At 43.3% G+C, this 115,343-nt stretch carries 85 protein-coding genes, 1 rRNA gene and 2 pseudogenes (1 of these 88 running past the window's edge); 36 read left to right on the top strand and 52 right to left on the bottom strand.

What is annotated here, in order from left to right:
- Positions 1–1,346 carry the final stretch of an excinuclease ABC subunit UvrA gene (gene uvrA / locus BSAG_RS13940; protein ID WP_004314179.1) on the top strand. It extends 1,426 nt beyond the left edge of the window, so only the last 1,346 of its 2,772 coding nucleotides appear in the window; its start codon lies off the left edge, out of view; it ends in the stop codon at positions 1,344–1,346.
- A 96-nt stretch (positions 1,347–1,442) separates the two neighbouring features.
- Here the strand turns inward: uvrA and BSAG_RS13945 are convergent, their stop codons facing one another.
- The 3 genes from BSAG_RS13945 to BSAG_RS13955 are packed head-to-tail and all read right to left on the bottom strand — an operon-like array spanning position 1,443 to position 3,590.
- Complete coding sequence (locus tag BSAG_RS13945; RefSeq protein ID WP_004300961.1) at positions 1,443–1,928, bottom strand: outer membrane beta-barrel protein; 486 nt, start codon at positions 1,926–1,928, stop codon at positions 1,443–1,445.
- Between the two features lie 4 nt (positions 1,929–1,932).
- Entirely contained in the window at positions 1,933–2,163 is a 231-nt protein-coding gene (locus tag BSAG_RS13950; RefSeq protein ID WP_004310290.1) for a hypothetical protein, read from the bottom strand.
- Positions 2,160–3,590 (bottom strand): carbon starvation protein A, encoded by a 1,431-nt coding sequence (locus BSAG_RS13955; RefSeq protein WP_004310289.1) that lies wholly within the window; start codon positions 3,588–3,590, stop codon positions 2,160–2,162. Before BSAG_RS13955 ends, BSAG_RS13950 begins: the two co-directional genes overlap by 4 nt.
- A 108-nt stretch (positions 3,591–3,698) precedes the next feature.
- On the opposite strand from BSAG_RS13955, the gene BSAG_RS13960 reads away from it, so the two are divergent.
- Positions 3,699–5,165, top strand: coding sequence for a glycoside hydrolase family 10 protein (locus tag BSAG_RS13960; protein ID WP_008018456.1), 1,467 nt, complete (start codon positions 3,699–3,701; stop codon positions 5,163–5,165).
- An 832-nt stretch (positions 5,166–5,997) separates the two neighbouring features.
- Positions 5,998–7,554, top strand: coding sequence for an ATP-binding protein (locus tag BSAG_RS13965; RefSeq protein WP_004315119.1), 1,557 nt, complete (start codon positions 5,998–6,000; stop codon positions 7,552–7,554).
- A gap of 10 nt (positions 7,555–7,564) precedes the next feature.
- Here BSAG_RS13965 and BSAG_RS13970 read toward each other — a convergent pair whose 3' ends face one another.
- Positions 7,565–8,767, bottom strand: a complete 1,203-nt coding sequence (locus BSAG_RS13970) for a hypothetical protein (protein ID WP_008771310.1) — start codon at positions 8,765–8,767, stop codon at positions 7,565–7,567.
- 162 nt (positions 8,768–8,929) lie between these two features.
- Between BSAG_RS13970 and BSAG_RS13975 the strand changes: the two genes are divergently transcribed.
- Positions 8,930–10,108 carry an ATP-binding protein gene (locus tag BSAG_RS13975; protein WP_004311727.1) on the top strand — a complete coding sequence of 393 codons (1,179 nt, stop codon included), beginning with the start codon at positions 8,930–8,932 and terminating at the stop codon, positions 10,106–10,108.
- Positions 10,109–10,140: 32 nt separating this feature from the next.
- Positions 10,141–13,689, top strand: coding sequence for a pyruvate:ferredoxin (flavodoxin) oxidoreductase (gene nifJ / locus BSAG_RS13980; protein ID WP_008015818.1), 3,549 nt, complete (start codon positions 10,141–10,143; stop codon positions 13,687–13,689).
- Between the two features lie 152 nt (positions 13,690–13,841).
- Here the strand turns inward: nifJ and BSAG_RS13985 are convergent, their stop codons facing one another.
- From BSAG_RS13985 to BSAG_RS14000, 4 genes are all read right to left on the bottom strand, one after another.
- Positions 13,842–14,708, bottom strand: a complete 867-nt coding sequence (locus BSAG_RS13985) for a glycine betaine ABC transporter substrate-binding protein (RefSeq protein WP_004312808.1) — start codon at positions 14,706–14,708, stop codon at positions 13,842–13,844.
- Positions 14,709–14,728: 20 nt separating this feature from the next.
- On the bottom strand, positions 14,729–15,553 hold the full coding sequence (locus tag BSAG_RS13990; RefSeq protein WP_008015814.1) for an ABC transporter permease: 825 nt from the start codon (positions 15,551–15,553) through the stop codon (positions 14,729–14,731).
- A complete protein-coding gene (locus BSAG_RS13995) occupies positions 15,550–16,776 on the bottom strand; it encodes a glycine betaine/L-proline ABC transporter ATP-binding protein (RefSeq protein ID WP_008015811.1) in 1,227 nt (408 codons plus the stop codon). The genes BSAG_RS13990 and BSAG_RS13995 overlap by 4 nt, the downstream gene beginning before the upstream one ends.
- A 299-nt stretch (positions 16,777–17,075) precedes the next feature.
- Positions 17,076–17,414, bottom strand: coding sequence for an MGMT family protein (locus tag BSAG_RS14000; protein ID WP_004312618.1), 339 nt, complete (start codon positions 17,412–17,414; stop codon positions 17,076–17,078).
- 82 nt (positions 17,415–17,496) lie between these two features.
- On the opposite strand from BSAG_RS14000, the gene BSAG_RS14005 reads away from it, so the two are divergent.
- Positions 17,497–18,885: an LruC domain-containing protein gene (locus BSAG_RS14005; RefSeq protein ID WP_004312617.1), complete on the top strand. Its 1,389-nt coding sequence runs from the start codon at positions 17,497–17,499 to the stop codon at positions 18,883–18,885.
- Positions 18,886–18,965: 80 nt separating this feature from the next.
- On the opposite strand, the gene BSAG_RS14010 is transcribed toward BSAG_RS14005, so the two are convergent.
- The 3 genes from BSAG_RS14010 to BSAG_RS14020 form a co-directional block, all read right to left on the bottom strand.
- Complete coding sequence (locus BSAG_RS14010; protein ID WP_008771308.1) at positions 18,966–21,791, bottom strand: substrate-binding domain-containing protein; 2,826 nt, start codon at positions 21,789–21,791, stop codon at positions 18,966–18,968.
- 436 nt (positions 21,792–22,227) lie between these two features.
- On the bottom strand, positions 22,228–23,115 hold the full coding sequence (locus tag BSAG_RS14015; RefSeq protein WP_004312615.1) for a carbohydrate kinase family protein: 888 nt from the start codon (positions 23,113–23,115) through the stop codon (positions 22,228–22,230).
- A gap of 35 nt (positions 23,116–23,150) precedes the next feature.
- Positions 23,151–24,317 carry an MFS transporter gene (locus tag BSAG_RS14020; protein WP_004300990.1) on the bottom strand — a complete coding sequence of 389 codons (1,167 nt, stop codon included), beginning with the start codon at positions 24,315–24,317 and terminating at the stop codon, positions 23,151–23,153.
- 61 nt (positions 24,318–24,378) lie between these two features.
- Here BSAG_RS14020 and BSAG_RS24930 point away from each other — a divergent pair, with 61 nt between their 5' ends.
- Positions 24,379–24,552: a hypothetical protein gene (locus BSAG_RS24930; RefSeq protein WP_008997455.1), complete on the top strand. Its 174-nt coding sequence runs from the start codon at positions 24,379–24,381 to the stop codon at positions 24,550–24,552.
- A 106-nt stretch (positions 24,553–24,658) separates the two neighbouring features.
- Here the strand turns inward: BSAG_RS24930 and BSAG_RS14025 are convergent, their stop codons facing one another.
- The 5 genes from BSAG_RS14025 to BSAG_RS14045 all read right to left on the bottom strand — a co-directional run bounded on the left by BSAG_RS14025 (position 24,659) and on the right by BSAG_RS14045 (position 34,446).
- Positions 24,659–26,494: a DUF4980 domain-containing protein gene (locus BSAG_RS14025; RefSeq protein WP_008771307.1), complete on the bottom strand. Its 1,836-nt coding sequence runs from the start codon at positions 26,492–26,494 to the stop codon at positions 24,659–24,661.
- A gap of 100 nt (positions 26,495–26,594) precedes the next feature.
- Positions 26,595–28,163: a glycoside hydrolase family 32 protein gene (locus BSAG_RS14030; protein ID WP_008771306.1), complete on the bottom strand. Its 1,569-nt coding sequence runs from the start codon at positions 28,161–28,163 to the stop codon at positions 26,595–26,597.
- 17 nt (positions 28,164–28,180) lie between these two features.
- The gene (locus tag BSAG_RS14035) at positions 28,181–29,566 is read right to left on the bottom strand and encodes a DUF4960 domain-containing protein (RefSeq protein ID WP_008771305.1); all 1,386 of its coding nucleotides are present in this window, start codon (positions 29,564–29,566) and stop codon (positions 28,181–28,183) included.
- Positions 29,567–29,592: 26 nt separating this feature from the next.
- Positions 29,593–31,305, bottom strand: a complete 1,713-nt coding sequence (locus tag BSAG_RS14040; protein ID WP_008015805.1) for a RagB/SusD family nutrient uptake outer membrane protein — start codon at positions 31,303–31,305, stop codon at positions 29,593–29,595.
- A gap of 27 nt (positions 31,306–31,332) precedes the next feature.
- Positions 31,333–34,446: a SusC/RagA family TonB-linked outer membrane protein gene (locus BSAG_RS14045; RefSeq protein WP_008771304.1), complete on the bottom strand. Its 3,114-nt coding sequence runs from the start codon at positions 34,444–34,446 to the stop codon at positions 31,333–31,335.
- Between the two features lie 304 nt (positions 34,447–34,750).
- On the opposite strand from BSAG_RS14045, the pseudogene BSAG_RS26045 reads away from it, so the two are divergent.
- A pseudogene (locus tag BSAG_RS26045) lies at positions 34,751–34,986 on the top strand (hypothetical protein); the annotation flags it as partial.
- 36 nt (positions 34,987–35,022) lie between these two features.
- Positions 35,023–35,895, top strand: a complete 873-nt coding sequence (locus tag BSAG_RS14050; protein ID WP_004314258.1) for an aldose 1-epimerase family protein — start codon at positions 35,023–35,025, stop codon at positions 35,893–35,895.
- A gap of 171 nt (positions 35,896–36,066) precedes the next feature.
- Here BSAG_RS14050 and BSAG_RS14055 read toward each other — a convergent pair whose 3' ends face one another.
- A complete protein-coding gene (locus BSAG_RS14055) occupies positions 36,067–37,947 on the bottom strand; it encodes a DUF4980 domain-containing protein (protein WP_008771303.1) in 1,881 nt (626 codons plus the stop codon).
- Between the two features lie 222 nt (positions 37,948–38,169).
- Here BSAG_RS14055 and BSAG_RS14060 point away from each other — a divergent pair, with 222 nt between their 5' ends.
- On the top strand, positions 38,170–39,192 hold the full coding sequence (locus tag BSAG_RS14060; RefSeq protein WP_004314256.1) for a helix-turn-helix transcriptional regulator: 1,023 nt from the start codon (positions 38,170–38,172) through the stop codon (positions 39,190–39,192).
- Positions 39,193–39,279: 87 nt separating this feature from the next.
- On the opposite strand, the gene BSAG_RS14065 is transcribed toward BSAG_RS14060, so the two are convergent.
- The gene (locus BSAG_RS14065; RefSeq protein WP_004314255.1) at positions 39,280–40,125 is read right to left on the bottom strand and encodes a patatin family protein; all 846 of its coding nucleotides are present in this window, start codon (positions 40,123–40,125) and stop codon (positions 39,280–39,282) included.
- Positions 40,106–42,328 (bottom strand): cation:proton antiporter, encoded by a 2,223-nt coding sequence (locus tag BSAG_RS14070; protein WP_004314254.1) that lies wholly within the window; start codon positions 42,326–42,328, stop codon positions 40,106–40,108. Before BSAG_RS14070 ends, BSAG_RS14065 begins: the two co-directional genes overlap by 20 nt.
- 184 nt (positions 42,329–42,512) lie before the next feature.
- On the opposite strand from BSAG_RS14070, the gene BSAG_RS14075 reads away from it, so the two are divergent.
- A complete protein-coding gene (locus BSAG_RS14075; RefSeq protein WP_004314253.1) occupies positions 42,513–43,040 on the top strand; it encodes a hypothetical protein in 528 nt (175 codons plus the stop codon).
- On the opposite strand, the gene BSAG_RS24165 is transcribed toward BSAG_RS14075, so the two are convergent.
- Both BSAG_RS24165 and BSAG_RS25600 read right to left on the bottom strand, forming a co-directional pair.
- Positions 43,004–43,318, bottom strand: coding sequence for a hypothetical protein (locus tag BSAG_RS24165; protein WP_008025926.1), 315 nt, complete (start codon positions 43,316–43,318; stop codon positions 43,004–43,006). The genes BSAG_RS14075 and BSAG_RS24165 overlap by 37 nt on opposite strands.
- Positions 43,305–43,529, bottom strand: a pseudogene (locus tag BSAG_RS25600) (hypothetical protein); the annotation flags it as partial. The gene BSAG_RS24165 and the pseudogene BSAG_RS25600, both read right to left, overlap by 14 nt.
- A gap of 133 nt (positions 43,530–43,662) precedes the next feature.
- Between BSAG_RS25600 and BSAG_RS14085 the strand changes: the two are divergent.
- Positions 43,663–44,847, top strand: coding sequence for an aminopeptidase C (locus BSAG_RS14085; RefSeq protein WP_004314251.1), 1,185 nt, complete (start codon positions 43,663–43,665; stop codon positions 44,845–44,847).
- Positions 44,848–45,554: 707 nt separating this feature from the next.
- Here BSAG_RS14085 and BSAG_RS14090 read toward each other — a convergent pair.
- Positions 45,555–46,406 (bottom strand): helix-turn-helix domain-containing protein, encoded by an 852-nt coding sequence (locus tag BSAG_RS14090; RefSeq protein ID WP_004314250.1) that lies wholly within the window; start codon positions 46,404–46,406, stop codon positions 45,555–45,557.
- Between the two features lie 239 nt (positions 46,407–46,645).
- Here BSAG_RS14090 and BSAG_RS14095 point away from each other — a divergent pair, with 239 nt between their 5' ends.
- From BSAG_RS14095 to BSAG_RS14150, 12 genes are all read left to right on the top strand, one after another.
- Positions 46,646–48,004, top strand: coding sequence for a DUF4925 domain-containing protein (locus BSAG_RS14095; protein ID WP_004314249.1), 1,359 nt, complete (start codon positions 46,646–46,648; stop codon positions 48,002–48,004).
- 31 nt (positions 48,005–48,035) lie between these two features.
- Positions 48,036–50,882 (top strand): TonB-dependent receptor, encoded by a 2,847-nt coding sequence (locus BSAG_RS14100; RefSeq protein ID WP_004314248.1) that lies wholly within the window; start codon positions 48,036–48,038, stop codon positions 50,880–50,882.
- A 135-nt stretch (positions 50,883–51,017) separates the two neighbouring features.
- Positions 51,018–51,698 carry a hypothetical protein gene (locus BSAG_RS14105; protein WP_008025921.1) on the top strand — a complete coding sequence of 227 codons (681 nt, stop codon included), beginning with the start codon at positions 51,018–51,020 and terminating at the stop codon, positions 51,696–51,698.
- 40 nt (positions 51,699–51,738) lie between these two features.
- Complete coding sequence (locus BSAG_RS14110; protein ID WP_004314246.1) at positions 51,739–53,613, top strand: alpha-L-fucosidase; 1,875 nt, start codon at positions 51,739–51,741, stop codon at positions 53,611–53,613.
- Between the two features lie 307 nt (positions 53,614–53,920).
- A complete protein-coding gene (locus tag BSAG_RS14115; RefSeq protein WP_004314245.1) occupies positions 53,921–54,451 on the top strand; it encodes a GNAT family N-acetyltransferase in 531 nt (176 codons plus the stop codon).
- 258 nt (positions 54,452–54,709) lie between these two features.
- Complete coding sequence (locus tag BSAG_RS14120; protein WP_004314244.1) at positions 54,710–55,582, top strand: electron transfer flavoprotein subunit beta/FixA family protein; 873 nt, start codon at positions 54,710–54,712, stop codon at positions 55,580–55,582.
- A gap of 2 nt (positions 55,583–55,584) precedes the next feature.
- The gene (locus BSAG_RS14125; RefSeq protein ID WP_004314243.1) at positions 55,585–56,604 is read left to right on the top strand and encodes an electron transfer flavoprotein subunit alpha/FixB family protein; all 1,020 of its coding nucleotides are present in this window, start codon (positions 55,585–55,587) and stop codon (positions 56,602–56,604) included.
- A 6-nt stretch (positions 56,605–56,610) separates the two neighbouring features.
- Positions 56,611–58,317 carry an acyl-CoA dehydrogenase family protein gene (locus tag BSAG_RS14130; protein ID WP_004314242.1) on the top strand — a complete coding sequence of 569 codons (1,707 nt, stop codon included), beginning with the start codon at positions 56,611–56,613 and terminating at the stop codon, positions 58,315–58,317.
- A 151-nt stretch (positions 58,318–58,468) separates the two neighbouring features.
- On the top strand, positions 58,469–60,223 hold the full coding sequence (locus BSAG_RS14135) for a rhomboid family intramembrane serine protease (RefSeq protein WP_004314241.1): 1,755 nt from the start codon (positions 58,469–58,471) through the stop codon (positions 60,221–60,223).
- Positions 60,224–60,230: 7 nt separating this feature from the next.
- Positions 60,231–60,650 carry a hypothetical protein gene (locus BSAG_RS14140; RefSeq protein WP_004314240.1) on the top strand — a complete coding sequence of 140 codons (420 nt, stop codon included), beginning with the start codon at positions 60,231–60,233 and terminating at the stop codon, positions 60,648–60,650.
- 37 nt (positions 60,651–60,687) lie between these two features.
- The gene (locus tag BSAG_RS14145; RefSeq protein ID WP_008771301.1) at positions 60,688–65,748 is read left to right on the top strand and encodes a DUF4132 domain-containing protein; all 5,061 of its coding nucleotides are present in this window, start codon (positions 60,688–60,690) and stop codon (positions 65,746–65,748) included.
- A 7-nt stretch (positions 65,749–65,755) separates the two neighbouring features.
- On the top strand, positions 65,756–66,226 hold the full coding sequence (locus BSAG_RS14150) for a GAF domain-containing protein (protein ID WP_004313994.1): 471 nt from the start codon (positions 65,756–65,758) through the stop codon (positions 66,224–66,226).
- Between the two features lie 112 nt (positions 66,227–66,338).
- On the opposite strand, the gene BSAG_RS14155 is transcribed toward BSAG_RS14150, so the two are convergent.
- The 6 genes from BSAG_RS14155 to BSAG_RS14180 form a co-directional block, all read right to left on the bottom strand.
- Positions 66,339–66,653: a chaperone modulator CbpM gene (locus BSAG_RS14155; protein WP_008015786.1), complete on the bottom strand. Its 315-nt coding sequence runs from the start codon at positions 66,651–66,653 to the stop codon at positions 66,339–66,341.
- 14 nt (positions 66,654–66,667) lie between these two features.
- On the bottom strand, positions 66,668–67,633 hold the full coding sequence (locus BSAG_RS14160; protein WP_004301036.1) for a DnaJ C-terminal domain-containing protein: 966 nt from the start codon (positions 67,631–67,633) through the stop codon (positions 66,668–66,670).
- A gap of 94 nt (positions 67,634–67,727) precedes the next feature.
- Positions 67,728–69,431, bottom strand: a complete 1,704-nt coding sequence (locus BSAG_RS14165) for a phosphoethanolamine transferase (RefSeq protein WP_004313996.1) — start codon at positions 69,429–69,431, stop codon at positions 67,728–67,730.
- Positions 69,418–70,617: a BamA/TamA family outer membrane protein gene (locus BSAG_RS14170; RefSeq protein WP_008771299.1), complete on the bottom strand. Its 1,200-nt coding sequence runs from the start codon at positions 70,615–70,617 to the stop codon at positions 69,418–69,420. Before BSAG_RS14170 ends, BSAG_RS14165 begins: the two co-directional genes overlap by 14 nt.
- 89 nt (positions 70,618–70,706) lie before the next feature.
- Positions 70,707–71,720, bottom strand: a complete 1,014-nt coding sequence (locus BSAG_RS14175) for a threonine aldolase family protein (RefSeq protein WP_004313998.1) — start codon at positions 71,718–71,720, stop codon at positions 70,707–70,709.
- Positions 71,721–71,891: 171 nt separating this feature from the next.
- A complete protein-coding gene (locus tag BSAG_RS14180; RefSeq protein ID WP_004313999.1) occupies positions 71,892–72,110 on the bottom strand; it encodes a winged helix-turn-helix domain-containing protein in 219 nt (72 codons plus the stop codon).
- 235 nt (positions 72,111–72,345) lie between these two features.
- Here BSAG_RS14180 and BSAG_RS14185 point away from each other — a divergent pair, with 235 nt between their 5' ends.
- From BSAG_RS14185 to BSAG_RS14200, 4 genes are all read left to right on the top strand, one after another.
- Positions 72,346–74,085, top strand: a complete 1,740-nt coding sequence (locus BSAG_RS14185; RefSeq protein WP_004314000.1) for a thiamine pyrophosphate-dependent enzyme — start codon at positions 72,346–72,348, stop codon at positions 74,083–74,085.
- 155 nt (positions 74,086–74,240) lie between these two features.
- Entirely contained in the window at positions 74,241–75,158 is a 918-nt protein-coding gene (locus BSAG_RS14190) for a DUF2157 domain-containing protein (protein WP_004314001.1), read from the top strand.
- On the top strand, positions 75,142–76,116 hold the full coding sequence (locus BSAG_RS14195; protein ID WP_004314002.1) for a DUF4401 domain-containing protein: 975 nt from the start codon (positions 75,142–75,144) through the stop codon (positions 76,114–76,116). The genes BSAG_RS14190 and BSAG_RS14195 overlap by 17 nt, the downstream gene beginning before the upstream one ends.
- Positions 76,103–76,600 carry a GDYXXLXY domain-containing protein gene (locus tag BSAG_RS14200; protein WP_004314003.1) on the top strand — a complete coding sequence of 166 codons (498 nt, stop codon included), beginning with the start codon at positions 76,103–76,105 and terminating at the stop codon, positions 76,598–76,600. Before BSAG_RS14195 ends, BSAG_RS14200 begins: the two co-directional genes overlap by 14 nt.
- A gap of 286 nt (positions 76,601–76,886) precedes the next feature.
- Here the strand turns inward: BSAG_RS14200 and BSAG_RS14205 are convergent, their stop codons facing one another.
- The 4 genes from BSAG_RS14205 to BSAG_RS14220 all read right to left on the bottom strand — a co-directional run bounded on the left by BSAG_RS14205 (position 76,887) and on the right by BSAG_RS14220 (position 83,167).
- A complete protein-coding gene (locus BSAG_RS14205; protein WP_004314004.1) occupies positions 76,887–79,739 on the bottom strand; it encodes a PL29 family lyase N-terminal domain-containing protein in 2,853 nt (950 codons plus the stop codon).
- A 374-nt stretch (positions 79,740–80,113) separates the two neighbouring features.
- On the bottom strand, positions 80,114–81,052 hold the full coding sequence (locus BSAG_RS14210) for a tyrosine-type recombinase/integrase (RefSeq protein ID WP_004314005.1): 939 nt from the start codon (positions 81,050–81,052) through the stop codon (positions 80,114–80,116).
- A 161-nt stretch (positions 81,053–81,213) separates the two neighbouring features.
- Positions 81,214–82,851 carry a chaperonin GroEL gene (gene groL / locus BSAG_RS14215; RefSeq protein ID WP_004314006.1) on the bottom strand — a complete coding sequence of 546 codons (1,638 nt, stop codon included), beginning with the start codon at positions 82,849–82,851 and terminating at the stop codon, positions 81,214–81,216.
- Positions 82,852–82,894: 43 nt separating this feature from the next.
- Positions 82,895–83,167 carry a co-chaperone GroES gene (locus BSAG_RS14220; RefSeq protein WP_004314007.1) on the bottom strand — a complete coding sequence of 91 codons (273 nt, stop codon included), beginning with the start codon at positions 83,165–83,167 and terminating at the stop codon, positions 82,895–82,897.
- A 244-nt stretch (positions 83,168–83,411) separates the two neighbouring features.
- Here BSAG_RS14220 and BSAG_RS14225 point away from each other — a divergent pair, with 244 nt between their 5' ends.
- The gene (locus BSAG_RS14225) at positions 83,412–84,461 is read left to right on the top strand and encodes a L,D-transpeptidase (protein WP_004314008.1); all 1,050 of its coding nucleotides are present in this window, start codon (positions 83,412–83,414) and stop codon (positions 84,459–84,461) included.
- A gap of 410 nt (positions 84,462–84,871) precedes the next feature.
- Here the strand turns inward: BSAG_RS14225 and BSAG_RS14230 are convergent, their stop codons facing one another.
- The 3 genes from BSAG_RS14230 to BSAG_RS25245 all read right to left on the bottom strand — a co-directional run bounded on the left by BSAG_RS14230 (position 84,872) and on the right by BSAG_RS25245 (position 86,431).
- Positions 84,872–85,579: a DUF5039 family protein gene (locus BSAG_RS14230; protein WP_004314009.1), complete on the bottom strand. Its 708-nt coding sequence runs from the start codon at positions 85,577–85,579 to the stop codon at positions 84,872–84,874.
- A gap of 59 nt (positions 85,580–85,638) precedes the next feature.
- Positions 85,639–86,187: an NUDIX hydrolase gene (locus tag BSAG_RS14235; RefSeq protein WP_004314010.1), complete on the bottom strand. Its 549-nt coding sequence runs from the start codon at positions 86,185–86,187 to the stop codon at positions 85,639–85,641.
- Between the two features lie 70 nt (positions 86,188–86,257).
- Positions 86,258–86,431, bottom strand: coding sequence for a hypothetical protein (locus tag BSAG_RS25245; RefSeq protein WP_008015767.1), 174 nt, complete (start codon positions 86,429–86,431; stop codon positions 86,258–86,260).
- Positions 86,432–86,574: 143 nt separating this feature from the next.
- Between BSAG_RS25245 and BSAG_RS14240 the strand changes: the two genes are divergently transcribed.
- Genes BSAG_RS14240 through hydF form a run of 4 tightly spaced genes read left to right on the top strand, consistent with a single transcriptional unit; the run spans position 86,575 to position 91,777 of the window.
- Positions 86,575–88,044 (top strand): 4Fe-4S dicluster domain-containing protein, encoded by a 1,470-nt coding sequence (locus tag BSAG_RS14240; protein ID WP_004314012.1) that lies wholly within the window; start codon positions 86,575–86,577, stop codon positions 88,042–88,044.
- Entirely contained in the window at positions 88,025–89,101 is a 1,077-nt protein-coding gene (hydE, locus tag BSAG_RS14245; protein ID WP_004314013.1) for a [FeFe] hydrogenase H-cluster radical SAM maturase HydE, read from the top strand. Before BSAG_RS14240 ends, hydE begins: the two co-directional genes overlap by 20 nt.
- Before the next feature lie 52 nt (positions 89,102–89,153).
- On the top strand, positions 89,154–90,575 hold the full coding sequence (gene hydG / locus BSAG_RS14250) for a [FeFe] hydrogenase H-cluster radical SAM maturase HydG (protein WP_004314014.1): 1,422 nt from the start codon (positions 89,154–89,156) through the stop codon (positions 90,573–90,575).
- A gap of 11 nt (positions 90,576–90,586) precedes the next feature.
- The gene (gene hydF, locus BSAG_RS14255) at positions 90,587–91,777 is read left to right on the top strand and encodes a [FeFe] hydrogenase H-cluster maturation GTPase HydF (protein ID WP_004314015.1); all 1,191 of its coding nucleotides are present in this window, start codon (positions 90,587–90,589) and stop codon (positions 91,775–91,777) included.
- Between the two features lie 142 nt (positions 91,778–91,919).
- On the opposite strand, the gene hisS is transcribed toward hydF, so the two are convergent.
- The 8 genes from hisS to BSAG_RS14295 form a co-directional block, all read right to left on the bottom strand.
- Positions 91,920–93,284 carry a histidine--tRNA ligase gene (hisS, locus tag BSAG_RS14260; RefSeq protein WP_004314016.1) on the bottom strand — a complete coding sequence of 455 codons (1,365 nt, stop codon included), beginning with the start codon at positions 93,282–93,284 and terminating at the stop codon, positions 91,920–91,922.
- 240 nt (positions 93,285–93,524) lie between these two features.
- Positions 93,525–94,205, bottom strand: coding sequence for a zinc metallopeptidase (locus BSAG_RS14265; protein WP_004301089.1), 681 nt, complete (start codon positions 94,203–94,205; stop codon positions 93,525–93,527).
- Positions 94,206–94,325: 120 nt separating this feature from the next.
- Positions 94,326–95,624: an alpha-L-fucosidase gene (locus BSAG_RS14270; protein WP_004314017.1), complete on the bottom strand. Its 1,299-nt coding sequence runs from the start codon at positions 95,622–95,624 to the stop codon at positions 94,326–94,328.
- A 109-nt stretch (positions 95,625–95,733) separates the two neighbouring features.
- Complete coding sequence (locus BSAG_RS14275; RefSeq protein ID WP_004301093.1) at positions 95,734–97,005, bottom strand: adenylosuccinate synthase; 1,272 nt, start codon at positions 97,003–97,005, stop codon at positions 95,734–95,736.
- The gene (locus tag BSAG_RS14280) at positions 97,002–97,490 is read right to left on the bottom strand and encodes a Fur family transcriptional regulator (RefSeq protein ID WP_008025868.1); all 489 of its coding nucleotides are present in this window, start codon (positions 97,488–97,490) and stop codon (positions 97,002–97,004) included. Before BSAG_RS14280 ends, BSAG_RS14275 begins: the two co-directional genes overlap by 4 nt.
- Before the next feature lie 256 nt (positions 97,491–97,746).
- The gene (locus BSAG_RS14285) at positions 97,747–98,412 is read right to left on the bottom strand and encodes a DNA alkylation repair protein (protein WP_004314019.1); all 666 of its coding nucleotides are present in this window, start codon (positions 98,410–98,412) and stop codon (positions 97,747–97,749) included.
- A 6-nt stretch (positions 98,413–98,418) separates the two neighbouring features.
- Positions 98,419–100,467 carry a dipeptidyl-peptidase 3 family protein gene (locus BSAG_RS14290; protein WP_004314020.1) on the bottom strand — a complete coding sequence of 683 codons (2,049 nt, stop codon included), beginning with the start codon at positions 100,465–100,467 and terminating at the stop codon, positions 98,419–98,421.
- A 95-nt stretch (positions 100,468–100,562) separates the two neighbouring features.
- Positions 100,563–101,027 (bottom strand): helix-turn-helix domain-containing protein, encoded by a 465-nt coding sequence (locus BSAG_RS14295; RefSeq protein WP_004301101.1) that lies wholly within the window; start codon positions 101,025–101,027, stop codon positions 100,563–100,565.
- 269 nt (positions 101,028–101,296) lie between these two features.
- On the opposite strand from BSAG_RS14295, the gene recQ reads away from it, so the two are divergent.
- Positions 101,297–103,105 carry a DNA helicase RecQ gene (gene recQ / locus BSAG_RS14300; protein WP_008997453.1) on the top strand — a complete coding sequence of 603 codons (1,809 nt, stop codon included), beginning with the start codon at positions 101,297–101,299 and terminating at the stop codon, positions 103,103–103,105.
- A 206-nt stretch (positions 103,106–103,311) separates the two neighbouring features.
- Here recQ and BSAG_RS14305 read toward each other — a convergent pair whose 3' ends face one another.
- On the bottom strand, positions 103,312–104,130 hold the full coding sequence (locus BSAG_RS14305) for a tetratricopeptide repeat protein (RefSeq protein WP_004314022.1): 819 nt from the start codon (positions 104,128–104,130) through the stop codon (positions 103,312–103,314).
- Between the two features lie 27 nt (positions 104,131–104,157).
- On the bottom strand, positions 104,158–105,108 hold the full coding sequence (gene cysK / locus BSAG_RS14310; protein WP_004314023.1) for a cysteine synthase A: 951 nt from the start codon (positions 105,106–105,108) through the stop codon (positions 104,158–104,160).
- A gap of 131 nt (positions 105,109–105,239) precedes the next feature.
- On the opposite strand from cysK, the gene BSAG_RS14315 reads away from it, so the two are divergent.
- Positions 105,240–107,075: an LTA synthase family protein gene (locus BSAG_RS14315; RefSeq protein WP_008997452.1), complete on the top strand. Its 1,836-nt coding sequence runs from the start codon at positions 105,240–105,242 to the stop codon at positions 107,073–107,075.
- 95 nt (positions 107,076–107,170) lie between these two features.
- Positions 107,171–107,860 carry a phosphatase PAP2 family protein gene (locus BSAG_RS14320; RefSeq protein ID WP_004315077.1) on the top strand — a complete coding sequence of 230 codons (690 nt, stop codon included), beginning with the start codon at positions 107,171–107,173 and terminating at the stop codon, positions 107,858–107,860.
- A gap of 217 nt (positions 107,861–108,077) precedes the next feature.
- Here BSAG_RS14320 and leuB read toward each other — a convergent pair whose 3' ends face one another.
- From leuB to rrf, 7 genes are all read right to left on the bottom strand, one after another.
- Positions 108,078–109,139 (bottom strand): 3-isopropylmalate dehydrogenase, encoded by a 1,062-nt coding sequence (gene leuB / locus BSAG_RS14325; RefSeq protein WP_004311790.1) that lies wholly within the window; start codon positions 109,137–109,139, stop codon positions 108,078–108,080.
- A 60-nt stretch (positions 109,140–109,199) separates the two neighbouring features.
- Positions 109,200–110,747, bottom strand: a complete 1,548-nt coding sequence (locus tag BSAG_RS14330) for an alpha-isopropylmalate synthase regulatory domain-containing protein (protein WP_004315473.1) — start codon at positions 110,745–110,747, stop codon at positions 109,200–109,202.
- Positions 110,729–111,325, bottom strand: a complete 597-nt coding sequence (gene leuD / locus BSAG_RS14335) for a 3-isopropylmalate dehydratase small subunit (protein WP_004307192.1) — start codon at positions 111,323–111,325, stop codon at positions 110,729–110,731. Before leuD ends, BSAG_RS14330 begins: the two co-directional genes overlap by 19 nt.
- Before the next feature lie 41 nt (positions 111,326–111,366).
- Positions 111,367–112,761, bottom strand: a complete 1,395-nt coding sequence (leuC, locus tag BSAG_RS14340) for a 3-isopropylmalate dehydratase large subunit (protein WP_008771293.1) — start codon at positions 112,759–112,761, stop codon at positions 111,367–111,369.
- Positions 112,762–112,849: 88 nt separating this feature from the next.
- On the bottom strand, positions 112,850–114,346 hold the full coding sequence (locus BSAG_RS14345) for a 2-isopropylmalate synthase (protein ID WP_008771292.1): 1,497 nt from the start codon (positions 114,344–114,346) through the stop codon (positions 112,850–112,852).
- Positions 114,347–114,748: 402 nt separating this feature from the next.
- Positions 114,749–114,982 (bottom strand): hypothetical protein, encoded by a 234-nt coding sequence (locus BSAG_RS14350; protein ID WP_004311794.1) that lies wholly within the window; start codon positions 114,980–114,982, stop codon positions 114,749–114,751.
- A 125-nt stretch (positions 114,983–115,107) separates the two neighbouring features.
- Positions 115,108–115,218: ribosomal RNA gene (rrf, locus tag BSAG_RS14355) — 5S ribosomal RNA — on the bottom strand.
- Positions 115,219–115,343 lie beyond the last annotated feature (125 nt).

Genomic DNA, 115,343 nt, shown 5'->3' with positions numbered 1-115,343 from the left:
GTATCAATCTGGCAACCTCGCTGGGAAGTAGCCTTGTGGGTAGTCTTTATATTCTCGACGAGCCAAGCATCGGACTGCATAGTCGTGATACCGACCGCCTGCTCCATGTGTTGCATCAACTGCAACAATTAGGAAATACGGTAGTGGTGGTAGAGCACGATGAAGAAATTATCCGTGCAGCGGATTACATTATTGATATAGGTCCCAATGCCGGACGCCTGGGCGGAGAAGTCGTTTATCAGGGCGATATGAAGGATTTGAAGAAGGGAAGCAATAGTTATACGGTACGTTATCTTTTAGGAGAAGATGAAATACCTGTTCCGGATCATCGCCGCCCGTGGAATAATTATATAGAATTGAAAGGCGCACGTGAGAATAATCTAAAAGGAGTAAACGTACGTATCCCTCTCAATGTAATGACAGTTGTTACGGGTGTTTCCGGTTCCGGGAAGAGTACATTGGTAAGAGATATTTTCTTCCGGGCATTGAAACGTGAATTAGACGAATGTAGTGACCGACCGGGAGAATTCACTTCAATCGGAGGAAGTTTGCGTGACCTGCGGAATGTAGAATTTGTAGACCAGAACCCGATTGGCAAATCATCGCGCTCAAATCCGGTGACTTACATCAAGGCTTACGACGAAATCCGTAAACTATGGTCCGAACAGCCTTTGGCGAAGCAAATGGGATATACCCCCGGATTCTTCAGTTTCAATAGCGAAGGCGGCCGTTGCGAAGAGTGTAAAGGAGAAGGAACCATCACCGTAGAAATGCAATTTATGGCAGACTTGGTATTGGAGTGTGAATCTTGTCACGGAAAACGTTTCAAATCCGACACACTGGAAGTGAAATTCAACGATAAAAGCATCTACGATGTATTGGAGATGACCGTCAACCAAGCGATTGAGTTCTTCAACGAACATGGACAGAAGAAAATTGTGAAGAAGTTACTTCCTTTGCAGGACGTAGGACTGGGATATATCAAATTAGGACAGGCTTCTTCTACCCTTTCCGGTGGTGAAAACCAACGTGTCAAACTCGCATTTTATTTAAGTCAGGAGAAAGCTGACCCAACGATGTTTATCTTTGACGAACCGACTACAGGATTACACTTTCATGATATCCGCAAACTGCTGGATGCTTTCGACGCATTGATTCGCCGGGGACACAGCATCGTTATCATCGAGCATAACATGGACGTCATCAAATGTGCCGATTATGTAATCGATCTCGGACCGGAAGGTGGAGATAAGGGTGGAAATATCGTAGCAGTGGGTACCCCGGAAGAAGTTGCTGCCTGCGGAGCAAGCTATACAGGGCAGTTTCTGAAAGAAAAACTAGGATAAGCAATCGTCAAAACTATAATAATACATCTATGTAATTAAGCCCTTGCAGAAGTTCTATATCTGCAGGGCTTAATATATGAAAAAAATCAATCTCTCTTACAAGTAGAAACCGAATCCAATCTTCACACCGAAACGCGACATATCTCCATCATTGAAACGCCATTTATAATAAACGGCAGGTTCAATGGTCACCGTACGCGAAAGGAAGTAAGCGTATCCGGCTTCGATGCCCAGTCCCCAGTCTGTCTGATGTTTTCCACCACTCCAACGGAAGCGGTTCCAGTCGAGTCCGCCACCCAGATAGATACCAGTTTTATTGAAGTAGAAACGTACTCCTGTACCCAGTGTATACTCATCTACTGGTTTCGACCAGTCGGCTCCAGCATTTACCATCAAGGCAATACCCTCGGCAAAAAATGTACCGACCTGTGCACCAACTCCAAACTTTGCTTTATCGTTTTTACTATACGAAAAGTCCAACCCCGACAATGAAGGATTAATAATCGTAGTTCCTTTCTCAAATTGCGCTTGTGCAGTAAAAGAGACTGCCAATAAGCAAAGAGCCAAAGCTAATTTCTTCATAAACTTACTTTTTTAAGTGAATATATTGTTCGTCTTTTTTGCGGCGTTCACGCATTTGTTCCTTTTTCCGAAGCACCAGCCAAAGAAGGAGGACGATGACATAAGAAACTGCCACCGTAATTATTTTCTCTGTCAGGCTGACTTCCGTATTACGAGGCAACAAATAAGCCGCTGTTACAGATACATAAATAAGGAATGCAAGCGCCACTCCTGTTGATTTTCTTATTTTCTTCATTCTGATAATTTTCTTGTTTTTTGCTTATTTATCCAGATATAGAACCAAACAGTCGCAACCATTACACACGCTATACCAACGCCATAGGAGACTGTATGCGAGAGTCCTAATCCTTCAGGAGCAATACATATATAAGTAGAACATACACATGTCATAAACAGTGCCGGTACCAAAGTAATGATATAAGGTTTCTTGGATACCGCCAGAAAAACTGTTATAGCCCACAAGGTAAACACAGCCAATGTCTGATTTGCCCAGGCAAAATAACGCCATATCATATTAAATCCGTTTGCATCACGCAAACTATACAAAAGCAAACCAATAGCTAGTACAAACATCGGAATACAAATGTACAAACGACGGCGCATACTTTTTTGTTCCATCCCCAGGAAGTCTGCCACAATCAGACGTGCCGAACGGAAAGCCGTATCACCCGAAGTTATCGGAGCGGCAATCACCCCCAAAATAGCGAGTACTCCGCCGATTGCCCCTAACCATTCTTTTGTGATGGCATCAACGATAACAGAAGCATTGCTTTCTTCCATTCCGTTTTCATGGAAAAAATAAGTAGCGGCAGCAGCCCAAATAAGAGCAACAATGCCCTCGGTAATCATTGCACCGTAAAACACCGGACGTCCATGCCGTTCCGAAGTCATACAACGGGCCATCAATGGGCTTTGCGTAGCATGAAAACCTGAAATGGCACCACAAGCAATACTCACAAACATAATCGGGAAGATAGGAAGTTCGCTCGCTTCCGGGTTAGTATTTTGCAATCCGTCCCATAACTCCGGCAAAGCCGGATGGTTAACGTAGAGCATCACCAGAATGCCTACTGCCATAAACAACAAGGCAACCGCAAACAATGGGTAGATTTTACCTATTATTTTATCAACAGGCAACAAAGTAGCCAGAATATAATATGCAAATACAACGATAATCCAAAACGTAGCATCCAAACTTTCCGGAGTGAGTTTTGCCAACAATCCGGCAGGCCCCGCAACGAAAACCGACCCCACCAGAATCATTAAAATGACAGTGAATCCTCTCATCACCTGCTTGGTAGTCAGTCCCAAATAACGACCTATTATTTCCGGCAGGCTTTCACCTCCATTACGCAAAGAAAGCATTCCGGCAAAATAATCATGCACTGCCCCCGCAAAAATACTTCCCAGCACAATCCACAAGTATGAAGAGCTACCAAATTTCGCTCCCATGATTGCTCCGAAAATAGGACCTAATCCGGCAATATTGAGAAATTGAATCATGAAAATCTTCCAGGTGGGCAATGGAATATAGTCCACTCCATCCGCCTTGGTAAGAGCCGGTGTTTTACGGTCGTCAGGACCAAAGACGCGTTCCATCAGGCGTCCATACGTAAAATAGCCTACTATCAACGCCAGCAGGCATAGAGTAAATGTAATCATAGCGTGTCGTTTTTTTAACTTGGCAAATGTAACATAATCTCACGAAACAGCCAACAATACCGACACTTTTACTAACTTTGCAGGGATTTAAAACAAAAAATAAAGGATATGCGCTATACTATTTTCATTCTTTCACTTTTGTTTCCTTTCCTCTCAATTGTTGCGCAACCCAAGCACGAAGTTCGTGCCGCATGGGTGACAGCGGTGTACGGACTGGATTGGCCTCGCACACGTGCAACAACCCCTCAAACAATCCGCAAGCAGAAAGAAGAGTTAATAGATATTCTTGATAAGTTGAAGGCTGCCAACTTCAACACTATCCTATTTCAAACCCGTACTCGTGGAGATGTATTATATCCTTCAGCAATCGAACCTTTCAATTCGATCCTGACCGGAAAGACAGGAGGAAATCCAGGATATGATCCACTGGCTTTTGCCGTTGAAGAATGTCATAAGCGAGGGATGGAATGTCATGCCTGGATGGTAACTATCCCACTAGGGAATAAGAAGCATGTTGCTTCGCTCGGCAGTCAGTCTGTCACCAAGCGGATGAAAGAAATATGCGTTCCTTACAAGCGCGAATATTTCCTCAACCCGGGACATCCGGCAACGAAGGAGTACTTGATGAAACTGGTGCGGGAAGTCGTTAGCGGTTATGATGTAGACGGAGTGCATTTCGACTATCTGCGTTATCCAGAGAATGCTCCTCTTTTTCCTGATAAATATGATTTCCGCCGATATAATAAAGGACGCACCCTAGATCAGTGGCGCCGGGATAATATCTCCGAAATTGTACGTTATATATATAAAGGTGTAAAAGCTATGAAGCCTTGGGTGAAAGTAAGTACCTGCCCGGTAGGTAAATACCGTGATACTTCTCGTTACCCCTCCCGGGGATGGAATGCTTTCTTTACCGTTTATCAGGACCCGCAAGGTTGGATGGGAGAAGGTATTATGGATCAAATTTATCCGATGATGTATTTCCAGGGAAACAATTTCTACCCTTTTGCCCTCGACTGGCAGGAACAGAGCAACGGACGGCAGGTGATTCCGGGACTCGGCATTTATTTTCTCCATCCCGATGAAGGTAAATGGACACGCGACGAAATAGATCGTCAGATGAACTTTATCCGCAAGCAGAAAATGGCGGGTGAAGGGCATTACCGGGTGAAATACCTGATGGAGAACACACAAGGGATCTATGATGAATTATCTGAGAATTTTTATGCATACCCTGCTTTACAACCCCCGATGCCTTGGCTGGACAATGTTCCGCCTACGGCTCCTTCTGCACTGAAAGTTACTCATATTGATAATGGATATACGGAATTAACCTGGCAGGCTGCTACTGATAACGATCAGCGCAACAAGCCCATGTATGTTATTTATGCTTCTAACGATTATCCGGTAGATATCAACCGACCGGAAAATATCATTGCGCAAAATATCCGAGAAACTAGTTACGTGTATGCCCCTATCCTGCCGTGGAATACAAAAAAGCACTTCGCAGTGACGGCTATTGACCGCTATGGAAATGAAAGTACAGCGACACAGGAGCAAACGGTCCAGCAGTAAACCAAGTATTTAGAATCGACTTATTTGTTTCAAAACAGTATAAAAAAGAATGAAACGGTGCAGAAATGAACGAAAGTTTTTCCTACTATAAAGTTGAAAAACATAAAAACATCTGCCACCTGCAACCAAACGCATGTAATACAGTAGTTAATAAGTAGTTAGAACGTGGCAGATACCTGTGGCAGATAGGTTGCAGATAAAGTATCTGCAACACGTTATATAATCAAAGAAAAAGCCTTGATTCCTTTATGCAAAGCTATGGGATAATTGGGATCACTCTATGGAGAAATGACAGTGTCTCTACGGGGAAACGACAGTATCCTTACCTAGAAACTGTAGTGTCCCGCCTTAGAAACTCTCGTTTCCTGCCGTGGAAACTGTAATTTCTAATGCCGGAAACGACAGTTCCCCGCCTGGAAACGGGAAGTTAATGTATACAATAAACTTTTGCACTCATGGAGAATTTGTTTATGTAAGGTTTATACTGTGTTGCAGATACTTTATCTGCAACCTATCTGTCGCAGGTATCTGCAACGCTCCAACTATTTATCAACTAGTGCATTACACGCGTTTGGTTGCAGGTGGCAGATGTTTTCATGTTTTTTCAACTTTATAGAGGAGGATTACGCATTAAAATTAGGGTCACAACCGTAAGTCATAAAACAAATTCACCTCTGTGTCCTCCGTGTCCTCTGTGGTGAAAACCATGCAAGAATGAGCTAAATGATAATTTTCCAGTTAAACAAAATTATAACGCCCGTTCTTTGAGATATTGAAAACGAAATATTACGAAAATAATGATTATCTTTGAACCACTAAAAGGAAAATAACAATGAATGACCTGCTTCGTAAACTCCCTATCGGGATACAGACCTTTGAGAAACTTCGTAAGGGCGATTATCTATATGTAGATAAAACAGAGCTTGTATGGAAAATAGCTTATACATCTACTCCATACTTCCTGAGTCGTCCACGCCGTTTTGGTAAAAGTCTTCTTCTCTCTACCTTTGAAGCCTACTTTGAAGGAAAGAAAGAACTCTTCGAAGGGCTTGCCATTGAAAAACTGGAAACGAAATGGGAAAAGCATCCTGTGCTGCATCTGGATTTAAATGCCGAGAAGTACGATTCCCCAGAAAGACTTTATGATATCCTCAGCCGTCAACTCACCTTATGGGAAATCCAATATGGCAAAGGAATAGACGAGAACACTCTTTCCGGTCGTTTCTCCGGCGTCATCCGTCGTGCCTACGAACAAACCGGTAGCAGCGTCGTAGTTCTGGTAGACGAATACGACAAACCTCTATTGCAAGCTTTAGGCAATGATGTCTTACTGGATGAATACCGTAAAACTCTGAAAGCCTTTTACGGAGTATTGAAAAGTGCCGACCGCTACCTACGTTTCGTCTTCCTCACAGGAGTAACGAAATTCTCACAAGTAAGTGTATTCAGTGACCTCAACCAATTGCAGGACATCACTTTATGGCCCGATTACGGAACCCTTTGCGGCATCACTCTTCAAGAATTATTGGATACCTTCCAGCCGGAAATCAAGATACTGGCAGCCAATAATTCCATTTCTTATGATGACGCGGTACAACGAATGACACGTCTCTACGATGGCTATCATTTTTGCATTAATTCAGTAGGTATCTTCAACCCGTTCAGTGTACTGAATGTCCTGAAATCAAAAGTGTTCGACAATTACTGGTTCCAGACCGGCACACCGACTTTCCTCGTCGAGATGCTGCAAGAAACCGAATACGACCTGCGTACTTTGCTTGACGGGATCGAAGCACCGTCTTCCATGTTCTCCGAATATCGTGTAGATTCCAATAATCCGATTCCGTTAATTTACCAAAGTGGCTATCTGACGATAAAAGATTTCGATAGGGAATTTGGTAACTATCTATTGCAATTTCCTAATGATGAAGTCCGCTACGGCTTCATTAATTTCCTGGTTCCATTTTACACCGGAGTGAGAAACAGTGACCAAGGATTTTACATCGGCAAGTTTGTACAAGAACTTCGTTCGGGAGACTACGATGCCTTTCTTACCCGCCTGCAAGCCTTCTTTGCCGATTTCACCTACGAATTGAACGAGCAGACAGAGCGTCACTACCAAGTAGTTTTCTATATTGTCTTCAAACTTATGGGACAGTTCACCGATGCCGAAGTACGCAGCGCCCGCGGTCGTGCAGATGCCGTAGTGAAAACACCTAAATATATCTATGTCTTCGAATTCAAGCTGCATGACACAGCAGAAGCGGCATTGAAGCAGATCGACGATAAAGGCTATCTGATACCGTATCAGGCAGACGGACGTGAAGTGATAAAGATCGGGGTAGAGTTCAGTGCGGAAAAACGCAATATCAGTCGCTGGCTGGTGTGAACAGATAAAGTTAAATATTATCAGGAGTTACCCATATCCATGCGCGATAGCAACTTCTCCTATGAACAGGAACCAAAGGTAAATAACCGGAGTACACTCTACCTTCCCTGATTTCCAACGGATAAGTTGCGGACATTCGTTCATGTTCCTGCAAGGCTTCACCTTCCGAAGGATGATAATCAATCACAAAACGCCCTGTTGAACCAGAACGTACATAACGGTCATATAAAAAACGCGCAACAACTCCCATATTCATGCGCAGATTAATTTCCACACAGGGATGAATCCGAAAAACCGGCTTTTCATTTTCCGGAAACCGACAAATCATCATATCAACCCCAAGATAACCTTTATAAACGGTTCCTACCAACGCAGAAAGTCTATATTTCAAACAGTTCTCCAAATCCGTCAGAACCTTTGAAGGGACATATTGCGAAAGTTGTTTCCAGATTGCCTCATTAGAAAGCAAACGATTCCCTTCATACATTCCACTCTTTCCGGTATGGAAGAGGGAATATCCCATAAATGTCACTTCACCTGTACCATCGGAATAAAACTCCATGGCAAAGTCTTCTACCTTATTATATATAGGTTCCGCAATGATTCCACCCTGCGAAGCAGCCACACGCGTACACCAACCGGATATAAAAGGAGTAAATATGCCTTTACACCAGTTCAAGCCTTTACCGCTTCCCGAAAGCGGAGCTTTCAACAGGCAGCATTCCCGCTCTTCCACAAAGGTTTTCCATTCTTCTTGTGTCTTCAAATAATAAGATTCTCCGCAGAAATATTCATTCAGTTGTAATTCCGGAAGCAATGAGACGGCTTTAGAACGATGGGAGTATTCCCGCAGACCGTTTAATTGCTCCATAGAAGGCAACAGGGCTTCATCCACGCCCAGCCCTGAAAGCCGTTTCCGCAAAGCTACATCCCACCCCCAAGGACGAATATCCAAATTCGGTTCAATAGCAAGTTCCGGCTCTGTCATCAAATCAACCGAAAGTCCTAATAATTCCTGTATCTTCTTCACATAGCCGAGATTATAGGCGGAAGAAGCTAATACAGCACTCCCCTCCTCTACATACCACATCGGAAGCAAAGCCAACTCGGAAGCCATACGTCTGGCCGAAGCCGGAGCCATATAGTTCGTTTCACCGCTAGCCAACGCCAAGTCATGTTCCGGATTGAATATATAAAGAGCCTTTTTTGTCATTTCAAATGAATTCAAAACTTTATTCTGCAAATATATACAGGAAATAGTCAGGAATGACTACAATAAACAGAAAGTTGGAATTAAACACACAATTTTGCCATCTCTACTTTGCAAATCCTAAAAAAAGCAGTATATTTGCCACCCGAAAAACAAAGAACTGAAATGGAATCATTCTACCGCACACACGCCTACCTCGTTGAGCACACCAATGCCCCCGTTCGCCGCGATCTTATGGACGAGATCGACTGGAGCGACCGCCTGATTGGTATCAAAGGGACACGTGGCGTAGGAAAAACCACTTTCCTTCTCCAATACGCCAAAGAGAAATTCGGGAACGACCGTTCCTGTCTGTTCATCAACATGAACAACTTCTATTTCTCGGGCCACAGCATTGTAGACTTCGCCAACGAATTTCAGAAACGTGGCGGAAAAGTATTGTTGATCGACCAGGTGTTCAAACATCCGGAATGGAGCAAAGAGTTACGCATGTGTTACGACCGTTTTCCTAACCTGAAAATTGTCTTCACCGGCTCGTCCGTGATGCGACTGAAAGAAGAAAATCTTGAATTACGTGATATCGCCAAGAGCTATAACCTGCGTGGATTTTCTTTCCGTGAATTCCTAAACTTGCAAACAGGCATGAAATTCAGGGCATATAGCCTCGAAGAAATTCTTAGCACTCACGAACAGATTGCCAAAGGAGTACTCTCCAAAGTTCGTCCGTTGGATTATTTCCAGGATTATCTGCACCACGGCTTCTATCCGTTCTTCCTCGAAAAGCGTAACTTTTCGGAGAATTTACTGAAAACGATGAACATGATGGTGGAAGTAGATATACTTCTCATCAAACAAATTGAACTGAAATATCTTTCAAAGATAAAAAAATTACTATATTTGCTCGCTGTCGACGGGCCGAAGGCTCCAAATGTGAGCCAACTGGCAAGCGACATACAGACATCTCGCGCCACGGTGATGAACTATATCAAGTATCTGGCAGATGCGCGACTCATTAATCTGGTTTATCCGAAAGGGGAAGAATTCCCTAAAAAACCTTCAAAGATAATGATGCACAACTCCAACCTGATGTATTCCATCTATCCGGTGAAAGTGGAAGAGCAGGATGTGCTTGACACATTCTTTGCAAATTCTTTATGGAAAGACCATAAGGTACATAAAGGAGATAAAAACGTCTCTTTTATGGTGGACGAGGTAATGCCGTTCAAAATTTGCCAGGAAGGCGCAAAGATCAAGAACAATCCGAATGTAACGTACGCGTTGCATAAGGCTGAAATAGGTCGGGGCAACCAGATACCTCTCTGGATGTTCGGCTTTTTATATTAAAAGATTTATTTACTTAAATATTTAATTTAGTTATGACTAAACAGAAGAAATTCATCACTTGTGATGGTAACCAGGCTGCAGCGCATATCTCGTATATGTTCTCTGAAGTAGCAGCTATCTACCCCATCACTCCTTCTTCGACTATGGCTGAGTACGTAGACGAATGGGCTGCCGCAGGACGTAAGAACATCTTCGGCGAAACAGTATTAGTACAGGAAATGCAATCTGAAGGTGGTGCTGCCGGTGCAGTTCACGGTTCTCTTCAGGCTGGTGCGTTGACTACTACTTACACTGCTTCCCAGGGTCTTCTCCTGATGATCCCTAACATGTACAAAATTGCCGGTGAGTTCTTGCCTTGCGTATTCCATGTATCTGCTCGTACATTGGCTTCTCACGCATTGTGTATCTTCGGTGACCACCAAGACGTAATGTCAGCTCGTCAGACTGGCTTTGCTATGTTGGCTGAAGGCTCTGTACAGGAAGTTATGGATTTGGCTGGTGTTGCTCACTTGGCTACCATCAAATCTCGCGTTCCGTTCATGAACTTCTTCGATGGTTTCCGTACATCTCACGAAATCCAAAAGATTGAAATGTTGGAAAATGATGATCTTGCTCCGCTGATCGACCAAGAAGCTTTGGCTGAATTCCGTGCCCGCGCACTGAACCCGATGAAACCGGTAGCTCGTGGTATGGCTGAAAATCCTGACCATTTCTTCCAACATCGTGAATCATGCAACAACTACTACGAAGCAGTTCCTGCTATCGTAGAAGAATACATGAATGAAATTTCTAAGATCACAGGTCGTAAATACGGTTTGTTCGATTACTATGGTGCAGAAGATGCAGAACGCGTAATTATCGCTATGGGTTCTGTAACAGAAGCTGCCCGCGAAGCTATCGACTACCTGGTAGCAAACGGCGAAAAAGTGGGTATGGTTGCCGTACACCTGTATCGTCCGTTCTCTGCTAAACACTTCCTGGCTGCTGTACCTAAGACTGCTAAGACTATCGCAGTTCTTGACCGTACTAAAGAACCGGGTGCTAACGGCGAACCTCTTTACCTTGACGTTAAAGACTGCTTCTACGGTGCAGAAAATGCTCCGGTTATCGTTGGCGGTCGCTACGGTTTGGGTTCAAAAGATACTACTCCTGCTCAAATCCTTTCAGTATTCGAAAACTTGGCTATGCCAATGCCGAAGAACCACTTCACTATCGGTATCGTAGACGACGTTACTTTCACTTCTCTTCCTCAAAAAGAAGAAATCGCTTTAGGCGGCGAAGGTATGTTCGAAGCTAAATTCTACGGTTTGGGTGCTGACGGTACAGTAGGTGCTAACAAGAACTCTGTAAAGATTATCGGTGACAACACTGACAAACACTGCCAGGCTTACTTCTCTTATGACTCTAAGAAGTCGGGCGGTTTCACTTGTTCTCACTTGCGTTTCGGTGACAATCCAATCCGTTCTACTTATCTGGTAAATACTCCGAACTTCGTTGCTTGTCACGTTCAGGCTTACCTGCACATGTACGATGTAACTCGTGGTTTGCGTAAGAACGGTTCTTTCTTGCTGAACACAATCTGGGAAGGTGAAGAACTGGCTAAGAACCTGCCTAACAAGGTTAAGAAATATTTTGCACAGAACAACATTTCTGTATACTATATCAACGCAACACAGATTGCACTGGAAATTGGTTTGGGTAACCGTACCAACACAATCCTTCAATCTGCATTCTTCCGTATCACAGGTGTTATTCCTGTAGAACAAGCTGTTGAGCAGATGAAGAAATTCATCGTTAAGTCTTACGGCAAGAAGGGTGAAGACGTTGTTAACAAGAACTATGCTGCCGTTGACCGTGGTGGTGAATACAAGACTTTGGCTGTTGATCCTGCTTGGGCTAACCTTCCGGATGACGCAAAAGCTGAAAACAACGATCCTGCATTCATCAACGAAGTAGTTCGTCCGATCAATGCACAAGACGGTGACTTGTTGCCGGTATCTGCATTCAAGGGTATCGAAGACGGTACTTGGTATCAAGGAACTGCTAAATACGAAAAACGTGGTGTAGCTGCATTCGTTCCTGAATGGAATGCTGAAAACTGTATCCAGTGTAACAAATGTGCATACGTTTGTCCTCACGCTTCTATCCGTCCGTTCGTACTCGACGCTGAAGAGCAGAAGGGTGCTAAGTTCGAACAACTGAAAGCTGTAGGTAAAGCATTCGACGGTATGACATTCCGTATCCAGGTGGACGTTCTCGACTGTCTGGGTTGCGGTAACTGTGCTGACATCTGTCCGGGTAATCCGAAGAAGGGTGGCAAAGCATTGACAATGAAACACCTCGAAAGCCAATTGGCTCAAGCTGAAAACTGGACTTACTGTGCTGAAAACGTGAAGACTAAACAACATCTTGTTGATATCAAGGCTAACGTGAAGAACTCACAGTTCGCTACTCCGTTGTTTGAGTTCTCCGGCGCTTGCTCTGGTTGTGGTGAAACTCCATACGTGAAATTGATTTCTCAATTGTTCGGTGACCGTGAGATGGTTGCTAACGCTACCGGATGTTCTTCTATCTACTCTGGTTCTGTTCCTTCTACTCCGTATACTACAAACGAAAACGGACACGGTCCTGCTTGGGCTAACTCACTGTTCGAAGACTTCTGTGAATTCGGTTTGGGTATGGAACTGGCTAACGAAAAGATGCGTGCTCGTCTCGTGAAAGTGATGAACGAGGCTATTGCTGCTGATTGCACTCCTGCTGAAGTAAAAGAACTGTTCGCTGAATGGATCAACAATATGCTGGATGCGGACAAGACTAAGGAATTGGCTGCTAAGATCATTCCGGTTGTTGAAGCTAACAAGGATAAATGTAACCACTGCAAACAAATCGCTGAACTGCAACAATATCTTGTAAAACGCAGCCAGTGGATCATTGGTGGTGACGGTGCTTCTTACGATATCGGTTACGGTGGTCTTGACCATGTAATCGCTTCCGGTAAGGACGTTAACATCCTCGTTCTGGATACTGAAGTTTACTCTAACACAGGTGGTCAGTCTTCTAAAGCTACTCCGGTAGGTGCTATCGCTAAGTTCGCTGCTGCTGGTAAGCGCGTACGTAAGAAAGACCTCGGTCTGATGGCTACTACTTACGGTTATGTATATGTTGCACAGATCGCTATGGGTGCTGACCAAGCTCAAACTCTGAAAGCTATCCGTGAAGCTGAAGCATATCCGGGACCATCTTTGATTATCGCTTACGCTCCATGTATCAACCACGGTCTGAAAGCAGGTATGGGTAAGAGCCAGGAAGAAGAAGAAAAAGCTGTTAAGTGCGGTTACTGGCACTTGTGGCGTTACAACCCGGCTTTGGAAGAAGAAGGCAAGAACCCATTCCAATTGGATAGCAAAGAACCGAACTGGGAAGATTTCCAAGGTTTCTTGAAGGGTGAAGTTCGTTACGCTTCTGTAATGAAACAATATCCTGCTGAAGCTGAAGAACTGTTTAAAGCTGCTGAAGAAAACGCTAAATGGCGTTACAACAGCTACAAACGTTTGGCTAGAGAAAACTGGGGTGCTGAATAATAGTAATACCCTATAAATATAAAACGGTAATCTTGTAGAAGATTACCGTTTTTTTATTGTATGAACTCTGTCTAACATAAACAATACTCCCTTTTTCCCACTAGAGTTCATGTCTATTTTATATTTAAAATTAAGAATAACAATGCTCCAATCTATTTATTCTCAGACTTCGGAATCCAACTATCCACCAACTGCCGATGTTCATCCCTCCATTTGCGGGCTATTTCTTCTTCATCCATCCGGGCATCCTTCATAGCTGTCATAAAAGAGCTAAGTTCTTCTGTCGTTAGTTTAATGTTGCCAAAGAATTCGGCAGCAAACGGATCTTTCTCACTGAATCCTTTCCATGCAATAGCATGTATTTCTTCCAAGTCTCCATATACTTTCTTCGGATCATCCAAGAATTTCAAGTCAAACTGGTCGAACATCCAATGCGGTGTCCACCCCGTGATGACAATCCATTCTCCTTTGTCCATCGCTTTTTTCAAAGAAGCCAGCATGGTGGAACTACTTGAAGTCATGAGGGTATACCCATCAAGTCCATAAGCAGCAATGGCCTTATCGGTCGTCTTCATTATCCCTGCTCCGGCATCAATTCCCACTATTTCGGAAGAGAAACGGTCTTTATTAGCTTCCAGCTCACTAATAGACTGAATCGTAACATATTGAGGAACAACCAGCCCTACACGGGCTTCTCCATATACCTCACCCAGAAATTCGATGCTGTCTCCATACTGATCCATATAATCTTTCATCGTTATTGGTAACCAGGCATCCAGAAACACATCTGATTTCTTTCCTGACATAGATACAAAAATAGGGGCAAGATCAGCATTTTGCAATTCAACCTCATATCCATGTTCTTCCAATACCACCTTAGCCAAATGGCTCATGGCAATACCTTCCAACCAATTGGCATAGGCTATTTTTACTTTCTTTTTCTCTAAGTCTGAATTAGTACAGGAAGCCAGCAAAAGTATAGCTGACAATACTATTCCTACTATTTTATATATTCTCATACGTATTTTATCCTTTCCGTTTAGTTCTTGTTTTTTCGTCCTGCCATTCCTTGTGTGATACGGTCTAAGATGATAGCTAAAATAACAACTGCGATACCACCTTCAAACCCAAGTCCGATTTTCATTTGGGTAATACCTTTCAATACAATTTCTCCCAGACCACCGGCAGCAATCATGGCAGCAATGACAACCATAGAAAGCGACATCATTATTGTCTGATTGACACCTGTCAGGATGGTCGGCAACGCCAAAGGAAGCTGCACTTTATACAATAACTGCCAACGGGTAGCCCCGAACGAACGGGAAGCTTCCACTACATTTTTAGGAACTTGCCGAATTCCCAATCCAGTAAGGCGGACCACAGGAGGCATAGCAAAGATAATGGTGGCAAACACTCCCGGCACTGCTCCCAATCCGAAAAACAAAACGGCAGGAATCAGATAAACAAAAGCAGGCATCGTCTGCATTAAGTCGAGAACAGGACGAAGTATTTTCTCTGCACGCGGACTGTTTGCCGTCCACACTCCTAAAGGTACACCAACAATCAGAGCCAGACAGGTAGATGAAAAAACGAGAGCCAGGGTTTGCATAGTAGCCTCCCAAAATCCCATTCCATAAATCAGTAATAATCCTAATGCGGTGAAAATTGCCGTACCACGTCCTGCCTTCATCCATGCGAGTGCAGCAAGCACTAGAATGGTTATATAAAAAGGTATTCCAAAAAGTACGTGTTGGAATCCTATAATAAAACTACCGATGCCTGCATTCACGGCATCAAAGAAAGTGGAAAAATGTACCATCATCCAATTGATGACCATCTCTATATATTGTCCTATATTTATCATAAATCTATTGCGTTTTGAATTATTTCGTTTATTTCTTCTTTATCTTTCCCCGTCACTTCGATGATTAAGGAGGAAAGCGGGATTGTCCCTAAAAACTCATGCGTCTCATCAATCACCCATACCGGCGAATTGCTCTTTGTCATTAAAGGAAGTATATCCTCCAACACTGTATCCTCCAATACAGAATGCACCTCGGTACGCACAATCGTATCAATGGATTTTTCCTGTCTGCTACGTAACTTAAGCAGGTCGTTCAGACGTACTTCTCCGACCAGTTTATCATCGGCGTCTATGACAGGTAATACGGTGATATTCTTCGCACGCATCTTACGAATCAATACTTCAGGTCCCTCTTTCTTCAGACGGGCCACCAGTGGTTTGTCAATCATTAAAGAAGAAGCGGTGATAATTTTACTCCTGTCCACGTTTTCAACAAAACGGGCTACATAATCGTTAGCCGGTTCGGTCAGTATTTCTTCTGAAGTACCTACCTGCACCACCTCTCCGTCTTTCATAATGGCAATACGGTCGCCCAGTTTAATCGCTTCACTCAAGTCATGGGTAATAAAGACAATTGTTTTTTTCATCTTCGATTGCAAAGCCAACAGTTCATCCTGCATTTGCACACGAATCAGAGGATCGAGTGCAGAGAAAGCCTCATCCATTAGAAGTACTTCGGGATTATTAGCCAGAGCGCGGGCCAGTCCGACACGCTGTTGCATTCCACCGGAAAGCTCGCCTACCATCTGATTTTCATATCCTTTCAATCCGACAAGCTTCATACTTTCCATCGCTTTCTTCTCACGTTCCTCTTTCTTCACTCCCTGAAGTTCGAGGCCGAACGCGATATTGCTCAATACGGAACGGTGAGGTAACAGACCGAAATTCTGGAAAACCATCGCCAACTCTTTCCGGCGAACTTGCAATAACTCTTTTTCGGATATTTTAGATATATCTACTCCGTTTACAAGTACTTGTCCGGCAGTAGGACGTATCAGACGATTGATACAACGCAGTAATGTCGATTTTCCACTTCCCGAGAGTCCCATTATCACAAAAAACTCTCCTTCATTAATTGAAAGATTGGCATCTTTCACTCCTACCGTACAACCGGTATCTTTCAGAATTTCCTCTTTACTCTTATCTTTTTTCAACATCTTGAGTGCTTTCTGCTTCTCGTGACCAAAGATAAGGTACAAATCCTTTATTTCTATTTTACTCATATAATATATTGGTTTAGATTATAATAGTTGTTTTGTTTTCAACTGCTGCGTTCCTCATTCTCACTTACGATAAACAAGTTGAATGTTCGCATGGTTCAGTCATGTCACATGACAACATGATGATCCGACGTTTTTTAAAATGGTTTTAAAAGACAGACTGAGTAGTTTAAAAGGAATAGAATTTGATAAGATTATCCTCTCAATGAACAGTAGAAAACAGTATTTTCATAAATAAATAACAGTCTGTTCTTGCATATTGTTGGCACAAAGGTAAGGAAAATAGATTAAATATGCAAATTTCATTCAGATACGGAGTAATTCCAAAGATGCTTTTTCAAGTCTACGCATCCATTTTGCTTGAAAGAGATCCCTTCTTCCAACAAGAGTTGTTTCTGCTCTGTCCACCCCGGAACAAGGCGTCCCGATGCATTGACAACCCGGTGACAAGGCGTAGATAAATCATCCGGAACCTGTTTCAAGGCACGCCCCACCATACGGGAACATTGAGGCATTCCCAATAATGCGGCAATTCCCCCATAGGTAGAAACTTTACCTACCGGAATTTCCCGAACAACCTGATACACCTCCTGACAAAAGGATGTGGAAAGGCTTGCCTTATCTACTTTATAATCTTTCATCGCCTGGACTTTATTTATTTCATTCCCAAAGCTAGATAAAAAGAAGAGAATTTGCAAATAATAAAAGTATTTCAAATAAAATATGCAACTTTATTTGCTTTATTTACAAATAATCCCGACCTTTGTACCCATTAAAAGCAACCCTATTATTAACAAAACAAGCACTGCTGTTATGAAAAAGAAGACAATTCTATTCGCTTCTTGTTTATTTGGAGTATTCGCTTTCAGCTCCTGTGAGAAGAACCTTTATGATGAAAGCAAGCAACCTGAAAAAGAAATTCAAGTAAAAGACCTGGATATACCCGCAGGCTTTCAATGGAAATTAACTCAAGTAGCCGCAGGAACAGTAGCTGCTACTACCCCCACTATGGTTTCCTTCTTTTTGGATGAAGCATGTAGTAAAGAAGAGAAAATAGCCGACATTCCTGTAGATACAGAAATTTCAAGTCTCCCTTTGAGCATCCCAACCTACGTAAATACATTGTATGCCCAGTACAAAACCAGCACCAATGAAACCAAAAAAGTAGCCATACCTGTAAATGCAGATAGAAGTTTCTCACTGAACATTGCTAATGATGCCAAATCCAAATCTAACACCACCCGGTCAATCACTCGTGGGCATGATATAGAAGATGACATCCAATTGTCAAAAGGAGTCATTTTTCATCCCAAAGATGGTTGGGGAACAATCATGTTTGAAGACCAATTTCCATCATTAGGAGATTATGACTTTAATGATTTTGTAGTCAATTATAAGGTGCAGTTCCAAGGTATTAGAAAGGTTGACAAAAAATACACTGCGCAGTATATACAAATAGGGTTACGTCTAAAAGCTATCGGAGGAATATTCCCTTATTCCCCTTATTTAAGACTGAAAGAAATAGATTCTGACGAAGTGGAAAGTATAGAAGTTTATGAAACTAAAAACGTGATTCCTGCGATCGACGGAGTAGAACTTGTCCCCAATAAACATCTTATCATTGATTACAGCCCTTTAATTAAGAATCTGGCTAAACCTGCAGGCAGCCAATATTATAATACAGAAAAGAATGCTTTGGTAGCAACAAGTGATTTACCGGAGATCAATATTCTGATCACCCTAAAGAAGAGAAAAGAAGTAAAGGAAATATTAGAAGGCGATGAATTCGACTTGTATTTAAAACGTAATGATAGCGGAACAGAAATCCATATGAATGGTATTGAACCGATCACTTACCAATATCCATTCAATGATAAAAATCTGCTACCGATATATACAAACGGGGACGAAGAAGATGATAATTATTATTTTAGTGCAGGACGCCTGATTTGGGGATTAAGAGTACCAGGCAACGCAGCGCATGCTATTGAAAAAGCTAATTTCTTGGAAGCCTATAAAGGATTTGCAAAATGGGCGCAAAGTAGTGGCAAAAACGAACAAAACTGGTATAATCAAGGAAACGCAGATAAAAGTTTATTGATTCATAACTAACACATATCAATAAATCCCGGCAAACATTGAAAATTCAAGTTACCGGGATTTATTGTATTCTAACGTGAATAGTTTTGATTCTATCCTTTCCTCTTCAGCAAATCTGTCGGACTTTCTCCAAACTGCTCTCTATAACATTTGGTAAAATAAGAAGGAGAGCTGAAACCGACTTCATAACCAATCTCTGCCACTGTCATATCCGACGAAGCAAGCAGGGAAGCAGCTTTCTTTAAACGAGCGATACGAAGCAATTCATTCGGAGAATAATTAGTCAAGGATTTTATTTTGCGATAGAGCTGCACACGACTTAATCCCATATCCTTACCCAAATCTTCTACATTCAAATTTGAGTCTCCCATCTTTGCTTCAATTAAAGCCTTGAATTTTTCCACAAAGTCTTTATCCATATCACAGACATCCTCTTTCGCCAACGTTTGTCCGTCACCAAAGAACTGTTTCAGGCGGCGATGTGAATCTATCAGATTACGAACGCGTGCCAACAGCAATTGCGAACTGAAGGGCTTGGAGATATAAGAATCCGCACCTCCGTCATATCCCTGAATCCGTTGTTCATCCAAAGAACAGGCTGTCAATAGGATGACAGGGATATGGCAGGTTTGCAGTTCGCTTTTCAGCCGACGGCAACACTCTATTCCATCAATACCAGGCATCATCACATCAGAGATTATCAAGTCCGGAACATATTTCATTGCTTTGCGGATACCCTCCGAACCGTCTGCTGCTTCAATAACAGTATAATCGGTATGGAGTAATCTGCGTACATACGAACGGATATCTGCATTATCATCAATTACCAAAACAGAAGGTTTGGAAGAATCATAGCCTTTTTCCAGTTCCTCTTCTTCGACAGCTAAAGTTTCATTCTGGTTGGAAGAGGCAGGAGAACCGGGAGAAGCAGGATTTAAAGGAACTGCAGAGATTGATGACTTTAGAGAATCTTCGGCCAGAATAGTCTCACAAGTCTGTACCGGTAAATCAACGGTAAAGACAGTGCCCTGCTTTTCATCACTTTCCACAGAAATTGTACCTTTATGCAATTCAACGAAAGCTTTAACCAGTGCAAGCCCGATTCCCGAACCGGCGTGGTGCATGTCTATTTTATAAAAACGATCGAAAATACTCCGGATATATTCGGCGGAAATCATTGAACCGGTATTGGCAACAGTAAAACGAATCCAGCGAGTATCCTCTTTCGTCAAGGAAGATAAACGAACCGTTATCTTTCCATTTTCCGGTGTGAACTTGAACGCGTTGGAAAGCAGATTAAAATAAATACGTTCCAACTTTTCCATATCCGCCAACGTATGGTAATCCGTATCCGGCATATTATCAAAAGAGAAATGAATGTGTTTCTTCCGGGCGGCTGCAAGGAATGATTCGTTCCAGCCCTCAAAAGAGGAAAGAACATCTACCTGAACTGGTGTATATTCCATCTTACCGTTCTCGTATTTACGGAAATCCAGAATCTGATTAACAAGACGCAAAAGGATATTCACGTTTCGTTGAATCAGCATCAACATTCGATGCTGATCTCCACTTAGTGTATGATCGGCCAATAAATGTTCTACCGGATCGGCAACCAATGTCAGCGGAGTACGGAAATCGTGAGATATATTTGTGAAGAAAACCAGTTTGGCATGCGTTGCCTCTTCCAGTTGATGAGAAAGCTGGATGAGCTGATCCCGTTGCTCTTCCAGTTTGTCCCGCTGTTCTTCTAATTGGTCGCGTTGTTCCTCTAACTTGTCCCGCTGCTCTTCCAACTGTTTCTTCTGCTCGGAAAGTTCCTTATTCAGACGATTTTTAGCACGGAGAGATTTATAGACTACCAATAATAAGCCTGCCACCAATAGAAGAATGACCAAACCGCCATACATCACCACCTGCTGTGTAGCAACACGAGACAGATATCCGCCGATACGTCCGTTCAATGTTTCAATCTTCTGATCCAGTTCCGAGATGTGAGTTGTCTGAAGTTGCATGACATGCGCATTCGTACGGTCGACCACCGCAGTGTTCATGACCGTTTCCCGGGGATAAGGCTTTTTCTCAAGGATATTCATTGCCAGTTGCATCACTTTGTCGCCATTGGTCGGATAAATAAAAGTAGCATTCAACACACTGTCGAGCACCATTTCCAATCCGTTGCCTTTGCCGGGGAGAGCATCGATACCGACAAAAATCATTTCCTTCTCCCGTCCCACTTTCTTTGCAGCCTGATAAGCTCCCGGAGCAATACGGTCATTATGCGCATACACGGCGTCTATCTTCGGATGCCGACGGAGCATACTATCCATTTCCACTTCCGCCGGTTCACGCTCCCACGCAGCATCCGCTTTATCAATCAGTTTGATATCCGGAAAGTTACTGATAGCAGCCATAAATCCTTGATGGCGTTCCATGGCAGGAGTTGAGCCACCCAGTCCGGTAAGTTCCACCACATTCCCTTTTCCTTTCAGGCTTGACGCAATATAATTGCCTACCGCACGTCCTATTTCATAATTGTCGGCACCGATATAGGCAGTATATTTATCAGAAAGAATCTTCCGGTCTACCAGGATGACAGGTATTCCCTTTTGATAGGCTTCCTCTACAATCGGAGTCATGGGGGCCGCTTCGTTGGCAGAGATAATCAATAAGTCAACCCCTTCATCTATAAAATAATGAACGTCTTCCGCCTGTTTGCGATTATCATCCGCAGCCGACCGGATTTCAACCGATACCCCATCGTAGAACATTGCTTCGCGAAGAATTTCATCATTCATCTTATGCCGCCAGGAGTCATCACTACATTGCGCCACCCCGATACGGAAACGCGGTGCATCCTGCCGACAAGCCGTCATGCCAAGAAGACAGAGCAAGACTGCTATCCACTTTGTATATCCCATCATTCTAATCATTCTCATTTTTTTTCGTATTTCTTTCTATGACCCAAATGGACGATTGAGAACAAAAATAAGAAATAAAACTGTGAGTATGCTATCTATCACCCAATTATTCTCATCATTACCCTCCAAAGAAATGCAAAACAGTTCCCAATATTCAAGCGGAAACTATTAACAAAAGTATAAAGCGTAAGACAAACACTCAATAAATGTTATAAAACATCTCTTTTTATTTGGATTATTTGCAGATTTAGCAGAAGTCCGTATCTTTGCAATGTGTTTTTCATAGTATTAGATTTAAGGTTAACAAAGGTTGGAGCAAGGCGTTGCTCCTTTTTTTATACCCCTACCTCTCATATCATACGAATCATGCAAAAAGAACAAGAGGTATATTCCCACGGAATGAGATATACCTCTATACTTACTTTCCATCAAACAATTACATTAGTCTGTCTTTCAAAACCTGCGGAAGTTCGGGCATTGCACCGCTTTGCGTGCAGACATAAGCAGAAACTTCAACAGCAAGTTTGTGAGCTTCGGGAACCGGTTTTCCATTCAAAATGGAAGCACAGAAAGCAGCCGTAAAGGAATCACCTGCCCCCACCGTATCGGCAACCGGAACTCTCGGTGTCTCCTGGAAAGAGACAACACCCGGGGTAAACACATAACTGCCATTAATTCCGCAAGTCAGAATCAGCATCTTCAGGTTGTATTTTGCCAACAGAATCCAACATTTATCCTGTAAGTCGATGCCGGGATAGCCAAACATACGGCTGATGGTCACCAGTTCTTCGTCGTTTATCTTCAGAATGTTGCAACGGCGGAAAGATTCGCGCAATACCTCTTTGGTGTAGAAGTCCTGGCGGAGATTAATATCAAAGATTTTCAGTTGTCCGTCTATATCGGGCATCGTATCCAGAAAACGGTTGATAGTGGCACGGCTCACTTCATTACGTTGAGCCAGGGAACCGAAGCAAACGGCACGCGTACTCAATGCCAAACGTTTCAGTTCATCCGTGAAAGGTATGTTATCCCATGCCACGCCTTCTTTGATTTCGTAACAAGGCACACCCTCGTCATCCAGTGTCACCTGTACCGTACCGGTAGGATAATCCACTTGTTCAATCTGCGTTTTCAGTTTCTTCTCGTTGAATACGTTCAGAATCTCGTCTCCCAGCTCATCCTTGCCCACGGCACTCACCACGCGACTGTCAAAACCAAACTGTGATACATGATAGGCAAAGTTTGCCGGAGCACCACCTATTTTCTTTCCTTCGGGCAACACATCCCAAAGTGCCTCGCCCATTCCTACGATTATATTATTCATGATCTACGGATTTTATTGTTTCCAAAGTTATAAAATTATTTTTTAATACGGAACGTATAGAACAAGAGATAAAGCACGCCCACTGTCATTACGGCTACTGCCCCACTCTGTCCCATGGCATCGGATGCTACTCCCATAGCCAACGGAAATACCGTGCCGCCGAACAGTCCCATAATCATCAGACCGGAAACTTCATTTTTCTTACCCGGCAGGTAAAGCAATGCCTGCGAGAAGACTACGGAGAACACATTGGAATTGCCGAAACCAATCAGACCGATACATACATAAATCATTGTCTTGTCATGGAATATAAACAAACCTGCCATCGCTATCAGCATCATCACAACGCTAATGCCGAAGAAAGACTTCGGTGACATCTTACGTAAAATGAAAGAACCGAGGAAGCAGCCTGCCGTACGGAAGATGAAATAAAGGCTTGTTGCAAAAGCCGCATCATCAAGGCCCATGCCGAGACGTTCCATCAAAATCTTGGGGGCAGTGGTATTTGTTCCCACATCAATTCCAACGTGACACATGATACCGATGAAAGAAAGCAGGATAAACGGTTTGCCAAGCAAAGCGAGACATTGTCCGAAAGTAGACGGTTTACCTTCTTCTTTTTCCTCTTTAATCTGTGTAACATTGAGCAACAGGATAGCAATGACGGCTACAATCATGTAAATCGGGAACAGGATGCGCCAGCCCAAATCGAAAGTCGGAATGGCTTGTGTCGCTCCCCACATGGCAATATAAGGAGCAAGGAAAGAGGCAATGGCTTTCACAAACTGGCCGAAAGTCAGGCTACTTGCCAAACGGTCGCCACGTACGATGTTAGAAAGCAACGGATTCAGGGAAGTCTGCATCAACGCGTTTCCGATGCCCAGAAGGGAGAAAGAAATCAACATCAGCATATAGCTGTCTCCGAAAACCGGCAATAACAAAGAAGCAAAAGTCACAAGCAAACTAAGCAATACGGTTTTCTTCTGACCGATGCGGCTCATCAGCATGCCTGTGGGTACAGAGAAAATCAGAAACCAGAAGAATACCAGTGAAGGGAAGATATTCGCCTGCGAGTCCGACAGACCGAGGTCTGCCTTTACATAATTGGAGGCAATGCCTACCAGGTCAACAAATCCCATGGCAAAGAAGCAAAGCATCACCGGGATTAGTTTGGAAAGGGAAGAGTTTTTACTGTTTTCCATTGTTTTATCTTTTATATAATAATTTCTGTATCTATAGGACAAGACACATAACCTTACGGCAATGTACACGTCAGTCCTTTATATAGTTGGTGTATCTCCCGTTCCTTGTTGTGCTAAAGCTACGTTATTGTTACCTTCCCACGGCTGTGGTGACTTCTCTTCATGGCTGTGGGAAGAAGCTACCACGGCCGTGGTAGGATCTCGTCACGGCCGTGACAAACTAGTAATAACGTAAGTTTAGAGCAACTATATCACCACCTTATGGGTACTCTCTCACTGGGAAAGAGATACTCTACCCTAAGGAAACAAGGAAAGAACGCATGGAGCGGAATAGAACGGGCTTATGGCTTCAACTTGTAAACTACAAATGAGTCTACCTTATAAGCTCCTCCTTTACTGTAAAAGTCGATATGGTTGTAAGGTTCCGAAGGGAATACCTGATTGGTCATCACAAAACGTCCACCGTCTCCAAAGGCCTCAACGCTGGATTTATCAACAAACAGGCGAAGTTTTAATGCATCTTTTCCGCTTTCAATAGCTGTCCAGGTCAACATCGGGAAGTTCTCATTGAAGCTGACCTCTCCGCTCTTGCGACGATCCATCGAGAATTTCTTTTCTTTCATGTCATACTGCATATCCACTTCTTCGCCTTTGTCATTGTAGAGACGGAAGCCGATTACGTCTGCACGTTGATTTTCGATTGTCAATTCTATTTCGTATGCACCGTCATTGCCGGGAATCATTTCTTTAATTGTGCGTGTTCCGTTTACTTTGAACGAGCGTTTCTTGGAAGCATCACGCAAAGCCAGCAGTTCGGGAGAGGGAGCTGATTGGAGGTAAGTCTCACCATCTATGGTAAACAGGCTCAAGTCACGGGGAACGGAGTTCGGGCTACGGTATTGGGAGGTAGGAACATCGTTTGCGTATTGCCAGTTGCTCATCCATGCGATAGCGATGCGGCGGTTGTCGGGAGCATCACTCCAAGTCACGGTGGCATAATGGTCTTTTCCCCAGTCCATCCATTTGGTTTTGGAAGGTGATTCGTTTACAAACTCTTTTCCGTTGAAGGAGCCTACAAAATATTGAGTAGCCGAGTCACCGAAAGGACCGTCGCCGAGGCTGCAAAGCAGTACCCATTTCTTTTCATTTGTTCCTTCTACCGGGAGTTCGAACAAGTCGGGACATTCCCAAACGTTTCCGTGTGCGCCGTGTCCTTTGCCGAAGCTGCTTTCAAATGTCCAGTCTTTCAGGTTGGGGGAAGAGAAGAATTGCATTTCCTGCCCTACTGCTAATACCATGATCCAGCGTTTGGCGCCTTCGTACCAGAATACTTTCGGGTCGCGGAAGTCACGGGCTTCAGATACTAATACGGGATTGTTTTCGTATTTGGTAAAGGTACGTCCGTTGTCGGTGCTGTAAGCAATACTTTGCACCTGACGGTCGCCGTTTTGTGTATAGATGGCGACGATGGCGCCTGCACCAAAGCCGGCGGTATTATGATGATCTATCACGGCGGAGCCACTGAAGATAGTGCCGAATGCATCCGGGGCGATTGCCACGGGGCGATGTTCCCAGTTTACGAGGTCTTTGCTGATGGCATGTCCCCAGTTCATATTTCCCCATTTGGAGCCGTAAGGGTTATATTGGTAGAAAAGGTGGTATTCGCCGTCTTTGTATACCATTCCGTTCGGGTCGTTCATCCATCCGTAGAGGGGAGAAAAGTGATAGGTGGGACGGAACTTTTCACGATTGCTTGTGTCGAACGTGTCGGACAATTTCATTTCCTTGCAGCAAGCAGTGTTGTCCGGCGAAAGGTTGACACGCACCGGGTCGTTGGAGTTCATTTTAAATTTGAAAGAGATTAGTTTGCCGGAATAGTCGGAAAGATCTACCGGAACAAAGTAATCGACTTTATGGATGGCCAGACGGACATCGAAGTTCTTTACCTCTTTATTATTAACAATCATGCTGATACGCACATCGGGCGATGCATCTTCTACGGGCAACAACAGATACTTCTGGTTAGTGTTGACACGTACGAGGCAATGTCCTTCTCCTAAATCTTTAATTAATAGAGGAGAGTTGTCCGCACGGGCGGATAGAGAGATATTCATCACAATCATACAAAATAAAACCGCGAAGGTTTGAATTTGTTTGGAAGAGAGTCTTAAATTCATGCTTTATGGTATTAAGGTTGTTACAGTGCAAAGATAGGCGCTCCGGGATGAAACGCCTATCACTTTTGTTTCAAACACTGTAAAAGATGTTACTTTTCTATTAATAGGTGCTCACTTGAATATCTGATACAGTGATTTCGCCTTTATAACAGCAGAGTGCCCACGGATTCTTCTGCATTTGATAGATGCGGTTCGTGAAAGATAACTGGTCGTTGATGTAAGTCACACAAACCGACTGGTCACTGTAAATCGTCACCCGGTATTCATTATCGGACGGGATATTGAATTTGTTATCAAACAAGTATTTGGCATTGTCACCGTCTTTCTCGAAGTTGGCTTTACCCTCGTCAGCGTTGACGTGGATGCTATACCATGATTTGGAGTCCGTTCCACGGACGAAAGAGATTCCAAAACGATCTGTATTCGAGGATGCTTTTACGGTAAAGGAAATCTTGTTGTGTACTTTCAACCGGTTGAAGATAACGGAAGCTCCTTCGGCCAACGTATAGGTTTTACCGCTTTCTGTTACGTTTCCGTCTTTAGCCATCACTTTTACCTCTTGTGCAGAAATGTATTTACGATCGATTGCATCGGGAACTCCAAGAGTTAACGTACCGTCTTCGTGCTGAATGAGGCGTTGTGCCACCAAGTTGCCAGCCCATTCGGGTTCTACATCCCCTACGTTTCCATTATCATTACCGGCACGGGTAGGACACCAGCCCCAGATGTAACGGTTGGTTCCATCGGAAGCAGTCTTGCCTGCATAGAATGCACGGCTGTCCAGCATACCTTCCCGATTGTCCGGCCATATTCCGGCATCATTGGCGGTGGTTGCTTTCAGTTCTTCAAGTGTTCTGCCTTTGAAGTATTGTACCTTGCGCATGAAGGAAGCTTGTTCCGAATAGACCAGATACCACCAGTCTCCCATCTTGAATACGTCCGGACATTCGTAGAAACGGTCCCACATCATGGTCATAAATGTGCCGGCAGACGCCCACTCTTTCAGGTCAGTAGAGGTGAATTCGGCAATGTGTCCTTTTCCGCTTTTACGGGTGGCAATCAGCATGTGATAAACGCCGTCTTCGGTCTGGAACAGGAACGGATCGCGGAAGTCATTCTTGTCATAGCCGTACGTATCTCCTTTCAGATAGAAAGTGCGGCTCTTGGTCCATGTTTTAAAGTCGGGAGAGGTAGCTACCATGACCACCTGTGCATTCTGATCGGAAGAAGGTTTGAATTTATTGCCGGTGTAGAAGGTGTAGTAGAGTTTATCAACCGGATTGTAGATCGTACCTCCTGTACCGATGGCAGCATCCTGTTCGTCACGACCTCCACACGGAATCAGTTCGCCGAGAGATTCATAAGTAGCACCGTCTTTGGTGGCCACCCCGAAAATGGGGTGGTAAGTAGCTTCGGGGTTCGGACGGTAGTCTTGCAGGTACATCACTTTAAAGTCTTTGGCAACCGGATCATAAAATGGCATCGGATCACCGACAAAGCCTACCTGCGGTTTATAGTACATCGAGAAGCCATGCTCGTCGGCCGATTGGAAGTAAGTGGCTGTACCGTCCCAGTCTCTTTGAGTCAATACGGGATCCATCTCATCACTGCAAGCGCTCATTGAGGCCAACAGCGTGGTGATTGCTATATGTAAGATCATATTTTTCATAATTATTGCTTATTCTTTTATTTACATAAGTAGTTGATTGCATTCAGAGTCATTTGCTCTACGTTGTAGTGGTAGTAGTCGACAGAAGTGTCTACGCCTTTACCGTACCAGTCGTAACAACCGGAGCCGATACAGATCGTGCGTCCGCTGTTGGCGCGCGGCTCGAATTCGGCAATGATTACTGCACCGTCGTCTCCGCATGCCACATCGATTCCTCCTGTCAAGCTACGCCATGCGTTCAGATCCTCATAACCTCCCCAGTCTGTTCCGATATGCCATTGTGCCGTACTATTGGTAGTCGCGTAACCAGCATCAAAGGTATAGACTCTTGTTTTGTCACCATCTTTCCATCTTAAATCCTGAAATAACGGATGCGACTCGTTGCCGACAATTGGAAAGCTCCATGCCCCATCAACGACTTCGGGTGAGTCTTCACTTCTTCCCCAACTGTTGTTGGGTACACGCTCGTCTTTTGCAATGCTAAGGTCCTTAATATAGAAAGTTGCATAGCGGGTCAGCAACAGGTTACCACCGTTTTGATAGTAGACTTTAAATTTCTCTACGGCAGCTTTCGCATCATCCGGCAAAGGAGGATTATCGCCATTGTCTGCATGGAAATGCCACCAGATTGCAGTATATTTACCTAAATCCACTTTTCCGTCTACTACATCTTTGAATGAGATGTATTCGGACATGGATATATTATCCATCATCCACTGGGCAGCGGCTTTTTCTTCAGGACTTGTCAGTTGGCTCACAGAAGAAGCTGTGCCGATAAAGGCAGTCGGAATTACATTTCCTTGAGTAACTGTTACTACATAAGGAGTCACTGCCGAACGGTAAGTTGCCGTATAAGTGACAGGGTTGGTAAAGTCCTGAATGCTGCCGGATGCCGGAGTTACAGTGACTCCATCCGATCCGGTGAATGTACCTTTCAACTGGGTAATATCCACTGTCAGTGGAACAACTACAGAGATTGTTTTTGATAGCTGGTCTACTTTTCCGACATAAGTATCATTCAACTTAAAGGTCAGTATCTTTGCTTCGTCTCTCTTCACGGTAATCGTATAGTTCATCTGTACGTCGCCATTCTTCACGGTCAAAGATACGGGAAGAGAAAAGTCGATTGTTTCACCGACAGCGATGCTCGCCGTAGCACCTTCGGAAAGATTGATTTCACTGACGGCCATCCGGGTAACGTCATAGTCGTAAGGTACTCCCACTACGATTGTCTTATTCTGATAATCGATCGTCCCTGCGTATTCATCCAATTTGATAGAGTTCACCCATACATCTCCGTCCAGACGAAGATTGGATTTGAAGTCATCGCTACATCCCGCAACTGTCAGACATGCTACAGTCACCAACAGGATGGTATAGAGTTGTTTTATGATTGATTTCATTTTATTCTTTGTTTTAAAATTGATGATTACCAACCGAAATTCTGTGTATAATTTCCGTTACTGGCACTGATCTGTTCGAATGGGATTGGAAGGTATTCGTTCTTATTTTCCGTGAAACCTGCATTCTTGTAAATAGAACAACGGGCTGCTTCGGTCACATAATAAGCATTGATAACGTCTTTGGCTTCTCCCCATCTTACGAGGTCAAAGAAACGTGAGCTTTCCATACCGAACTCTATACGGCGTTCCCATTTCAGCATTTTCATGGCTTCATCCTGTGTATATGCTTTCAGTTCATAAGGAGTTACTTTGAAGTTTACTCCGTACTCTTCTTTGTAATTGAAGATCAGCATTGTACTTCCGGCTGCACGGCTGCGTACATCGTTGATAAGTGAAATGGCATCGGCAATGCGTCCGTCGTTCAACTGTATTAGGGCCTCGGCACGCATCAGCAATACATCTGCATAACGGATGACGATATGATTCAGGGAACTTGCCCAATAAGAACCTTTCTTCAGGCAGTCACAGTCCGGGTCTACATTCTCTTTGAGCGAAACATAATATCCGTAAAGTCCCTTGCTACGGCTCCAGTCATCATTCTTCTGAATCAGGTAGCCTTCGTTGTATTTATAAGGGAAGCCCGGCATACCTACCGTGTGGAATAAACGGGGGTCTACATTGTCCGTCGTAACCTCGTAGTTCTCATTATCGTAAGTATTGAACAGCGGTTTTCCCTGCGAGTCGGTTTTGAAAGCATTCACCAGATTTTGGCTCGGTTTGTGGAAGTCACAGCAGCCTAGTATCTGCGGAGTTGTCAGTCCCATTCCCCAGTTCAGGTTACCGTTGTATGTTCCGTCGTTGATAGAATATTGAATTGCCCATACAGACTCTGCGCCATTTTCATATTGAGGCAGGAAGTTCATGCTATAATCATTTTCCAATCCGTAACCGGCTTTGGCCATGATGAGAGGGTCGGTATATTTCACTACCTGCTTCAGGTCTTCTTCGTCGATACCGGTAAGGTTGTTGTTCACTCCATCCTGACGGTAGGCTTTAAACAGGTAAGTCTTTGCCAGGTAAGCGGCAGCGGCAGCTTGTGTGGGACGTCCTTTTTCTATCTGCACTTCCGGCAGATTGTCGTAGGCAAACTGGAAGTCGTCTGCTATCTTTTGCCATTGTTCGTTATTGGTATAGGTAGTATTCGAAAGCTTGTTGTAAGCATCCGGGTCCATGTTTTCATCGTTCACTATGACGATCTTCTTAAACAGTTCCTTCAGCATGAAGTGGGCGTGTCCGCGCAGGAATCTCATTTCTGCAATGCGCTGATCCTTCAGCGGATAAGTCTTTTCATCCATCAGGTCAAGTGACTGCAAGGCTGTGTTGGCACGGGTGATGCATTGATACAGTCTTTTCCATATATCGTTGATGTTCCAGTCGGTGGTATTGATACCTTTAGAAATTTCCAGTGCGTTGAATACACCGCCGTCTTCCGTACCGGAACCGCCTTTATAACAATCGTCGGAACGCACGTCATAATTCCAAAGCGAGAAGGAAGAGTTGATGTCGTCACCTGTTGCCCAAATGGCGTAGGCTGAAATCACGAGGTTGTCCACGTATTCGGGAGAAGCGATCTGATCGCCGGTCACAATACCCTGCGGAACCTGACGATCCAGAAAGTCGTTGCAACTGCTTGTCAGCAAGGTAAATCCGATGGTTGCTATGTATAGTATCTTTTTCATGATAGTTCGTTTTATAAATGAAGTGAATTAAAATCCGATGTTAAGTCCGAAGGTGATATTCACAGGGATCGGATAAGAGAAGTTCGGGTTTTCGGGGTCTTCTCCCGTAAAGTCTTTACTCTTGATCGTCAGCAGGTTTTGTGCGCTGCAATAGAAGCGTAAACGTTCCATTCTCAACTTCTTGGAGATTACTGCCGGAACTGTATAGCCTAATTGGATATTACGCAGTTTCAGGAAAGAACCGTTTTCAACAAAGTAAGTGGAGACACGCTGTTCATTGTTGGTATCGCTGCGGGTCAATGCCGGAATCGTAGAGTTCGGATTAGTAGGCGACCAGGCATTGAGCAGGCGGGTTCCTTTGTTCAGGAAGCCGACGTTGGATGCACTCCAGAAGTCACTTTTCTTCTTCACGTCACTGATAATATCTACTCCCTGAACGCCTTGCCAGAACATAGTCAGGTCGAAGTTCTTATATTCCAGATAGATATTCAATCCGTAGCTGAAAGCAGGAGTCGGATCGTAAATCCATTCCTGGTCTTTTTCATCAATCACACCGTTATGGTCGATGTCGCGGTAGCGGATACGGCCTACGGCTGCACCTTCCTGCGTAGCGTGATTGTCCACTTCTTCTTGTGATTTGAAGATACCGTCGGCAATGTAGCCCACTTGTGAGTTGTATGTATGACCGACTACACTTTTTACTCCATTACCACCAAACTTTCCATTGGCAGCCACTGTCTCCGGCAGTTCAAGAATTTCATTCCGGTAAGTGGAGATGTTTCCGTTCAGGTCGTAAGTCAGTCCGAAGGCAGTCTTGTTGCGGTAGCCCAAGTTGAATTCAAAACCCTGGTTTTTCATTGCGCCCGAATTAATCCAACGATTGCCACCTTCTCCCAAGACTCCCACTCCTGCCATTTCAGTCAGGATATCGGTGGTTTTCTTGTAATAGTATTCCAATGAACCATACAGAGATTGTTTGAATAGGCTGAAGTCGATACCGGCGTTCGTCTGTGTGGTTGTCTCCCATTTGATATTGTCATTACCAATCTGGTTACGTTTGAATCCGGAAGGCAGAGTACCACCTCCGTTAGAACCTGTAATATCGTATGCTGTACCGTAGCTTTGACCTCCAAATGAATCTGTTGTTCCATAATTAGGAGCGTAGATAGTGTAACGGGCAAGGTTGGAGATTTCCTGATTACCGGTCTGTCCCCATGAAGCACGCAGTTTCAGATCGTCCAACCAAGTCAGTTCCTTCATAAAACTCTCCTGTGTGATGCGCCATCCCAAAGAAACGGAAGGGAAAGTGGCATAACGATGGTTTTTACCGAAGCGGGAAGAACCGTCACGACGGAGCGTCAATGAAAGCAGATATTTATCAGCATAAGAATAGTTCATTTTACCGAAGAAAGAGACAAGCGAGTAACCTTCGCCGGCACCGTAAGCCTGTGCTGTGCCGCTACCTGCATCGGGCCACATATAGTCGGGAGTAAGGATAGAGAAATCTTCTTTGTAGCCGGAGAAATGGCTGTCGTCTTCCCGGTTCAGCTCCATACCTGCCATAACGTCTCCACGATGTTTGCCTATTTCCAACTGGTAAGTGGCAATGGCATTCCACATCCATTTGGTCCAGTGTTCCTGTTTGGCTTCCACTGCACTCTTGCCGTTATTGGTCTGTGTTCCTTCCTGATAAGGATAGGTGAAGTAACGGGCTTGCTTGTTTGCGTAGTCCAGACCAAAAGTAGAACGAACATTGAATCCTTTGAAGAGGCTTAGATTCACATAAGCATCACCGAACATACGCCAGTAAGTGTATCGGTTGTCTTTGTTGTATTCGAGTACGGCGCGAGGATTACGACGGTCCGGCCATCCGCCTACCGGTCCTCCCCATGAACCATCCGAAGCATAAACGGGGATAGCGGAAGGAATGTCCAAAGCAGTTTCAATAATTCCGCCGGGAGCTTGTACTTCCGAAGTCCGGTTTAAGGTGAAATGCTGGCCGATAGTCAAGATATCATCAATTAATTTATAATCGCTGTTCATACGGGCGGAGAAACGGTCGAAGTCCGTATCTTTAATTACACCCAGGTTTTTGTAATATCCCAGAGAAAAGAAGGAAGAACCTTTCTCCGAACCGTTGCTGACAGAGAGATTGTATTGCTGGATAACACCTGTACGGGTAATTTCATCAAACCAGTCGGTATCTGCCACAGGCATTGTATTCTTCGAGTCCAGGTATTTGGAAAGACTCATACTGTGTAGTACCGGATTTCCGTTGGCATCGTAACCCCAATTGTAGTTATATCCCAAGGCATTGCCGTTCGGGTTCTCACCATCGTTTACATAGGCTTGCCACATGGCACGTCCGTACTGTTCCGTATTCAACACGTCCATCTTACTTTGATACATGGAAGCTGAAACCGAAGCATCAAAATTGATTTTAATCTGGCCTTTCTTTCCTTGTTTGGTAGTAATGACGATAACGCCATTTGCAGCACGCGAACCGTAGATGGATGCTGAAGCAGCATCTTTCAGTACTTGAATGGATTCAATGTCGTTTCCGTTCAATTCGTGCATACCGGCTTTGGTAGGAACTCCATCGATAATATAAAGAGGATCGTTGTTGTTCAGCGTACCGATACCGCGAATACGTACGGTAGCCGATCCGCTCGGATTTCCATCCGCTGTAATGTTCATACCGGGCACGCGGCCTTGAAGTGCTTTCACCGGGTTGTTCTCCCCTTGCTTCTGGATTTCGTCTACTTTCACTACGGAAACAGCACCGGTCAGGTCGGCTTTACGTTGAGTGGTATAACCTGTTACAACCACTTCATCTACCATTTGAGTGTCTTCTTCCAATAATACATTAACGATAGCAGCCGATTTTACGGTCACCGGTTTATAACCAATATACGTAATCTTTAAAGTAGAGTTAGCCGGAACCGAAAGGGTGAAATTACCATCTAAATCAGTAATTGTTCCATTAGCAGTAGCTGTAGCTTCAACAACAGAGGCGCCGATGACCGGCTGTCCGTCCGTTTTAGAAGTAACGTTTCCTTTCACCGTAATGCTTTGCCCCCAAAGGACTGACATGAAAGTAAACAGGAAACAAACGCTGCAAAGAAGTTTTTTGTTCTTCATAATACGATGCATTAGTTTGATGTTATTAAATTAAAAGTACGAATTTTATCTATATCGATAATGCAAATTACGGTTGATTTATATCAAACGACTGAAAAAAATGTTTCAAAGGCTATAACATTTGTTGCATAGAACGCTATTTTATAGGGTTTTATACATGTTTTCTTCTTGCTATGAGAAAAATGAGGTTCATATTCTCTTATGTAGATTGAAAGTGGTATCTTTGTGTAGTGATATGAGCCCCCAAATTGAGAAGACTCTTCATTAAGATAACAACCAATTAAAGATTCTAAAAACAGAATTCATGACTAAACAACAAGCATTAAAGTTCTTTGAGGAAAAAAAGTACGTACGGTATGGGATGATGAACAAGAGAAGTGGTATTTTTCGATAGTAGATGTGGTTAGCATTTTAACTGAAAGTACCGATGGACGTAAATATTGGAATAAGCTGAAACAGAGACTTAAAGAAGAAGGAAATGAAACGGTGACAAATTGTCACCAGTTGAAAATGCAGGCAGTTGATGGCAAGATGAACTTAAAGATTAACTCTAAAATAATCCAATAAATAAACGATATGAAAACAATCTCCAACAAACAACTCACGATTCAAGTATCTCCCCACGGAGCTGAACTCTGCAGCATCGTCGCCAATGGAAAAGAATATCTGTGGCAAGCCGATCCTGCTTTTTGGAAGCGACACTCTCCTGTCCTATTCCCGATTGTAGGGAGCGTATGGGAAAATGAGTATCGGAATGAAGGGATTCCTTATACGCTTACTCAACATGGTTTTGCCCGTGACATGGAATTTACTCTTGTTTCTGAAAAAGAGGATGAAGTACGTTACCGCCTTGTCAGCAATGAAGAAACTTTGCATAAATACCCTTTTCCATTCTGTCTGGAAATAGGCTATCGCATTCAAGGGAAGCAAATTGAAGTTATGTGGGAAGTAAAGAATAGCGGTAAAAAGGATATATATTTTCAGATTGGGGCACATCCAGCTTTCTATTGGCCGGAGTTCGATGCAAACAGTTTAGAAAGAGGATTCTTCGGATTTGACAAGGAAAACGGTTTGAAATATATTCTCATTTCAGAAAAGGGATGCGCTGATCCTTCTACAGAATATTCTTTAGAGTTGACAGACGGATTATTACCACTGGACACGCATACTTTTGATAAAGATGCTTTGATACTGGAAAATGAACAGGTCCGTAAAGTTACCTTATATAATAAAGAGAAACAGGCTTATCTTAGTCTACATTTTAATGCTCCGGTAGTCGGTCTTTGGTCTCCACCTGCAAAGAATGCTCCTTTCGTCTGCATCGAACCTTGGTACGGACGTTGCGACCGCGCACATTATACTGGTGAATATAAAGATAAAGACTGGATACAGCACTTACAACCGGAAGAGATATTCCAAGGAGGATATACAATTGAAATTGATGAATAATTGATGAATAAAAAGTAGCTGCCGGATTTCACATCTGACAGCTACCAAACACCTAATTCTAATCTACAAAACCTAACTTATAAATCTAACCTATGAATCCTTAAAAAGCAATCAATACTTGTTGCTTTCACTGAATCTATGCAAACATCTATTGTGTAACTTCTACTTCTATTATAAACCCAACCGATACGCATTGAATGAATCTACTTGAAATGAACCTCCTTTGCTATAAAAACACATACGGTTGTATGGTTCCGATGGAAAGATAAGATTAGTCATTGCTACCTTTCCTCCATTCAGGAATATTTCTACAGAACATTTATCAACAAAGACATCCAACGTATATTTATTCTCTTTCTTTATCGGTGCCCAGGTAGCTAATGCGAAATCATCTATATAATTGATGGAAGTCGTCTTTCTACGGTCGTGAACCTCTATTTCATGAGGTACACTCTTCTTTCCGAAATCCACGATACCACTTTTCGTCCGGTCCATAACCAATCTCTTTTCCGGAAGATTGAAGTAGATATCCACCTTTTCCCCTTTATCATTAAAGAGGCTGAATCCCATAATCTCCGCTTCCCCGGCGGTAATTTCCAATGCCAGTTCATAAGCACCATCATTATCAGCCAATAAAGAATCAATATGATAATCATTGGCAACCGTAAATGCCGGAATCTCTTTCTTTTCTTTTCGCAGAGTCTTTATCTCCGGTACCGGAGCTGCTGAAAGATAAATTTCATTGTCTTGTGTATAAAGACTTAACTCACGCGGCAAAGCGTTAGCACTACGGAATTGCTTTGTCGGAACAATATTACAATATTGCCAGTTACTCATCCAAGGAACAGCAATCGTCCGTTCTCCAGCATTTGAGAAACAAACGGTAGCATAATGATCCTTCCCCCAATCCAGCCATTTGGTGACATTCGGCTGACTGTCACAACTGAATTTCTTTCCATCAAAGTCTCCTGTAAAGTATTGAGTGGCACTTCCTCCGAAATAACATCCCGGATTGACGTTCACTATCAATGCCCATTTCTTACGGTTCAGATCTCCATCCACTGGAAGTTCCACCATGTCCGGACATTCAAATTGACAAGGCTGTACCCCGTATCCTTCTCCGAAGCTGCTCATATAGTTCCAGTCCTTCAGATTCTTAGAGTCATAGAAACGCATTTCTTTATCGGCGGAGACAATCATCACCCATTTATCTTCCGGTTCATACCGGAACACTTTCGGATCACGAAAATCTTTCAAACCATCAGCAGGACTCAAGATAGGGTTCTTCTCATATTTAGTAAATGTCCGTCCGTTATCCTTGCTAAAAGCAAGACATTGGATCTGCCCGTTTTTGTCACTGGCAGAAGTATAAAAAGCCAGGATACTCCCTGCTCCGTAACCCGCTATATTCTCCTGATCGACAATAGAGCTGCCCGAAAAGATATGTCCCAATGTGTCACGGGCGATAGCTGGTTCCAGATGTTCCCAATGTACAAGGTCCTTACTGACAGAATGTCCCCAATGCATATTTCCCCATTTAGAACCGTAAGGGTTATATTGAAAATACAAATGATATTCTCCATCTTTATACACCAATCCGTTGGCATCATTCATCCAGCCATAGAGAGGAGTATGATGGTAAACAGGGCGGAACTTTTCCGAATTGGCTGTATCAAAAGTATCAGATAGTTTGATTTCTTTCCAGCAAAGTGCATCCTTTGATTTATTACGAACACGCACGGTGGCAGCCTTCGCTCCGGCAGGCAAGGCAAATGGAACGAAATAGTCCACTTGAGTCTGTGCCAAACGAATATCCATATCGGTATCCGCAGCCTCTCCGGTATCAAGCAGAACCTGACTTTCCGCAGCTTCCTCTTCTATAGGAAGCAATATATAATTAGTCGGATTGGTAATGTGGATGACAGTCAGGCTATCGCTTTTCTGTTCCAAGGTCAACTTGCTTTTAGTTGTGTGGCAATAAGTCAGTCCATAAGAGACTGCTAACGCAAGTATTGCACCTTTACATAGTTTCATCCAAGGGTTTGTTTTCATGGCAACAAAGTATTCCTAGTTTATACAAGCTTTTAATCTAAAAGACGAAGGCAAAGATAGGGGGTATCTTCGCCTTCGTCTATAAACTTTGTTTCAAAGGGTATCAAATTTGATACAAATCCTAAGAATTTTCTTTTATCATCCAAGAATAAAGACCTGTAACCTCTTTGTTTTCCTGAATTTATTTTTCTACTTTTGAAGCCAATCTTTATTCTTCTACTTATGCCAGCAAATAGAAATGCCTTAATCCGTTATAAAACAATTGATAACTGTCTGCGTAATCCTTATCGACGCTGGACGTTGGAAGATTTGGTAGATGCTTGCTCGGATGCTCTTTATGAATACGAAGGCATCGATAAAGGCATAAGCAAACGTACGGTACAGATGGATATACAGATAATGCGCAGCGAGAAACTGGGTTATAACGCTCCGATTGTGGTGTACGAAAATAAATACTATAAATACGAAGATCCGGAATACAGCATTACACAAACTCCGCTGAACGAACAAGACCTGAAAACGATGTCGGAAGCCGTGGAAGTGTTGAGGCAGTTTAAAGGTTTCTCCTATTTTACGGAAATGAGCGATATTATCAACCGCTTGGAAGATCACGTTGCTTCTGCCCGGATGAAAACCACTCCTGTCATTGACTTTGAAAAGAATGAATCGTTGAAAGGACTGGATTATCTGGATACGATCTATCACGCGATTGTAAACGAGCATCCGATACAGCTCAAATATCGTTCATTCAAGGCACGTTCGGCCAACAGCTTTATTTTTTATCCTTATCTATTAAAAGAGTATCGTAACCGATGGTTCGTTTATGGTGTCAGAGGAAACGGACGGATCTTGCAAAATTTAGCTTTGGACAGAATACAATCATTGGAAGTTCTGCCACAAGAACATTACATAAAAAATACGTTCTTCGATCCGAACACGTTCTTCAATGATCTGGTAGGAGTCACTAAAAATTCCGGAAGCGTAGCGGAGAAAGTAGGTTTCAAGGTAGCCGCTGCCGAAGCACCTTACATCATAACCAAGCCTATACACCGCAGCCAGCAAGTGGTGGAAAGATTGGCTGACGGAAGTGTCATACTGGAAATTAAAGTCGTCATCAACCATGAGTTAGAACGAGTATTCTTCGGATATGCCGAGGGAATACAAGTTCTTTATCCGAAGACTCTGGTAGAATTGATGGGTAGGAAACTAAAAAAGGCTGCTGAACAATATACCCATTCAAAATGAAAAGGGAACACGCCCAATTATCCTATCTGACATTCAAGAAAAACAAAAAAGCATGGAGAGCCTGTCTATTATTCAACTATGAAGACTTTATTCTTCAAGTAAGGCTCTCGCACATTCGTACCCTTCCTGATAAAACTCTGTCAACTTTTGCACATCTTTCTCGATGCGGTCTACGGCTACAGGTTTTAACGGGCGAATAACGATAATCTGTCCTTCATCCTCCATGCGCTCTACCATTTCCAACTGCTCATTATAAACAGCACACCGCCGACTTAACGCTTCGCGCAACTTCGGATATTTCCGATATACAAACGAAGGGATACGAATGTCTTTCGAATCTTTCCGATACCCCCGGTTACGGGTGAGTACCACAACATTTCTCGTGCAGCCATCCGTAATGGCTCTTTGCAAAGGAATGGAATCTACAATTCCTCCGTCGAGCATGGGAATCCCGTCTACATAAGTAATAGGACATACAAAAGGGAGACTGCTGGATGCACGGACAATATCAATCACCCTGCGACTGTCTTTTTTCTCTTCGAAATAGTTGGCTTCTCCCGTGATACAATTCGTAGTCACCATCACAAAACGTTCCGGTGAAGCAAAATATGTTTCATAATCGTAAGGAAGAATATGTTCGGGGAACTCATTGAATAATAGATCAAAGTCCAGTATATTACGCTTTTTGAGCAAATGTTTCAGACCGATATAATCATACTTCTCCAACAAGTCAATGTTGCTGTACTTGGCACGTCCCCGTTGCCGTGATGCATACGACAACCCGTTGCACGCACCCGCAGACACTCCTATCGCATAGGGAAACCGGATATCGTGATCCATAAAATAATCAAGCACACCGCAGGTGAATACTCCACGCATTCCCCCGCCTTCCAACACTAATCCCGTAGATTCATCAATTTTCAAGTCCTTCATTTTTATCTCCCGTATTCTTATTCCGGCGAATTACCAGCAAAGATGACAATTCACGCATCACAGCCTCATCCTCGGACAATTTCGTATAAGAAAGATGGCTCATTATCAATAACCCGTCTTTCTCTTCAGTCACTAAATCTTCTACTCCCGCAAACCACACTATCATCGTTTGTTCCGGATAACGCACCTGCAAATCGTCAATGCGTCCACGGAACTCTTCATCATCCGTATCAAAAAGGAAAAGACGCACCGAATGTCCGTTCTGCAACATCTTATCCAAATAGGAAAAAAGAAACAGATCAATCATTCCGCCGAGTACGAAACTGACCGTCGTGCCTTCCCGATACTGACGATTGACAAATACGGCCACCGGACACTTCACCTGCTCCATAATCTCATCAATCTTATCCCGGAAGAGCGTTAACCATAAAATTGCTCCCGGAGTTCCCGGCATATCCGAACGATAATGACTCCCGGCTCCCAAAAGCAGCATATCAGGATGTTCTTTACGGACAAAATGGATGATTTCCTGTACAAGTTTGTCTGTCACCCGATAATGGTTATCTACCTGGATATTCAATTTCGCCGCCTGTTGATTAAGCAAAGCAAAACTCTCGCTGGCATAATGTTCGGCATTCAACGGATTCAGATCCGTACCCACCGTATAGTGTGCTGCAATCAAATGATTTTTCTTCAACTGCTTCCCAAATAACAAATCATAAATGGAAAGCAACACACGCCCGGATTCCGGACGCCCGAAACAAAATATCAATTTGTGCTTCAAAGATAATTTTTCTTCCCGACGTACGAAAATATGTTCCACCAAATGAAGCAAAGGAGTAGTCATAAAGGTCGTAACTAGCGCCATAATGACCAAAATTACGAATATAGAGGGAGGAAGAACTCCCATTTCATAACCGATATTCAAAGCGACAAGCTCCATCAATCCCCGTGTATTCATCAATGTCCCTATCGTCAAACTATCCTTCCACGACTCACCCACCAAACGAGCGGCAATGGCACATCCACCCAGTTTGCCGACAACAGCAACCGTCACCAACAGTAAACATACCATCCACAACTCCGGACTGTTTATCAAACCGATTTCCGTGCGCAATCCGGTGAAGGCAAAGAACAGAGGTAAAAAGAATACTAATGAAATATCCTCCACCTTTTCCATCATCACCTTCCGGAAACCCAGATTGGACGGCATCACTACCCCTGCCATAAAGGCTCCGAACAGTGCATGAATACCAATAATCTCGGTCAGACAAGAAGAAATAATAAGAATGAGCAGAATAAATGCCACGAATGTTTTATTGATTGCTTCCCGGTTGGCATATACTTCTCCCACTTTCTTCAGAAACGGTCGAACAACCAAAAACATGACCGCAATATAGACAACTGCCAGCCCCACTGAATAAAGTGCGCTGGCAAAACTTCCTGCTTTGGAGATAGCAATCACCACTGCCAACAGACACCAGGCGGTCACATCATCATTGGCAGCGGAAGCAATGGCCAGCGTCCCTAAAGGAGTCTTCGTCATATTCCGCTCCTGAATGATGCGCGCCAATACCGGAAAAGCGGTGATACTCATAGAAATGCCTATAAACAAGGCAAATGGAAGAAACGGAGTTTGGGCAGCTGCATATTCTTCGTACACCCAGTAAGAAGACAAGATACCCAGGAAGAAGGGTACTAAGATTCCGGCATGGCTAATCACCAGAGTTTCATTGATTTTATTTTTCAGTACACTGAAATCCAGCTCCATACCGATGACAAACATAAAAAGGATCAGTCCCACCTGACTCAACAGTTCAAGATTGGTAAGCGAGTGTGCCGGAAAAAGGAAATGAAAAGCATCCGGAAAGAAAAAGCCGAGTACGGAAGGGCCTAACACAATACCGGCAACAATCTCTCCAATCACTCCCGGTTGCCCGATCAGACTGAACAAATAGCCAAAAAGACGCACCATCAGCAGTACGGCTATAATCTGAATCAACAAGGTAGTGAGCGGATGATGAAGATTATCCTGTATAAACTGGAGAAACATAGTGAATGGATTCCCCTGTACTATGTTCTGCGCATTTACCACATAGTGCGAAAACCGGTCACCCTCTTCAATAGCAACATAAATCAACCCTCCAAACAGGAGTAACATCAGTACATAAATGACATAATTCTTCCGGGCCCTGTTCCGCATAAACTTTATTTTTACGATTTGTGCATATTTATGGTAAAAACAAACGAAAAAGGCAGATAGTTTGGCGAAAATAACAAATTCTCAAATAAAATCTTGTTTTTTTGCTTCAATCTATGTAACTTTAGGCTAGCTTAATTGTTTAAGGAGGAAAAAATCAAAAAAGTCCTGCCCGCAGGCAAGCACCATGAGAATACAGTTTGAGATTAAAGAAAATTTGCCGGAAATTATCGAAGAAATCTTACACTCTGATAAGTGGCAAACTTCCGTGAAGGAAGAACTGAGCGGTCGGACGACCGTTGTAATCCGTGACCAAGCGTATGGTTCAGAAGCTACCATTGAAATTTATGCTACATCTATTGAAATCAAAACCGCATGGTCAAAGTACTCCTATCGTATATTTGTAACCAACGATATTGTATGGTGCGAATATAACGGTGCCTATCGTGGTCTGTTGGAACAAGTGCTCCTACCTACTATTACTCCTAAAGAAAACCTGCTCAATTCTGACGTGACTGAAAGTTCGCTCTACGGAAATGAGCATAAGAAATTGAGAGAGTATGCAGAAGATAACCTGAAACTGAAACAATTCCGCCGGGAAAACTTCAATGAACAGAAGAATGGAACCGCTCCATTCGATCATCCCAAGCGTGTGTATGATGAGTTTATCAAAGAAGATTATGTAGTAGCACCCAAAGAAGAAGAGAACAAATAATCTGTACTTAATGCTTTACCTTGTGCCATCGTATTGGCACTCCAGTGCCACCATATTGACACAGTCGTGCCAGTAAGGTGGCATGATTGTGCCAATAAAAAAGGTTGAACAATTATCAAACGCTCTCTCTCATAAATTTTATAGCCGTACCCACTACCTCCAACCCGGGTCACTTCCAAACGGTATCTATTTACCGGATGCACATACACATACATGATTCCCACTAAAAGCAGTAAGACAAAGCAACTAACACCTATTACTTTTTTATTTCTCTTCATATTCGTATGGTTTCAACTCCCAGGTATCATCGTAATAATAAGTGGAAGATCCTCCTGTAGCTATAATTCCCCGTTTTCCGGTAGAAAAACATACAGCTTTCGAGCGTGTGCTTCCTTCGAAATCGGTCAAATCCTCCCCATCCCACAGGTCTGTCAAAGGGTCGTAAATCCAGTAGTTAGAGCGGTAACTGCTTCCTGCAGTCTGTCCTGATCTCAATTTTCCTTTATCTTCCTCTGTGTCCTCTGCGTCCTCTGTGGTGAAATAATCTGTGTAAATCTGTGTAATCTGTGGTGAAACTTTCCTATATTTGTAGCCAAAACAATTTAATATTAATTTCATAGGAATGAAAAAGACAATCCTTATTGCTGCTTTAGGCTTGTTCAGCCTAAACATCATGGCACAAGATGCAAAACCTGAAGAAGGTTTTGTTTTCACGACAGTGAAAGAAAACCCGATTACTTCTATCAAGAATCAAAATCGTTCGAGCACTTGCTGGAGTTTCTCAACTCTCGGATTCATTGAATCAGAATTGCTTCGCTTAGGTAAAGGCGAGTATGACCTGTCTGAAATGTTTGTCGTACACAAAACGATGCAGGATCGCGGAGTAAACTATGTACGCTATCATGGTGACAGTTCTTTCTCCCCGGGCGGAAGTTTTTATGATGTAATGTACTGCATCAAGAATTATGGTATTGTTCCTCAAGAGGTGATGCCGGGTATCATGTACGGTGACACGTTGCCGGTGCATAACGAGCTGGATGCTGTTGCTTCCGGTTACATCAATGCTATTGCGAAAGGTAAGTTGAGCAAACTGACTCCGGTATGGAAAAACGGACTAAGCGCTATTTATGATACTTATCTGGGAGCATGTCCGGAGAAATTCACATACAAAGGCAAAGAATATACTCCGAAGACTTTTTCTGAATCACTGGGATTGAACTGTGACGACTATGTATCACTGACTTCTTATACACATCATCCATTCTATTCTCAATTCGCAATCGAGATTCAGGATAACTGGCGCAATGGTTTGTCCTACAATCTGCCTATCGAAGAGCTGATGGCTGTAATGGACAATGCTGTAAAGAAAGGTTATACTTTTGCATGGGGTAGCGACGTCAGCGAACAGGGATTCACACGTGACGGTATCGCCGTTATGCCGGATGTAAACAAAGAATCTGAACTTTCCGGTTCGGATATGGCTCGCTGGACCGGCCTGACTGCTGCTAACAAACGTCAAATGATGACAACCAAACCATACCCGGAAATCGACGTCACTCAAGAAATGCGCCAAGTTGCTTTTGACAATTGGGAAACTACGGACGACCACGGAATGGTAATCTACGGTATCGCTAAAGACCAAAACGGAAAAGAATACTTCATGGTGAAGAATTCTTGGGGTAAATCAGGCAAATACAATGGTATCTGGTATGCTTCCAAAGCATTCGTTGCTTACAAGACTATGAATATTCTTGTACACAAAGACGCACTGCCTAAAGAGATTGCTAAAAAACTGGGAATCAAATAAACGAGTACCCATCCTTTATAAATAAAAAGCCTCATTAGCTACAAATAGCTTCTGAGGCTTTTTTAAGCAGTTATTTTCCGGGATTACTCCATGTTATCGAAACAAAAGTAAGACTGCAGCTTTTTTCCTCCAAATAGAATCGACCAAAGAACGGATTTCAACGGTAAACAGTTTTGTTCTATTTTTAAGATTCTACCATTTGACAGTGGCTATGAATCAAATCAAGCAGAGAATAAAATGCATAAATTAATGCAAGATTATACACATACAGCCCCTTATTATGCATAAATACAAGGAAAAACAGACGGTCTTTATGATATAAATGCACCCTTGCTTTTAATGAAACGCAGGCTTGGTCGGTGAGAAACGCATCCTTGCTCACCGACCAAGCCAGCGTTCATCGGTGAGAAAGGATTTTTGGGCTGAAAGAAGAGCCATTTCCAAGTTATTTCACTTCAGAATCCATTGATTCTTTATATAGCAAATAGCTATATAATAGGAAAAGAATCATTCATTTACTCCGACTCTGAAAGCAAATAAGTACCAAAAAGATCTTCCATCAGCAAAACGCTGTCTTTTCGCATTTCCCTGATACATACTTAAGCGATTTTTTATCAACCTCTTGCATACCGGCTCTGATTGACAGCAGGGAGAATGTATAAAACATCCCATTTTTATGTATAGTCCAATTTTAAGCAGACGCAGATTTATTTCTCGCGATATTCCAGCGGAGTCATCTTCACCTTTTTACGAAAGTATTTATTGAAAAAAGAATGATTGTTAAAGCCTAACGAGAAAGCTATTTCTTTCACCGGCAACCGGGTGGTTTTCAATTGGGCCTTCGCATTCATAATAATAATTTCTGTAATGATTGCCAACGGACTGTATCCGCTTGCCCGACGGATGGCACTTGAGAAATGTGCCGCAGTAACCCCACACTTCTCCGCATAAAACGCCACTTCATGCTCTTTGGTATAATGAGCCATCAACAACTGTATAAACTGCCTGTACAACTCCTGTTCTCTTCTCAAAGGTTCATCGAGCTTCTTGCCATAGCGTTTATACAATTCTTTCGTTCCCTGCAAAAAAATAGCCAGTACGGAACGTATGATCTCTTTATTTTCTAATGAATGTGGGAGTGTATAAGCACGAATCAGTAAAAGATATACATTCCGGTATAAGCCGGCAACATCCTCTTGCAGAGAAATGACCGGACTGTTCAATATCATAGGCATAAAGTCCAGCAGGATTTCCACATAATTGCCCGAAAGCATAAAATCGGACGAGAAACCGGCAAAAGAAATACGGGTATCGGACGAAACTTCGTGTATCTGAATGAATGAATTAGGAAGAACAACGATGAAATCATTCTTACGAATGACAATCTCCAACAAATTAATGGTAGCTCTGACCATCCCTTCCGTACAAAGCACAAAGACACCGGCTTTTATTTTGCAGGGGAAATTACCATAGTAGTTTAAGATATCTCCGGTGATACTGTCATCTGCTATAAAATCAACCGGAAGGTCAAATTTAGGAAAGGATTCGTTCGTTGTCATCGTCAGTTCTTTTTTAATTTACCAAAAATATCCATTTCATCCGGATTCCAGACAACAAGTTCAAAAATGGTATATTATATCCTACAAATAGAACATTATTTTCTTCTTTATTAGGATTGTATTTAAGAAAATAGCAAATATAGAATATTGAATCCCAAGAATGGAGCTTGACGGCAGTCACCTATTAGCCGTACTTTGCATCGTTTTAATAAATATGTTGAAATAAAACCTAGAAGAGAATGAGAACTTTAAAAAGACTTTTTTATGTAGCTTGTACGGCTTTCCTCCTTACATCTTGCGAGGAAACCTATAATGACAAGCTATTCTGGCCGGGTGAACTCTGCCAGGAGTATGGCTCATACATCAAACCGGCTACCTTGAACCTGACCTACAGCGGGGAGAAACTCGTTGGAAAAACTGTCGACTTTAAAACAGAAGACAGTGAAAAAGGAACCTTGACACTGAATGACATTATCCCGGGAGAAAAACAAACTCCTCTTCCAATCAGTCTGTGCGAACAGGAAGACTCTTATACATTTAGCGGCAAAAACGTCACGATGGGAGGAGCAACCGTGACATACAGCGGTGCCATCACTCCAAAAACAATGAAACTGGATTTGGACGTAGTAATACCGCAAAGTAAATGGAAGAAAAGTTATGGCATATCCAATTTCACTAAAGGAAAGAAAATGACTGTCACTTACAGCGGAGGGCAATATGTATGGAAAGAAACGAATGAAATCTTAACCGGAGGATTCTATGTCCATCTGGATGACGTGGAACTGACCAAAGCGGGCAGTACACTGTTTTTAAGGATGAAACTGATTCAAAATGCACTTTGCTATTTCATACCGCAACTTCTTCAGACAATCACCCTACAACCCGACGGTAACCTTGTAGCCAATTATACGACGAGTCCCGTTTACATCGGCAGCGTACCGATCAATAACATAGATCCGGATAAAGACGTCGGTACCATCGCAACATTTGTCACCAAGTTTATGATTGGCTTACTGACGGAAAAAGATATCAATAATGCATTGACAGACCGTACGTGGACCGCTTCACCAATTAATCTAATCACCTGGACAGAGGAGAGCGGTAGACTTAAAATAAACCTGAACTTACCGGCAATTATCAGTCTGGCAACCAAGGACGGTGAAACTCCTATCGATTCAGGACTGGTTTCCGGAATTATGGAAGCTCTTGCCCAATCCAATCCTGTACAACTGAAACTGTTGCTCGGAATCGTAAACTCCATGATCGACAATCCATTGCTCGGTATCATAACCAGTATGGATACGGCGAGCTTCCAACAGGTATTCTACTTACTGACTGAAGGAATTATCTTTCATATAGAAGAGGAAGACGGACATACCCATCTTTACTTAACCAAAGAGTCGACAACTGCTTTCATTCAATTATTGCCCGGACTGCAACCGATAGTGGAAGGAATGTTGCCGGAAAGCATGGCTAACAATACTGTCTTTAAAAACCTGCTCGGACTTCTCATGGGAAATGACGAAAACGGTCTGCCGGTTTTATGGAATGCAGCCAATACTATTGACTTAGGATTGGATCTTCTGCCACAAGAATAAACATCAACTATGAATATCAAAAAAGAAAACAATGAAGAAAATATATATTCTAACTTTGCTACTATGCTTCACCAGCCTTGGGAGTAGTTTTGCCCAAACGCTGAAAGGACATATATATGATGCAAATACCAATGAGCCATTGGTGGGAGCAGCCGTTACGTATAAGTTACAGGGTAATCAGGGAGTAGTGTCCGACATTCATGGGGCTTATGAAATCAAGCTGCCCGAAGGGGGTGTCGATCTCGTATTCAGTTATGTGGGTTACGAAGATGTACTGATGCCGATCGTAATCGACAGACGTGAGGTAATCACCAAAAACGTCTACATGAAAGAAAGCACCAAGCTGTTGGAGGAAGTCGTGGTCAGCGCCGGACGCTTTGAACAGAAATTGAGTAATGTCACTGTTTCCATGGATGTAGTGAAAGCCGGTGACATTGCCCGTCAGGCGCCAACGGATATATCGTCCACCCTCCGCACTCTTCCGGGAGTGGATATTGTTGACAAACAACCTTCCATACGTGGTGGTAGCGGATGGACATACGGAGTAGGTGCACGCAGTCAGATTCTGGTGGATGGTATGAGTACACTGAATCCCAAGACAGGCGAAATCAACTGGAACACCGTACCTTTGGAGAATATCGAGCAGATTGAAGTAATCAAAGGAGCCTCTTCCGTTTTATATGGTTCATCGGCTTTGAATGGTATCATCAATATCCGCACCGCACGTCCGGGGTTAGCTCCGAAAACACGTTTCAGCGCATATCTCGGTATCTATGGCGACGCGGAGAATGACGAATACCAATGGAGTGACAAGAGTTTCTGGAAAGAAGATAAATATTCGGTCAAACCGATTCTGCGCGGAAGTCTTCTTAGTGGTGTGCGTAATCCGATTTACGAAGGATTCGATCTCTCCCACGCCCGTCGTATCGGTAATTTCGACGTCAGTGGCAGCCTCAATCTTTTCACCGATGAAGGATACCGCCAGCAAGGATATAACAAACGTTTCCGTATGGGAGGTAACCTAACCTATCACCAACCGGACATGGGAATGAAACTGTTGAACTATGGTTTTAATATCGATTTCCTGTCTAATCAATATGGTGACTTTTTTATCTGGCGTTCACCGACAGAGGTGTACAAGCCCTCTCCTTTCACCAACATGGGCAGGGAAGATAATAATTTCCATATCGACCCGTTTGTCAACTACGTGAATCCGGAAAACGGTACGTCACATAAGATCAAGGGACGTTTCTATTATAGTGCCGACAATATCGTACGTCCTACCCAGGGAGCATCCATCATGGATATTCTGGGCAATATGGGGACAGATGCCCAAACGATACAGAATATTGCAGGCGGTGATTACAGTTCACTCTACCCAGCATTGGTGGGAATCGGTTCAGGACTAATCAATGGTAATCTGGAAGACGCCATGAATGGAGTATTCACTTCATTAGGCAATATCTTCCCTAACGCAACGACTGCCGATTATTGTGATCTGATTTCCTGGGTGATGGACAGCGGGCTACCCAGTGATTTGGGAGGACTGACGAACGAACAATTGCCTGGTGACCTGATTCCCTGGATGTCCGACGTACTCAATCCTTCACGAAACACTCCTAAGACGCAGACTGATAAAAGCACTAACTATTATCTCGATTATCAGTTCAACAAGAAATGGGACAGTGGCGCACAAATCACTACCGGAGCCACTTATGAGCATGTACGGTATAATTCGGCCATCATGGACGAAGTCTACAAAAGCGATAACATAGCTGCTTTCTTCCAGTACGACCAACGTTTCTGGGACCGTCTAAGCGTATCTGCCGGTGTGCGTGCCGAATACTATCGTGTAAACAATCACCATCGTGAAGCAGAAACAAAGATATTCGGAACTAAAGTTCCATTCCGCCCCGTGTTCCGTGCCGGATTGAACTATCAGTTGGCTGATTACAGTTTTATCCGTGCCAGCTTCGGACAAGGCTACCGTAACCCGTCCATCAACGAGAAATACCTGCGCAAGGATATTGGAGGAGTCGGTGTTTACCCGAATCTGGATATCAAACCGGAAAAAGGGTTTAATGCGGAATTGGGATTCAAGCAAGGATATAAGATTGGCAATTTCCAGGGATTTGTAGATGTCGCAGGATTCTATACACAATATAAGGATATGGTCGAATTCCAGTTCGGACTATTCAATAATGCGGACTATACGATGATTAACAGCATCAGTGATGCCATCCGAATGATAACCGGTGGTCAAGGTTTCGGAATCGGAGCACAGTTTCATAACGTATCGAAAGCACAAATCTATGGAGTGGAAATATCGACAAACGGTGTTTATAACTTCAATAAGAACACAAAGTTGTTCTATAATTTAGGGTATGTATACACCGAACCCCGTGATGCGGATTATAAAGAACGCAATGATGCAGAGGATCTTTATACCGATCCTCTTCAAATGAAAGAAAAATCGAACACCGGAAAGTACTTGAAGTATCGTCCGAAACACAGCTTTAAAGCGACGGTAGATTTCCAGTGGAAACGTATCAACCTAGGTGCGAACGTTGCCTGGAAGAGTAAAATCCTCGCAGTGGATTACCTGATGATGGATGAACGTCCGAAAGCACAACTCGACTTGATGGATTACGTTCGCGGCATCGCTTTCGGTTATTCTAAAGGAGAGACTTTGGCTACTTATTGGAAAAAACATAATACGGACTACGCCACTGTGGATATGCGCCTTGGAGTAAAAGCGTCCAAAGAGGTAGCTTTTCAGTTTATGGTCAACAACTTGTTAAATAAAGAATATAGCTACCGCCCGATGGCAGTTGCCGCTCCACGCACGTTTGTTGTTAAGATGGATATTACTTTCTAAATAACTTTTAGAATTTACAACCGATTCAGAAGCGGCTGCACGATGCAGCCGCTTTCTTTTTTCCCTCATCTGTCATCATTTATCTATATATTGCGTATCTTTACCCCGCGAAAACGAGAAAAAACAGTCGATAAAATGAAAAAACAAATCCTACTTATTGCTATCTTATTATGTACAGCCTTTGCACAGGCACAAGAAGTTTTTGTAACCGCAGATTTTGTAAGTAGCTACATCTGGCGTGGTATGGACAGCGGCAATGCAAGTGTGCAACCCTCACTCGGCCTCAACTGGAAAGGCCTGACCGTCTATGCATGGGGTTCCACCGAATTTCGCGAAAAGAATAATGAGATAGACTTGTCACTGGAGTACGAATACAAAAACCTGACTCTCTACGCCAACAACTATTTTACCCAAACAGAAGAAGAACCTTTCAAATACTTCAATTACAGTTCACATTCCACCGGACATACTTTTGAAGTAGGAGCCGGATATATGCTTAGCGAGAAATTTCCATTATCAGTCAGCTGGTACACCACCTTTGCCGGAAACGACTACCGTGAAAACGGAAAACGTGCCTGGTCCAGCTATTGCGAATTGAGTTATCCGTTCAGCGTGAAGGATGTTAACATGAGCGTCGAAGCTGGTTTTACCCCTTGGGAAAGTATGTACTCCGACAAATTCAATGTAGTCAATATCGGATTATCCGCAACGAAAGAAATCAAAATAACATCCAACTTCTCTCTGCCCATATTCGGAAAACTAATAGCCAACCCCTATGAAGAGCAACTTTATTTTGTATTCGGAATTACGTTGTAGATGATTCTTACACTCAATTATTAACTAATAAATTACCCCCATGAAAAAACACTTTCTTATTTTCGGAGCAGGCCTCCTTCTATTAAGTGCCTGTAATTCGGTCAAAGCACCGGAAGCTATCCTGCCCATTCCCGAAGCCAAGCAGGTAGAATGGCAAAAAATGGAAACATACGCTTTCGTACACTTCGGACTTAACACATTCAACGACCGCGAATGGGGATACGGTGATTCCGATCCTAAAACATTCAATCCCACCCGACTGGATTGCGAGCAATGGGTACAGACGTTTGTGAAATCCGGCATGAAAGGAGTGATCCTGACAGCCAAACATCACGACGGATTCTGCCTGTGGCCTACTCAACTGACAGAATATTGCATCCGTAACACCCCGTATAAAGACGGAAAAGGCGACATCATTCGCGAACTATCGGATGCCTGCAAGAAGTACGGCATTAAATTCGCTGTTTATCTGTCTCCCTGGGACAGGCATCAAGCCAACTATGGTTCTCCCGAATACGTAGAATACTTCTATAAACAGCTCAACGAGCTATTAACCAACTATGGTGATGTTTTTGAAATCTGGTTTGACGGTGCCAATGGCGGAGACGGCTGGTATGGCGGAGCAAAAGACAGTCGTACTATCGACCGCAAAACTTATTACGATTATCCGCGAGCCTATAAGTTGATCGACGAGTTGCAGCCACAGGCTGTTATCTTCTCGGATGGAGGTCCGGGCTGCCGTTGGGTAGGTAACGAAAACGGATTTGCAGGAGCTACCAACTGGTCTTTTCTCCGTGCCGGAGAAGTTTATCCGGGTTACCCCAAATATCGTGAATTGCAATATGGCCATGCCGACGGCAACCAATGGGTAGCCGCAGAATGTGATGTATCCATCCGTCCGGGATGGTTCTATCATCCGGAAGAAGACGACCGTGTGAAAACAGCAGATGCATTGACCGATCTGTATTACCGTAGCGTAGGTCATAACGCAACATTGTTACTCAACTTTCCGGTCGATCGTGACGGACTGATCCATCCGACAGACTCTGCCAACGCCGTAAACTTCCACCAGAACGTACAAAAGCAACTGGCACACAACCTATTGGCGGGACTTTCTCCCAAAGCATCGGACGAACGGGGGAAAACATTCTCTGCAAAAGCGGTGACCGATGGTGAGTATGATACTTATTGGGCTACCAATGACGGCGTCAACTCTGCCACCATCGAGTTTGACCTGCCTCAAACGGAAAAGATTAACCGCATGATGTTACAGGAATATATACCTCTGGGGCAACGTGTCAAATCATTCGTTGTAGAATACAACCAGGAAGGCGAATGGCTTCCGGTAAAATTGAATGAAGAAACGACCACTATCGGATATAAACGCCTTCTTCGTTTCGAGACAGTCACCACAGATAAGATCCGTGTCCGTTTTACAGATTCGCGAGCTTGCCTCTGTATCAATAACATAGAAGCCTATTATGCAGGAGAGACTTCCGATACATATACCGCAAAAGCAGAAGAGTTGAAGAGTTATCCGTTCACGCTCACCGGAGTAGATGCGGAGGAAGCACAAAAATGTATGGATAAAAACAATCAGACCACCTGCTTCATCAACGGAAATACATTATTGATTGATTTGGGAGAGGAACGCACAATTACCTCCTTCCATTATCTCCCTGACCAGAGTGAATATAATAAAGGGGTGATTGCGGCCTACGAAATATCTGTAGGTACAGACAGCAATGCTGTCAACCAGCTAGTAGCCAAAGATGAATTTTCCAACATAAAGAATAATCCGATTCTGCAATCGGTTTACTTTACTCCGGTAAACGCCCGCTATGTCCAACTGAAAGCAACACGGATGATACATGACGGTGAACCGATGGGGTTAGCAGAAATTGGTATACAATAAAAGAATAGAGACTCTCTCCATAAAATTAGAATAAGGTGCAATTATGAACTAAACCATTTGCTTTATTACAGTAAATGATTCCTATAGGCATTTTTATTTCGCCGTTTGCCTACCAGGATATAGTTCGTTAGGCAATCTTATTTCGTATAACTATAGTTTCTCTTGCGTATGACTATAGTTATACGAAAGGGAGACTATAGTTATCCTTACGAATAACTATAGTCATACGAAAAGATAATAGGCAATCAAGATAGTCTTATCAGGCTATGGAGAAAATCTAATTAGTAACATAAAATAATAGATAATTATGGTACAGAAAACAGAGATTATCGTGCAGAAGAAAAACTATACTCTCCGTACTTGGCAAACCGAAGATGCAGCATCATTAGCCCAATATCTCAATAACAAGAATATTTGGAATAACTGTCGTGACGGTCTCCCCTATCCTTATAGCCAGGAAGATGCTAACGTTTTTCTCGCTATGGTACAAGCAAAAGAAAACATTCATGATTTCTGCATTGAGGTAAACGGAGAAGCAGTCGGAAATATCGGTTTTATACCCGCTACGGATGTAGAACGTTTTAGTGCAGAAGTGGGCTACTGGATTGGAGAACCTTTCTGGAACCAGGGAATCGTTACTGACGCCCTGAAAAAAGCTATCAACTATTATTTCGAACACACTGATAAAATACGTGTATTCGCAGTCGTATTTGAGCATAACTCCCCATCCATGCGGGTATTAGAGAAAGTGGGATTCACGAAAGTAGGAATTATGCAAAAGGCTATTTTCAAGAATGATAATTTCATGAACGCACATTATTATGAACTTATCAAATAATCCGGAATTCATCAAGGGATCCTTTTTCGGACACCCTCCTCATAAACGTCTTGTCAACCCTGAATTAAATCTATAAAAACCCTCCTATTTTGCTCAAAATTCTTAAACCTGTGCATTTTTTACTCGGATTTCTTGTCAGAACCAAGTGTTTGAGTAAATTTGCACGCTGATAGTTAACCGGATAGTTTGGATAGCAAGAGATTACTACTTGACTACTGGCTGCTAACTTGTAGAAATACTAATACTAAAATTTATAGCATGAGTTTGAAAATTGTTGTATTGGCAAAACAAGTTCCCGACACACGTAACGTTGGGAAAGATGCCATGAAAGCCGACGGAACGATTAACCGTGCGGCACTCCCCGCCATCTTCAACCCCGAAGACCTGAATGCTCTCGAGCAAGCTCTCCGATTGAAAGATGCTCATCCAGGCTCTACCGTAACCGTTCTGACAATGGGACCGGGACGGGCAGCCGACATTATTCGTGAAGGACTTTTCCGTGGTGCAGATAACGGTTACTTATTAACCGACCGTGCTTTCGCTGGTGCAGACACACTGGCTACGTCTTACGCACTTGCCACTGCCATCCGCAAAATCGGTGAGTATGACATTATTATCGGTGGCCGTCAGGCAATCGACGGTGACACGGCACAGGTAGGTCCGCAGGTAGCAGAAAAGCTGGGATTGACGCAAATCACATACGCAGAAGAAATTCTGGAAGTGGGCGATGGTAAGATTAAGGTGAAACGTCACATCGACGGTGGTGTTGAAACTGTAGAAGGCCCGCTGCCTATCGTGATTACTGTCAACGGTTCTGCAGCTCCTTGCCGTCCGCGTAACGCTAAATTGGTTCAGAAATACAAACATGCCAAGACTGTGACTGAAAAGCAGCAAGGCAATCTTGATTATACAGACCTGTACGACAAGCGCGATTATCTGAATCTGGCAGAATGGAGCGTAGCCGACGTAAACGGTGACCTCGCACAATGCGGTCTGTCCGGTTCGCCGACAAAAGTGAAAGCCATCCAGAACATCGTGTTCCAGGCTAAAGAGAGCAAAACCATCAGCGGCAGCGACCGTGACGTGGAAGACCTGATTGTTGAACTATTAGCTAACCACACCATCGGATAATCATGAATAACTTATTTGTATATTGCGAAATAGAAGAAGGTAACGTTTTAGACGTCAGCCTCGAACTTCTGACCAAAGGTCGTTCGTTAGCCAACCAGTTGAACTGTCAACTCGAAGCAGTGGTTGCCGGAACCGACCTCAAAGATATTGAAAAACAAATCCTTCCTTACGGAGTAGACAAACTTCACGTTTTCGACGGCGAAGGACTTTACCCTTATACTTCACTTCCTCACACAGCTATCCTGGTGAACCTTTTCAAAGAAGAGCAGCCACAAATCTGTCTGATGGGTGCTACTGTAATCGGCCGTGACCTCGGTCCGCGCGTTTCTTCTGCTTTGACCAGCGGATTGACTGCCGACTGTACTTCACTTGAAATCGGTGACCACGAAGACAAGAAAGAAGGCAAGACTTACAAGAACCTGTTGTATCAGATCCGTCCGGCTTTCGGCGGTAACATCGTTGCTACGATTGTGAACCCGGAACACCGCCCGCAGATGGCAACCGTTCGCGAAGGTGTGATGAAGAAAGAAATCCTCTCTCCGAACTATCAGGGAGAAGTGATCCGTCACGATGTAAAAAAATACGTAGCCGATACGGACTATGTAGTGAAAGTAATCGAACGCCACGTAGAAAAGGCAAAGAACAACCTGAAAGGCTCTCCGATCATCATAGCCGGCGGATACGGTGTAGGTTCGAAAGAAAACTTCGACCTGTTGTTCGACCTCGCCAAAGAACTTCACGCAGAAGTAGGTGCCAGCCGTGCTGCTGTTGACGCAGGTTTCGCAGATCACGACCGCCAGATCGGTCAGACAGGTGTTACGGTTCGTCCGAAACTCTACATCGCTTGCGGTATCTCCGGACAGATTCAGCATATCGCCGGTATGCAGGAAAGTGGTATCATCATCTCCATCAACAACGACCCGGATGCTCCGATCAACACGATTGCCGATTACGTAATCAACGGAACTATCGAAGAAGTTGTGCCGAAGATGATTAAGTATTATAAACAAAATAGCAAGTAAGGAAAGATGGCTAATTATTATACAGACATACCGGAACTCAAGTTTCACTTGAACAATCCGATGATGAAACGTATTTGCGAACTCAAAGAACGCAATTACAGAGATAAAGATGAATTCGATTATGCTCCGCTGGACTTCGAAGATGCTGTAGACTCTTATGACAAAGTGTTGGAGATTACCGGAGAAATCACAGGAGAAATCATTGCCCCTAACGCAGAAGGTGTAGACGAAGAAGGTCCTCACTGTGCCAATGGTCGCGTAGAATATGCATCAGGAACCAAACAGAACTTGGACGCAATGGTGAAAGCCGGCTTGAACGGTATGACCATGCCACGCAAGTTCGGCGGTCTGAACTTCCCGATCACCCCGTACACCATGTGTGCAGAAATCGTGGCTGCTGCCGATGCAGGATTCGGAAACATCTGGTCATTGCAGGACTGTATCGAAACTCTTTATGAGTTTGGCAACTCCGACCAACACAGCCGCTTTATCCCACGCATCTGCCAAGGTGAAACCATGTCAATGGACTTGACAGAACCGGATGCTGGTTCCGACCTTCAATCTGTTATGCTGAAAGCTACTTACAGCGAAAAAGACGGATGCTGGTTACTGAACGGTGTGAAACGTTTCATCACAAATGGTGACGCGGATATTCACCTCGTACTGGCACGTTCGGAAGAAGGAACGAGAGACGGCCGTGGTTTGTCTATGTTCATCTATGACAAGCGTCAGGGTGGCGTGAACGTACGTCGTATCGAAAACAAACTCGGTATCCACGGTTCTCCTACCTGCGAATTGGTATATAAGAATGCAAAAGCTGAACTTTGCGGTGACCGCAAACTCGGTTTGATTAAATACGTAATGGCTCTGATGAACGGTGCCCGTCTGGGTATTGCCGCACAATCTGTAGGATTGAGCCAGGCAGCTTACAATGAAGGTTTGGCATACGCTAAAGACCGTAAGCAGTTCGGAAAAGCAATTATCGAATTCCCGGCTGTGTATGACATGCTGGCTATCATGAAAGGCAAACTGGATGCCGGACGTGCTTTACTGTATCAAACATCTCGCTACGTAGACATCTACAAAGCATTAGACGACATCGCCCGCGAACGTAAACTGACTCCGGAAGAACGCCAGGAACAAAAGAAATATGCTAAATTAGCAGACAGCTTTACTCCGCTGGCTAAAGGTATGAACTCTGAATATGCGAACCAAAACGCTTACGACTGTATTCAGATTCACGGTGGTTCAGGTTTCATGATGGAATATGCTTGCCAACGCATCTATCGCGACGCACGCATCACCAGCATCTACGAAGGAACTACCCAGTTGCAGACAGTAGCCGCTATCCGTTACGTAACCAATGGTTCTTACATCGCTACTATCCGCGAGTTTGAAACCATTCCTTGCTCACCGGAAATGGAACCGCTGATGTCTCGTCTGAAAAAGATGGCTGACAAATTCGAAGCAAGCACCAATGCAGTGAAAGAAGTACAAGATCAGGAATTGCTTGACTTCACCGCTCGCAAACTGGTGGAAATGGCTGCTGACATTATCATGTGTCACCTGTTAATTCAAGATGCCAGCAAGTCTTCCGAACTGTTCTCCAAATCTGCACATGTATATTTGAACTATGCAGAAGCGGAAGTAGAAAAGCACTCAAACTTCATCGAAAACTTCGATAAAGAAGACTTGGCATTCTACAAAAAGTAATAAATACTCTATCAAATCTCATAAAAGCATCCCTTCTTAGGAAGTGGATGCTTTTTTATTTGTCACATTCTATTATTTTTCATTATTATTCTATACATTTGTCAGTGAGATAAGTAATTTTTAATCGACGACTCTATATAAGAATAGAAATATGGCACTCAAACCTTCATATAACGACAAACTGCATTTACCGGGTTTATCAAAAACTGAAATCCTTATACTGGCTCTTGAAGCTTCGCAAAAGCTGGAGTGGAATATCGAGGAAGTGACTCCGGAAGGAGCACGATTCGAAGTCCCGTTCAATATGTATTCTCATGGAGAGGAAATAACCTTCACCATAGAACCGGGAAACGACGGAGAAGTAGCTGTGCGCAGCCAATCTTCTTCCGTACAATTTGTAGACTATGGAAAGAACAGAAAAAATATACAAAAGCTACGGGAGACGATGGAAGAAATAAAAACATCCCTTACCCCGGAAGAGCTAACCCAAAAGGCAAAAGATTTCGAGGAAGAGTGTAACCGTCCGCTCACAGAAGAAGAAAAAGCCTATCTGGAGGAAGAAAAAAAGAGGAACTCTTTCTGGTCGTTCTTTATTCCCCGCAAAGGTTTTATGGCAACGCCTATCCTGATAGACCTCAACATCCTTGTATTTATTGTGATGATTGCATCCGGAGTGGGAATCATGTCTCCTTCCACCTTATCACTGCTGAAATGGGGAGCCGACTTCGGACCGCTGACCCTTACAGGCGACTGGTGGCGTGCAGTGACCTGCAACTTCATACATATCGGTGCTTTTCATCTACTAATGAATATGTACGCTTTCATGTACGTAGGACTTCTACTGGAAGGACTGATAGGAAGCCGTCGGATGTTCATGTCTTATTTACTGACCGGATTATGCTCGGCAGTATTCAGTCTTTATATGCACGGCGAGACAATCAGTGCCGGAGCCTCCGGAGCCATCTTCGGACTCTACGGTATATTCCTCGCCTTCCTGTTCTTTCATCGCATCGCAAAGGAACAACGGAAAGCGTTATTGACCAGTATCCTTATTTTTGTCGGTTACAATCTGGTTTATGGCATGAAAGCCGGGATTGATAACGCTGCACATATCGGCGGGTTATTAAGCGGTTTCCTACTGGGAATCATCTATGTATGCAGCTATAAATTTGAAAAAGCCGATGCGCAACGCACCGTTTCAATCCTTGGGGAGCTCGGTATCTTTTGCATTTTCCTGTTCAGCTTCTTGATGCTTTGCAAGAACGTTCCCCCTCTTTATCAGGACATACGCGGCGAATGGGAAAGCGGTATTGTAGAAGCCTATCTGAATGGTGAACTGGAAGAAGAAAACAAGAACGGCAACCAATCAGGCAGGGAGACTGCCAACAATTCTTCCACCAGTCAATATCCACCATACGTTCCGGTAGGCAATAACGATACATGGCTTTCTTATTACGATGCAGAAACAAATTTCAGTTGCCAGTATCCTACCAACTGGAGGAAAATAACAGGAGCGAAAGGATTGACTCCCAGCGCAGAACCTCCGTTGCTTAGGCTCGTCAACGGCGCCAACCAACTGACGGTTACCGCTCTGACCTACGATACACAAAAAGAGTTTGAACATATAAAGAAGTTATCGCTCACTCTCCCGCGAAATGCACAAGGAGAACCAGCGGAAGACTATAAGCAGAGCAATGTCAACATCAACGGGCTATCCATGACAAGAACTACAAACCCTCTGCACATCGGAGCTCCTGATGAACCGGGAGAAGACATACAACAAATTGTATTACACTATTTCCAAGAAAGCAAGAAGCGAACTTTTACCATTGTTATGCTTGTCTATGACGAAGAAGCCGAAACCGATCTGAATGCTATTACATCAAGTATTCAGATCACCCAATAAAGAGAATATGAGAGTATATGTCCAAGTCAAACAGTTAGGAAAGCGAAAGTGCAATATCGAAAAGATTCCTGTCGATTTTCCTGTTCCGCCTGTCGATGTACAGGGGTTGATTGAAGCCATCGTCAGTTGGCAAGTCTGTGAATATAATGAACGCTTGCAACAAAGCGAAGTACTGAAATACCTCACACAGGAAGAAGTGGAAAATAAAGCAACTTCCGGCAAAGTTGGGTTTGCAGTAAACTATAACGGCAAACCTGCCGCAGAAGTAGAAGCAATCACCAACGCCCTGCAATCCTACGAGGACGGAATTTTCCGTATCTTCATTGACGATACGGAAACTGAAGATTTATCTTCTCCCACCGGACTCAAAGAAGAATCTACCATCACCTTCATCCGATTGGCTATGCTGTCGGGAAGACTTTGGTAATCATTTTCTTATAAACACACTTAAAACGAAAATAATCATGAGACTCATTTATAATGACGCATTAAACAAACGGATTGCTCCGTACCTGGAAAGGTTAACGAAAAAGAGAACCAGTTTAGACAAAGAGACAATGACACTGTTGGATGTATTTATGCAATACTTCAACATGGATACCCGGTATGGCACATACAGCGATAAACTAGAGCCTTGCATCATACATATTATTCAGGAAGAGAAGATAAAGAGTGTTGCCAATCTTTTCGACGGAAAGTTGAACAAAGTGCTCCGTTATCTATTGGGAGACGAATATGCTAACCTGTTCCACACCTATCTGAAGCTCAAAGCACGGTGTCCGTACACTCATGGATATTCGCGCCGGTCACAGCGGTCGGCGAATCCTCTTCTGCATTTCAGTCACATCATAGATGCGCTGACGGAATTTCTAAAACTACGTGCCACCGGATTCAGCGAACAAGCTATACTGAACGGAGGAAACACTCCGGAAGAAATAGAGACATACAAGGATGCAATGAACTGCCAAAACTGGATGGCCGCCCAAATAGCAGAAGGCAACCAGACTGTCATTGAACACCTCAACAACGTATTGACCAGCGAGAATAATGCCAACCGCCTCAACCAGGGACATCTCCAGGCTATCGCCGTGAGCGGTTACCGCCCGTTGCTGGAACTGGAAGGGAAGTTACTGCTGGCAGCCAAACTGCAGGAAGGTCTCCGTCAAGCTATCGTGGAAACGATGGATGAAGGATGCCCCGAAAGTTATCTCCATCTGTTCTCGGTTATCTGCGACAACGGCCTGCAACGATTTGCCTCCGTGAAACGCGGCATTGCAGTCTGTACGGGTATCGGAGAACAAGACAGCAGCGAGCGTATCACCAACAAATATGTGGAACTGATCCGCCGTTTTCTGAACGACCGGGAAGAAGCACGCAAAGCCCTCCAAAGCAAAGATACGGTCGAACTTTATCTGGCTCTATGGAGTATCGGATTCTACAATACGGAAGAAATCCAGGCACTTGTTCCGGGAATAATTAAAGACGGTGCCAAATATCAGGTGCAGACCTTACTTTACTTTTTACGCTGTACGCAATACTCCGGCATGAACCACCGCATCAGTAAAGATGCTTTTGAAAAATGGTATAACGAACCGTCGGTAGTGGCGGCTATCCTGCCACTGTATCTGTCCGGACTCTATCTTAGCCGGTACGGAGGACATAAGGACGCCCCGTCGCTCCATGATTATTTTGATAGCAAAGAAGAAGCGATCCGTCATTATGACTATCTGAAGAACGTCTATCAGTCCATCTCTGCCAAAGAGATTTATTCTCCATACGTATTCCCATGGGAAAGTGCAGAGCTCACCCGTTCGGAAATCGTTCTCAAGATGGCGTATATCACCTGGATGACCAACGATTCTGCATTAAAAGACGATCTTTGCACCTGTCTGCCTTCTTTGGATACCTATATGCGGGCAGGCTATATCGGTGTCGTATTAAATCCCCCGACCAGCCATTTACAGGAAGAATATGTGCTGCAATCACTGGGCGATCGTTCGCAGGACGTTCGTGACGAAGCCTACAAAGTCTTGTCCGAGATGACCTTGTCGCCCGAACAGAATCAGAAAGTAGAAGAGTTGCTGCGCTTCAAATATAGTGAGATGCGTATCAACGCCATCAATCTATTGATGAAACAGCCGAAAGAACAATTGTCCGGCAGTATCCGCCGCTTACTAACAGACAAGGTTGCTGAACGCCGCCTGGCCGGATTGGATATGATGAAGACTATTCACAACGTAGAATTTCTGCAAGATACCTATCAGGAACTGATCCCTACCGTCAAAGAAATTCAGAAACCGAACGCGAAAGAAAAAGTGTTGATAGAATCTCTGATTGGAGACGGAACGAAAGAAAACACCGCACAGCACTATACCAAAGATAACGGCTTCGGTCTGTACGACCCGGCTCTTGAAGTCAATCTGCCGGAGATTACCCAGGATAAAGGATTCAACGTGAAAAAAGCATTCGAATTCATTTGCTTCGGAAGGGCTAAACTTGTATTTAAAAAACTAAGCAAATACATCGAAATCTATAAGAACGAAGAGTTCAAGAATGGATACGGAGAAGCACGCCTGGTAGGCAACAGTGTCCTGATAAACTGGAGCAACTACGGAGGATTGAGCGGACTCGGTTTCCCGGAACTGTGGAAGGCCTTCTACGAAGAAGAAATAGGAAGCTATGACAAATTACTGATGATGAGTTTCATGCTTGCATCAACAGGCGCTCCTAAAGACGATGACGACTACGATGAAGAGGATGAAGAAGACATCAAGGCAGACCAGAAATCAAGCAACACTTTCGAGCCGCTTGTCAACCGGATGTATGCCGGCATCACTTACCGCGGATTGCAGAAAGAGCTCCGCAAGATGCCGTACTACGAACAGATGAGTGATATTATCGAAGCATTGTCATACGAGTACAAAGACGAAGCAGTCTACCAACGATTGGCTGTCAATATGCTGCTCCAACTGTTGCCTTTACTGAATACTAAAAACATTTTCCGCCAGTACACCAACAAGCATGCATGGCTTCGGGACAAACTGGAATATGGAGAAAAAGAGATCGTTTACCCGATACATAACAACAAGTTCGTGAATTTCTGGCTTGAAATGCCTCAAAAGCCCATGAGTGATGATCTGTTTATCCGCTACTTCACAGTGCGCTACCAACTTTACAAGCTCACCAACTACATGGAACACACACCCGAACTGGAAGAAACAGACTCTTACCTTCATGCCACGGACTTCGCCCGTGCATGGATGCTCGGAATCATCCCGACAGAAGAAGTATACCGCGAAATGATGGGACGCATCAGCTCGCCCGCCCAGATCAAGGCAATCACCACGGTATTGAACGACAACGTTCGTTTCAATAAGGAAAAAGAAAGATACGCCGACATCAAAAACGTCGATTTCTCTCTCTTCCGTTCTCTTGCACAGAAGATAGTAGACCGGATTCTTGAAATCGAACTGAAACGGGGAGACTCCGAGACACAAGTCACCAGTCTTGCAGAGGAATTAAGTTATATTTATGGAGCGGACACATTTATCCACATTCTGCAAGCGTTCGGCAAAGATACGTTCATACGCGACAGCTACAACTGGGGCAGCACCAAACGAGGTGTATTGAGCAGCTTGCTCCATGCTTGCCATCCCCTACCAACAGATACCAGCGAAAACCTGAAGAAACTGGCGAAGCAAGCCGAAATCAGTGACGAACGACTGGTAGAAGCCGCCATGTTCGCTCCGCAATGGATTGAACTGACCGAAAAGGCAATAGGCTGGAAAGGACTGACAAGTGCCGCCTATTATTTCCACGCCCATACCAATGAAACATGTGACGACAAGAAAAAAGCAATCATCGCCCGCTACACCCCTATCGACGTGGAAGACTTGCGGGAAGGTGCTTTTGATATCGACTGGTTCAGGGATGCATTTAAGACAATTGGCAAACGACGCTTCGAAGTGGTCTACAATGCCGCCAAATATATATCATGCAGCAATAGCCATACCCGTGCCCGCAAGTTTGCCGATGCCACCAACGGCGCGGTGAAAGCGGCAGATGTAAAGAAAGAAATAGTTGCCAAACGCAACAAAGACTTATTGATGAGCTACGGCCTCATCCCATTGGGACGGAAACCGGACAAAGAACTGCTGGATCGTTATCAATACCTGCAAAAGTTCCTGAAAGAGAGTAAGGAGTTCGGTGCTCAAAGGCAGGAAAGCGAAAAGAAAGCGGTAAACATCGCCCTGCAAAACCTAGCACGCAACTCCGGCTACGGAGACGTTACCCGTCTGACCTGGAGCATGGAAACGGAACTAATCAAAGAACTTCTCCCCTACCTGTCTCCCAAAGAGATAGACGGCGTAGAAGTGTATGTGCAAATCAATGAGGAAGGCAAATCGGAGATTAAACAAATCAAAGACGGCAAAGAGCTCAACAGTATGCCTGCCAAACTGAAAAAGCATCCGTATATAGAAGAACTGAAAGCGGTACACAAAAAGCTGAAAGACCAGTATACCCGCTCCCGCGTGATGCTGGAACAGGCGATGGAAGACTGTACCCGTTTTGAAGAAAGCGAATTGCGCAAGTTGATGCAGAACCCTGTCATCTGGCCATTGTTGAGACATCTTGTCTTTATCTGTAACGGACAGACGGGCTTCTACACCGACGGATTGCTGGTGACTGTGAATGCCGTTTGCCTCCCGTTAAAACCGAAAGACGAGTTACGCATCGCCCATCCCACAGACTTGTACACAAGCGGCGACTGGCACGCCTATCAGAAATTCCTGTTCGACAAAGCAATCCGCCAACCTTTCAAACAGGTGTTCCGTGAGCTCTATGTTCCGACTCCGGAAGAAGTGGAAGCCACTCAATCCCGCCGTTACGCCGGCAATCAGATCCAACCGCAGAAAACAGTTGCCGTACTGAAAGGCCGTCGCTGGGTAGCCGACTACGAAGACGGTCTCCAAAAGATCTATTACAAAGAGAACATTATCGCCACCATCTATGCGATGGCAGACTGGTTCTCTCCTGCCGACATCGAAGCTCCGACATTAGAATATGTTTGCTTCCACAACCGCAAGGACTACAAGCTGATGAAAATCTCGGAGATTCCTCCTGTCATTTTCTCGGAAGTGATGAGAGACGTAGACTTGGCAGTAAGTATAGCCCATGCCGGAAGCGTCGATCCGGAAACCAGCCACTCTACCATCGAGATGCGCAGCGTGCTGGTGGAACTGACAATGCCGTTGTTCCATTTCAAGAACGTGACGATAAAAGGAAGTTTCGCTCACATCGAAGGCAAACTGGGTAAGTACAATATCCATCTGGGCAGCGGCGTGATCCATCAGGAAGGAGGCGCGCAAATTGCCGTTCTTCCGGTACATTCGCAAAATCGCGGACGCCTGTTCCTGCCTTTTGTAGATGAAGATCCGAAGACAGCCGAGATATTGACTAAGATTATCTTCTTTGCAGAAGACGATAAGATAAAAGACCCGAGCATCCTGAACCAAATCAAATAGAAAAGAGATGGCAGAGAATTTAATCATCGGCACAGGAAATAAGGAAGAGAAATACCGGGAGTTACTTCCGCAACTGCACGCTTTAGTAAGTACGGAAACGGATCTCATAGCCAATCTTGCCAACGTTGCAGCAGCGCTCAAACAGACTTTCGGTTTCTTTTGGGTAGGCTTTTACCTTGTGAAAGAGGATGAACTCGTACTGGGTCCGTTTCAGGGTCCCATTGCCTGCACCCGCATCCGCCTCGGCAAAGGGGTTTGCGGCACAGCTTGGAAAGAGGCCCAGACACTGATTGTTCCTGACGTAGAACAGTTTCCCGGACACATTGCCTGTAGTTCGGACTCGAAATCGGAAATAGTAGTACCGATCCTCCAACAAGGTGAAGTTGTTGGAGTGCTGGATATTGACAGTGATGAACTGGATAGTTTCGACACCATCGACGCACGCTATCTGGAAGAGATTTGTACGTATATTGGATAAGTTGACAACCATACAAACGTCCTGAAAAAACAGAGGCTCTGATTGAGTGAATCAGAGCCTCTGTTTACTATAAATAGAGCCTCTGTTCAGGTCAAACAGAGGCTCTATTTTTTTACCAGTCCATATCTTCTATTTCCCGTTCCTGGTACAGCAGAAGTTGTTTGCGAAGCGAACTCATTTCGCGTCTCATATCTTCCATCTTTTCCAGTAAATGATGAATGGCATCGATACCTTCCATATTGATGGATAAGTCGTAGTACATTCTGCTGTAACGCTCCACGTTCGGGAGTTCCGACAAAAGCAAATAATGTTCGCCGCCTTCGGTATGTACGTTAATCAAACCGCCCTCTTCCAACATTTCGATGAATGAAGGCTCAATATGACATTTGTGACAGTATTCACTGACAATTATTAATTCGGTCTGCATAGTACTCATTCATTTTAGTTCATACTCTGTAATTGACGGAACAACTCTTTCTGTTTGTCGGTCAAGTTCGTAGGAATCTTGACAGAATAGGTCACAATCAAGTCACCGAATTGTCCTTCCTTCTTATAAACCGGGAATCCTTTACCTTTCAGACGGACTTTCGTACCGTTCTGCGTTTCCGGTTTTATCTTCAGTTTCACTTTACCGTCCAGCGTGTCGACTACTTTCTCGCCTCCCAATACGGCAGAGTAAAGATCTACCTCCACATCTATGTACAGATCGTCGCCCAGGCGTTTGAACACCGGGTCTTCGGCTATAACGAACGTAATGTACAAGTCGCCCGCAGGTCCTCCGTTGACACCTTCGGCTCCGTAGCCTTTCAGTTTAATAACCTGTCCGTCGGCTACACCGGCAGGGATAGTGATACGTACCTGTTTACCATTTACAGTCAATATCTGCTTATGCGTTTGAGCAGCATCACGAAGGGAAAGATGAAGTTCGGCATTAAAGTCCTGTCCGCGGAATCCCGCAGAACCTTGTCCTCTTCCTCCCCGATGTCCGAACATTGATTCGAAGAAATCGGAAAATCCACTAGCGTTGCCACCGGAAAATCCTTCTCCATCGGAACTATACCAATAGGTTCCGTTACCGTCGGAGAAACCCTGACCCGCACCGCCGAATCCGCCGAAACCTCCTGCACCGCCAAAGCCTCCGGCTTGTTGCTGTGCACGTTTCTGCGCTTCGAATTCATCGGCATGCTTCCAATGTTCTCCGTACTCATCATACTTTTTACGTTTCTCGGGGTCACTCAGTACTTCATTGGCTTCGTTGATTTCCTGAAATTTATCCTTTGCACTAGGGTCATTAGGATTCAAATCAGGGTGATATTTCCGGGCCAACTTACGAAAAGCCTTTTTGATATCATCCTGAGAAGCACTTTTGTCTACTCCAAGAATCTTGTAATAATCTATATAGGCCATGTTTTATGAATTTAATCGTTCATACATCATACGGCAAATAACACGCCAATCACGCTTTTGGATGCAAAAATTAACAAGGATTAATACCTAATACTTAATACTTGATATTCCTCTTTTCCAGCATCTGGAAGTCTTGCTTCTTCATACCCAAATCATCCAGCGGACGGGGTTCGTTGTGATCGTTCAGATAAACTCTCGGTTTTAGGACGTAGTGCGGAGCCGTTACAGATTGCGAATCATCCCGGTAAGGAGTTTCTATTCCGGCTAAAGACAACATGGTCGGGAAGAAAGAGCTGCTGGAAGAAACATTCTTATCCTTATTATCAATGGCGGTATCCCAGTATTCGGGATAGGTTTCAAGGTAGTTGTCGGACATCCAGATGAGGAACGGCACGTGAAGTTGATAATAAGAAGGTACGGGAGAAGCGTGGAGGAACAGATGGCGGGAATCGTCGAAAATATCCTCACCATGATCGGAAGTGTAGAGCATGGCGGCATCTATCTGCTGTTTTTCCAACATGTGGATAAGGCGTGACAAGAAACCGTCCGTATAACGGATGGAGTTGTCATAGGCATTGACCAGGTTATCCCGGTATTTTCTTTCTGCTTCCATCGGATAATCGGGCGTAAAGAAAGCACTTTCCGACGGGTAACGTTCGCGGTAATTAAAGTGAGAACCGTAGGTATGGAGCACGATAAATTGTTTCGTCGCACCTTTAGCCAGTTCCTGCTCCACCAATTTCAGAAGTTCGTCGTCAGAAGGATTATAGGAGGAACTGACAGAATCTTCTTTTATAAAATCGTACGTATCGGCTTCCATTCCGAAGAAGTCAATAAACGAATGGTTGTAACGTTGGTTGGAGAAAAAGGCTGTCCGGAAACCTGCCTCTTTAAAGGCAGTGATGATTCCCTTCTGATGATAGATAGAATCGTAGTTGCAGGCGGTAGCGTCCGACATCAACATGGGGACACTTTTATGTGTCGTATTCGACTCTGTCAGTACTTTCGGGAAAGCAATCAGACCCGGTTGCCGGGATAAAAGAGGGTTCGTTTCACGTTCGTAACCATACAGTTGCCAGTTCAGGGCACGGGAGGTTTCTCCTACAACCATTACGTATACTTCCCGTTTCTCTTTCGGATGCGTAGGCAGGGCATGGAAAGTAAAATCCTTCGAAGTACGGTGATAATTCTGCGTCAAGGCGGTTCGTTGGAAGGCAAGACCTACGTTATAACACACGTTCAGCGGATATAAATCGGACTTCAACTCATATCCCGGGTCCTGCATATATGCTCCGGCAAGACTAAGGAGGGAAATCCCAAAGACTATGGAGGCTCTCTTCCGTTCTCTGCGGATAAATTCTGCCGTAAGTTTCCGCTTACGTATAATTGAAATGGTCCCTAATATCAGGGCAGGTACGTAGAGTATGATGACAGCAATAATGGCAGGTGTGAGATTATCAAGCAATTCGAGGGCTTCACTCGAATTGGTAGTCACCAGGTTCAGAAACATATCGACAGCGATAATGGACTGGCCGAACAAATAAAGCAATACAATCTGAAAGGCTCCGAAAAACAGGAACAGGAATAAAATCCAAAGCATCTTGCCACAGTTTCTCGACAAAGTCATCAACAGATAATAGCAGCCGAAAGGCAAAAGCACATTACACACCTTTGCCATCAACGGTAAAGGCTCTGTCAAACAGAGCACAAGGTTGGGTACTATCAAGATGAAGAGGAACAGATAAAACAAATGTTCCTGATTCTCCAACCAATTCTTTATATTCTTAAAAAGCTTCATTGATATTAAAAATAAATCCGGTCTGGTGTTTGCCAAACCCTAAATCCAAACGTACATTTACTCTCTTCTTAAACTCCCAACGATAACCGAAACCATAATTAGGCAGAATATGTTTCGGAGTAAACTCGGAGAGTCGTGGAAAAATCGTTCCCGCTCCTGCCCATACAGCCACTCCATTCCGCTTCCAGACGTGTTGCCGGAGTTCTATTTGCGCATCCATTGCTCCTTTGTCCCGATAGCGTCCTTCGTAATATCCGCGCATGGAGTAAGAGCTTCCCAGCGTTGCCATCAATCCCCACGGGGTATCGCCATAGGTAAGCAATGTGTGGAATTGTCCTGCCAGCACTCCGCCTTTCCATACGGGCTGATAATAGCTGGTAGTCAGTTCGGTGCTGCTAAACGCATATTTATTGCCGAGAAAAGCCGGGCTGAATCGCTGGTCTATCCGCAAGTAATAGCCGTGAGACGCATTTGTCAGGAAATCACGTGAATCGTAAAGGAGGGAAAGTCCCAGGCTGGTATTGGTGGTCCGTGCCGCCATCCCTTCCCATAGTTCCGGTTTATCAAAGTCCCGCCCGTCAATATAATCGAATATGGCCATCGGGCCGATGTAGAAGTTCTTTGCCAGCCGGAACATAAAATCGACTTTCACCTGTGCTTGAAAACGTTTATAGTCGCTTTCATTATCAGAGTTGGCTCCATTGTCATATCCCCGTCCCCAATACAGGCTGGGGAAAGAATAGAAATAGAGATTGTAATTCAAGCGGTATTTGTCTTGCGGAAACAGATGGTTCCCACGGATTCCCAACAGATAGAAGCCGACCGTCGACACATCTCCGTAAAGAGAGACATTGGAGGGAGGAAGAAGCGAATCGTTCCGATCGGTGCGATATAGTCCGGCTGCCACCAGTCCGAGTCCGAACTTGGTGTCACTGGAGTAGTGAGGACCGCCTATCACACTGAAATCAAACTTTTTATTCTTTTTTTCCTTATTGGCGTCATTGAAGTAATCAAGAAACTTTTTAAAGAAGCTGCGCTTTGCCGGAACAGAATCTTCCATGGTTACAGATATAGAATCCTCCGGCAGTTCAATTTTAGTAGAATGCAGCTGTGCGCCCAACGGGGTTTGTGTCAACAACAAAAGCGCGAATATGATTAGCCTGTTCTGTCTAGTATTCATAATCATAAGAAGTAGAAAACTTTGCGGACAAAGTTAGTTTCAAACTTCTTATTACAACAGAGTTTCAGAGGCTTTTGTTGTCCTGAATTTCCTTTTTAACGTTTCAAAAGTCCTATAAACTCGTCCACATCTTCTTCTGTCGTATCAAAAGAAGTTACCAAGCGGATTTCATCCTTCTCTTCGTTCCAGAAATAAAAGAAATAAGACTCCAGCATCCGGTCGATAACCGGGCGGGGCATAGTAAGGAATAGTTGGTTACTCTCGGCTTTTTGAGTAAAAGTGACTTCGGGCAGTTTCTCTAATTCCGCACGAAGTTTGGCAGCCATCGCATTGGCGTGGCTGGCATTCTTCAGCCAAAGGTCGCCGGTGAGGTATGCCGTAAACTGGCAAGAGAGGTAACGCATCTTCGAAGCGAGCTGGGCGGATTGCTTACGGATGAAACGGGCTTCCGGTTGCAGGTCTTTATTAAATACAATCACGCACTCTCCCATCATCAGTCCGTTCTTCGTTCCGCCGAAACTAAGAATATCGACTCCGCAATCCACCGTCAGTTCTTTAAGAGAAAGATTCAGGGCGGCACAGGCATTGGCTATTCTGGCTCCGTCCATGTGTACATACATACCATTCAGATGGGCAAAGTCAGTCAGGCGTTTCAACTCTTCGGGAGTGTAGATGGTGCCAAGTTCGGTACATTGGGAGATGTAGAGAGCTCTAGGTTGCGAATGGTGTTGGTCGCCGAAACCGTGCAGGTAAGGTTGCATCAATTCCGGGGTAAGTTTACCGTCGGGAGTAGCAATCGGGCGAATCTGACAACCTGTCATTTTCACAGGAGAGCCACACTCATCTACATAGATATGAGCTGTTTCCGCGCAAAAGATAGAATGATACGGGCGGGTCATCAATTGCAAAGCTACCACATTGCTGCCTGTTCCGTTGAATACAAACAAAGGGACACAGTTCGGGGTGAATGTTTCTTTGATCTTCGCTACGGCTTCTTCTGTCCATTTGTCATCGCCATATCCTAAAGAATGGTCTATATTGGCCCGGTTCAAGGCTTCCATTACCAACGGATGCACACCGGAATTATTGTCAGAGGCAAAACTTCTCATTGTTTCTTGCATTTTAATTCGTGGTGCAAAGTAACAGAATTATTTCCGGAAATCAATTGAAAGGAAGATACATTAAAAGGAAAAAGGATAAAAAACGAGAATCTCCGAAGGGCTGACCGGGCTGCCATCCCTCCGGAGATTCTGCTGTTTTCGTTAAAGTGCCAAATTCTTTTAGCCAATATAAACATTCACACAGAGATATACATAGAGTTCTTCATCACACTGATCGAACTCAATCTTGTTCTCTCTTGACAACCACCCTAAAGCGGCACCCAGCTCTTTATCTTTCAACCCGGATTTTCTCTTCAGAAGTCCGTAGCTCCACTTTTCGTTATTGCTAAGCAGTTGCCAAACCTTACCGGCATTTACACCGATTTCATTTCTATTCATTTTTCTAGAGTAATTAAGAGGTTTAATACATTAGGTTAAGATTTCGCCTATAAAGATAACAAAAGGATATTGCAATTGTTTATACGTCTTTACTAAAAAGTTGTTACAGAATTATTTTTAACATAAAAGCGGTGATGTGTCCCGACACAAAGGCGTTATTAGCATATGTTAAATTAGAACTTTTCCTTGCAGACATCTGTTATTAGATAAAATCAATCCTAAACCAATTACAGCTATGGCAAAAAAAATAGCAGAACAACTGATAGATACTTTGGTTAAATCCGGAGTTGAACGCATTTACGCCGTAACAGGCGACAGTCTGAATGAGGTAAACGAAGCAGTCAGAAAAAACGATCAAATAAAATGGATACATGTGCGCCATGAAGAGACAGGAGCGTATGCCGCTGCTGCAGAGGCACAACTAACCGGTCGTCCGGGATGCTGCGCGGGAAGTAGCGGACCGGGACACGTTCATCTTATCAACGGTTTGTATGACGCGCACCGTTCCGGGGCACCGGTAATCGCCATCGCTTCTACGATTCCTACCGGAGAATTCGGTACGGAGTATTTTCAGGAGACGAATACAATCAAACTTTTTAACGATTGCAGTTATTATAATGAAGTAGCCACTACTCCCAAGCAATTTCCACGTATGCTCCAATCGGCCATACAAACGGCTGTCACCCGTAAAGGGGTGTCCGTCATCGGGCTGCCGGGAGACTTGGCAAAGGCTTCTGCCGTTGCTGTCGACTCGTCGATCCGGAACTATCCTGCCCCACCGGAGGTTTGCCCGTCGGAAGAAGATTTGGCTCAATTGGCCGACTTATTAAACAAACATACACGTATCACTCTTTTCTGCGGCATCGGTTGCCGGGGAGCTCACGAGGAAGTAATCGCGCTTTCCGAGAAGCTGAATGCTCCGGTGGTATATACTTTCAAAGGAAAGATGGAGGTGCAATATGAGAATCCGTATGAAGTGGGTATGACGGGATTGTTGGGAATGCCTTCGGGATATTACAGTATGCACGAAGCTGAAGTGCTTCTCATGCTCGGCACTGACTTTCCATATTCTGCTTTCCTGCCGGATGATATCAAGATAGCCCAGATTGACATAAAGCCCGAACGTCTGGGACGTCGCGCAAAGGTGGATATCGGACTTTGTGGAGACGTCAAACTTAGCATCCAGTCTTTATTGCGTATGCTGAATCCGAAAACGGATGATTCTTTCTTACTGAAACAACTCAAAAGATACGAGGGAGTAAAGAAGGATTTGGCCGCTTACACGGAAGATAAAGGGGACGTAAATAAGATTCATCCCGAATATGTGATGTCTGAAATAGACAAACTAAGTTCAGACGATGCTGTGTTTACGGTAGATACGGGAATGACTTGTGTATGGGGAGCACGTTATCTGCAAGCAACAGGCAAACGCCACATGCTGGGTTCTTTCAATCATGGTTCGATGGCAAATGCGTTGCCGCAAGCTATCGGTGCCGCGTTGGCTTATCCGGATCGTCAGGTGGTTGCGCTTTGCGGAGATGGAGGATTATCGATGACTTTAGGAGACTTGGAAACCGTTGTACAATATAAGTTGCCGATTAAAATCATCGTATTCAACAACCGTTCATTGGGAATGGTGAAGTTGGAAATGGAAGTGGACGGACTGCCGGACTGGCAAACGAATATGTTGAATCCTGACTTCGCCCAAGTGGCCGAAGCAATGGGAATGACCGGGTTTAATGTCAGCGATCCGGAAGAAGTGTTGACTACTTTATTGAATGCATTCGAGTTGGATGGTCCGGTACTTGTTAATATCATGACCGATCCGAACGCACTAGCCATGCCTCCTAAAATTGAATTCGGGCAAATGGTGGGCTTTGCGCAGTCAATGTATAAGTTGTTAATCAACGGCCGTTCACAAGAAGTGATTGATACGATCAATTCTAACTTTAAACATATACGGGAGGTATTTTAAGTTATTCTATTTTTAATATTTTCATTACCTCTCTCAAAGTATGACTTGCTATTATTGTCTATTGCAATATGGTAAGTCATACCTTTTTATAGTCTATCTTGAGGTGATAATCATTTTATTTTCTTATGTTTGTAATCATCAAAAAGTAAAAACACATGGAAAAGACCGACTCTTCGCCTTTATCCCGACAAGCGCTGTACGCTGATAAAAAACAATGGAATCAATTTCTTTCTGTTTTTTTATTGGCAGTGGGCGTTGGTTTTACAGTGGCAGGCATTATCTTCTTTTTTGCCTACAACTGGGATGAATTACCTAAATTTGCAAAGTTAGGAACAGTAGAGGTGTTATTAATAGCTTCTGTCCTGCTCGCTACATTCACCCGTTGGAATAAGCTCGTCAAACAGATTCTCCTGACCGGAGCTACGTTCCTGATAGGTACGCTTTTCGCCGTCTTCGGACAAATCTACCAAACGGGAGCCGATGCTTACGATCTTTTCCTGGGATGGACTCTTTTCACCATTCTCTGGGCGGTTGCTATCCGTTTCGCTCCGTTGTGGCTGACGTTCATCGGATTACTTTGCACTACGATATGGTTGTACAATATACAGATAGCTAATACCAACTCTTGGGAAATGACTTTGTTGGCTAATGCAGTAACCTGGATATGTGCCTTGACAACGATCATCACGGAATGGATGAGCGCAAAAGGTCATTTGAACAGAAACAATCGTTGGTTTGTCAGTCTTCTTTCACTGGCTACTATTATACACACCAGTTTTCTGTTAATGATGGCAATCTGCGAAGAGAGCGCCATATTGTCTGTTCCCCTCATAAGCACTGTCCTTCTATTTTCTGCGGGACTTTGGTATGGATGGAAAGTAAAAAGCCTGTTCTATCTGGCTATCATTCCGTTTGCCGCATTAATGATTCTATTGACTACATTCATATCACAAAGCAATCTTAGGGATGTTCAGATATTCTTCTACGGAGGAGTTATTGTCATCACCGGAACAACTTTGCTCATTTACATCATTCTTCATTTAAAAAAGCAATGGTATGGCACAGAAGCATAACCTCACTATTCAAGTCGTATCCATTATCGGAGGAATCCTGACGGCTATTTTCTTTTTGGGATTTCTGGCACTTGCCAGAATCCTCCGCTCCGATATTTCTTGCCTGATTGCCGGAAGTATATTAATTCTCACTACGCTAACAATCAGCCGCATGGTGGTCCGGTCTTTTCTGGATGCAATGAATATCACTTTATACATAGCCGGATGTGTATTGATTGGCTTCGGTATAAATGCCAGCATTAATCTCCTCTTCATTACACTTATGGGAATCAGTATTCTCACATTCTTATTATCAAGAGGATTTATTCTCCCCTTTCTTTCAGTCATTCTGTTTAATATATCTTTTTTCGGAGAAGCTGCCCATGTCTTTTCTTCGTTTTATCCCTTGCAAATAGCCGTAGTCCCTATCCTTGGAGTGTTTCTATTTACCAACATCTTTGAAAACAAGTTGTTTGAGTGTATAGGAACAGAGAATTACCTTTCCAAATACAAACCATTTCATTTCGGATTATTCGTATCCGGTATCGTCTCACTGGGAGGATTATCAATCAATTACATGATATCAGAAACAAATAGTTGGCTTGTGTCCTGCATACTGTCTGTTTGTATATGGATCGGAATTCTTATCATGGTTCAACGAATCATGCAGGTCATGAAAGTGGATCATCCAGTAAATCAGGTTGGTATCTACATTCTTTGCATTGTTATCTGTCTGCCCACCGTGTTTGCTCCTTATTTATCCGGTAGTTTGTTACTGATTTTAATATGTTTCCATTATGGTTACAAAGCGGAGTGTGCTGCCTCGCTCCTTCTCTTTATCTATGCTGTTTCCAAATATTATTATGATTTGAATTTGAGCCTGCTTACCAAATCCATAACGCTTTTCTTCATCGGAATTGCATGTATTACAGCCTGGTATTTCTTCACTCAAAAAAGAACAAGACATGAAAAAGTATAGCCGAATATTGATTATCGTAAACCTGATACTGCTATTGGGGTATTTCAACTGGTCGGTTTATCAGAAAGAGCAAACCTTGAAAGACGGACAGTTGGTTTTGTTGCAGCTAGCCCCCGTCGATCCCCGCTCTCTTATGCAAGGAGACTATATGAGACTTAACTACAAGGAAGCCTCATCAAATCTGCCAGATGAGCAAACCGACACACGCGGTTATGCCATACTCCGAACGGACAGTAATCAGGTAGGAGAAATTGTACGATTACAAAACACGTTGGAACCTGTAAACGACAATGAGCTAGTCATCAGATATAAAATAATAAATAGACGCCTCTTCCTCGGCGCCGAATCTTTCTTCTTTGAAGAAGGACAGGATACTCTTTATCAAAAAGCCGTATATGGCGGACTGAAAGTAGATGATAAAGGGCAAAGCTTACTCGTGGGATTGTATGATGAGGACTTTCATCTTATTCAATCCGATAAATAAAGACTAATAAGAAAACCCGGACTTTCGCAAGCCCGGGTTTTCTATATTCTCAAAACGTCTCCTTAATCTATAGGGAAATAAGGGACTAGCAAATTGGTTTCTAGTGCAAATAAGGAGACATTATGAAATAAAGAAAAGGGATACCTGTGGGAAATAAGGGAGGTATCCCTTTCTATAAGAAGAACAGAATTGGAAGGATTGACTTTCACAAGCCAAATCCTTCACTCTGTTTCTTCTCGGCGTATTCTTCACACAAGGTGAAGAAGGGTTTTCTTTTTATAGTTACTTAGTTAGCTCCATCAGCTTTCATTACTATCGGACATTTAACTTCTGTAACAGCTCCCCATGTATCTGTAATCTTCACTAAGGCATAACCTTCAACTTTAGATGCAATGGATAGGGTAGTAGCTTTCAATTGTACAGTTAATTCACCTTCAAACGCAACGGGAGTAGAAGTTGCCCCGGCTATTTCAGCATATTTGGCAATCTCTGAACTTAGTTCTATAGTAACATCTGTAACTCTACTATCTCTACTTGTCTTAGCAATTGTTACGGCAACGTCTTTTACATCTTTAACAGTAAAATCAGCAGGTTTAATCTTGAATAATTTTTCAGATTCCTTTATTGACAATACTTTAGCTTTACTAGCAGCAATATCAGGATGTGAACCTTCTTTGATTGCAGATCTTACAGTTAAGTTAAACTCTTTAGAAATTGTAGCCAAACGTTTATTTCCAAACGGCTGGTATGCAATGGTCATACGACGCGTTGAATATACACCATCATTCTTAGTTGATTTGTACAACGGAACTGCAATTACAGAGTTTGTTTTGTTAACTAACCAATTTGCACCCATTTCCGGATTATCATCAGTACCAAAGTTAGGAGCTTTCTCATCAAAAGATATATGTCCCTTATCTTCAGCGCTCATTTCATCAAAGAGTGCATACAAGTCTTGATTTACAACTGCATTAGATTTATCAGGGGTACCATAAGCAATAGCAGTTTCAGAACTTGTGAAATAAGCACTTAACGGTGTAAATGCAAATATACCTGCATTCTTAACTTCCACTTTCACATTTACCTTCTTAATTACTTCATCTCCCAATGTTGGTTGATAGTCCGGATTAATAATTTCCAAAACAGCATTATGCATTACAGCTGCAACCATAGTCGGATTAAATTGGAAGGCAATCTTATATCCTGTAACTTTACCTTTATTATCTGTTATAGTAACAGGTTGCGCACCAACAAGATCAATAGAACCACTTTCATAAGCATACTCATTGCCATTAACAGAAATCTTATCTCCAGCAGCAAATCCAATGCTCTTCAATCTTACAGTAGGTTTCTTCTTGCCAGTAAACTCTTTGTTCAGAATAGCGAATAAATCATCGGTTGAGTTAACAACAAGATCAGAGGTATTATTTGAAGGATCTGTGGCATCTGCACCCTTAGTCAGATTCCAAACAACAGCATCAGCGATAGTAATATCAGCACCCGTGTCATAAGTAAAGTTCACTGTAAAGGTTTTAGCATTACCTCCTTCAACTTTTGTACCGTCTGTTTTCAAGTAATTAACTTTCACTTCAATAGTACCTTGTTTTGTAGGTGAGGAAATAGTATTTGTAGCTTCGTCAAATACAGCACCAATAGCTTCCAAATCAGCTTTTTCAATAGAATAATAATGAGCTGCAACTTTGGACAATTCAGCAGCAAACAATTCATCAAGTTTTGCAGATGATGTATAAACCACATCTACTTCTTTATTAGTAATATCCAAAGCCTCATTTTTAGCAATAACCTTCACATCATAATTTGATATGATGTTATTTCCCCAAGCATCTTTAGCACGTAAAGCATAAGCTATCGCTTTATTATTCAAGTTATTATCGGCTGCTTTATCAGCAATCAAAGAAACTGTAAGATCATAAATTCCCTGATTCCATTTCTTTTCGCCATCCGCACGGGTGGTTAAAGGATTTTCAGAAAGATTCTTTTCTTTTGATAGAACTGTATAACAAACCTCCCCATGAGAATTAATCAATTCAACAGGATATTCAGAGAAGTCAACACTAACCGGATTGATTAATGCATGCATTACAGAGCTATTTGCACCAACTAAAGTAGTAGCTTTTTCTGTAGAACCATAAGTTACATTATGGAACTTAACAGTAGTACCTTTAGCCAATATACCATAATACATTGTTACCTCACTCATACCTTCACTAATTTTTCCATCAGCAATTGACACAACAGTCATGCTTGACAATTTATCAGCTGTTGGCAATATAATAGTTTTATCAGTATAAGTTCCATCTTCATTGAGTGCACCGACATGAAGTTCCCATGCTGGTCTGTCCGCTGCTTCAACAACATATACACTTGTTTGGGCATAATCTCCACGTACTAATTTGCCCTTAGTTCCATCTTCATTTACAGCATTGATATCCCAATAACACCAATAACCATCTTCGTCAATGAAAGGAGATACTCCGTCTGTACCTGCAGCCTGAGAACCTTTTACAAATTTGCCGGCGGCATCATCATAATAATACCAGTATCCATCTTCAATATAAGGAGACTTGCCATTTGTTCCTTCCGTGACTTCGCCGCGGTCGCCTTGTGCTTTATCTCCTTTTACGAAACCGCCCTTTCCATCATTAGCCTTATCATCCCAAAAATACCAATAGCCTTTATCACCATTAGTTCCATCCGCGATGTAAGGTGAATGTCCGTCTGTGGCTTTTGCATACCATCCGGTACCTTTTTTATCAATCAACCATTCTCCGGTCTCCGGATCAATAGTCACTTTCGATCCCGGAGTTCCCTGTCCACCAGCTACTCCCGGAGCACCTGTATCACCCTTGTCACCCTTATCACCTTTAGCACCATTTATGATACTATAAGATTTTCCATCGTTAAATGTTACCTTGAATCCACCAGTAACAGGTTCTACACTCTTCACCCAATTACCAGCATCTACAAATTTCTGCAGATCAGCGATGCTAGCCTTATTAGCATCAATCTGTGTTTGCAGATTGTCAATGTCATCATCGTAGTCTTTACAGCCTACATAGGTGACAGTAGAAAGTGCCAGCGCCCCGAAGAACATCACTTTTACAAATTTTCTTTTCATAACTACTTAAAAATTACATTAATAATATATTATTAAACACTAAGTTTCAATAATAGCATGCCCGTTACTTTGTAGGTAACGGAAGAACCTTTGTCCTGCTCTTCGGGAGTAGTCAATACTGAAAAACGATACGATATGCTACGAAACATTTTTACCCCTGCTTTTGAAAGCAAGTAGCGGGGAGGGGAAATCTTGTGCAAAATTTAGAAGTTAACAAAGCCCTAATACAAAGAATCCGTGTGTTTTATCTGTCCTATTCCTTTTTTGAGTGGTTTATTAGAAAAAATGTATGATTTCGTTTGGTTGTTTTAAGAAATATGCTCATATTTGCACCGGTATTTATTCCCGTTACCTACAAAGTAACAGACTATTTATCAAGCGATTAATCCACTAATAGTACGCTTCACAAAATCAACGACCTGTCTATTAGCTTCATCTATTTTCTTATTCCTGAAAGGCTTCAGATACGTTTCAGTCACAGTGATGGAAGAGTGTCCCATTGCTTCGGAAATAATACCCGGATGAATCTCACAATAATAGGCTGTCGTAGCCCAAGTGTGACGTGCAGTATAAGAGCTCAATCTATCACCCAATCCCAGCAATTCGCCCAGCAACATCAACTGACGATTGAATGTACGCAATGCCAACTGATATTCACGGTAAGCTTCCGGAGTCCCTTCACGACTCTTTAACAAAGAAAACAGATAAGGAGAAGAACTGTCACGGTTCATATATCTCTTTACCAGAATCATCGCTTCTGCAGTTAGAGTCACCGACAAGGTGCGGCCTGTCTTACGTCTGCGATATGTAATCACATTGTCACGTAAATCACTTTTACGCAAATAGGCGAGATCGACAAAAGGCAAACCGCGCAATAAAAACATAAGGATAAATAATTCCTGTGCCTTGCGTAATGACGGAGAACCGACAAAAGCCTGTGATAACCTGGCAAATACTTTCTTTATATCCTCCTCACCTAACGCACGTTTATGATCGGCACGAGTACCTGTATAAACAGAACGGAACAAGTGAGGAACATAAGGTGCCTTACGAAGATCGACAGCACGATTATAAACTGCACGAAACGTGCGCAAATAAGTGGAGACGGTATTCCAACTACATCCACGACTACGAAGATGCACTTCGAACCCTTTTAACCACTCCGGACTCACCTCATAGAAGGTGAAATCCTCTTTCCCACAATAAGCAATGATGGCATTGAGACTGCTACGGTATACATGGGCAGTACCAAAGTTTCCCTCCATCTGTAGCCCACGGGCTACTTGCTTCATAAATGTTACTACTTTCAACATCTCTCGATTTATTAATAAATTAGACAATAAATATAAGGGTATTCCAACAATCGAACAAATTGAAGGCAGAGATGTTGCAGGAATGCAAAAAAAGAACCACCTTCCCTTATTAGGGAAAGTGGTTCTTATCTTCTTTATATATTCTTAAGCGAAAGCTGGAATTACATCATTCCGCCCATGCCTCCCATTCCGGGAGCGCCCATTGGCATTTCAGGTTTATCTTCCTTCTTTTCTACAATTACACATTCAGTAGTCAGGAACATACCAGCGATAGAAGCTGCATTTTCCAAAGCTACACGAGCAACCTTAGCAGGGTCTACTACACCGGCAGCATGCAAGTTTTCGTAAATGTCCAGACGAGCGTTGTAACCAAAGTCACCCTTGCCTTCACGTACTTTCTGAACAACTACCGCACCTTCTTTACCAGCGTTAGCAACGATCTGACGAAGTGGTTCTTCGATAGCACGTTTGATGATTTCAACACCGGTTGTTTCATCAGCATTGTCACCCTTCATGCCGTCGATAGCATCAATTGCACGGATGTAAGCTACGCCACCACCCGGGATGATACCTTCTTCGATAGCAGCACGAGTTGCACGCAAAGCATCGTCCACACGGTCTTTCTTTTCTTTCATTTCCACTTCAGAAGCAGCACCTACATAGAGAACAGCTACACCACCTGACAATTTAGCCAGACGTTCCTGCAATTTCTCGCGGTCATAGTCAGACTTAGTTGCCACGATTTGTGCTTTGATCTGTTCGCAACGTTCTTTGATGCTGTCTTTGTTACCTGCACCGTTTACAACAGTTGTATAGTCTTTAGTAACTGTAACTTTGTCAGCAGTACCCAACATTTCGATAGTAGCTTGTTCCAGTTTCAAACCTTTTTCTTCGCTGATAACAACACCACCTGTCAGGATAGCGATATCTTCCAACATTTCTTTACGACGATCGCCGAAGCCCGGAGCTTTCACAGCACAGATCTTCAATTGAGAACGCAGACGGTTTACTACCAATGTAGTCAACGCTTCGCTATCTACATCTTCTGCAATTACTAACAGTGGACGACCTGTTTGTACAGCCGGTTCGAGGATAGGCAAGAAATCTTTCAGGTTAGAAATCTTCTTGTCATAGATCAGGATGTAAGGTTTCTCCATCTCACATTCCATTTTTTCTGTATTTGTCACGAAGTAAGCTGACAAATAACCACGATCGAACTGCATACCTTCTACTACACCGATAGTAGTGTCTGTACCTTTTGCTTCTTCGATAGTGATTACACCGTCTTTAGAAACTTTACGCATAGCGTCAGCAATCAATTTACCGATTACCGGGTCGTTGTTTGCAGATACGGTAGCAACTTGTTCGATCTTGTCATAGTTGTCACCTACAGTTTCAGCCTGATCCTTGATTGATTCTACCACTTTGGCAACAGCCTTGTCGATACCACGTTTGATATCCATCGGGCTAGCACCGGCAGTTACGTTCTTCAAACCTTCAGCTACGATAGCTTGTGCAAGAACGGTTGCAGTAGTTGTACCGTCACCGGCATCGTCACCTGTCTTAGAAGCAACTTCTTTTACCAGCTGTGCACCAGTATTCTGGTAAGCATCTGCCAATTCGATTTCTTTTGCTACTGTCACACCGTCTTTTGTGATGTGCGGAGCACCGAATTTCTTCTCAATGATAACGTTACGTCCTTTCGGGCCCAGAGTTACTTTTACTGCATTTGCCAAAGCATCGACACCTTTTTTCAATTGGTCACGGGCATCGATATTGAATAATATTTCTTTTGCCATCTCTTTATTTACTATTTAAAGATTTACTATTTACTATTATTAATTAACCCAAAACAGCGAGAACATCGCTCTGACGCATGATAAGATATTTAGTACCTTCAACGTCAAGTTCTGTTCCGGCATATTTACCATAAAGAACTGTATCGCCTACTTTCAATACCATCTCTTCATCTTTCGTACCGTGACCTACTGCCACAACTTCACCCTTCAAAGGTTTTTCTTTTGCTGTATCAGGAATAATGATACCACCAATTGTTTTTTCTTCTGCAGGTGCAGGGAGGATAAGCACTCTGTCTGCTAATGGTTTAATGTTCATAGTTACTTGTTATATTTTAGTTATACATTTAATTGTAGATGTTATCCACCGTCTTTCAGGCGGAACGCTAAAGTCATTGCGAAAAGCGTGCCAAAGTAAATAAATGATTCTTTGTCAGAAATAGACTGACAAAATGACTGACAACTTGCACTGTATGGCAAAAAAGTATATTTGTCACCTACTTTTTAAACAAAACAAAAGGATTATTCCTTATAATGATGTATATTCGTAAACGAACCATCAAATGCACTGTATAAATAATATGAATAGAATAGCATCCGGCCTCATCATTGCCTCTTGCGTCTTCTACTCCTGCACTTCGCGTACAGGGGAGATTTCTCCTGTACATGAACAACAACAGACAGATTCGCTGTCGCAAGATACAATAACTCAACCCGAGGTTAAACCTGTTGAAAAGAAACTCACAGCAGAGCAAATACAAATCACCAAAGATTTATTGTATGACCAATATACATTGGAGGACACCTATCCTTATAAAGACACTACCCGGCAGTTTCAATGGGACAAAATCAAAGAACGGCTGGCTTTGCTTGAAAATATACAATTGCAGCCTTCCACTTGGGCAATTCTCCAAAATTACAAAAATAGGAATGGAGAAGCACCGCTTGTGAAGAATTTCAAAAGAAACGCTTACGGACGGGTGGCGGATACTCTCGGCATAGAACGTTACCAATCCGTTCCGCTTTATTTGTTGACCGACACATTAGTGCCCGAACGCTACGGCCAGGATGGAGAACTAACCCGTTTTATCGAAGATGGGGAAAAATTCATAAAAGCAAAACCAATGTTTACCGGAGATGAATGGATGATTCCTAAAAAGTATGTCAAAGTAATCGGAGATACGATTGTTTTTAACAAAGCTGTTTTCGTAGACCGCCACAATCAGAATATCGCTGCTCTCGAACGTAGCGGAGAAGGGCAATGGGTGGTTCGCAGCATGAATCCTTCCACTACGGGACGCCACCTGCCGCCGTATGCACAGGAAACTCCTTTAGGAATGTTTGTATTACAGGAAAAGAAAGTGAAGATGGTATTTCTAAAAGATGGTTCGAAAGAGACAGGAGGTTATGCTCCTTATGCAAGTCGTTTCACGGATGGAGCCTATATTCACGGAGTACCGGTCAATGCTCCCCGCAAGACACAGATAGAATATAGTCCGTCGTTAGGAACGACACCGCGTTCGCACATGTGCGTACGAAATGCAACTTCCCATGCCAAATTCATTTATGATTGGGCGCCTGTAAATGAAACTATTATTTTTGTATTGGAATAAACGTTGAACAAACATACACCACTATTCCCGAATCGCTACTACCTATCGTCCAAAGTATAACTAGAAAAGTTCTTTTCTATAAGGTGAGAACTTGCTTTTCTCTTGGGGAAAAGTTACTTTCCCCTTACCTCAAACTATAACCGCAAGTTCCGGTTATAAAACTGAAAGCTTCAGTTATGTAATCAAAACTTCCAGTTATATAATCAGAACCTTCGGTTATAGTTTACCTTATGCCCTAAACTAGTTTTCTCCCTATGCAAAAGAAGTTTGCATAGGAGGGGAAAGAACTTTTCTATACGTACTTGAGGGGAAAGATAAAGAGGTCTGAACTTTTCAGTCCAGACCTCCCAGTATAGAAAAGGATTTCTCCATCCCGTATTACCTTAATCAATTATGTGTGAAACTCTCTTTTATTTATCTTCAGTCTTACCCAACCCATACCTTGCTCTTGTTATATTCTGAACAAGTTCTCTCTGCACACTTTCCAATGCGTTTATTTCTTTCTGCAACAACTCCAAAGCGGAACCTTTCTGCAATAAATAAGACCGTTCAGCATATTTTATATAAGAAGTCGGAATTTCCTGCTTTTTTTCTTTATAATGGGCAATCACATACCGCAAAGCTTCTGCCCGATATTTGCTGATCGCTTTCCGTTCGGCATAATACAAATCTTTATAAGGATTTTCTTCACTTCTCAATTTCTTCCAGAATGCAGAAAAAGCAGTCGATACAGCATCCTTCTCCTCTTTGGTTACTGCTTCTTTCTGCTTCTTTGTCAGATCCTTATATTCCTTATATGTATTTAGAAACTTATCCAATTCATCTTTACTGGCTTTATGCGCCAGTCGGTAAGTTTCCAAAGAAGCAGGCCGTTCATATTCGACAACTGTTTGTAGATAAGGCAAGTCGTTCCAGCTTATATATTTATTGTTTGCTTCACAATAATCTGCATAAGCCGCCGCAAGCTGCCAACTATATTCTTTTGTCTTTTGATTCAAATCCTCATTGATAGCGGACAAGTTCTTTTCCATCTCTTGCAAGTCCTGCGCTGACACCGTTTGCATACTTCCCCATCCGGAGAGAAACAAACAAAGAATACTCCATAATATAGTTTTCATAATTAGATAATTTAAATTTTCTCCAAAGTTATTATTTCTCTACAGAATTCCAAACGATATTACAGATTTGCTATATATTTCCACAATGGAGCAGCATTCAGCGCTTGCATAATTTCGTTCTTATCAAGCAGGCTTCTCACCTCTTCCAATGTAAGCAGATGTACGCTGATATCTTCAGTAGCTTCCAGATGCTGATGGTCTATCAGTTCCACGTCTGTAGCAAGAAAGCAATAAGTCAGATTGGTATGGGTGCTCGGATTAGCGGAAATCACCATATATTCCTGCCAGTTTCCTTTTCCGTAGCCTGTTTCCTCCCACAATTCACGTTGGGCGGATACTAACGGTGAAGCGTCTTCCTTCTCACAGACACCGGCACAAAGTTCATAACAAGTTCGTTCAATTCCCGGACGGTACTGGCGGACAAAAACAAATTTACCATCTTTTGTAATGGCAATCGTATTTACCCAGTCGGGATACTCAAGGATATAATATTCAGGGATATGGTTACCGTTGGGAAGCAACATATCTTCGCAACGCACAGTCAGCCACGGACGGCGAAATAGATATTTACTACTCACCGTTTTCCAGGCTCTATTCTTTTCTTCCATAAGGTCTGTTTTTTCTTCCGGCAAAAATACAAATTTCCCCCGGGTTATCCTACCTTTCGGTTGCTTGTTTTTATTCGTCTGTGTCGATACAAGTGATCTCTATCCCTTGTATCTGCTCCAGATATTTTTTGGTAGAGCTTACCAAAGAACTTCCCATGTAGAATAAAAACAGCAGGCTGATAATAACCATCAATGCGCCAATCATGGCAAAACGACTACGTTGCTCGAAAATACTGCTATTCATAACTCTGCCTCCTCTAAGTTTTTTTGTCCACCACAAAGATAACACGCGAGGGCTACAAAAAAGTTACAAGAATGTTTCAAAAAACTTAAATATTGAAATTCTGTTCGTATCTTTGCACCAACTAACAACCTCTTTATTACAATATGGCATTTACGAATAATATTATGATTGTCCGGCATAAATTGCTGGCAGACCTCGTTAAACTCTGGAAAAACGACGAATTAGTGGAAAAGATAGACCGGCTCCCGATTGAGTTGAGTCCACGAAAATCAAAACCCCTAGGACGGTGTTGCGTACATAAAGAACGCGCAGTGTGGAGGTACAAGACTTTTCCTCTGATGGGACTGGATATGACAGACGAACACGACGAAGTTACCCCGCTTTCTGAATATGCGCGATTGGCATTGAGCCGCCCCGAACCGGACAAGGAAAATATTATGTGCGTCATCGACGAGGCCTGTTCTTCCTGTGTACAGATCAATTATGAAATAACCAACCTTTGTCGCGGATGCGTGGCACGTAGCTGTTACATGAACTGCCCCAAAGATGCGATACGTTTCAAGAAAAACGGTCAGGCAATGATTGACCATGACACATGTGTCAGTTGCGGTATTTGTCACAAGAGTTGTCCTTATCACGCTATTGTATATATTCCCGTGCCTTGTGAAGAGGCTTGCCCGGTAAAAGCTATCAGCAAAGATGAACACGGCATAGAACACATTGATGAAAGCAAGTGTATCTACTGCGGAAAATGCATGAATGCTTGTCCGTTCGGTGCTATCTTCGAAATCTCGCAAACATTCGATGTATTGCAACGCATCCGTAAAGGAGAAAAGATGGTTGCCATCGTTGCTCCGTCTATTCTGGGACAGTTTAAGACTTCTATCGGACAGGTGTACGGTGCTTTCAAAGAAATAGGATTTACAGATGTGATCGAAGTGGCTGAAGGTGCTATGGCAACCACCAGCAATGAAGCACACGAGTTACTGGAGAAATTGGAAGAGGGACAGAAGTTTATGACTACTTCCTGTTGCCCTTCTTATATCGAACTGGTTGAGAAACATATTCCGGATATGAAACCTTACGTTTCTACCACCGGATCACCGATGTACTACGCCGCACGGATTGCCAAAGAGAAGCATCCGGATGCTAAGGTTGTGTTTGTCGGCCCTTGTGTGGCTAAACGCAAAGAAGTACGTCGTGACGAAGCAGTGGATTATATTCTGACGTTTGAAGAAATCGGTTCGATTCTCGACGGGTTGGGTATTGAACTGGAACAGGTACAGGAGTTCTCTGTATTACATACGTCTGTTCGCGAAGCACATGGATTTGCACAGGCAGGTGGTGTGATGGGAGCTGTCAAAGCTTATCTGAAAGAGGAAGCGGATAAAATCAATGCAATACAAGTGTCGGACATCAATAAAAAGAATATCGCTCTGTTGCGTGCCTGCGCCAAGACAGGAAAGGCCGCGGGGCAGTTTATTGAAGTAATGGCATGCGAAGGTGGATGTATCACCGGACCAAGTACGCATAATGATATTGTTTCGGGACGTCGCCAATTGGCACAAGAGCTGCTCAAACGAAAAGAGAGCTATGAAACAATGGATCGATAAACTACGGCAGGAAAGAACACTTAGCCCGGAAGAGCTCCGGCAACTGTTGACCGGATGTGACGCAGAAACCCTGCGTTACATCAATAAACAGGCGCAGGAAGTCGCTCTCCGCCACTTCGGAAATAAGATTTATATCCGTGGACTGATTGAAGTCAGCAATTGCTGCCGGAACAACTGTTATTACTGTGGTATCCGAAAAGGAAATCCAAATATCGAACGTTACCGATTGAACCTGGAAAGTATACTGGATTGTTGCCGGCAAGGATATAAATTAGGTTTCCGCACTTTCGTGCTGCAAGGAGGAGAAGATCCCGCACTGACAGACGATCGGATAGAAATGACTGTTGCCCGTATCAGGCAGAATTATCCGGATTGTGCCATTACACTGTCGCTCGGAGAAAAGTCGCGTGATGCATACGAACGTTTCTTCCGTGCCGGAGCCAACCGCTATCTGTTACGTCACGAAACTCACAATGAGTCGCATTACCGGCAACTGCATCCGGCAGAAATGTCCGGCAAACAGCGCCTACAATGTTTAGCGGATTTGAAAGACATCGGCTATCAGACAGGAACCGGAATTATGGTCGGCAGCCCAGGGCAAACAGTAGAACATATCATCGAGGATATATTGTTCATTGAAAAGCTACAGCCGGAAATGATTGGCATCGGTCCTTTTCTACCCCATCATGATACGCCTTTTGCCCAATATCCCAGCGGAACGGTGGAACGGACGATTCTTTTATTATCGATCTTCCGTTTGATGCATCCATCCACATTGATTCCGGCAACAACGGCTCTCGCCACTCTTATTCCTGATGGTAGGGAGCGGGGTATATTGGCAGGCGCAAATGTGGTTATGCCCAACCTGTCTCCCCGGGAGGAACGGAGAAAATATGAATTATACAATGACAAAGCTTCACTCGGAGCGGAATCCGCCGAAGGACTGGCTACCTTACAAAAGCAGTTGAATACCATCGGTTATGAGATATCTACCGAAAGAGGCGACTTTAAGTGCACCACAGATTACACGGATTCACACAGATTTATTTCAAATTAAATTTTAATCTGTGTGAATCCGTGTAATCTGTGGTGAAAAAACAAAGAATATTATGATATACCAAAAAGATTCATCCAAAGCAGAAGAGTTTATCCATCACGAAGAAATTTTGGATACGCTGGAATATGCACAGAACAATAAGGATAATCGTGTCCTGATTGAACAACTGATTGAAAAGGCAGCGTTGTGCAAGGGACTGACGCACCGGGAAGCGGCTATTCTGCTGGAATGTAACCAACCTGACCTGATAGAACGTATCTTTCATCTCGCCAAAGAAATCAAACAGAAGTTTTATGGCAACCGTATCGTCATGTTCGCACCGCTTTATTTATCTAATCATTGCGTAAACAGTTGCGTATATTGTCCGTATCATGCCAAAAACAAAACTATTGCACGCAAGAAACTGACACAGGAAGAAATCCGCCGGGAGGTAATTGCTTTGCAGGATATGGGACATAAGCGACTGGCTCTTGAAGCCGGTGAGCATCCGTCACTGAACCCGATAGAATATATTCTGGAATCTATTCAGACGATTTATAGCATCAAGCATAAAAACGGAGCTATCCGTCGGGTAAACGTAAATATCGCAGCCACTACGGTAGAAAATTATCGCCGATTGAAAGAAGCGGGTATCGGCACGTATATCTTATTCCAAGAGACTTATCACAAAGATAACTACGAAGCTCTCCATCCCACCGGACCTAAAAGCAATTACGCTTATCACACCGAAGCGATGGACCGCGCGATGGAAGGAGGAATCGATGATGTAGGCATTGGCGTCCTTTTCGGTTTGAATACTTATCGGTATGATTTTATCGGATTATTAATGCATGCTGAACATTTGGAAGCCAAATTCGGTGTAGGGCCGCATACAATCAGTGTGCCGCGCATCTGTTCGGCAGATGACATCGATGCGGGAGATTTCCCAAACGCTATTTCGGATGAGATATTCAGCAAGATTGTAGCTGTTATCCGAATTGCCGTTCCTTATACAGGAATGATTATTTCTACACGTGAATCGCAAGAATCACGCAAGAAAGTGCTCGAATTGGGTATTTCACAAATCAGTGGCGGTTCGCGTACCAGTGTAGGCGGATATGCTGAAACAGAATTACCCGATCATAATTCTGCCCAATTTGATGTGAGCGACACCCGGACATTAGACGAAGTGGTCAACTGGTTGCTCGAACTCGGATATATCCCCAGCTTCTGTACAGCCTGTTACCGGGAAGGACGAACGGGTGACCGTTTCATGTCATTAGTGAAATCCGGTCAGATAGCAAACTGTTGCGGACCGAATGCCCTGATGACTCTGAAAGAGTATCTGGAAGATTATGCTTCAGAAGATACCCGACAAAAAGGATTGGAACTGATTCTAAAAGAAACGGAACGAATCCCCAATCCCAAAATCAGGGAAATAGCTATCCGGAATCTCAAAGCAATAGCTGCAGGACAAAGAGACTTTAGATTTTAAATAATACGTTTATGAGCTTAACAGATACTCCAAATGCCAACAGACTTCATATCACCCTTTTCGGTAGACGGAATAGTGGTAAATCTTCCCTTATCAATGCATTGACAGGACAGGACACCGCGCTCGTTTCAAATACTCCCGGAACGACTACCGACCTTGTGTCTAAAGCAATGGAGATTCAAGGTATTGGTCCTTGTCTTTTTATAGATACTCCGGGATTCGATGACGAAGGAGAGCTTGGAGAACTGCGTATCAGCCGGACTTTAAAGGCTATTGAGAAAACGGATATTGCATTGTTATTATGTGAAGACACTACCTTTTTTCATGAAAAAGAGATACTGGCGCTATTGAAAGAGAAGAATATCCCTGTCATTCCGGTATTGAATAAAATAGATATACGAGAGAATAGCGATCATTTAGCTACATATATCGAGGAACAATGTAAAATATCCCCCTTGCTTATCAGTGCCAAAGAAAAGATAGGAATCGAACTCATCCGGCAAGCCATCCTCGAAAAATTACCTTCAGACTTCGACCAACAAAATATTACCGGGAAACTTGTTGCAGAGAATGACCTTGTACTTTTAGTAATGCCACAGGATATCCAAGCTCCCAAAGGCAGACTGATCTTACCGCAAGTGCAGACTATCCGTGAATTGCTGGATAAAAAATGCCTCGTAATGACTTGCACCACTGATAAGTTTTCTGCAACCCTGCAAGCCCTTGCCCGTCCTCCGAAGTTAATCATCACCGATTCACAAGTTTTCAAAGCGATTTATGAACAGAAACCGGCGGAAAGTGAGCTGACTTCTTTCTCGGTGCTTTTCGCAGGATATAAAGGTGATATTCATTATTATGTAGAAAGTGCAGCTGTCATCGAAAGACTGACGGAATCGTCACGTGTACTGATAGCGGAAGCTTGTACGCACGCTCCCCTTTCAGAAGATATAGGAAGAGTGAAACTTCCTCGTTTGTTACGGAAACGGATTGGAGAGAATCTGCAAATTGATATGGTAGCAGGAACCGACTTTCCACAAGATCTGACTCCTTACTCTTTAGTTATCCATTGCGGAGCATGTATGTTTAACCGTAAATACGTACTTAGTCGCATCGAACGTGCGCGGGAGCAGCACATTCCTATGACGAACTATGGAGTAGCAATTGCTTTCCTCAATGGAATACTAGATCAAATAAAATACTAAAAAAAGAAATCTTCTCTTTTTTATTTTGAAGCGAACCCCAAAAGTTCTTTATCTAACTTTTGGGGTTCACTTCATTTTTATGTTAAGACGACCTCTTTATATTAACTAATTATGATGACATACTTAGTTCTAATATCTCCGCTTATTTCTTCACAATAGCAATCAGTTCGTCTGCTGAAACAAGGTTCTGTTCTCCTGTCTCCATATTCTTCAACATCACTTTGCCTTCGTTCATTTCGTTCTCACCGACAATAGCTACAAACGGAATATTCTTCGCATTGGCATAACTCATCTGTTTCTTCATCTTGGCTGCATCCGGGAAGATCTCGGCACGAATATTGGCAGCACGTACCTTAGCCAAAATTCCCATAGAGTATGCAGCTTCCTTTTCACCAAAGTTGATAAACAGAAGCTCTGTTCCGTTTACAGCTTCTTTCGGGTAAAGTTCGAGCTGGTTCAGGACATCGAAGATACGGTCTGCACCAAAAGAGATACCCACTCCGGACACTCCTGCCATACCGAATACTCCGGTCAGATTATCATAACGACCACCACCAGTGATACTGCCAATCTGTACATCCAGTGCTTTCACTTCAAAGATAGCTCCTGTATAATAGTTCAGTCCACGAGCTAAAGTAAGATCAAGCTCTATTTCATTCTTCAAGCCCATTGTTTCCAATGTATTCAGAATAAATTCACTCTCTTCCACTCCCTTCAGCCCTACTTCACTGGCTGATAACACATTCTTCAGTGTTGCCAATTTCTCCGCATTCGTACCACTAAGAAGAATGATCGGTTGCAACTTGGCAATAGCCTCATCACTGATTCCCTTCTCTTTCAGTTCGGCATTTACATTATCCAGACCGATTTTATCCAGTTTGTCAATTGCTACGGTAATATCTACAATCTTATCCGATTCGCCTATAATTTCAGCAATACCGGAAAGAATCTTGCGGTTGTTAATCTTAATACATACACGAATATTGAAACGACTAAAAACGGTATCGACAATCTGCATCAATTCCACTTCGTTCAATAACGAATCGCTTCCTACAACATCGGCATCACATTGATAAAATTCGCGATAACGTCCTTTCTGCGGGCGGTCGGCACGCCATACCGGTTGAATCTGATAGCGTTTGAACGGGAAAGTGATCTCATCACGATGCATCACTACATAACGGGCAAAAGGCACTGTCAAGTCGTAACGCAAACCTTTCTCACAGAATTTGCTTGCCAGTTTGGCAGCATTACGGCTTAACAATTCTTCGTCAGTAATCCCGGAGAAGTAATCTCCAGAGTTCTGAATCTTAAAGAGTAGTTTATCTCCCTCATCGCCGTACTTTCCCATCAATGTAGAAAGCATCTCCATCGAAGGAGTCTCTATCTGCTGGAATCCATACAAATGATATACGTCACGAATCGTATTGAATATATAATTACGCTTCGCCATTTCTACCGGCGAAAAGTCACGAGTTCCTTTAGGAATACTTGGTTTTGCTGCCATAATATTACTGTTTATAATTTTAATTGCGCAAATTTACTGCAAATTTCCGAGCAATACTTACATATATTTGAAAAAATCACCCGTATTGTGTCCATCCCCTATCAATATCGTAAAGAAACACTCAAGTAAGACCCTAAACAATACAAAAAATCCTCCATAGTCTTCGGAAAGACTGCGGAGGATCTTTTTATATTCTATGGAGAGAAGTTAATAAACGTACTTTTCTCCCTTTTTCATTTCTTAGTCTCTTCTACCCATGAAGATCATGATGTAGTATACCAATGTAGCCAGTGAGCCTAATGCAGCAACTACATACGTATAAGCAGCAGAACGAAGAGCATCTTCAGCCTGTGCATGATTGTACGAATTAGTAATGCCGGATGAACTCAACCAGACCAACGCACGTTTACTTGCATTGATTTCCACCGGCAGCGTGATAAAGCTGAACAATGTAGTCATAGCAAACAGGATAATACCTGCCAGCAATAACTGCGGGAAAGAGTTTATCAACAAGATACCACCCAACAATACCCACGTCATAATGGAAGAGGCAAAGTTTACCACCGGAACCAGCGCACTACGCATTTTCAACGGAGCATACATGCGTGCATGTTGTACAGCGTGTCCACATTCATGGGCTGCTACGGCAGCTGCCATTATACTGTTACTTTCATACACCCCTTCACTCAAATTCACCGTTTTGTTAGTAGGATTGTAGTGGTCGGTCAACCGTCCCGGCGTATGTGTAACCTGTACGTCATAAATTCCATTGTCATGCAACATTTTTAAAGCAACGTCGCGTCCTGTCATTCCGTTTCCTGTAGGAATCTTAGAGTACTTCTTGAATTTGTTTTGCAAATTCATCTGTACCAACCAACTTACAACAGCGATTCCTATAAATAATACCCAATAAGACATCATATACTTTTCAATTTTAATTATTACTCTATATCTTTATAAACAAATTGTTTGCCAAAAATAAGGGGAAACGTTCAATGTCAGAATAGTTTCCCCTTGCTTTTATGAAGAATTAGCTAAAAATTAGTCAATTGTCAGTTCTACCACATAGTCAATATCTTTCGGAACCTCGGCGAATTCGAGCAAAACACCGGCTTTCGTCTTTGTGAAACGAACCGGAGACTGGTCTTTAAACAAGACTGCCTTCTTGACCTTCTTATCTGTCAACGGCAGGAACAAAGCCGCATCTTTCAGGTCGAGAATATGCACATAGAGCTTATTTCCTTTTTGTGTTGTCACTCCCCAATCGTGTGGAGCAACTGCACCGCTTCGTGTTCCATAAATCGTTTCACCATATTGTTTCATCCACTCTCCCGTCTCTGCCAAGCGTTGTACAGCTACCGCAGGAAGCTCTCCATCGGGTTGAGGACCAATATTCATCAAAAGATTGGCATTCTTACCGGCTGCCTTCACCAGATAGTGAATCAATGTCTTTGTTGATTTATAATTCTGATCGGTAATCTTATATCCCCACATACCATTCATTGTTTCGCAAGTTTCCAACGGCAAGCGGCTCACCTCCTGTCCGGAAAGCCCCGAAGCATTTTCACCGGGCAGATCGCGTTCGAAAATCTGAATATCTTCCCCGTCAAAAGGCGTTTGATGATGATTATTACCCACCAGACACCCCGGTTGGAGTTTGTGAATCAGAGCATACTGTTCCGGTAATTCCCAGTTAAAAGTTTTGGGCTGATCCCACCATCCGTCAAACCAAATAGCACCTATCGGACCGTAATTCGTCAGCAATTCTGTCAACTGGTTATTCATGAATTGATAATAACTTTTCCAATCTCCTTTCGAGTTCGAGCGCCCCGTGCCCTGCCCTGTACGTCCCCAGGGATAGTCTTCACGCGCCCAGTCAAGATGTGAATAATAAAAATGGAGCTTGATGCCCTGCTTGGCACAGGCTGCTGCCAACTCTTTCACAATATCTCTTTTAAAAGGAGTAGCTTTGACTACGTTATAATCCGAATACTTAGTGTCAAACATAGAAAAACCTTCATGATGACGGGTAGTGAAACAGATATATTTAGCTCCTGAAGCTTTGATAGCTGCCACCCATTTGTCCGCGTCAAACTTGGAAGGATAAAATCCGCCTGCCAGTTTGGCATACTCTTTATAATTCAGATTATTGTTTGTCATAGTCCACTCACCGGTAGCGAGCATAGCGTATAGCCCCCAATGAAGAAAAATACCAAACTTATTGTCCTGAAATTCCTGCCGTGCTTTCAGATTCTCTTCGGTAGGCTGATAGGAAGATTGCGCAAATACTCCCAAGTTCATTACGAACAACAAAAGGAAAGTTATAAAACGTGTTTTCATAAGGCATACATTATTTTTGTGTGTTTAGGATAGACTATACAAAGGATTGAACAAGAAAGGCGGAGTTTTTCTTCAATCTCCGCCTTTCCTCCATATAATAAATCAATTGTTATTCTTCAGTATAACGTTCGATGGTCTGTGCTCTGTCCGGTCCTACAGATACAATCTTGATTTCTACACCAAGCTGTTCTTCCAGGAAAGTCAGGTAAGCATTGAATTCTTCCGGGAATTCATCTTCGCTCTGCATCTTGGTCATATCTGTCTGCCAACCCGGAAGCTCTGCATATACAGGTTCTACGCCTTCTGTGATGTCATACGGGAAGTAGTCGATCTCTTCACCGTTCACTTTGTAAGCAACGCACGCTTTGATTGTTTCGAAAGTATCGAGTACATCGCTCTTCATCATAATCAATTTGGTAACTCCGTTTATCATAACGGAATACTTCAACGCTACCAGGTCAATCCATCCGCAACGACGTTTACGACCGGTTACAGAACCGAATTCATGTCCCAACGTACACATCTTGTCGCCTGTTTCGTCAAACAGTTCTGATGGGAACGGACCTGCTCCTACACGAGTACAGTATGCCTTGAAGATACCATATACTTCACCGATACGGTTAGGTGCCACTCCAAGTCCGGTGCAGGCTCCCGCACATACGGTATTGGAAGAAGTCACAAACGGATATGAACCGAAATCAATATCAAGCATAGTACCCTGTGCTCCTTCACAAAGCACGCTCTTACCATCCTTCAACAGGTTATTCACTTCATGTTCGCTATCTACGAAATGGAATTGTTTCAGGTATTCGATACCTTCCAACCATGCTTTTTCCAGTTCAGTAAGATCGTATTCATAATTCAAGCTCTTCAGAATTTGTTCGTGACGAGCCTTCGCAGCAGCATACTTCTGGTCGAAGTTATGAAGAATATCACCTACACGAACACCGTTACGGCTCACTTTATCCGTGTAAGTAGGGCCGATACCCTTACCGGTAGTTCCTACTTTAGCATCGCCTTTGGCTGCTTCGTATGCAGCATCTAGAATACGGTGTGTCGGAAGAATAAGATGAGCTTTCTTTGAAATGTGCAAACGTTCTTTCAGCGGATGCCCCGATGCTTCAAGTGCTTCTGCCTCTGCTTTAAACAATGCCGGATCAAGTACCACACCGTTACCGATGATGTTTACCTTGTTTCCTTGAAAAATACCGGAAGGAATAGAGCGAAGCACATATTTCTGTCCTTCAAACTCAAGCGTGTGACCGGCATTCGGGCCGCCCTGAAAACGAGCAACCACATCATACTTAGGTGTTAAAACGTCGACTACTTTTCCTTTACCTTCGTCGCCCCATTGTAATCCTAATAGAACATCTACTTTCATTTTTCTTTTTTATTGTTGTTATTTACTTTTTTCCGTTTGTTAGCTCTGTCGCACTTACTACATACTCCATATATATATAAGGAGTAATGCGAAAGCTGGAAGCGGCTCAATTTCGTATTTTCAATGGCTTGCTGCAGTTCCTCGTTCTGAAACTCGGTCACTTTACCACATTGAGTACATATCTGGTGATGATGTGTCTCGCGATTATATGATTTTTCGTATTGGGAGGAAGTACCGAACTGATGCTTAATGACCAGCCGTGCATTGATAAGAAGAATAATGGTGTTGTAGAGAGTTGCCCGGCTCACCCGGAAATTCTCCTGGTCCATCATCCGTGAATAAAGCATGTCAATATCGAAATGACCGTCGATAGAATAAATAGTATCGAGTATGGCGTAGCGTTCAGGAGTCTTTCGATGCCCGTTCGCCGTGAGATATTCCGTGAATATCTGCCTTACTGTATCTTTCACGTTTTGAGTTTCCATCATCAGCCAAAATTAGCGCGAACAAAGTTAAGCCTTTTTTGCGGAAAGCAAATGATAAAGAGAAGTTTTTTTAGTTCATCACAGAGTTAGACAGTTTTTTTATAAATTAAATGGAGGCTATCATTCGTTTTGTAGATTGGCTTATATAATAAACGAATAACAAGACGGTTTATTTTTTAGACGCGTCATCCGTGTTATCCGCGTCTAAAAAATTAAACCGTTATTTAATAAAAGGACTTACTCCATGAAAATAAGATTAGTCTACAGCAAGCTCCTCTTTCACCATATTGTAGAGCATTTGCTCTCCTTCCAAGGTAGAATCAGCCATACCTTCCACCAGGCGGCATACTTGAAAAGCATGTTCCTCGCTATGCTGCATATATTTGCGGATAACCAGCAAAGCAGCGTTACGAATATGATAACTGTCGGAATGTACCGCACAAATCGCCTGGTCGAGCAATTCGCCGGAGGCACGTTCAGTCATATCCCCTTTCTTCATCAGAAGACGGGCGGCAGTCAGGAAACCACAAGTCTGCACGTACTCCTGTTCGTCGGCAATCCAGTGAAAGGATTTGGCCGGAGCATACGGTAAATGCTGGAAGAGATTCATACAAGTCAGTTCTGCTATTTCGATATTCCGGATGTTTTCCACCCAAATATCGGCTATCTCGGGATAAAACGTTTCGATCGGCTGAAGCATTCCCGCCAGAATCTTACACTCGCGAATTTCCTCTTTCCATAAAGCCTGCGCCAGGTCATGATTCTTTTCGTAACCTTCGGCAATCATCTTGATACGAGGCAGTTCCACTCCGAAATTGAGTTTATAAACCAGCCCTTTCTCGCGCATACTTTGGGACACAGCCCCGTTCATAGAGAGACGGAGCTGTGTCTTGATATCTTTCAATTGTTCTTTGATATCCATTTCAGATCAGTTGTTTATGGAAGGCAGCGGAGAATAATCAGTGCTGTAACGCAACATTTGTTCTACATAACCTTCATCATAAGAAACTGTGACATCCGTAACGTTTCCGTTTTCATCTGTCACCAGTTCGTATTTCGGATTCACAAAACCTTTATAAGGAGCCAGATTCAACTTCTTATAACGTTCCAGAACTTCTGCATGTAAAGCCGGATCTACTTTTACGGCATAGTTTTCTACCAATGAACGGGCACCTTCGAAGTCGCCTGTCGATTTGATTCGCTGAATTTCAGCCAACAATTCGCCGAAAAGCTCGCGCACTTTCTGATAGTCATTGATAACCACATAAGTCTTTCCGTCTTTCTTCGTCAATTCCACCACTTTATCGGCAGCCCCCTTCTCAAATACCCAACGGGCTATCAACTGGCGGTTGCGCATGTGAGCTTCTTCCACAGTATTTCCCGGTTCGATACGTACCAACTGCGTCATCAGACCGTTCATCAGATAAGTATAATATTGAGCTTTATAAGCATCGGGAGAATAGAGAAGTCCCAGTTCCACCAGCTTGGGGTCAGCCACATAATACAATCCGAACAAATCGGCACGCGCCTCTTCGATGGTAGAGCCATATGCTTTCAAAGCATCAGGATCTACACCCGGAAGTAACTTACCGGAACCGTGTCCCAAACATTCGTGCAAGTCCGTATGCAGCTCATCCGTTAAATCAGAATACGCATCGATCAGTTGTATTTCCGCATCGCTATAAACAAATTCTTCGTTGAATCCGTTTCCGTGAGCGGCTTTATTATAAGCATCTGTTATATTTCCGATTGTCACCGATTTAGAGCCGTGGTGAGCACGAATCCAGTTTGCATTCGGCAGATTGATACCGATAGCCGTTGCCGGGTAAAGATCACCTGCAAGGATAGCGGCAGTAATCACTTTAGCCGATACCCCTTTTACCTTTTCTTTCTTGAAAGATTTATCTACCGGAGAATGATCTTCAAACCACTGCGCATTGCTACTGATTATCTCTGTGCGGTGCGTTGATTCCAAATCTTTGAAATTCACCAAAGACTCCCAGCTCGCTTTCATACCCAACGGGTCACCGTAACTTTCAGTAAATCCATTCACAAAGTCGATTCGTGAATCAAGGTCTTTCACCCAAAGAATGGCATATTCATCGAAATCTTTCAGATTGCCTGTTTCATAGAATTGAATCAGTTTGGTGATGACGGCCTTTTGTGCCTCATTCTCTGCTACACCTTCCGCTTTCTTCAGCCAATAAACAATCTTCTCTATTGCCTGTGTATAGAGTCCGCCTACTTTCCAAACTTTCTCCTCCAACTTTCCGTTTTCTTTGACCAGCCGACTGTTCAGCCCGTAAGAAACCGGTGTTTCGTCTTTCGGGTCTTTCAGGGCGCTATAAAAACTCTCTGCCTCTTTCTGCGTCACTCCGTCATAATAGTTACAAGCAGAAGTCAACACAAGATCTTCGCCATCTGCCTGGTTTACCCGTTTCGGCATAACAGTCGGATCGAAAATCACCGGAAACAGTTCGGCACAAAGTTGTTCGGCAGTCTGTCCTTTCGCCAACGGCAGCAACTTGGCATCTATACCGAGTACAGCCTGTTTCAAGAACTCCTGCGAGAAGTTGGGCACGAATTTCTCCGTACCATAGTGGTGATGAATACCATTGGAGAACCATACCCTTTTCAGATACACCTCCATATTTTTAAAATCAGGCGTTGTTTTATCTCCCTGATAGTTTGTATATACTGCTTCGAGCATCCGACGGATTCTCAAATTATATTTTCCATTCTGGTCAAACAGAATATCCCTTCCTTCCAGAGCAGCCTCTGTCAGGTAATAAATCAGTTCCTTCTGTTTCAGCGTCAGTTCCTCAAATCCGGGAACTTTATAACGCAATATCTGTAAATCAGCAAATTGTTCCACTGTATAATCAAATTTGTCTGCTTCAGCAGTTGTTGTTTTACTTCCTCCGCACGATGTTAAAAGCGTAGCGGCCACTGTCATTAAAATCAGATGTTTTTTCATAATGCTAGCATTGATTAATTAAAATGAGAAAAGGAATTATCTCCAAAATCTTTCATTTAGAGGTAATTCCTTTTGACTAATTTCGGAACGCGCAATTATTTCTTATTTTCGAGATGTTTTTTGCGATATCCATTAGGAGTCTCACCTACGTTTTTGTAAAATGCAGCGTAAAAAGATTGACGATTTGCAAAGCCAACCATGGCACTAATTTCTTCCACATTTTTGTCGGCATAACGTTTGTCAGTCAATAAATGCAAAGCATCTTTTACTCTGTATTCATTCAACAGGCAAGAATAGTTCATGCCAAAGCGTGAGTTTACTACTGCAGAAAGGTAACGAGTATTCGTCTTCAATTCTTTCGCCAAGTCCTTAGCTGAATAGTCAGGATCCTTGTACTTCTTCTGTACAACGATGATATTCAGGATCTTGTCATACAACTCGTCTGCCAATTCCGGTCTAATCAAAGACCTGTATGCAGCCTTCTTTTCTTTCTTTTCCCTCAAATTGTAGGGACGTTTTTTCGGAGTTTCTTCCGTTTTTTTGTTCTCTAAATCGCTCATTGAATTAACTGGTTAGGGTTTGTTCATTTGTTAATAATTGCTCATTTGCAACGTAACATGTTACAAATGTCTTACTTTTTTTTAAACACACAATTATTTTGTGCATTTTTTTTCTAAATAAACAATCAAAAACCTTGAAAAAGAAGGAATGAGTCCGAATAATAAGAAACTTTAACTTATTTATAATTCATATCAGAAACAGAAATCTACACATGATGAAAAATTGCCAAAGAAAAATGTACCTTTGCAGCATGGATAAATCAGCATCAATGAGAGAGACTTTAAAGACATATTTCGGGTACGATAATTTCCGTCCTCTGCAAGAAGAAATCATCCGACACATCCTGAACAAACAGGATGCATTGGTATTAATGCCCACTGGTGGGGGGAAATCAATCTGTTACCAACTTCCCGCACTGCTTTGCGAAGGTACTGCCGTTGTCGTTTCTCCCCTCATCTCATTGATGAAAGATCAGGTAGAAGCATTGCTGGCAAACGGCATCGCTGCCGGAGCGCTGAACAGCAGTAATGACGAAACAGAAAACGCTAATCTGCGCCGCGCATGCATTGAAGGTCGCCTGAAGCTGCTTTACATTTCACCGGAAAAACTTTTAGCTGAAAAGGACTATTTGTTGCGGGATATGAACATCTCTCTGTTTGCTATTGATGAAGCTCATTGTATTTCGCAATGGGGACATGATTTCCGTCCGGAATACACACAAATGGGAGTGCTCCACCAACAATTTCCGCAAATACCGATTGTCGCACTAACCGCCACCGCGGATAAAATCACGCGCGAAGACATCGTACGGCAATTGCATCTTAACCATCCGCGTACCTTCATTTCCTCGTTCGACCGTCCCAACATCAGCCTGACTGTGAAACGTGGATTTCAAGCGAAGGAAAAGAACAAGGCTATCTTAGAATTTATCCACCGCCACGGGGGAGAAAGCGGGATTATTTACTGCATGAGCCGAAGTAAGACGGAAACCGTCGCACAGATGTTACAAAAGCAGGGCATCCGTTGCGGTGTTTATCACGCGGGGTTATCCACTCAACACCGGGACGAAACACAGAATGATTTTATTAACGACCGCATACAGGTGGTATGTGCTACTATTGCTTTTGGAATGGGGATTGATAAATCAAATGTCCGCTGGGTGATACATTATAACCTGCCTAAAAGTATAGAAAGCTTTTATCAGGAAATAGGACGTGCCGGACGTGATGGATTACCCAGCAATACTGTCCTGTTTTATTCATTAGGCGACTTAATATTACTAACTAAATTCGCTTCGGAAAGTAATCAGCAAAATATCAATCTGGAAAAGCTCCAACGTATGCAGCAATACGCAGAGGCCGATATTTGCCGACGAAGAATCTTATTAAGCTACTTCGGAGAAACAACAACAGAGGATTGCGGCAACTGCGATGTTTGTAAAAATCCCCCTCAACGATTCGACGGTACAGTCATCGTGCAAAAAGCATTAAGTGCCATCGCACGTACGGAACAGCAAATCAGCACAGGAGTGTTGATTGATATTCTTCGTGGAAACTATTCTGCGGAAGTAACCGGAAAAGGGTATCAGGAACTTAAAACGTTCGGTGCCGGACGCGATATTCCTCCTCGTGACTGGCAAGACTATCTGCTTCAAATGCTGCAACTCGGCTATTTTGAAATAGCTTATAATGAGAATAATCATCTCAAAATAACGTCAAGCGGAAGTGATGTTCTCTTCGGAAGGACACAAGCGGCATTGGTAGTTATCCAGCATGAGGAAGCAGTTACCCGAAAAGGAAAAAAGAAAAAAGTAGTTATCGCCAAAGAACTCCCCTTTGGTGCGGCAGGTGGCGAAAGCCAAGATTTGTTCGAAGCATTGCGAGGATTAAGAAAACAGCTTGCCGATCAGGAAGCTTTGCCCGCCTATATCGTCTTGTCAGACAAAGTGTTGCATCTGCTTTGCATCTCACGTCCCACCACCATCGAAGAGTTTGGAGAAATCAGTGGTATCGGCGAACACAAGAAAAAGAAATATGGAAAGGACTTCGTAAATCTGATTAGACAGTTCGTAGAATAAAAGAAATTCTTGAATAGTATATATTAACGAGTCACCTGACTAATGATTATTCGTTCCACTAGGGTTATCTTTCCGTTCCACAGTTGTTTCCCTTTAGTTCCACATATGTGGAACTAAAGGGAAACAACTGTGGAACGAACTAATGTTTATAGCAAAAATCGCTCACTTATGTAAACCGGAAAGATATAGTTGGCTTATTGATAACTTCACTTGCATTGCCGCAATTGCTCGTGCAAATCAGCCGGAGGCACTCCCAATGAAATAGCTTTTTCAAAGTCAGCTTTTGCCAATCCTTTCTTCTTCTGTGCCAGGTAGATATTTCCACGCAACAGATAAGCATCAGCCGAGGCAGCATCCAACCGGATGGCTTCCTCCAAATCGACCAATGCCAAATCTTCATGTTTCATCTCACGTTCCACATCGGCACGGGCAATATAGAGCGTCGCATCTTCAGGAGTGGCCGCAAGCATCTTATTCAATATTTCAAGAGCTTCCCGGAATTTTCCTTCTTTCTGCTCCAAAGTAGCCAGTCCCAGCCGTCCGCTATAGCTCTGCGGATCGAGCTCCAATAAACGATTATAATCTATTCTCGCAGCCGGATAATCGCGGCGGAGCACATAAATATAAGCACGCATCAACAAAGCTTCTTTGTTCTGCTTGTCCTCGTCCAACACCTGGCAATAATCCGTATAAGCACGGTCTGTTTTTCCCATTTCCATATAAATGGCGGCACGGTCGAGCAAAATAGGGACTGCCAAAGGAGCAAAGTTCAGTGCAAAAGAATAAGATTCCAATGCTTTATCAAACTCGCCCAAACGGCGCTGAACCAATCCCAAGTTAGAAAAGAGCAATGCATTCTTTGCGTTTTTCGGTTCCAACTTCAAAGCCTGAAGCAAAAGTTCCTCTGCCTGGGGAAGACTGTCTTTTTCGATACACTCAATGGCTCTCTCGGACAATTGCTGATAGGTTTGCGCAAAGGTAACAGCCGGAAAACAAAAAAACAAAGCTATAATTATTCTTACCATGGTTCAGGTCTTTTTATAGTGAATGAATTAATCCAATGGATATGCGTCAAAAGCAAACAGTTCGGTCGACAAATAACGCTCTCCCGTATCAGGTAACAACGCTACTATTTTTTTGTTCTTAAATTCCGGACGTTGTGACAGTTGACGGGCGGCATACACAGCTGCTCCCGAAGAAATACCCGCCAACAGACCTTCTGTTGCCGCTAACTCACGTCCTGCACGAATCGCTTCATCATCTGGCACGCCTATTACTTCATCCACCACCGAAGCATCATAAAGCTTCGGGATAAAATTCGCTCCAATACCTTGAATACGATGCGAAGCCGCCTCTCCGCCTGCCAACACTGGAGACGATGCCGGTTCCACAGCAACAATATAAATATTCGGATTATGTTTCTTCAAAGCACGGGCTACCCCGCAGACTGTTCCCCCGGTACCAACTCCGGCTACAAAAACGGCCACTTCACCGTCTGTATCCCTCCAAATTTCTTCACCCGTTGTCCGTTCATGAACAGCAGCATTGGCCGGATTCTCAAATTGTTGCAAAATCACCGAACCGGGAATACTATCACGCAACTCCTGCGCTTTGGCAATGGAAGCTGCCATCCCTCCCAGCCCATCTGTCAATACAATCTGCGCACCCAACGCTTTCAACAGATTCCGCCGTTCCAGACTCATCGTTTCGGGCATGGTCAATATCAGGTGATACCCTTTAATAGTAGCCACCATTGCCAACCCTACACCTGTATTTCCGCTTGTCGGCTCAATAATCGTTGCACCGGATTTCAATGCTCCACGAGCTTCCGCATCTTCAATCATCGAAAGAGCGACTCTGTCTTTTACACTTCCCGCCGGATTAAAAGCCTCCAGTTTGGCAATAATATTTTGTTCCAGACCATACTTTCCACTATAACCGGAAAGTTCCATCAAAGGGGTATTCCCCACTAAATCTGTTAGTTTCTTTGCAATCTTTGCCATCTTATTACTTCATTTTTGTCACAGACACGACAAAGATATGGAAAAAAAGGTATGTTTTACATCACATCATGAGAAAGATAAGGAAAAGTATAGTAACTTTGTATCCGTTCAATCTTTTTAAGTTTACATATATGAAAAAGAGAATTATACAATTTCTCACGACCTATTTTTTATTTGTTCTTTTATTCGTTCTTCAGAAACCAATCTTCATGGTTTACTACCATGACTTATATACTAATGCATCTTTGGGTGACTATTTCCGCGTCATGTGGCACGGATTACCGCTGGATTTATCTCTTGCAGGCTACCTGACCGCTATCCCCGGCATCCTGCTCATTGCTTCCGCCTGGACAAATTCATCCATACTCCGCCGCATCCGGCAAGGATATTTCGGAGTAATAGCCTTTGTCATGGCCTGCATTTTTATCATTGACTTGGGATTGTACGGATTTTGGGGATTCCGTCTGGACGCCACTCCTATTTTCTATTTCTTCTCTTCTCCCAAAGATGCCATGGCAAGTGTCAGTTTTTGGTTTGTTCTACTTGGAATTCTGGCTATATTGATCTATGCAGCAATTCTATACTGTATTTTCTATTGTGTCCTTATCCGGGAGAAAAAGCCTCTGAAAATACCTTATCGACGCCAGAATGTCTCGCTTGCACTGCTTTTGCTGACAGCGGCACTCTTCATCCCTATCCGGGGCGGATTCAGCGTATCCACCATGAATTTAAGCAAAGTGTATTTCAGTCAGGATCAACGCATGAATCATGCAGCCATTAATCCGGCATTCAGCTTCATGTATTCTGCCACCCATCAGAATAATTTCGATAAGCAGTATCGCTTCATGGACCCGAAAATAGCCGACGAATTATTTGCAGAGATGGTAGACAAACCCGTCGCAGCAACAGACAGCATCCCTCAATTATTGAATACACAACGCCCGAACATTATTTTCATTATCCTTGAGAGTTTCTCCACACACTTGATGGAAACTTTCGGAGGACAACCCAATGTGGCTGTCAACATGGATAAATTCGCAAAAGAAGGCGTATTATTCAGCAACTTCTACGGCAGTAGTTTCCGCACAGACCGCGGACTGGCATCTATCATCAGCGGATATCCCGGACAGCCGAGTACCAGCATCATGAAATATCCCGAAAAGACGGACAAACTTCCTTCCATCCCCCGCAGCTTGAAAAATGCAGGATACAGCCTCGAATACTACTATGGAGGAGATGCCGATTTCACCAATATGCGCTCTTACCTGGTATCTTCCGGAATCGAGAAGATTATTTCCGATAAAGATTTCCCTCTGTCCGAACGTACCGGAAAATGGGGAGCACAAGATCACGTTTTGTTCCAACGCCTGATGAAAGACCTGAAAGAAGAAAAACAAGAAGAGCCATTCCTGAAACTGGTTCAGACATCAAGCAGCCACGAACCATTCGAAGTTCCGTTCCACAGGCTGGATGATAAAGTCCTCAACTCCTTTGCGTATGCCGACAGTTGTGTGGGAGATTTCGTGAAACAGTATCAGGAAACACCGTTATGGAAAAACACACTGTTTGTACTCGTTCCCGATCATCAGGGTGCATACCCATACCCGATAGAAAATCCGCTGGACGGACAAACCATTCCGCTGATTTTAATCGGAGGTGCAATTAAACAACCTCTCGTAGTAGATACTTATGCTTCGCAAATTGACATTGCCGCCACCTTGCTCGCTCAATTAGGATTGCCGCACGATGAATTTACTTTCAGCAAGAATATCCTGAATCCGGGTTCTCCTCATTTCGCATACTTTACCCGGCCGGATTATTTCGGAATGATTACTGCCGATAACCAATTGGTGTACAATCTGGACGCCAATACCGTACAACTGGACGAAGGCACCGCCAAAGGAGCTAATCTGGAAAAAGGAAAAGCGTTCTTACAGAAGCTCTACGATGATCTTGCCAAACGCTAATTATTAAGAAATATGGAATATTTATAAGGTAATATAGGACATTTACTATTCTTTATTGTATATTTGCGACGTTAAAAATAGATCAATAAAGCCGGATGATACATAGCGAAATCGTGCAATTCCTTTCGGAGATAGATACAAATATCTTCTTATCTTTCAATGGTATACACTCCCCTTTCTGGGATTATTTCATGAGTTCCTTCACGGGTAAAATAATCTGGGTTCCCATGTATGCCACCATATTATACATATTATTAAGAAATTTCCACTGGAAAGTAGTCGTATGTTATGTGGCAGCTATCGCGCTCACGATAACCTTTGCCGACCAAATGTGCAGCAGTATCATCCGCCCGGTAGTGGCACGCCTGCGTCCCGCCAATCCGGACAACCCTATTGTGGATATGGTATATATCGTAAACGGGTATCGTGGAGGAAGTTATGGTTTCCCATCGTGCCATGCGGCCAATTCATTGGGTCTTGCCATGTTTGTAGTATTTCTGTTCCGTAAACGTTGGCTAAGTATTTTCATCGTAACTTGGGCAATTCTTAACTGCTATACACGTATATACTTGGGTGTACATTATCCCGGTGATTTACTCGTAGGAGGTATTATCGGAGGATTCGGCGGTTGGCTATTCTGTACTATCGCTCACAAAATAGCCATTTATTTGGAACCTTCCACCCGCACGAAGAGAAAAGATATAAAACAATGGTCAGTCACTATTTATGTAGGATTGCTGACAGTGCTCGGGATCATTATATATTCCACTATTAAAAGCTGGTAAGGTTCACCACAGATTACACAGATTCACACAGATTTCAAATGATAAAAAAGATATTCCATAAAAAGAATGAAGAGTAAGTGGAGTTATCAAACAAAATCTGAATATTAAAAATCACCCACGTTATAGATAGCTATAACGTGGGTGAAATTATTTATAAAGGGCTGTTATACAGCTCCATCAGCAATCTGTGTGAATCGGTGTAATCTGTGGTAGAATATCAAGCTTTCTTGATATAATCAACAATCCACTGTCCTACTTCTTTCGTTCCGTATTTAGCACCGTCAGCCACCTGGATTTCCGGTGTACGTACATTCTCATCCAAAGAAGCGTCTACTGCTTTACGAATCAGCGCACCCTCTTCTTTGCAATCGAAATACTCAAATAACATAGCTACGGAAAGAATTTGTGCCAACGGATTAGCAATATTCAATCCTTTAGCCTGCGGCCATGAACCGTGAATCGGTTCAAACACCGGAGTACTCTCGCCTGTGGAAGCAGAAGGAAGCAAGCCCATAGAACCACTGATTACAGAACCTTCGTCAGTCAGAATATCACCGAAGGTGTTTTCCGTTACCATCACATCGAAGAAAGCAGGTTCCTGAATCATCTTCATTGCAGCATTGTCCACAAACATATAATCTGTTGTCACTTCCGGATAGTTCGGAGCCATTTCCTGTGCAATCTGACGCCACAGACGGGAAGAAGCCAGCACGTTTGCCTTATCTACCACCGTCAGGTGTTTTCTGCGCTTCATCGCATATTCAAAAGCCACTTTCAAGATACGTTCGATTTCCGGGCGAGTATAATAGTTGGTATCATACGCTTTGTCATTATCCTGATACTTTTCACCGAAATACATACCTCCGGTCAACTCACGGATACAGATAAAATCTGCGTTCTCTACCAGTTCCGCACGCAACGGAGATTTGTGAATCAGGCATTTGAATGTCTGCACCGGACGGATATTAGCGAAAAGTCCCAATTTCTTACGCATCGCCAACAAACCTTGTTCCGGACGTACTTTAGCAGTAGGGTCGTTATCAAATTTCGGATCGCCTACGGCAGAGAATAAAACAGCATCCGCATCTTTACAAACCTGATAGGTTGCTTCCGGAAACGGATCGCCTACTTTATCAATCGCATCAGCTCCACAGATTGCATATTCGTAACTTACTTTGTGGCCAAACTTCTCGCAAACGGCACTCATCACATCTACACCTTGTACAGAGATCTCCGGTCCGATACCGTCGCCTGCTAATACAGCAATTTTAAAATCCATAATCGTTTATTCTTCTATTTATATATTCTTATAAAAAACATTCTTTGGGCAAGTTATCTCTCACTTGCTCTTCTCGTATTCATCTTCGATGAGGTTCAACATCTTCATAGTAGCTTTGATGGCAGCTTCCGTCTGATCGGCATCAAGTCCGCGGGTACGGAACACCTGCTCGTCATAACTCCATGTGATTACTGTCTGCACAAATGCATCCGTACGCCCACCGGGAGGGATTGTCACTGCATAATTGGTCAGCATCGGGAATTTGCGTCCCAATGTCACCTTATATATCTTACGCAATGCACGAACAAAAGCATCATACTGGCCGTCACCGCCTGAACTCTCTTCGTACTCTTTTCCGTTGATTTCTATCTTCAACGTAGCCATCGGTTTCAATCCATGAGCCAGATTCACAAAATAGCTCTTCAGTTTGACCTTCTCACCAATCGCTCCATGCTTCAACACATCAGAAACGATGTACGGCAAATCTTCCTGTGTCACCAATTCTTTTTTGTCGCCCAGTTCGATGATACGCTCCGTCACCTTGCGCATAGCATCTTCATCCAGCTCCAGTCCGAGGTCTTCGAGATTTTTGCGGATATTGGCTTTGCCACTTGTTTTGCCCAACGCATATTCACGTTTACGGCCAAAGCGCTCGGGAAGCAAATCATTACAGTAAAGATTATTTTTGTTATCGCCGTCGGCATGTACTCCTGCCACTTGCGTAAAGACATTCTCACCTACAATCGGTTTATTGGCAGGTATCATAATACCCGAATAAGACTCCACTACCCGGCTGACATCATTCAAACGGCTCTCGTCGATATTGGTCGCCGCATTGAAATGATCTTTCAGGATGGCTTGCACACTTGCGAGAGGAGCATTTCCAGCCCGTTCGCCCAGTCCGTTGATGGTGGTATGCAGTCCTTTGACACCGCTTAATACGGCTGCAAGAACGTTGCTCACTGCCAAATCATAGTCATTGTGCGCATGGAAATCGAGATGAGTATTCGGATAACGTTTCTTCATCTTCCGCATATACTCTATCACTTGCAAGGGATTCAAGATACCCAGCGTGTCAGGCAACATATAACGCTTGACACTCGTCTCTTGCAATCCATCCATCAACTGAAATACATATTCAGGAGAATCCTTGATACCGTTACTCCAATCTTCCAGATAAACATTGACGGTTATATCCTGCTCGTCGGCATAATGCACCACATTAATGATATCTGCCAGATGTTCTTCCGGTGTCTTTTTCAGTTGTTGCGTACAATGCTTCAGTGAACCTTTGCAAAGAAGATTAATCACGCGACAACCAGTACGCTGAATCCAATCGACAGAAGTATGCCCGTCAACAAAGCCGAGCACTTCCACTTTATGGAGCAAATTACGACGGGCCGCCCAGTCGCAAATCATCTTCACGGCTTCAAACTCACCGTCCGACACACGCGCCGAAGCAACCTCCACCCGGTCTACCTTCAAATCTTCTAACAGCAAACGGGCGATCATTAGTTTCTCATGAGGCACGAAAGATACTCCGCTGGTTTGTTCACCATCACGGAGCGTTGTGTCCATGATTTCTATTTTCACGCCTTCTTTTCCCATTCTTCTATTTTATCTTTATTGCTTAACAAGAAATCGATATCGTCCAATCCGTTCATCAAACAAAGTTTCTTGTAAGCATTGATTTCAAAATGTTCACTTTTACCTGTTGCCTTGTTGGTGATGGTCTGTTCGGGAAGATTCACTTCCACTTCCATCTTCGGGTCTGCTTCTATCGAATCGAATAATTCTTGCAGAAACTCTTCGGTTACAACCACCGGAAGCACAAAGTTGTTCAACTCATTATTCTTATGAATATCGGCAAAAAAACTGGATACCACCACACGGAAACCATAGCCGGCAATTGCCCAGGCTGCGTGTTCACGGCTGGAACCCGAACCGAAGTTCTTACCTGCCACCAATATCTGTCCGCTGTAAGTAGGGTTGTTCAACACAAAATCCTTGTTCAGGGAACCATCTGCATTGTAACGCCAGTCACGGAAAAGGTTATCACCGAAGAATTTCTCTTCACGAGTGGTTGCTTTCAAGAAACGTGCCGGAATAATCTGGTCGGTATCTACGTTTTCTAAAGGAAGAGGTACACAAGTACTTGTGATTATATTAAATTTTGTCTTAGCCATCGCCTTATTTATGAATTATAAATTATGATTTATGATTGAAATTACATCAGTTCTCTCGGATCGGTAATCACACCTGTCACCGCAGCAGCAGCAGCCACCAGAGGACTAGCTAACAAGGTGCGTGCACCAGGTCCCTGACGTCCTTCGAAGTTACGGTTGCTGGTAGATACCGAATATTTTCCGGCAGGAATCTTATCATCGTTCATCGCCAGACAAGCAGAACATCCCGGCTGACGAATAGCAAATCCGGCTTCCGTCAAAATCTTGTCGATTCCTTCCTTACGGATCTGTGCGTCTACCATCCATGAACCCGGAACCAGCCATGCAATTACATTTTCCGCTTTCTTGCGACCTTTCACGATGGAAGCAAATGCACGGAAATCTTCGATACGACCGTTTGTACAAGCTCCAAGGAATACATAATCAATCTTTTTGCCCAACAAAGATTCTCCCGGTTGGAATTCCATGTAGTCCATTGATTTCTTGAATGAAACCTGTGCAGCTTCGCTCATTCCTTCCATCGTAGGAATGTGCTGTGTGATGCCCATACCCATACCCGGATTCGTTCCGTAAGTAATCATCGGCTCAATATCAGCAGCTTCAAAACGGACTTCCTTGTCGAATACGGCATCGTCATCACTCTTCAATGTCTTCCAATATGCCAAAGCCTTGTCCCATGCTTCGCCTTGCGGAGCACTTTCACGTCCCTTGATATATTCAAAAGTCACTTCATCTGGAGCAACCATGCCACCACGTGCACCCATTTCGATAGAAAGGTTACAAAGGGTAAGACGTCCCTCCATTGTCAGATTGCGGATGACCGAACCTGCATATTCTACGAAGTAACCGGTAGCACCGCTGGTAGTCATCTTAGACATCATATACAGAGCTACATCTTTTGCAGTCACCCCTTTACCCAGTTCACCGTCTACCGTGATACGCATTGTTTTCGGTCTTGATTGAAGAATACATTGCGAAGCCAACACCATTTCCACTTCGCTTGTTCCGATACCGAAAGCGATTGCTCCCATCGCACCATGAGTAGAAGTGTGAGAGTCACCGCAGACAATCGTCATTCCCGGCAAAGTCAAACCACGTTCGGGACCTACCACATGGATAATTCCATTCTTCGGATGCATCATACCGTAGTGTGTCAAACCAAAATCCTTCGCATTCTTAGTCAATGTGTCGACCTGCGTTTTAGAAATCGGATCTTCAATCTCCTTATCCTGATCGTGTGTCGGTGTGTTATGGTCGGGCATACAAAATACCTTTTCCGGACGCAACACTCCGATTCCACGTTCACGCAATCCGGCAAAAGCTTGCGGACTAGTCACTTCGTGACAATATAAGCGATCAATATAAAGCTGTGTAGGACCATCTTCCACTGTAGTCACCACGTGGGCATCCCATATCTTATCAAATAATGTATTCATCTGTTTATTTACTATTTTACTAATTACTATTTACTATTTACTATTTTAGTCAATCTCTACAATGCCGATACGACTTTCAGTCTCTTTTTTATGATTTGAATTTGTTAATACAGTCAATATAAGCTTCTACGGAAGCGGCAATAATATCTGTATTAGCTCCAAAACCATAATAAATCTGGTTATCGTATTCTACCTGCATGTGTACTTTACCTACATCATCACTTCCCTTGCTGATAGCCTGAATAGTAAACTCTTTCAAAGTCATGTGGCGTTCTACAATCTTCTTCAATGCCTTGATAGCTGCATCTACCGGACCGTTACCGCTGGCACAAGCCTCAAACTTCTCACCGGCAATGTTCAATCCCAAACTAGCTACCGAACGAACGCCGACACCACTCGTCACCTGCAAATAATCCAGTTTGATGCGATGATTCTGGCTACGGTCTGCGCCTGCCAATACTAAAATATCGTCATCATTAATATCTTTTTTCTTATCAGCCAACTTCAAAAACTCATCATATACCTTATCCAGCTTTTCCTGATCCAGGTCAACTCCCAAGATAGAAAGACGATTTTTCAACGCGGCACGTCCGCTACGGGCTGTCAATACGATAGAGTTATCATCAATACCCACATCATGCGGATCAATAATCTCATACGTCTGTACATTCTTCAACACACCGTCCTGATGGATACCTGAAGAATGTGCGAAAGCATTACGTCCAACGATCGCTTTATTCGGCTGTACCGGCATATTCATCAGGCTGGATACCATGCGGCTGGTCGGATAAATCTTCTGTGTATTGATATTGGTCTGAATATCTATTTCGTGGTGACTCTTGATAATCATGGCGATTTCTTCGAGGGCAGTATTTCCTGCACGTTCGCCGATACCGTTGATGGTAACTTCCACCTGACGTGCGCCGTTCAAAACACCGGCTATCGTATTGGCAGTAGCCATACCCAAGTCGTTGTGACAGTGAGTAGAAAGTATGGCATTATCGATGCCGTCTACATGGTCGATCAGGTATTTTATTTTAGCACCATATTCTGAAGGTAAGCAATAACCCGTTGTATCAGGAATATTCACTACGGTAGCTCCCGCTTTGATAACGGCTTCCACCACACGTGCCAGATATTCGTTATCCGTACGGCCTGCGTCTTCTGCATAAAACTCTACATCGTCCACAAAACGGCGGGCATACTTCACGGCAGCTACCGCACGTTCGATAATCTCCTCACGATTCGAATTGAATTTATATTTAATGTGCGAATCAGAAGTACCGATACCGGTATGAATACGTTTATGTTTAGCAAATTTCAGTGCATCTACAGCAACATCAATATCTTTTTGAACTGCACGTGTTAAAGCACAGATAGTAGGCCAAGTCACCGCTTTTGAAATCTCAATCACTGAATTAAAATCTCCCGGGCTCGAAATGGGGAATCCGGCTTCAATCACGTCTACTCCCAACGCTTCCAATGCCTTTGCTACCTGAATCTTCTCTACTGTATTCAACTGGCATCCCGGAACCTGTTCACCATCTCTAAGAGTGGTATCAAAAATAAATAACCTATTGTCCATATTCAATGTATATTATATAATTATTAGCATTAAAAAAAGCCTTTCACACTTGGAAGTGAGAAAGGCTTTCGTATATTTTCATTTATACACATTTACGCGCAGCACTCACTTCCACTAACCTTTGATAGTAGAATAATAATACCGCATAGTAGAATATGTATAAACATCTGGTTCATTTCTTGTCTCTTTTATAGTTTGACGGTGCAAAGGTATGGATTATTTCTTTTCCACCAAATAATACGTTACTTTTTTATCGAAAAAAATATCATTTCATAAGTTAAAGCCGATTTTTACCAAAAATGTATCACGAATACAGGTCTATATTTCATTAAAAGAAAAGAGGGAGCAGAATGTTTTTCAGCATTCTCTCCCTCTTCTTCTTTATTGTTCTAAATCAATAGATTACTTCTTATCGCAACATTCTTTCTTTTCTGCGCAATCAGCTTTTTTGTCGCAAGCAGTAGCACAAGAATCTTTAGCCTGGCAGCAAGAATCAGATTCAACAACAGCTTCTACAGTTTCTACGGTTGTTTCTTCACCTTCAGAAGCAGCGTTAGTAGTTTTGTTACCAGCACAAGACATCATTGCAAAAGAAAATGTTACTGCTACAGCAGCCAAAAATAATTTAGTTTTCATACCTTTCAAATTTGCTTTAAACGTTTAATAAAATAATTGTCGGTCGCAAATATAACACTTTTTTTGCAAAGTACCAAACAACAGAAAGCCCCTTGATTCGTTGCTGAATCAAGGGGCTTCTCTAAAAACGGCGGCTACCTACTCTCCCACTGTTACGCAGTACCATCGGCGTGACGAGGCTTAACTTCTCTGTTCGGAATGGGAAGAGGTGGAACCCTCGTGCTATAACCACCTGAATAAGGTTATGACATGATGAAAAGTAAAATCTCAAGTTCATTACTAGTATGTTTCTGTTCTCTGTTTCCAGTTTCCGTATCAGTAATCCGCTAAACGTATATACCCAACCGGTACATATTTGAAA

Origin of the sequence: Bacteroides sp. D1, assembly GCF_000157095.2 — a bacterium.
Lineage (GTDB): Bacteria > Bacteroidota > Bacteroidia > Bacteroidales > Bacteroidaceae > Bacteroides > Bacteroides xylanisolvens.
The sequence above is the reverse complement of the archived record's forward strand: the minus strand, read 5'-3'. Positions and strand labels throughout refer to the sequence as shown.

What these genes read in the sequence shown, in the direction of transcription:
- BSAG_RS14235 (WP_004314010.1), bottom strand. Translation starts at nt 86,187, where the DNA reads ATGGAAGAAAAGAATAGAGCCTGGAAAACGGTGAGTAGTAAATATCTA.
- BSAG_RS14295 (WP_004301101.1), bottom strand. Translation starts at nt 101,027, where the DNA reads ATGAGCGATTTAGAGAACAAAAAAACGGAAGAAACTCCGAAAAAACGT.
- BSAG_RS14045 (WP_008771304.1), bottom strand. Translation starts at nt 34,446, where the DNA reads ATGAAGAACAAAAAACTTCTTTGCAGCGTTTGTTTCCTGTTTACTTTC.
- BSAG_RS14025 (WP_008771307.1), bottom strand. Translation starts at nt 26,494, where the DNA reads ATGAATTTAAGACTCTCTTCCAAACAAATTCAAACCTTCGCGGTTTTA.
- BSAG_RS14275 (WP_004301093.1), bottom strand. Translation starts at nt 97,005, where the DNA reads ATGAAAGTAGATGTTCTATTAGGATTACAATGGGGCGACGAAGGTAAA.
- BSAG_RS14040 (WP_008015805.1), bottom strand. Translation starts at nt 31,305, where the DNA reads ATGAAAAAGATACTATACATAGCAACCATCGGATTTACCTTGCTGACA.
- BSAG_RS14170 (WP_008771299.1), bottom strand. Translation starts at nt 70,617, where the DNA reads ATGATTATGAATACTAGACAGAACAGGCTAATCATATTCGCGCTTTTG.
- BSAG_RS14020 (WP_004300990.1), bottom strand. Translation starts at nt 24,317, where the DNA reads ATGGAAAACAGTAAAAACTCTTCCCTTTCCAAACTAATCCCGGTGATG.
- BSAG_RS14130 (WP_004314242.1), top strand. Translation starts at nt 56,611, where the DNA reads ATGGCTAATTATTATACAGACATACCGGAACTCAAGTTTCACTTGAAC.
- BSAG_RS14205 (WP_004314004.1), bottom strand. Translation starts at nt 79,739, where the DNA reads ATGAAAAGAAAATTTGTAAAAGTGATGTTCTTCGGGGCGCTGGCACTT.
- BSAG_RS14140 (WP_004314240.1), top strand. Translation starts at nt 60,231, where the DNA reads ATGAGAGTATATGTCCAAGTCAAACAGTTAGGAAAGCGAAAGTGCAAT.
- BSAG_RS14155 (WP_008015786.1), bottom strand. Translation starts at nt 66,653, where the DNA reads ATGCAGACCGAATTAATAATTGTCAGTGAATACTGTCACAAATGTCAT.
- BSAG_RS14010 (WP_008771308.1), bottom strand. Translation starts at nt 21,791, where the DNA reads ATGGGATATACAAAGTGGATAGCAGTCTTGCTCTGTCTTCTTGGCATG.
- BSAG_RS13945 (WP_004300961.1), bottom strand. Translation starts at nt 1,928, where the DNA reads ATGAAGAAATTAGCTTTGGCTCTTTGCTTATTGGCAGTCTCTTTTACT.
- BSAG_RS14165 (WP_004313996.1), bottom strand. Translation starts at nt 69,431, where the DNA reads ATGAAGCTTTTTAAGAATATAAAGAATTGGTTGGAGAATCAGGAACAT.
- groL (WP_004314006.1), bottom strand. Translation starts at nt 82,851, where the DNA reads ATGGCAAAAGAAATATTATTCAATATCGATGCCCGTGACCAATTGAAA.
- BSAG_RS14065 (WP_004314255.1), bottom strand. Translation starts at nt 40,125, where the DNA reads ATGAAGGACTTGAAAATTGATGAATCTACGGGATTAGTGTTGGAAGGC.
- BSAG_RS14000 (WP_004312618.1), bottom strand. Translation starts at nt 17,414, where the DNA reads ATGAAAGATTATAAAGTAGATAAGGCAAGCCTTTCCACATCCTTTTGT.
- BSAG_RS14145 (WP_008771301.1), top strand. Translation starts at nt 60,688, where the DNA reads ATGAGACTCATTTATAATGACGCATTAAACAAACGGATTGCTCCGTAC.
- BSAG_RS14210 (WP_004314005.1), bottom strand. Translation starts at nt 81,052, where the DNA reads ATGTTGAAAGTAGTAACATTTATGAAGCAAGTAGCCCGTGGGCTACAG.
- leuC (WP_008771293.1), bottom strand. Translation starts at nt 112,761, where the DNA reads ATGAATACATTATTTGATAAGATATGGGATGCCCACGTGGTGACTACA.
- BSAG_RS14070 (WP_004314254.1), bottom strand. Translation starts at nt 42,328, where the DNA reads ATGCGGAACAGGGCCCGGAAGAATTATGTCATTTATGTACTGATGTTA.
- BSAG_RS14150 (WP_004313994.1), top strand. Translation starts at nt 65,756, where the DNA reads ATGGCAGAGAATTTAATCATCGGCACAGGAAATAAGGAAGAGAAATAC.
- BSAG_RS14035 (WP_008771305.1), bottom strand. Translation starts at nt 29,566, where the DNA reads ATGAAATCAATCATAAAACAACTCTATACCATCCTGTTGGTGACTGTA.
- BSAG_RS14060 (WP_004314256.1), top strand. Translation starts at nt 38,170, where the DNA reads ATGCCAGCAAATAGAAATGCCTTAATCCGTTATAAAACAATTGATAAC.
- BSAG_RS13965 (WP_004315119.1), top strand. Translation starts at nt 5,998, where the DNA reads ATGAATGACCTGCTTCGTAAACTCCCTATCGGGATACAGACCTTTGAG.
- BSAG_RS14030 (WP_008771306.1), bottom strand. Translation starts at nt 28,163, where the DNA reads ATGAAAAATATGATCTTACATATAGCAATCACCACGCTGTTGGCCTCA.
- hydE (WP_004314013.1), top strand. Translation starts at nt 88,025, where the DNA reads ATGAAACAATGGATCGATAAACTACGGCAGGAAAGAACACTTAGCCCG.
- BSAG_RS14280 (WP_008025868.1), bottom strand. Translation starts at nt 97,490, where the DNA reads ATGGAAACTCAAAACGTGAAAGATACAGTAAGGCAGATATTCACGGAA.
- BSAG_RS14220 (WP_004314007.1), bottom strand. Translation starts at nt 83,167, where the DNA reads ATGAACATTAAACCATTAGCAGACAGAGTGCTTATCCTCCCTGCACCT.
- BSAG_RS13970 (WP_008771310.1), bottom strand. Translation starts at nt 8,767, where the DNA reads ATGACAAAAAAGGCTCTTTATATATTCAATCCGGAACATGACTTGGCG.
- BSAG_RS14345 (WP_008771292.1), bottom strand. Translation starts at nt 114,346, where the DNA reads ATGGACAATAGGTTATTTATTTTTGATACCACTCTTAGAGATGGTGAA.
- BSAG_RS14290 (WP_004314020.1), bottom strand. Translation starts at nt 100,467, where the DNA reads ATGAAAAAACATCTGATTTTAATGACAGTGGCCGCTACGCTTTTAACA.
- hydF (WP_004314015.1), top strand. Translation starts at nt 90,587, where the DNA reads ATGAGCTTAACAGATACTCCAAATGCCAACAGACTTCATATCACCCTT.
- BSAG_RS13985 (WP_004312808.1), bottom strand. Translation starts at nt 14,708, where the DNA reads ATGAGAATATATAAAATAGTAGGAATAGTATTGTCAGCTATACTTTTG.
- BSAG_RS14180 (WP_004313999.1), bottom strand. Translation starts at nt 72,110, where the DNA reads ATGAATAGAAATGAAATCGGTGTAAATGCCGGTAAGGTTTGGCAACTG.
- BSAG_RS13990 (WP_008015814.1), bottom strand. Translation starts at nt 15,553, where the DNA reads ATGATAAATATAGGACAATATATAGAGATGGTCATCAATTGGATGATG.
- BSAG_RS13950 (WP_004310290.1), bottom strand. Translation starts at nt 2,163, where the DNA reads ATGAAGAAAATAAGAAAATCAACAGGAGTGGCGCTTGCATTCCTTATT.
- hydG (WP_004314014.1), top strand. Translation starts at nt 89,154, where the DNA reads ATGATATACCAAAAAGATTCATCCAAAGCAGAAGAGTTTATCCATCAC.
- BSAG_RS14135 (WP_004314241.1), top strand. Translation starts at nt 58,469, where the DNA reads ATGGCACTCAAACCTTCATATAACGACAAACTGCATTTACCGGGTTTA.
- BSAG_RS14050 (WP_004314258.1), top strand. Translation starts at nt 35,023, where the DNA reads ATGAAAACAATCTCCAACAAACAACTCACGATTCAAGTATCTCCCCAC.
- hisS (WP_004314016.1), bottom strand. Translation starts at nt 93,284, where the DNA reads ATGGCAGCAAAACCAAGTATTCCTAAAGGAACTCGTGACTTTTCGCCG.
- BSAG_RS14090 (WP_004314250.1), bottom strand. Translation starts at nt 46,406, where the DNA reads ATGACAACGAACGAATCCTTTCCTAAATTTGACCTTCCGGTTGATTTT.
- BSAG_RS14195 (WP_004314002.1), top strand. Translation starts at nt 75,142, where the DNA reads ATGGCACAGAAGCATAACCTCACTATTCAAGTCGTATCCATTATCGGA.
- BSAG_RS24165 (WP_008025926.1), bottom strand. Translation starts at nt 43,318, where the DNA reads ATGAAGAGAAATAAAAAAGTAATAGGTGTTAGTTGCTTTGTCTTACTG.
- BSAG_RS14125 (WP_004314243.1), top strand. Translation starts at nt 55,585, where the DNA reads ATGAATAACTTATTTGTATATTGCGAAATAGAAGAAGGTAACGTTTTA.
- BSAG_RS14285 (WP_004314019.1), bottom strand. Translation starts at nt 98,412, where the DNA reads ATGGATATCAAAGAACAATTGAAAGATATCAAGACACAGCTCCGTCTC.
- BSAG_RS25245 (WP_008015767.1), bottom strand. Translation starts at nt 86,431, where the DNA reads ATGAATAGCAGTATTTTCGAGCAACGTAGTCGTTTTGCCATGATTGGC.
- BSAG_RS14315 (WP_008997452.1), top strand. Translation starts at nt 105,240, where the DNA reads ATGAAAAAGAGAATTATACAATTTCTCACGACCTATTTTTTATTTGTT.
- BSAG_RS14120 (WP_004314244.1), top strand. Translation starts at nt 54,710, where the DNA reads ATGAGTTTGAAAATTGTTGTATTGGCAAAACAAGTTCCCGACACACGT.
- BSAG_RS13955 (WP_004310289.1), bottom strand. Translation starts at nt 3,590, where the DNA reads ATGATTACATTTACTCTATGCCTGCTGGCGTTGATAGTAGGCTATTTT.
- cysK (WP_004314023.1), bottom strand. Translation starts at nt 105,108, where the DNA reads ATGGCAAAGATTGCAAAGAAACTAACAGATTTAGTGGGGAATACCCCT.
- nifJ (WP_008015818.1), top strand. Translation starts at nt 10,141, where the DNA reads ATGACTAAACAGAAGAAATTCATCACTTGTGATGGTAACCAGGCTGCA.
- BSAG_RS14105 (WP_008025921.1), top strand. Translation starts at nt 51,018, where the DNA reads ATGAAAAAACAAATCCTACTTATTGCTATCTTATTATGTACAGCCTTT.
- BSAG_RS13995 (WP_008015811.1), bottom strand. Translation starts at nt 16,776, where the DNA reads ATGAGTAAAATAGAAATAAAGGATTTGTACCTTATCTTTGGTCACGAG.
- BSAG_RS14225 (WP_004314008.1), top strand. Translation starts at nt 83,412, where the DNA reads ATGCACTGTATAAATAATATGAATAGAATAGCATCCGGCCTCATCATT.
- BSAG_RS14005 (WP_004312617.1), top strand. Translation starts at nt 17,497, where the DNA reads ATGCAACTTTATTTGCTTTATTTACAAATAATCCCGACCTTTGTACCC.
- BSAG_RS14095 (WP_004314249.1), top strand. Translation starts at nt 46,646, where the DNA reads ATGAGAACTTTAAAAAGACTTTTTTATGTAGCTTGTACGGCTTTCCTC.
- BSAG_RS14350 (WP_004311794.1), bottom strand. Translation starts at nt 114,982, where the DNA reads ATGAAAACTAAATTATTTTTGGCTGCTGTAGCAGTAACATTTTCTTTT.
- BSAG_RS14190 (WP_004314001.1), top strand. Translation starts at nt 74,241, where the DNA reads ATGGAAAAGACCGACTCTTCGCCTTTATCCCGACAAGCGCTGTACGCT.
- leuD (WP_004307192.1), bottom strand. Translation starts at nt 111,325, where the DNA reads ATGGCTAAGACAAAATTTAATATAATCACAAGTACTTGTGTACCTCTT.
- BSAG_RS14320 (WP_004315077.1), top strand. Translation starts at nt 107,171, where the DNA reads ATGATACATAGCGAAATCGTGCAATTCCTTTCGGAGATAGATACAAAT.
- BSAG_RS14055 (WP_008771303.1), bottom strand. Translation starts at nt 37,947, where the DNA reads ATGAAAACAAACCCTTGGATGAAACTATGTAAAGGTGCAATACTTGCG.
- BSAG_RS14115 (WP_004314245.1), top strand. Translation starts at nt 53,921, where the DNA reads ATGGTACAGAAAACAGAGATTATCGTGCAGAAGAAAAACTATACTCTC.
- recQ (WP_008997453.1), top strand. Translation starts at nt 101,297, where the DNA reads ATGAGAGAGACTTTAAAGACATATTTCGGGTACGATAATTTCCGTCCT.
- BSAG_RS14075 (WP_004314253.1), top strand. Translation starts at nt 42,513, where the DNA reads ATGAGAATACAGTTTGAGATTAAAGAAAATTTGCCGGAAATTATCGAA.
- BSAG_RS14175 (WP_004313998.1), bottom strand. Translation starts at nt 71,720, where the DNA reads ATGAGAAGTTTTGCCTCTGACAATAATTCCGGTGTGCATCCGTTGGTA.
- BSAG_RS24930 (WP_008997455.1), top strand. Translation starts at nt 24,379, where the DNA reads ATGTACACGTCAGTCCTTTATATAGTTGGTGTATCTCCCGTTCCTTGT.
- BSAG_RS14265 (WP_004301089.1), bottom strand. Translation starts at nt 94,205, where the DNA reads ATGATGTCTTATTGGGTATTATTTATAGGAATCGCTGTTGTAAGTTGG.
- leuB (WP_004311790.1), bottom strand. Translation starts at nt 109,139, where the DNA reads ATGGATTTTAAAATTGCTGTATTAGCAGGCGACGGTATCGGACCGGAG.
- BSAG_RS14100 (WP_004314248.1), top strand. Translation starts at nt 48,036, where the DNA reads ATGAAGAAAATATATATTCTAACTTTGCTACTATGCTTCACCAGCCTT.
- BSAG_RS14330 (WP_004315473.1), bottom strand. Translation starts at nt 110,747, where the DNA reads ATGGGAAAAGAAGGCGTGAAAATAGAAATCATGGACACAACGCTCCGT.
- BSAG_RS14230 (WP_004314009.1), bottom strand. Translation starts at nt 85,579, where the DNA reads ATGAAAACTATATTATGGAGTATTCTTTGTTTGTTTCTCTCCGGATGG.
- BSAG_RS14015 (WP_004312615.1), bottom strand. Translation starts at nt 23,115, where the DNA reads ATGAATAATATAATCGTAGGAATGGGCGAGGCACTTTGGGATGTGTTG.
- BSAG_RS14305 (WP_004314022.1), bottom strand. Translation starts at nt 104,130, where the DNA reads ATGGTAAGAATAATTATAGCTTTGTTTTTTTGTTTTCCGGCTGTTACC.
- BSAG_RS14200 (WP_004314003.1), top strand. Translation starts at nt 76,103, where the DNA reads ATGAAAAAGTATAGCCGAATATTGATTATCGTAAACCTGATACTGCTA.
- BSAG_RS14085 (WP_004314251.1), top strand. Translation starts at nt 43,663, where the DNA reads ATGAAAAAGACAATCCTTATTGCTGCTTTAGGCTTGTTCAGCCTAAAC.
- BSAG_RS14110 (WP_004314246.1), top strand. Translation starts at nt 51,739, where the DNA reads ATGAAAAAACACTTTCTTATTTTCGGAGCAGGCCTCCTTCTATTAAGT.
- BSAG_RS14160 (WP_004301036.1), bottom strand. Translation starts at nt 67,633, where the DNA reads ATGGCCTATATAGATTATTACAAGATTCTTGGAGTAGACAAAAGTGCT.
- BSAG_RS13975 (WP_004311727.1), top strand. Translation starts at nt 8,930, where the DNA reads ATGGAATCATTCTACCGCACACACGCCTACCTCGTTGAGCACACCAAT.
- BSAG_RS14185 (WP_004314000.1), top strand. Translation starts at nt 72,346, where the DNA reads ATGGCAAAAAAAATAGCAGAACAACTGATAGATACTTTGGTTAAATCC.
- BSAG_RS13960 (WP_008018456.1), top strand. Translation starts at nt 3,699, where the DNA reads ATGCGCTATACTATTTTCATTCTTTCACTTTTGTTTCCTTTCCTCTCA.
- BSAG_RS14270 (WP_004314017.1), bottom strand. Translation starts at nt 95,624, where the DNA reads ATGAAAACACGTTTTATAACTTTCCTTTTGTTGTTCGTAATGAACTTG.
- BSAG_RS14240 (WP_004314012.1), top strand. Translation starts at nt 86,575, where the DNA reads ATGGCATTTACGAATAATATTATGATTGTCCGGCATAAATTGCTGGCA.